Annotated in this window: 119 protein-coding genes, 3 tRNA genes and 8 pseudogenes (2 of these 130 running past the window's edge); 66 read left to right on the forward strand and 64 right to left on the reverse strand. The window is 48.7% G+C overall.

What is annotated here, in order from left to right; all coding sequences use genetic code 11:
• Positions 1–401, forward strand: the 3' portion of a protein-coding gene (locus tag ACTNCH_RS04190; RefSeq protein ID WP_441018931.1) for a hypothetical protein. 1,696 nt of this gene lie to the left of the window's left edge; 401 of the gene's 2,097 nt are visible here — the last part of the coding sequence; its start codon lies beyond the left edge, outside the window; it ends in the stop codon at positions 399–401.
• Positions 402–607: 206 nt separating this feature from the next.
• Here the strand turns inward: ACTNCH_RS04190 and ACTNCH_RS04195 are convergent, their stop codons facing one another.
• Positions 608–2,188, reverse strand: a complete 1,581-nt coding sequence (locus tag ACTNCH_RS04195) for a glucose-6-phosphate isomerase (RefSeq protein ID WP_441018933.1) — start codon at positions 2,186–2,188, stop codon at positions 608–610.
• A gap of 206 nt (positions 2,189–2,394) precedes the next feature.
• Between ACTNCH_RS04195 and ACTNCH_RS04200 the strand changes: the two genes are divergently transcribed.
• Positions 2,395–2,468 (forward strand) — tRNA-Pro (locus ACTNCH_RS04200).
• Positions 2,469–2,504: 36 nt separating this feature from the next.
• On the opposite strand, the gene ACTNCH_RS04205 is transcribed toward ACTNCH_RS04200, so the two are convergent.
• The 16 genes from ACTNCH_RS04205 to proS form a co-directional block, all read right to left on the reverse strand.
• Positions 2,505–3,029: a VanZ family protein gene (locus ACTNCH_RS04205; RefSeq protein ID WP_441019180.1), complete on the reverse strand. Its 525-nt coding sequence runs from the start codon at positions 3,027–3,029 to the stop codon at positions 2,505–2,507.
• The gene (locus tag ACTNCH_RS04210) at positions 3,029–5,083 is read right to left on the reverse strand and encodes a glycoside hydrolase family 13 protein (protein WP_441018935.1); all 2,055 of its coding nucleotides are present in this window, start codon (positions 5,081–5,083) and stop codon (positions 3,029–3,031) included. The genes ACTNCH_RS04205 and ACTNCH_RS04210 overlap by 1 nt, the downstream gene beginning before the upstream one ends.
• A 362-nt stretch (positions 5,084–5,445) precedes the next feature.
• On the reverse strand, positions 5,446–6,135 hold the full coding sequence (locus tag ACTNCH_RS04215) for a transaldolase family protein (protein WP_441018937.1): 690 nt from the start codon (positions 6,133–6,135) through the stop codon (positions 5,446–5,448).
• A 34-nt stretch (positions 6,136–6,169) separates the two neighbouring features.
• Entirely contained in the window at positions 6,170–8,005 is a 1,836-nt protein-coding gene (ftsH, locus tag ACTNCH_RS04220; protein WP_441019182.1) for an ATP-dependent zinc metalloprotease FtsH, read from the reverse strand.
• A 9-nt stretch (positions 8,006–8,014) separates the two neighbouring features.
• Positions 8,015–8,542, reverse strand: coding sequence for a hypoxanthine phosphoribosyltransferase (gene hpt, locus ACTNCH_RS04225; protein ID WP_441018939.1), 528 nt, complete (start codon positions 8,540–8,542; stop codon positions 8,015–8,017).
• Positions 8,535–9,947: a tRNA lysidine(34) synthetase TilS gene (gene tilS / locus ACTNCH_RS04230; RefSeq protein ID WP_441018941.1), complete on the reverse strand. Its 1,413-nt coding sequence runs from the start codon at positions 9,945–9,947 to the stop codon at positions 8,535–8,537. The genes hpt and tilS overlap by 8 nt, the downstream gene beginning before the upstream one ends.
• A 46-nt stretch (positions 9,948–9,993) precedes the next feature.
• The gene (locus ACTNCH_RS04235; RefSeq protein WP_441018943.1) at positions 9,994–11,370 is read right to left on the reverse strand and encodes a SpoIIE family protein phosphatase; all 1,377 of its coding nucleotides are present in this window, start codon (positions 11,368–11,370) and stop codon (positions 9,994–9,996) included.
• Positions 11,371–11,581: 211 nt separating this feature from the next.
• Positions 11,582–11,890: an FtsB family cell division protein gene (locus ACTNCH_RS04240; RefSeq protein WP_441018945.1), complete on the reverse strand. Its 309-nt coding sequence runs from the start codon at positions 11,888–11,890 to the stop codon at positions 11,582–11,584.
• A gap of 37 nt (positions 11,891–11,927) precedes the next feature.
• Positions 11,928–12,245 (reverse strand): spore cortex biosynthesis protein YabQ, encoded by a 318-nt coding sequence (gene yabQ, locus ACTNCH_RS04245; protein ID WP_441018947.1) that lies wholly within the window; start codon positions 12,243–12,245, stop codon positions 11,928–11,930.
• A 27-nt stretch (positions 12,246–12,272) separates the two neighbouring features.
• Complete coding sequence (yabP, locus tag ACTNCH_RS04250) at positions 12,273–12,557, reverse strand: sporulation protein YabP (RefSeq protein ID WP_441018949.1); 285 nt, start codon at positions 12,555–12,557, stop codon at positions 12,273–12,275.
• A 69-nt stretch (positions 12,558–12,626) separates the two neighbouring features.
• The gene (locus ACTNCH_RS04255; protein WP_441018951.1) at positions 12,627–12,866 is read right to left on the reverse strand and encodes an RNA-binding S4 domain-containing protein; all 240 of its coding nucleotides are present in this window, start codon (positions 12,864–12,866) and stop codon (positions 12,627–12,629) included.
• A gap of 3 nt (positions 12,867–12,869) precedes the next feature.
• On the reverse strand, positions 12,870–13,142 hold the full coding sequence (locus ACTNCH_RS04260; protein WP_441018953.1) for an HU family DNA-binding protein: 273 nt from the start codon (positions 13,140–13,142) through the stop codon (positions 12,870–12,872).
• A 139-nt stretch (positions 13,143–13,281) separates the two neighbouring features.
• Positions 13,282–14,964, reverse strand: a complete 1,683-nt coding sequence (locus tag ACTNCH_RS04265) for a phospho-sugar mutase (RefSeq protein ID WP_441018955.1) — start codon at positions 14,962–14,964, stop codon at positions 13,282–13,284.
• 105 nt (positions 14,965–15,069) lie between these two features.
• Positions 15,070–16,065, reverse strand: a complete 996-nt coding sequence (locus ACTNCH_RS04270) for a phosphotransferase (RefSeq protein ID WP_441018957.1) — start codon at positions 16,063–16,065, stop codon at positions 15,070–15,072.
• Between the two features lie 26 nt (positions 16,066–16,091).
• Positions 16,092–17,429, reverse strand: coding sequence for a CCA tRNA nucleotidyltransferase (locus ACTNCH_RS04275; RefSeq protein ID WP_441018959.1), 1,338 nt, complete (start codon positions 17,427–17,429; stop codon positions 16,092–16,094).
• Positions 17,429–18,868 carry a proline--tRNA ligase gene (gene proS, locus ACTNCH_RS04280; protein WP_441018961.1) on the reverse strand — a complete coding sequence of 480 codons (1,440 nt, stop codon included), beginning with the start codon at positions 18,866–18,868 and terminating at the stop codon, positions 17,429–17,431. The genes ACTNCH_RS04275 and proS overlap by 1 nt, the downstream gene beginning before the upstream one ends.
• A 220-nt stretch (positions 18,869–19,088) precedes the next feature.
• On the opposite strand from proS, the gene ACTNCH_RS04285 reads away from it, so the two are divergent.
• Entirely contained in the window at positions 19,089–20,468 is a 1,380-nt protein-coding gene (locus ACTNCH_RS04285) for an aldehyde dehydrogenase (protein WP_441018963.1), read from the forward strand.
• Positions 20,469–20,471: 3 nt separating this feature from the next.
• Here the strand turns inward: ACTNCH_RS04285 and ACTNCH_RS04290 are convergent, their stop codons facing one another.
• The 8 genes and pseudogenes from ACTNCH_RS04290 to ACTNCH_RS04325 all read right to left on the reverse strand — a co-directional run bounded on the left by ACTNCH_RS04290 (position 20,472) and on the right by ACTNCH_RS04325 (position 27,059).
• A complete protein-coding gene (locus ACTNCH_RS04290; RefSeq protein WP_441018965.1) occupies positions 20,472–21,500 on the reverse strand; it encodes an AI-2E family transporter in 1,029 nt (342 codons plus the stop codon).
• 234 nt (positions 21,501–21,734) lie between these two features.
• A complete protein-coding gene (tnpB, locus tag ACTNCH_RS04295; RefSeq protein ID WP_441018967.1) occupies positions 21,735–22,832 on the reverse strand; it encodes an IS200/IS605 family element RNA-guided endonuclease TnpB in 1,098 nt (365 codons plus the stop codon).
• Positions 22,832–23,150, reverse strand: a pseudogene (tnpA, locus tag ACTNCH_RS04300) (IS200/IS605 family transposase). The gene tnpB and the pseudogene tnpA overlap by 1 nt, the downstream one beginning before the upstream one ends.
• Positions 23,151–23,235: 85 nt before the next feature.
• Entirely contained in the window at positions 23,236–24,027 is a 792-nt protein-coding gene (locus tag ACTNCH_RS04305) for an RluA family pseudouridine synthase (RefSeq protein WP_441018969.1), read from the reverse strand.
• A 151-nt stretch (positions 24,028–24,178) separates the two neighbouring features.
• Positions 24,179–24,475 (reverse strand): hypothetical protein, encoded by a 297-nt coding sequence (locus ACTNCH_RS04310; protein ID WP_441018971.1) that lies wholly within the window; start codon positions 24,473–24,475, stop codon positions 24,179–24,181.
• A gap of 143 nt (positions 24,476–24,618) precedes the next feature.
• Complete coding sequence (locus ACTNCH_RS04315) at positions 24,619–25,332, reverse strand: 5'-methylthioadenosine/adenosylhomocysteine nucleosidase (protein WP_441018973.1); 714 nt, start codon at positions 25,330–25,332, stop codon at positions 24,619–24,621.
• A gap of 363 nt (positions 25,333–25,695) precedes the next feature.
• On the reverse strand, positions 25,696–26,184 hold the full coding sequence (locus ACTNCH_RS04320; RefSeq protein WP_441018975.1) for a DUF6147 family protein: 489 nt from the start codon (positions 26,182–26,184) through the stop codon (positions 25,696–25,698).
• 68 nt (positions 26,185–26,252) lie between these two features.
• A complete protein-coding gene (locus ACTNCH_RS04325) occupies positions 26,253–27,059 on the reverse strand; it encodes a hypothetical protein (RefSeq protein WP_441018977.1) in 807 nt (268 codons plus the stop codon).
• 132 nt (positions 27,060–27,191) lie between these two features.
• On the opposite strand from ACTNCH_RS04325, the gene ACTNCH_RS04330 reads away from it, so the two are divergent.
• The gene (locus ACTNCH_RS04330; RefSeq protein ID WP_441018979.1) at positions 27,192–28,259 is read left to right on the forward strand and encodes an undecaprenyldiphospho-muramoylpentapeptide beta-N-acetylglucosaminyltransferase; all 1,068 of its coding nucleotides are present in this window, start codon (positions 27,192–27,194) and stop codon (positions 28,257–28,259) included.
• 43 nt (positions 28,260–28,302) lie between these two features.
• On the opposite strand, the gene ACTNCH_RS04335 is transcribed toward ACTNCH_RS04330, so the two are convergent.
• Positions 28,303–28,845: an RNA polymerase sigma factor gene (locus ACTNCH_RS04335; RefSeq protein ID WP_441018981.1), complete on the reverse strand. Its 543-nt coding sequence runs from the start codon at positions 28,843–28,845 to the stop codon at positions 28,303–28,305.
• Between the two features lie 21 nt (positions 28,846–28,866).
• Positions 28,867–29,280, reverse strand: coding sequence for an HIT family protein (locus ACTNCH_RS04340; RefSeq protein ID WP_441018983.1), 414 nt, complete (start codon positions 29,278–29,280; stop codon positions 28,867–28,869).
• A gap of 117 nt (positions 29,281–29,397) precedes the next feature.
• On the opposite strand from ACTNCH_RS04340, the gene ACTNCH_RS04345 reads away from it, so the two are divergent.
• Entirely contained in the window at positions 29,398–30,045 is a 648-nt protein-coding gene (locus ACTNCH_RS04345; RefSeq protein ID WP_441018985.1) for a sensor histidine kinase, read from the forward strand.
• Between the two features lie 123 nt (positions 30,046–30,168).
• Here the strand turns inward: ACTNCH_RS04345 and ACTNCH_RS04350 are convergent, their stop codons facing one another.
• Together ACTNCH_RS04350 and ACTNCH_RS04355 are read right to left on the reverse strand one after the other, a co-directional pair.
• A complete protein-coding gene (locus ACTNCH_RS04350; protein ID WP_441018987.1) occupies positions 30,169–30,489 on the reverse strand; it encodes a cyclic-di-AMP receptor in 321 nt (106 codons plus the stop codon).
• Positions 30,490–30,672: 183 nt separating this feature from the next.
• Positions 30,673–30,745, reverse strand: a tRNA-Lys gene (locus ACTNCH_RS04355).
• A gap of 205 nt (positions 30,746–30,950) precedes the next feature.
• On the opposite strand from ACTNCH_RS04355, the gene trmB reads away from it, so the two are divergent.
• Complete coding sequence (gene trmB / locus ACTNCH_RS04360) at positions 30,951–31,589, forward strand: tRNA (guanosine(46)-N7)-methyltransferase TrmB (RefSeq protein WP_441018989.1); 639 nt, start codon at positions 30,951–30,953, stop codon at positions 31,587–31,589.
• A gap of 463 nt (positions 31,590–32,052) precedes the next feature.
• Here trmB and ACTNCH_RS04365 read toward each other — a convergent pair whose 3' ends face one another.
• The 4 genes from ACTNCH_RS04365 to ACTNCH_RS04380 all read right to left on the reverse strand — a co-directional run bounded on the left by ACTNCH_RS04365 (position 32,053) and on the right by ACTNCH_RS04380 (position 37,383).
• Entirely contained in the window at positions 32,053–34,170 is a 2,118-nt protein-coding gene (locus ACTNCH_RS04365; RefSeq protein WP_441018991.1) for an AlwI family type II restriction endonuclease, read from the reverse strand.
• A 9-nt stretch (positions 34,171–34,179) separates the two neighbouring features.
• Complete coding sequence (locus tag ACTNCH_RS04370; RefSeq protein WP_441018993.1) at positions 34,180–35,088, reverse strand: DNA adenine methylase; 909 nt, start codon at positions 35,086–35,088, stop codon at positions 34,180–34,182.
• Position 35,089: 1 nt separating this feature from the next.
• Complete coding sequence (locus tag ACTNCH_RS04375) at positions 35,090–36,112, reverse strand: DNA adenine methylase (protein WP_441018995.1); 1,023 nt, start codon at positions 36,110–36,112, stop codon at positions 35,090–35,092.
• A gap of 179 nt (positions 36,113–36,291) precedes the next feature.
• Positions 36,292–37,383: a C40 family peptidase gene (locus tag ACTNCH_RS04380; RefSeq protein WP_441018997.1), complete on the reverse strand. Its 1,092-nt coding sequence runs from the start codon at positions 37,381–37,383 to the stop codon at positions 36,292–36,294.
• Between the two features lie 219 nt (positions 37,384–37,602).
• On the opposite strand from ACTNCH_RS04380, the gene ACTNCH_RS04385 reads away from it, so the two are divergent.
• The 4 genes from ACTNCH_RS04385 to ACTNCH_RS04400 all read left to right on the forward strand — a co-directional run bounded on the left by ACTNCH_RS04385 (position 37,603) and on the right by ACTNCH_RS04400 (position 40,140).
• Positions 37,603–37,995 (forward strand): Fur family transcriptional regulator, encoded by a 393-nt coding sequence (locus ACTNCH_RS04385; RefSeq protein ID WP_441018999.1) that lies wholly within the window; start codon positions 37,603–37,605, stop codon positions 37,993–37,995.
• A gap of 197 nt (positions 37,996–38,192) precedes the next feature.
• Positions 38,193–38,735, forward strand: a complete 543-nt coding sequence (locus tag ACTNCH_RS04390; protein WP_158361388.1) for an NADH peroxidase — start codon at positions 38,193–38,195, stop codon at positions 38,733–38,735.
• Positions 38,736–39,034: 299 nt separating this feature from the next.
• On the forward strand, positions 39,035–39,703 hold the full coding sequence (gene trhA, locus ACTNCH_RS04395) for a PAQR family membrane homeostasis protein TrhA (protein ID WP_441019002.1): 669 nt from the start codon (positions 39,035–39,037) through the stop codon (positions 39,701–39,703).
• Positions 39,704–39,864: 161 nt separating this feature from the next.
• Complete coding sequence (locus ACTNCH_RS04400; protein WP_441019004.1) at positions 39,865–40,140, forward strand: GIY-YIG nuclease family protein; 276 nt, start codon at positions 39,865–39,867, stop codon at positions 40,138–40,140.
• On the opposite strand, the gene ACTNCH_RS04405 is transcribed toward ACTNCH_RS04400, so the two are convergent.
• The 4 genes from ACTNCH_RS04405 to ileS all read right to left on the reverse strand — a co-directional run bounded on the left by ACTNCH_RS04405 (position 40,115) and on the right by ileS (position 47,662).
• Positions 40,115–40,960 carry a murein hydrolase activator EnvC family protein gene (locus tag ACTNCH_RS04405; RefSeq protein ID WP_441019006.1) on the reverse strand — a complete coding sequence of 282 codons (846 nt, stop codon included), beginning with the start codon at positions 40,958–40,960 and terminating at the stop codon, positions 40,115–40,117. The genes ACTNCH_RS04400 and ACTNCH_RS04405 overlap by 26 nt on opposite strands.
• A 19-nt stretch (positions 40,961–40,979) precedes the next feature.
• Positions 40,980–41,882: a SpoIID/LytB domain-containing protein gene (locus tag ACTNCH_RS04410; protein ID WP_441019008.1), complete on the reverse strand. Its 903-nt coding sequence runs from the start codon at positions 41,880–41,882 to the stop codon at positions 40,980–40,982.
• Between the two features lie 87 nt (positions 41,883–41,969).
• Entirely contained in the window at positions 41,970–44,459 is a 2,490-nt protein-coding gene (locus ACTNCH_RS04415; RefSeq protein WP_441019010.1) for a glycogen/starch/alpha-glucan phosphorylase, read from the reverse strand.
• Between the two features lie 47 nt (positions 44,460–44,506).
• On the reverse strand, positions 44,507–47,662 hold the full coding sequence (ileS, locus tag ACTNCH_RS04420) for an isoleucine--tRNA ligase (protein ID WP_441019012.1): 3,156 nt from the start codon (positions 47,660–47,662) through the stop codon (positions 44,507–44,509).
• 492 nt (positions 47,663–48,154) lie between these two features.
• On the opposite strand from ileS, the gene ACTNCH_RS04425 reads away from it, so the two are divergent.
• Positions 48,155–49,783: a D-alanyl-D-alanine carboxypeptidase family protein gene (locus ACTNCH_RS04425; protein ID WP_441019014.1), complete on the forward strand. Its 1,629-nt coding sequence runs from the start codon at positions 48,155–48,157 to the stop codon at positions 49,781–49,783.
• Here the strand turns inward: ACTNCH_RS04425 and ACTNCH_RS04430 are convergent.
• On the reverse strand, positions 49,778–50,443 hold the full coding sequence (locus ACTNCH_RS04430) for a YkgJ family cysteine cluster protein (RefSeq protein ID WP_441019016.1): 666 nt from the start codon (positions 50,441–50,443) through the stop codon (positions 49,778–49,780). The genes ACTNCH_RS04425 and ACTNCH_RS04430 overlap by 6 nt on opposite strands.
• Positions 50,444–50,927: 484 nt before the next feature.
• Here ACTNCH_RS04430 and ACTNCH_RS04435 point away from each other — a divergent pair.
• The 25 genes from ACTNCH_RS04435 to ACTNCH_RS04555 all read left to right on the forward strand — a co-directional run bounded on the left by ACTNCH_RS04435 (position 50,928) and on the right by ACTNCH_RS04555 (position 68,948).
• Positions 50,928–51,004 (forward strand) — tRNA-Arg (locus ACTNCH_RS04435).
• A 362-nt stretch (positions 51,005–51,366) separates the two neighbouring features.
• Positions 51,367–51,606 carry an HTH-like domain-containing protein gene (locus tag ACTNCH_RS04440; protein ID WP_441019018.1) on the forward strand — a complete coding sequence of 80 codons (240 nt, stop codon included), beginning with the start codon at positions 51,367–51,369 and terminating at the stop codon, positions 51,604–51,606.
• 107 nt (positions 51,607–51,713) lie between these two features.
• Positions 51,714–52,016 carry a hypothetical protein gene (locus ACTNCH_RS04445; RefSeq protein WP_441019020.1) on the forward strand — a complete coding sequence of 101 codons (303 nt, stop codon included), beginning with the start codon at positions 51,714–51,716 and terminating at the stop codon, positions 52,014–52,016.
• Positions 52,009–52,233: a hypothetical protein gene (locus ACTNCH_RS04450; protein WP_441019022.1), complete on the forward strand. Its 225-nt coding sequence runs from the start codon at positions 52,009–52,011 to the stop codon at positions 52,231–52,233. The genes ACTNCH_RS04445 and ACTNCH_RS04450 overlap by 8 nt, the downstream gene beginning before the upstream one ends.
• Positions 52,234–52,252: 19 nt before the next feature.
• Positions 52,253–53,146, forward strand: coding sequence for a DUF6017 domain-containing protein (locus ACTNCH_RS04455; protein ID WP_441019024.1), 894 nt, complete (start codon positions 52,253–52,255; stop codon positions 53,144–53,146).
• 12 nt (positions 53,147–53,158) lie between these two features.
• The gene (locus ACTNCH_RS04460) at positions 53,159–53,983 is read left to right on the forward strand and encodes a ParA family protein (RefSeq protein ID WP_441019026.1); all 825 of its coding nucleotides are present in this window, start codon (positions 53,159–53,161) and stop codon (positions 53,981–53,983) included.
• Positions 53,940–54,878, forward strand: coding sequence for a ParB/RepB/Spo0J family partition protein (locus tag ACTNCH_RS04465; protein WP_441019029.1), 939 nt, complete (start codon positions 53,940–53,942; stop codon positions 54,876–54,878). The genes ACTNCH_RS04460 and ACTNCH_RS04465 overlap by 44 nt, the downstream gene beginning before the upstream one ends.
• Positions 54,879–54,966: 88 nt before the next feature.
• The gene (locus ACTNCH_RS04470; RefSeq protein ID WP_441019031.1) at positions 54,967–55,566 is read left to right on the forward strand and encodes a hypothetical protein; all 600 of its coding nucleotides are present in this window, start codon (positions 54,967–54,969) and stop codon (positions 55,564–55,566) included.
• A 3-nt stretch (positions 55,567–55,569) separates the two neighbouring features.
• On the forward strand, positions 55,570–56,991 hold the full coding sequence (locus tag ACTNCH_RS04475) for a DUF5688 family protein (protein WP_441019033.1): 1,422 nt from the start codon (positions 55,570–55,572) through the stop codon (positions 56,989–56,991).
• A gap of 24 nt (positions 56,992–57,015) precedes the next feature.
• The gene (locus tag ACTNCH_RS04480) at positions 57,016–57,363 is read left to right on the forward strand and encodes a DUF7768 domain-containing protein (RefSeq protein WP_441019035.1); all 348 of its coding nucleotides are present in this window, start codon (positions 57,016–57,018) and stop codon (positions 57,361–57,363) included.
• Between the two features lie 34 nt (positions 57,364–57,397).
• A complete protein-coding gene (locus tag ACTNCH_RS04485; protein WP_441019037.1) occupies positions 57,398–57,889 on the forward strand; it encodes a PcfB family protein in 492 nt (163 codons plus the stop codon).
• A complete protein-coding gene (locus tag ACTNCH_RS04490; RefSeq protein WP_441019039.1) occupies positions 57,886–58,935 on the forward strand; it encodes a type IV secretory system conjugative DNA transfer family protein in 1,050 nt (349 codons plus the stop codon). The genes ACTNCH_RS04485 and ACTNCH_RS04490 overlap by 4 nt, the downstream gene beginning before the upstream one ends.
• Positions 58,936–58,949: 14 nt before the next feature.
• A complete protein-coding gene (locus ACTNCH_RS04495) occupies positions 58,950–59,477 on the forward strand; it encodes a hypothetical protein (protein ID WP_441019041.1) in 528 nt (175 codons plus the stop codon).
• Between the two features lie 8 nt (positions 59,478–59,485).
• The gene (locus ACTNCH_RS04500) at positions 59,486–59,674 is read left to right on the forward strand and encodes a hypothetical protein (RefSeq protein ID WP_441019043.1); all 189 of its coding nucleotides are present in this window, start codon (positions 59,486–59,488) and stop codon (positions 59,672–59,674) included.
• A 179-nt stretch (positions 59,675–59,853) separates the two neighbouring features.
• Positions 59,854–59,994: a Maff2 family mobile element protein gene (locus tag ACTNCH_RS04505; protein ID WP_009533774.1), complete on the forward strand. Its 141-nt coding sequence runs from the start codon at positions 59,854–59,856 to the stop codon at positions 59,992–59,994.
• A gap of 636 nt (positions 59,995–60,630) precedes the next feature.
• Positions 60,631–62,550, forward strand: a complete 1,920-nt coding sequence (gene tet(W/N/W) / locus ACTNCH_RS04510) for a tetracycline resistance ribosomal protection protein Tet(W/N/W) (RefSeq protein ID WP_441019045.1) — start codon at positions 60,631–60,633, stop codon at positions 62,548–62,550.
• A gap of 50 nt (positions 62,551–62,600) precedes the next feature.
• Positions 62,601–63,368 (forward strand): class I SAM-dependent methyltransferase, encoded by a 768-nt coding sequence (locus tag ACTNCH_RS04515; RefSeq protein WP_002586626.1) that lies wholly within the window; start codon positions 62,601–62,603, stop codon positions 63,366–63,368.
• A gap of 171 nt (positions 63,369–63,539) precedes the next feature.
• Entirely contained in the window at positions 63,540–63,962 is a 423-nt protein-coding gene (locus tag ACTNCH_RS04520; RefSeq protein WP_002586616.1) for a sigma-70 family RNA polymerase sigma factor, read from the forward strand.
• Positions 63,955–64,167, forward strand: coding sequence for a helix-turn-helix domain-containing protein (locus tag ACTNCH_RS04525; RefSeq protein ID WP_002586615.1), 213 nt, complete (start codon positions 63,955–63,957; stop codon positions 64,165–64,167). The genes ACTNCH_RS04520 and ACTNCH_RS04525 overlap by 8 nt, the downstream gene beginning before the upstream one ends.
• A 497-nt stretch (positions 64,168–64,664) precedes the next feature.
• A complete protein-coding gene (locus ACTNCH_RS04530; protein WP_002596229.1) occupies positions 64,665–65,063 on the forward strand; it encodes a plasmid mobilization protein in 399 nt (132 codons plus the stop codon).
• Positions 65,035–66,660, forward strand: a complete 1,626-nt coding sequence (locus ACTNCH_RS04535) for a relaxase/mobilization nuclease domain-containing protein (RefSeq protein ID WP_002596230.1) — start codon at positions 65,035–65,037, stop codon at positions 66,658–66,660. Before ACTNCH_RS04530 ends, ACTNCH_RS04535 begins: the two co-directional genes overlap by 29 nt.
• Positions 66,650–67,036 carry a cysteine-rich VLP domain-containing protein gene (locus tag ACTNCH_RS04540; RefSeq protein ID WP_002596231.1) on the forward strand — a complete coding sequence of 129 codons (387 nt, stop codon included), beginning with the start codon at positions 66,650–66,652 and terminating at the stop codon, positions 67,034–67,036. Before ACTNCH_RS04535 ends, ACTNCH_RS04540 begins: the two co-directional genes overlap by 11 nt.
• A gap of 132 nt (positions 67,037–67,168) precedes the next feature.
• On the forward strand, positions 67,169–67,903 hold the full coding sequence (locus ACTNCH_RS04545; RefSeq protein ID WP_432765087.1) for a replication initiator protein A: 735 nt from the start codon (positions 67,169–67,171) through the stop codon (positions 67,901–67,903).
• Positions 67,900–68,739 (forward strand): ATP-binding protein, encoded by an 840-nt coding sequence (locus tag ACTNCH_RS04550; RefSeq protein ID WP_000200031.1) that lies wholly within the window; start codon positions 67,900–67,902, stop codon positions 68,737–68,739. The genes ACTNCH_RS04545 and ACTNCH_RS04550 overlap by 4 nt, the downstream gene beginning before the upstream one ends.
• A gap of 14 nt (positions 68,740–68,753) precedes the next feature.
• The gene (locus tag ACTNCH_RS04555; protein WP_441019184.1) at positions 68,754–68,948 is read left to right on the forward strand and encodes a transposon-encoded TnpW family protein; all 195 of its coding nucleotides are present in this window, start codon (positions 68,754–68,756) and stop codon (positions 68,946–68,948) included.
• 64 nt (positions 68,949–69,012) lie between these two features.
• On the opposite strand, the gene ACTNCH_RS04560 is transcribed toward ACTNCH_RS04555, so the two are convergent.
• The gene (locus ACTNCH_RS04560; RefSeq protein ID WP_002596235.1) at positions 69,013–69,213 is read right to left on the reverse strand and encodes a hypothetical protein; all 201 of its coding nucleotides are present in this window, start codon (positions 69,211–69,213) and stop codon (positions 69,013–69,015) included.
• A gap of 225 nt (positions 69,214–69,438) precedes the next feature.
• Between ACTNCH_RS04560 and ACTNCH_RS04565 the strand changes: the two genes are divergently transcribed.
• The 5 genes and pseudogenes from ACTNCH_RS04565 (at position 69,439) to ACTNCH_RS04585 (ending at position 72,488) form a co-directional block, all read left to right on the forward strand.
• On the forward strand, positions 69,439–71,055 hold the full coding sequence (locus ACTNCH_RS04565) for a recombinase family protein (protein WP_002596236.1): 1,617 nt from the start codon (positions 69,439–69,441) through the stop codon (positions 71,053–71,055).
• Positions 71,056–71,076: 21 nt separating this feature from the next.
• Positions 71,077–71,139, forward strand: a pseudogene (locus ACTNCH_RS04570) (Maff2 family mobile element protein); the annotation flags it as partial.
• A 196-nt stretch (positions 71,140–71,335) separates the two neighbouring features.
• Positions 71,336–71,608, forward strand: a complete 273-nt coding sequence (locus ACTNCH_RS04575) for a helix-turn-helix domain-containing protein (RefSeq protein WP_002584334.1) — start codon at positions 71,336–71,338, stop codon at positions 71,606–71,608.
• Positions 71,568–71,945 carry a TnpV protein gene (locus tag ACTNCH_RS04580; protein WP_002584333.1) on the forward strand — a complete coding sequence of 126 codons (378 nt, stop codon included), beginning with the start codon at positions 71,568–71,570 and terminating at the stop codon, positions 71,943–71,945. Before ACTNCH_RS04575 ends, ACTNCH_RS04580 begins: the two co-directional genes overlap by 41 nt.
• A gap of 51 nt (positions 71,946–71,996) precedes the next feature.
• Positions 71,997–72,488 carry a nucleotidyltransferase domain-containing protein gene (locus ACTNCH_RS04585; RefSeq protein WP_002584332.1) on the forward strand — a complete coding sequence of 164 codons (492 nt, stop codon included), beginning with the start codon at positions 71,997–71,999 and terminating at the stop codon, positions 72,486–72,488.
• Between the two features lie 118 nt (positions 72,489–72,606).
• Here the strand turns inward: ACTNCH_RS04585 and ACTNCH_RS04590 are convergent, their stop codons facing one another.
• A complete protein-coding gene (locus tag ACTNCH_RS04590; protein WP_002584331.1) occupies positions 72,607–73,413 on the reverse strand; it encodes a helix-turn-helix domain-containing protein in 807 nt (268 codons plus the stop codon).
• A gap of 483 nt (positions 73,414–73,896) precedes the next feature.
• On the opposite strand from ACTNCH_RS04590, the gene ACTNCH_RS04595 reads away from it, so the two are divergent.
• From ACTNCH_RS04595 to ACTNCH_RS04645, 11 genes and pseudogenes are all read left to right on the forward strand, one after another.
• Entirely contained in the window at positions 73,897–74,085 is a 189-nt protein-coding gene (locus ACTNCH_RS04595) for a hypothetical protein (RefSeq protein WP_002584330.1), read from the forward strand.
• On the forward strand, positions 74,082–74,423 hold the full coding sequence (locus ACTNCH_RS04600; protein WP_002584329.1) for a DeoR family transcriptional regulator: 342 nt from the start codon (positions 74,082–74,084) through the stop codon (positions 74,421–74,423). Before ACTNCH_RS04595 ends, ACTNCH_RS04600 begins: the two co-directional genes overlap by 4 nt.
• Positions 74,416–74,712 carry a DUF3847 domain-containing protein gene (locus ACTNCH_RS04605; RefSeq protein WP_002584328.1) on the forward strand — a complete coding sequence of 99 codons (297 nt, stop codon included), beginning with the start codon at positions 74,416–74,418 and terminating at the stop codon, positions 74,710–74,712. Before ACTNCH_RS04600 ends, ACTNCH_RS04605 begins: the two co-directional genes overlap by 8 nt.
• Positions 74,713–75,458: 746 nt before the next feature.
• Complete coding sequence (locus ACTNCH_RS04610; protein ID WP_002584327.1) at positions 75,459–76,919, forward strand: Lsa family ABC-F type ribosomal protection protein; 1,461 nt, start codon at positions 75,459–75,461, stop codon at positions 76,917–76,919.
• A 214-nt stretch (positions 76,920–77,133) separates the two neighbouring features.
• Positions 77,134–77,679, forward strand: coding sequence for an AAA family ATPase (locus ACTNCH_RS04615; protein ID WP_002584326.1), 546 nt, complete (start codon positions 77,134–77,136; stop codon positions 77,677–77,679).
• A 196-nt stretch (positions 77,680–77,875) separates the two neighbouring features.
• Positions 77,876–79,456 carry a MobQ family relaxase gene (gene mobQ, locus ACTNCH_RS04620; RefSeq protein ID WP_002584325.1) on the forward strand — a complete coding sequence of 527 codons (1,581 nt, stop codon included), beginning with the start codon at positions 77,876–77,878 and terminating at the stop codon, positions 79,454–79,456.
• A gap of 65 nt (positions 79,457–79,521) precedes the next feature.
• Positions 79,522–80,166, forward strand: a complete 645-nt coding sequence (locus ACTNCH_RS04625) for a CHC2 zinc finger domain-containing protein (RefSeq protein WP_002584324.1) — start codon at positions 79,522–79,524, stop codon at positions 80,164–80,166.
• The gene (locus ACTNCH_RS04630) at positions 80,135–81,472 is read left to right on the forward strand and encodes a virulence-associated E family protein (RefSeq protein WP_002584323.1); all 1,338 of its coding nucleotides are present in this window, start codon (positions 80,135–80,137) and stop codon (positions 81,470–81,472) included. The genes ACTNCH_RS04625 and ACTNCH_RS04630 overlap by 32 nt, the downstream gene beginning before the upstream one ends.
• Positions 81,473–81,713: 241 nt before the next feature.
• On the forward strand, positions 81,714–81,911 hold the full coding sequence (locus tag ACTNCH_RS04635; protein ID WP_002569220.1) for a hypothetical protein: 198 nt from the start codon (positions 81,714–81,716) through the stop codon (positions 81,909–81,911).
• Entirely contained in the window at positions 81,912–83,582 is a 1,671-nt protein-coding gene (locus tag ACTNCH_RS04640; RefSeq protein WP_002584321.1) for a recombinase family protein, read from the forward strand.
• A gap of 91 nt (positions 83,583–83,673) precedes the next feature.
• Positions 83,674–83,757, forward strand: a pseudogene (locus ACTNCH_RS04645) (Maff2 family mobile element protein); the annotation flags it as partial.
• 83 nt (positions 83,758–83,840) lie between these two features.
• Here the strand turns inward: ACTNCH_RS04645 and ACTNCH_RS04650 are convergent.
• A complete protein-coding gene (locus ACTNCH_RS04650; RefSeq protein WP_441019062.1) occupies positions 83,841–84,278 on the reverse strand; it encodes a MerR family transcriptional regulator in 438 nt (145 codons plus the stop codon).
• Positions 84,279–84,415: 137 nt separating this feature from the next.
• Between ACTNCH_RS04650 and ACTNCH_RS04655 the strand changes: the two genes are divergently transcribed.
• From ACTNCH_RS04655 to ACTNCH_RS04675, 5 genes are all read left to right on the forward strand, one after another.
• On the forward strand, positions 84,416–85,411 hold the full coding sequence (locus ACTNCH_RS04655) for an alpha/beta hydrolase (RefSeq protein WP_441019064.1): 996 nt from the start codon (positions 84,416–84,418) through the stop codon (positions 85,409–85,411).
• 2 nt (positions 85,412–85,413) lie between these two features.
• Complete coding sequence (locus tag ACTNCH_RS04660; RefSeq protein WP_441019066.1) at positions 85,414–85,956, forward strand: flavodoxin family protein; 543 nt, start codon at positions 85,414–85,416, stop codon at positions 85,954–85,956.
• A 3-nt stretch (positions 85,957–85,959) separates the two neighbouring features.
• Entirely contained in the window at positions 85,960–86,352 is a 393-nt protein-coding gene (locus tag ACTNCH_RS04665) for a hypothetical protein (protein ID WP_441019068.1), read from the forward strand.
• Complete coding sequence (locus ACTNCH_RS04670) at positions 86,319–86,594, forward strand: hypothetical protein (RefSeq protein ID WP_441019070.1); 276 nt, start codon at positions 86,319–86,321, stop codon at positions 86,592–86,594. The genes ACTNCH_RS04665 and ACTNCH_RS04670 overlap by 34 nt, the downstream gene beginning before the upstream one ends.
• Positions 86,595–87,489: 895 nt before the next feature.
• Complete coding sequence (locus ACTNCH_RS04675; RefSeq protein WP_441019072.1) at positions 87,490–87,828, forward strand: helix-turn-helix domain-containing protein; 339 nt, start codon at positions 87,490–87,492, stop codon at positions 87,826–87,828.
• A 380-nt stretch (positions 87,829–88,208) separates the two neighbouring features.
• Here ACTNCH_RS04675 and ACTNCH_RS04680 read toward each other — a convergent pair whose 3' ends face one another.
• The 13 genes and pseudogenes from ACTNCH_RS04680 to ACTNCH_RS04740 all read right to left on the reverse strand — a co-directional run bounded on the left by ACTNCH_RS04680 (position 88,209) and on the right by ACTNCH_RS04740 (position 95,954).
• Positions 88,209–88,817, reverse strand: coding sequence for a TlpA family protein disulfide reductase (locus ACTNCH_RS04680; RefSeq protein WP_441019074.1), 609 nt, complete (start codon positions 88,815–88,817; stop codon positions 88,209–88,211).
• Between the two features lie 9 nt (positions 88,818–88,826).
• The gene (locus ACTNCH_RS04685) at positions 88,827–89,489 is read right to left on the reverse strand and encodes a cytochrome c biogenesis CcdA family protein (protein ID WP_441019076.1); all 663 of its coding nucleotides are present in this window, start codon (positions 89,487–89,489) and stop codon (positions 88,827–88,829) included.
• Positions 89,474–89,689 carry a DUF6132 family protein gene (locus tag ACTNCH_RS04690; RefSeq protein ID WP_441019078.1) on the reverse strand — a complete coding sequence of 72 codons (216 nt, stop codon included), beginning with the start codon at positions 89,687–89,689 and terminating at the stop codon, positions 89,474–89,476. The genes ACTNCH_RS04685 and ACTNCH_RS04690 overlap by 16 nt, the downstream gene beginning before the upstream one ends.
• A 1-nt stretch (position 89,690) precedes the next feature.
• A complete protein-coding gene (gene trxB / locus ACTNCH_RS04695; RefSeq protein WP_279201343.1) occupies positions 89,691–90,596 on the reverse strand; it encodes a thioredoxin-disulfide reductase in 906 nt (301 codons plus the stop codon).
• Positions 90,597–90,659: 63 nt separating this feature from the next.
• Positions 90,660–90,956: pseudogene (locus tag ACTNCH_RS04700) on the reverse strand (thioredoxin family protein); the annotation flags it as partial.
• 98 nt (positions 90,957–91,054) lie between these two features.
• A complete protein-coding gene (locus ACTNCH_RS04705) occupies positions 91,055–91,366 on the reverse strand; it encodes a hypothetical protein (protein WP_441019080.1) in 312 nt (103 codons plus the stop codon).
• Positions 91,367–91,371: 5 nt separating this feature from the next.
• Complete coding sequence (locus tag ACTNCH_RS04710) at positions 91,372–92,319, reverse strand: hypothetical protein (protein ID WP_441019082.1); 948 nt, start codon at positions 92,317–92,319, stop codon at positions 91,372–91,374.
• Between the two features lie 89 nt (positions 92,320–92,408).
• Positions 92,409–92,918: a ferritin gene (locus ACTNCH_RS04715; protein WP_235254960.1), complete on the reverse strand. Its 510-nt coding sequence runs from the start codon at positions 92,916–92,918 to the stop codon at positions 92,409–92,411.
• A gap of 17 nt (positions 92,919–92,935) precedes the next feature.
• Complete coding sequence (locus ACTNCH_RS04720; protein WP_427819383.1) at positions 92,936–93,313, reverse strand: desulfoferrodoxin family protein; 378 nt, start codon at positions 93,311–93,313, stop codon at positions 92,936–92,938.
• A gap of 19 nt (positions 93,314–93,332) precedes the next feature.
• Positions 93,333–93,893, reverse strand: coding sequence for a rubrerythrin (gene rbr / locus ACTNCH_RS04725; RefSeq protein WP_334296353.1), 561 nt, complete (start codon positions 93,891–93,893; stop codon positions 93,333–93,335).
• 18 nt (positions 93,894–93,911) lie between these two features.
• Positions 93,912–94,481 (reverse strand): annotated as a pseudogene (locus ACTNCH_RS04730) (4Fe-4S binding protein); the annotation flags it as partial.
• A 2-nt stretch (positions 94,482–94,483) separates the two neighbouring features.
• Positions 94,484–95,113, reverse strand: coding sequence for a rubredoxin-like domain-containing protein (locus ACTNCH_RS04735; protein ID WP_317244333.1), 630 nt, complete (start codon positions 95,111–95,113; stop codon positions 94,484–94,486).
• Positions 95,114–95,183: 70 nt separating this feature from the next.
• Positions 95,184–95,954 carry a NifB/NifX family molybdenum-iron cluster-binding protein gene (locus ACTNCH_RS04740; RefSeq protein WP_235254956.1) on the reverse strand — a complete coding sequence of 257 codons (771 nt, stop codon included), beginning with the start codon at positions 95,952–95,954 and terminating at the stop codon, positions 95,184–95,186.
• A 135-nt stretch (positions 95,955–96,089) separates the two neighbouring features.
• Here ACTNCH_RS04740 and ACTNCH_RS04745 point away from each other — a divergent pair, with 135 nt between their 5' ends.
• Both ACTNCH_RS04745 and ACTNCH_RS04750 read left to right on the forward strand, forming a co-directional pair.
• The gene (locus ACTNCH_RS04745) at positions 96,090–96,749 is read left to right on the forward strand and encodes a Crp/Fnr family transcriptional regulator (RefSeq protein ID WP_441019086.1); all 660 of its coding nucleotides are present in this window, start codon (positions 96,090–96,092) and stop codon (positions 96,747–96,749) included.
• 16 nt (positions 96,750–96,765) lie between these two features.
• Entirely contained in the window at positions 96,766–97,521 is a 756-nt protein-coding gene (locus ACTNCH_RS04750; RefSeq protein ID WP_441019088.1) for a ZIP family metal transporter, read from the forward strand.
• A gap of 93 nt (positions 97,522–97,614) precedes the next feature.
• On the opposite strand, the gene ACTNCH_RS04755 is transcribed toward ACTNCH_RS04750, so the two are convergent.
• The 9 genes and pseudogenes from ACTNCH_RS04755 to ACTNCH_RS04795 form a co-directional block, all read right to left on the reverse strand.
• Complete coding sequence (locus ACTNCH_RS04755) at positions 97,615–99,306, reverse strand: FAD-dependent oxidoreductase (protein ID WP_441019090.1); 1,692 nt, start codon at positions 99,304–99,306, stop codon at positions 97,615–97,617.
• 1 nt (position 99,307) lies between these two features.
• A pseudogene (locus ACTNCH_RS04760) lies at positions 99,308–99,632 on the reverse strand (rhodanese-like domain-containing protein).
• A 431-nt stretch (positions 99,633–100,063) separates the two neighbouring features.
• Positions 100,064–101,179, reverse strand: coding sequence for an IS110 family transposase (locus ACTNCH_RS04765; RefSeq protein WP_441019092.1), 1,116 nt, complete (start codon positions 101,177–101,179; stop codon positions 100,064–100,066).
• 112 nt (positions 101,180–101,291) lie between these two features.
• A complete protein-coding gene (trxA, locus tag ACTNCH_RS04770; protein WP_154433132.1) occupies positions 101,292–101,597 on the reverse strand; it encodes a thioredoxin in 306 nt (101 codons plus the stop codon).
• Between the two features lie 71 nt (positions 101,598–101,668).
• The gene (locus ACTNCH_RS04775) at positions 101,669–102,058 is read right to left on the reverse strand and encodes a rhodanese-like domain-containing protein (RefSeq protein WP_441019095.1); all 390 of its coding nucleotides are present in this window, start codon (positions 102,056–102,058) and stop codon (positions 101,669–101,671) included.
• A 59-nt stretch (positions 102,059–102,117) separates the two neighbouring features.
• Positions 102,118–102,864: an SDR family NAD(P)-dependent oxidoreductase gene (locus ACTNCH_RS04780; RefSeq protein ID WP_154433130.1), complete on the reverse strand. Its 747-nt coding sequence runs from the start codon at positions 102,862–102,864 to the stop codon at positions 102,118–102,120.
• Between the two features lie 113 nt (positions 102,865–102,977).
• A pseudogene (locus tag ACTNCH_RS04785) lies at positions 102,978–103,091 on the reverse strand (type II toxin-antitoxin system mRNA interferase toxin, RelE/StbE family); the annotation flags it as partial.
• A gap of 24 nt (positions 103,092–103,115) precedes the next feature.
• Positions 103,116–103,391, reverse strand: a complete 276-nt coding sequence (locus ACTNCH_RS04790; RefSeq protein ID WP_441019097.1) for a type II toxin-antitoxin system RelB/DinJ family antitoxin — start codon at positions 103,389–103,391, stop codon at positions 103,116–103,118.
• A gap of 394 nt (positions 103,392–103,785) precedes the next feature.
• Positions 103,786–105,126, reverse strand: a complete 1,341-nt coding sequence (locus ACTNCH_RS04795) for an ATP-binding protein (RefSeq protein ID WP_349141987.1) — start codon at positions 105,124–105,126, stop codon at positions 103,786–103,788.
• Positions 105,127–105,681: 555 nt separating this feature from the next.
• Here ACTNCH_RS04795 and ACTNCH_RS04800 point away from each other — a divergent pair.
• On the forward strand, positions 105,682–106,035 hold the full coding sequence (locus ACTNCH_RS04800) for a Fic family protein (protein ID WP_441019100.1): 354 nt from the start codon (positions 105,682–105,684) through the stop codon (positions 106,033–106,035).
• Between the two features lie 54 nt (positions 106,036–106,089).
• Complete coding sequence (locus ACTNCH_RS04805; protein ID WP_441019188.1) at positions 106,090–106,272, forward strand: winged helix-turn-helix domain-containing protein; 183 nt, start codon at positions 106,090–106,092, stop codon at positions 106,270–106,272.
• Here the strand turns inward: ACTNCH_RS04805 and ACTNCH_RS04810 are convergent.
• The gene (locus tag ACTNCH_RS04810) at positions 106,223–107,437 is read right to left on the reverse strand and encodes an ATP-binding protein (protein ID WP_441019102.1); all 1,215 of its coding nucleotides are present in this window, start codon (positions 107,435–107,437) and stop codon (positions 106,223–106,225) included. The genes ACTNCH_RS04805 and ACTNCH_RS04810 overlap by 50 nt on opposite strands.
• Positions 107,438–107,764: 327 nt before the next feature.
• Here ACTNCH_RS04810 and ACTNCH_RS04815 point away from each other — a divergent pair.
• The 5 genes and pseudogenes from ACTNCH_RS04815 to ACTNCH_RS04835 all read left to right on the forward strand — a co-directional run.
• Positions 107,765–108,082 (forward strand): annotated as a pseudogene (locus ACTNCH_RS04815) (ATP-binding protein); the annotation flags it as partial.
• A 424-nt stretch (positions 108,083–108,506) separates the two neighbouring features.
• Positions 108,507–108,935, forward strand: a complete 429-nt coding sequence (locus ACTNCH_RS04820) for a hypothetical protein (RefSeq protein WP_349164579.1) — start codon at positions 108,507–108,509, stop codon at positions 108,933–108,935.
• Between the two features lie 256 nt (positions 108,936–109,191).
• Entirely contained in the window at positions 109,192–111,825 is a 2,634-nt protein-coding gene (locus ACTNCH_RS04825; RefSeq protein ID WP_441019104.1) for a cation-translocating P-type ATPase, read from the forward strand.
• The gene (locus ACTNCH_RS04830; protein ID WP_441019106.1) at positions 111,812–112,972 is read left to right on the forward strand and encodes an AI-2E family transporter; all 1,161 of its coding nucleotides are present in this window, start codon (positions 111,812–111,814) and stop codon (positions 112,970–112,972) included. The genes ACTNCH_RS04825 and ACTNCH_RS04830 overlap by 14 nt, the downstream gene beginning before the upstream one ends.
• Before the next feature lie 79 nt (positions 112,973–113,051).
• Positions 113,052–114,155: the 5' portion of an MATE family efflux transporter gene (locus ACTNCH_RS04835; protein WP_441019108.1), read on the forward strand. Its footprint extends 231 nt past the window's final position; only the first 1,104 of its 1,335 coding nucleotides appear in the window; the start codon lies at positions 113,052–113,054; its stop codon lies beyond the right edge, outside the window.

Below are 114,155 nucleotides of genomic sequence, written 5' to 3' on the forward strand. Positions count from 1 at the left end.
TGCAAATGCCGCTGAATCTGGTCATATTCCTGTTGATTCCGGCAGTATTCACGCGGTCTTCTTCCTCCGACCGGAAAGGACTTCTGAAAAAACAGACCGGCGTGCTGGTGCTGCTGGCGGCTCTGGCCCTGGGGTATCTGGATTTTATGCTGGGCGGAATCCATATCCGCTATGTCTGCGACCTGACCCTGGCTCTGTCCGTGCTGGCCCTGTTCCTGATACTGGAGCAGATCCATTTTGACGGAACGCGATCCGCGCGAATTCTGTACGTAATAGTGTTGTGCGCGATACTGGTGACGATTGGGAGGGGAGTTCTTACGATTTTCTCGAATGAAACCAATGATGTGTTGTTAAAGAATCCGGACTTCTATCTGTATGTGAGCCGGATATTCCATCCATAGAAAGAAAATACGAAGGGCTGTTACAGCAGAATATTACAGTTTTCCATATCCCATGTTCGCCCGTTTCTCGTTACAGCTGTATGCCTGGCTCAGACTAAAGTCTGCTCCATTCATACAGCTGTCTCGAAAAGGCGGACATCTGGATATAGGAAAAACTGTTTATACTCTCTGCAACAGCCCTTTATACTGCATTTTACAAGCTACGCTTAGATATTCAGCAGCTCGCTGTAAGCCTTCAGCGCTCCGTCCGTATCATGAGCCAGTACGCGCTTTGCCAGCACCTTACCCAGCTGTACGCCCTCCTGGTCGAAGCTGTTCAGGTTCCATACAAAGCCCTGGAACATGATCTTATTCTCAAAATGGGACAGCAGCGCGCCCAGTGTCTCCGGAGTCAGCTGATCGCCCACGATAATGCTGGAGGGACGTCCGCCCGCGAAGTACTTGTTACGGTTCTCATCTTCCTTACCGCAGGCAAAAGCTACCATCTGGGCAACTACATTCGCGCAGAGCTTCTGCTGGCTGGTGCTGTCCTGAATATCCACGTCTACGCCACACTGGTTGTTCTTGAAGCCAATGAACTGCAGCGGTACGATATCAGTTCCCTGATGAAGCAGCTGATAGAAGGAATGCTGTCCATTGGTTCCCGGTTCGCCGAAGATCACCGGTCCGGTTACATAGTTTACCGGCTCGCCAAAGCGGTTCACGGATTTTCCGTTAGACTCCATATCTGCCTGCTGCAGATGTGCCGGGAAGCGGCTCAGTGCCTGAGAGTAGGGAAGTACTGCGGTGCAGCCCATGCCCAGCACGTTGCGCTCATATACGCCAATCAGGGCGTCCAGCATAGCCGGGTTCTCCAGAAGGTTCTCCTTCTTCGCAAGCACGTCCTCTGCGGCTGCGCCTGCCAGGAAGCGGTCAAACACCTCCGGTCCGAAAGCCAGGGATAATACAGCGCCGCCTACCGCGGAGGTAGAAGAATAACGGCCGCCGATATAATCGTCCATGAAGAAGGCTGCCAGATAATCATCGCTCTTTGCCAGCGGGGAGGTCTCGCTGGTTACGGCTACCATATGCTTGGAAGCGTCCAATCCTGCCTTTGCAAGAGCGTCCTTTACGAAGGACTCATTGGTCAGGGTCTCCAGGGTGGTACCGGACTTGGATACCAGCACGAACAGGGAATGTGCCACGTCGATGGACGCCAGTACGGCTGCCGCGTCGTCCGGGTCTACATTGCTGATAAACTTCGCTTCCATCTTGAAGGTATCATGCTTCTTCGCCCAGTTCTCCAGCGCCAGATACATAGCCCGGGGGCCCAGGTCGCTGCCGCCGATACCGATCTGTACAACGGTAGTGAATTTCTCGCCTGCCGCATTGGTAATCTCGCCTGCGTGTACTTTATTGGCAAATTCTGCTACTTTTTTCTGCTGCTCTACGTAAAACGCGCGCTTGTCCACGCCGTCCGCTACGACTGCGTCGCCCAGCTGTCCGCGGGTCAGCTGATGCAGAACCAGACGCTTCTCGCCAGTATTGATGACTTCGCCGTTATAGAGCGCCGCGAACTTCTCTGTCAGCTGCGCTTCCTTTGCCAGCTTGGCCAGTGCCTCCAGCACCTTTCCGTCCACTGCCTTGGCAGCGTAGTTATATGCCATGCCTTCTGCCATGGGCACACTGTATGTTTTGACACGCTCTGCTCCGTTTTCTCCGGACATAACCTCTGCCAGATTTACGCGCTCCGTGTCCTTCAGCTCCTGATAAGCTTTCAGGGTATCCAGATTCTTCCATTCTACCATTATAGATTTTTCCTCCATTTCTGTTATTCCGATACCATAACCTGTATGCAGAATCACCTGATTCACCCGCATTGTACCATATTTATATCTTGCGATCTACCCCTGCAAAAATTTTACACAAATTTTTTTCATATTTTTTAAAATTTTACTGGACAAACCCGTTCACTTGTGCTATGATATCATTTGTTGACGGCAAGTCGCTAAAACGGCGTGTGGCTCAGCTTGGTAGAGCGCTACGTTCGGGACGTAGAGGTCGCAGGTTCAAATCCTGTCACGCCGACGAATGAAAAGGAATCCTTAAATCGGATTCCTTTTTTTATGTTCTTTTCTTCTTTTTCTTCTTCGCCAGCGGCCGGAACACGGTCACCCTGCCGATGAAACACACAAGCTGCACCAGTATCACACCGACGGTGATTCCGATGCTGTCGATAGCCACGTCCCGTTTCGACGGTCCGCGGCCTGCCACAAAGGACTGGTGATACTCGTCCAGGGCCGCAAAGCCCACACAGAAGCCTCCGGCCAGAAGTAAAAGCCAGATCCCCCGCACGCCATATACATACAACGGGAAAGACACGGAGACCGCCAGCAGAAAATATTCTGTCATATGGGCCAGCTTCCGCACCGGATGATGAATTCTCTCGATATAATGTGCCTCCTCCTGCGCGCTCCAGTGCAGCTCAAAGGCCTCGTTGGCCGTCTCCACGATAATTTCGCTTACCTTGTAGCTCAAATTTCCCGACGTCGCTCCATCCTGGGCGGAAAATCCATAGATCAGATACATCATGACCAGCGCCGGAAGGAAGGACAGGGGTTTTAAAATTCCTCTTAAAATTATTTTTATCATAATACCTGATTTCTATTATGGCTCATGACTGCTGCGGAATAGGGCGGCATATAGATCTCAACCGCTCCGTCGCTGACCAGATAATGGGCTTTTTCCAGATTGAACTCCTCTTCCATAGACAATACCTGGCGCTCAAACAGCTCGCCGTCAGAAATCTCGATCTGCCAGACCGGAACCGTCAGACGAACCGCCTCTTCCGTATTGTTGATAATCGTCACCACATGGTTATCTCCCAGAAAACGGCCAAAGGCAAAATGTCCGCCATCCGCGTACAACGGAATTCCGCTGCCTCTCCGGCAGGCCGGATTTTCCTTCCGGACACGAATCAATTCCTTATGATAGCGGATCAGCTCCTGATCCTCCTGTCCCCAGGGATACGTTCTCCGGCTGTCCGGATCCGTAAAGCCGCAGACGCCCGCCTCGTCGCCATAATAGATGGTCGGCGCGCCGTGCCAGGTCATCATCAAGGCCACTGCCTCGCGGAAAACGGCCTTGGATACTCCTTCCTCCGCCGCTTCGCTGCCCAGCTCATCTACCCGGCCCACCTGATGGTTGGTGCGGGTCAGGAACCGGGAATGGTCGTGGTTGGAAAGCTGGTTCATGGCAATCAGGAAGGACTGGCCCGTAAAGGCGCAGGATTTCTCCCGCAGCGTATCCAGGAACGCCTCCGCGTTATTCAGAAGCGTCGGCTCGCAGCCGTCGCTGTGCTTCTCCATGCCGGTCAGGTACCAGGTGATGGGCTCCATAAAGGTATCGTAATTCATGATGGAATCCCACTCGCCTCCCTGCAGCCAGGTGGTCGCGTCCCCGTAATGCTCCGCGTAAATCACCGCGTTGGGGTTAGCCTCCTTCACATTTTTCCGGAAATCCCGCCAGAATTTGTGGTTAAACTCCGGGGACAGTCCCAGATCCGCCGCCACGTCCAGACGCCAGCCGTCCACGTTATAAGGTGGAGAAACCCATTTCCGGGCAATTCCCATAATATAATCATAGAGCTCCTGAGAGGTCTCATAACTCAGCTTCGGAAGCGTATCATGTCCCCACCAGCCGTCATAGTACTGATTATAGGGCCACTCATGGGTATTGTTAAACTTGAAAAAATTCCGGTAAGGACTGTTCTCGGAGACATAGGCTCCCTTTTCATAATCCCCGTCTTTCTCATAGATACGCTCCCGATCCAGCCATTTGTTGAAGGATCCGCAGTGGTTGAAGACGCCGTCCAGCAGCACCTTCATGCCGCGCTTATGAATCTCCTCCACAAAATGAACGAAGAATTCATTGCTGGCCTCCAGGTTTTCCTTGCTGACCACCCGCTTGATATACCGGGTAGCTTTCTGATTGTCCAGCTCGCCGGGAGGAAGCAGTTCGCCGCCGTCCTCCTTGATCACCGTATAATGGGGATCGATATAATCATAGTCCTGGCAGTCATACTTGTGGTTGGACGGAGACACGAAAATCGGGTTCATGTAGATGACCTCTACACCCAGATCCTGCAGATAGTCCAGTTTATCCAGAATTCCCTGCAGATCGCCACCGTAAAAACGGCGCACGTCCATTCCCTCAGGCGGTTCATTCCAGTTGCTGACCCGCTCCACCTGCTTATGGATATAGCTGTACTCGCCCGTCTGCACATCGTTGGTGGGATCGCCGTTACAGAAGCGATCCACGTAGATCTGATACATGACTGCGCCCTTGGCCCAGTCCGGCGTAGCGAAGCCCGGAATAATACGGAAGGCATAACAGTCCTGCAGGTTGTTGGTGACACTCAGCTTATTGTAAAAAATCCGCTCCTCGCCGGAACGGATTTCAAAATAATAGTAAATGGTGTCCTTGCCTGTTTCCCGTTCGATTTCATAGTAGTCAAAGCGTCCCCGGGAACAGACCTTTGTCATCGGTATCCGTTCCTCCCCGCTGATAAAATATACCTGATCTACATTATCTTTCGCCGTCCGAAAACGAAGTCTGACCCGCTCTCCCGGCTTTGGCTCCAGTGGTATCCGGAAAGCTTCCGACTCCTCCACGAAAAGTGCCTGCTGGTTAATCTTTCCCATACTTCTCTCTCTTTCTGACACAGCCGCTCTCCCGCAGCCGTTCCCTGCATATCATTTTATAATACCCTGCTTCTAATTACAATATTTATTTATTCCGTAACAATCTTTACCCATATAACTATTTCTGTATAAAGTGAAACAGACAGCTTACGCTGTCTGTTTCAGGAGAAGGTATTTCTTTTTACTTATGGGGTGTAGCAAAAACTATATAATGTATTGGGGGTTTTACGAGTATTATTATATCATAAACTCGCGATAAGTGTGCACAAACCTCACAAAATTCACATTCTGTTTTTGTCTATTTTTCACAAAAGGCTTCCGTCATAATGACGGAAGCCTTTTGTTGTATTCTTTCATTTCATCTATACCCGGGGAATCAGATCACTAATTTGCTTTCCGGGAAATGTTTCTTCCCATGCCTTTTTAAATCCTGCCATTGATTCATCCGTAGCCGGATGGGCAATCAGGGCGTCAAAGAGATCCGGGGCCATTGTCACAGCCTGACATCCTGCTACGGACAGGCGTTTCACCTGATCTACCGTCCGAAAGCTGGCTGCCAGCACCTTACATGGATAACCGCCATTTTCGAAGCCGGCCAGCATCTCTGCCACGCATTCCACACCGTCAGAACCCATATTATCAATATGGCTGACATACGGAGCCACATAGTCTGCGCCCGCCTTTGCTGCCACCAGAGCCTGCATCATGGAATGTACGACCGTGACCGTCACCGGGATTCCTGCCGCCTTACACAGGCCTATCGCTTTATATCCCTCTTTCACAGCCGGAATTTTTACCACCAGGTATTCACCGAAGTATGCCTGCAGTGCTTTCGCCTGCTCATACATTTCTTCCGCGGTTTCTCCGGTTACCTGAAAAAACACCTTAACCTTCTTCTCTTCCACATAAGCCTTATATTCGGACATCAGTTCCTCTACCGGCTTCTGCGCCCTCGTCAAAATCTTCGGATTTGTGGTAAAGCCGTCAATCGGAAAATACTCGCTGATTTTCTTCACGGTGTCCAGATCTGCAATATCCACATACAGTTCCATCTTTCTGCCTCCTTAGCAAAATTCCCGGAATTTTTTATTCCACCGGTACAGTTTCTTCTTTTTCAAACAATGCCTCAAACTCATCCCGGGAGATCTTCTCTTTCTCCAGCAGCAGCGCTGCCGCTGCGTCCAGGACGCCCCGGTGCTCCAGAATAATGGCCTTGGCCTTGTCGTAGCATTCATCTACGATACGCTTCACCTCGGAATCAATCTTACCGGCTACATTTTCACCATAGCCCTTGGTATGGCCGTAATCGCGGCCCAGGAAGACCTCTTCATCAGAATCGTAGCTTACCAGACCCAGCTCGTCGGACATACCATATCTGGTCACCATGGCCCGGGCCACGCGGGTAGCCTGCTTGATATCCTGGGAAGCCCCGGTGGTGATATCATCGAAAATCAGTTCCTCGGCAATCCGGCCACCTAAGGATACCTCGATATCCTGCAGCATCTTGCCTCTGGTATTGAACATTTCGTCCTTCTCCGGCAGGGGCATGGTATAACCAGCCGCTCCTACGCCGGTGGGGATAATGGATACGGTGTATACAGGACCCACATCCGGCAGCACATGGAACAGGATCGCGTGTCCCGCCTCATGGTACGCGGTAATGCGCTTCTCCTTCTCAGAGACGATACGGCTCTTCTTCTCCGCGCCGATTCCGACCTTCACAAAGGACTTACGGATATCACTCTGGGTAATATAGGGACGGTTATCCCGGGCTGCCAGAATCGCCGCCTCGTTCATCAGGTTCTCCAGATCCGCTCCGGTCATGCCTGCGGTAGTCTGAGCGATCTGCTTTAAGTCCACATCGTCAGCCAGAGGCTTATTCTTGGCGTGAACCTGCAGAATCTCCTCTCTGCCCCGTACATCCGGTCTTCCCACCATAATCTTACGGTCAAAACGGCCCGGACGTAAGATAGCCGGATCGAGAATATCCACACGGTTCGTCGCCGCCATGACAATGATACCCTCGTTGACGCCAAAGCCGTCCATCTCCACCAGAAGCTGGTTCAGGGTCTGCTCACGCTCGTCGTGGCCGCCGCCCATGCCGCTGCCGCGGCGTCTGGCTACTGCGTCAATCTCGTCGATAAATACGATACAGGGGCTGTTCTTCTTAGCGTCCGCGAACAGATCCCGGACACGGGAAGCGCCCACGCCTACAAACATCTCCACAAAATCAGAACCGGAGATACTGAAGAAGGGCACGCCTGCCTCTCCTGCCACCGCCTTCGCAAGCAGGGTTTTACCTGTTCCGGGAGGTCCCTCCAGCAGTACGCCCTTGGGGATACGGGCTCCCACCTGGGTATATTTCTGGGGAAGCTTCAGAAAATCTACAATTTCGCGAAGTTCTTCTTTCTCCTCCTGCAGACCCGCCACATTTTTAAAGGTGGTATGAATCTGCTCCTGAGTCGTCATTCTGGCCCGGCTTTTGCCGAAATCCATCATCTTGCCGCCTCCGCCGCCGTTGGCCTGGCGGTTCATCAGAAGCATCATGACGACTACGGCCACTACGGCCGCCAGCAGGGGCGCACCCAGGGACGCCATCCAGTTATTGGTGCTGACCGCGGCGAAGGCCACAGCCACATCTTTCGCTTCCAGAAGCTCTCTGGCCTCCGAGGTGTCTGCCACATTGACGTCCTGACGGCTTCCGTCCTTCAGGGTCAGCCGCACCGTACCGGTGGGCGTAGCTTCAGACTGGCTGATCACTGCGGACGCCACCTGATCATTTTCCACAGCAGCCTCAAACTGCTGATAAGTATACAGATTTTCCATGTCCATCCGCTTCACATAGGTGCTGAACAGATAGACCAGCGCCAGCAGGAAAATCAGATAGGCTCCGGAAATCCGGAATTGTCTGTTGTTCAAAATAGATCCTCCTTAATCCACGAATTCTAACACACCGATATACGGCAGGTTCCGGTACTTCTGATCGTAGTCCAGACCGTAGCCTACCACAAACTCATCCGGAATGGTAAAGCCTGTGTATTCCACATCTACATCCACCACTCTGCGATCCGGCTTATCCAGCAGGGTACACAGGGTCATAGTCTTGGGGTTCCGCTGTCCCAAAAGCTTCACCAGGTGGCTTAAGGTTCGTCCGGAATCAATGATATCCTCCACGATAATTACATTTTTTCCCTGCAGCGGCTCGTCCAGATCCTTGCTCAGGCGTACCACGCCGCTGGACTTGGTCTCCGCGCCGTAGCTGGATACCTGCATAAAGTCAATGGTCACCGGCACAGTGATTCTCTTTGCCAGCTCGCATACAAAAAATACGCTGCCCTTCAGGATACAAATCAGGTGAACCTCTTCGCCTGCAAATTTCTCGCTGATCTTCTGTCCTATCTCCCTGATCTTCGCGTCTACTTCCTCCTCGGGAATCATAACCCGGATTTTCTCAGCCATGTTCATTTCCTCCGCTTATCTGTACTTTTAAAATGGTTTTTGTGTCTTCCGTAACCTTGTACGCTTCACTGATACGGTACCCGGGAATCCACACAATATGCGCCCCATCTGCCAGCAGGAGAAGCTGCTCCCGCTCCCTTGCCGGTACCTTTTCATCAATCAGGTACGCCTTCAGCTTTTTGCGTCCGTGCGCCCTGTTAATCTCCAGATAGTCCCCGGGCTGTCGTCCCCGGATCTCCGGACATTGTTTTATTCTATCATAGTCGAACCATTTCGTATATGTTTTTTGGGGAATAATTTCACTTTTTTCCGCTGTTTCCAGGGTAAATGTCCAGATTTTTCCCCGGATTTCCACACTTCCCGGAATCTCCGGAACCAAAGCCCCTGCTTCTATCGGTTCCGCCGCAGGCTCCAAAGTCCGCCCGCAGATCCAGATGCCCCCGTAATCCCGCCGGGCGCTGCGGCCGTTCGGCAGGCTTAAAGCACTGCTCACCTGTTTTGAAAAAAGCTCCCGGATCAACTCTATGTGAACACGCTCCACATCCTTCAGCCCGCCAAGCTCTTCCATACATCTTCGCAGAACCCGGTCGCCGATAAGGGGCTCCTGCATTCCAAAGGCTCTGTCCAAAAGAAACCTTGCTCCTGTCTCCTGCCGGACGCAGATCCGGTACGCCTCCTCCGTCTTCCGTTCCAGAAAGGCCTCCACCTCCCAAAGCTCCGCGGCTGCCTCTGCCACATGCCGGACTGCCCCTGCATTGATATTCTCCCGGGCCGTCTTCAGGATCTCTCCCCGAATCCGGTTTCGGGTATAATCCGGCGTAAGATTGGTACTGTCCGTACGCCATTCAATCCCACGTTCTGTCAGCCAGGCTTCTATCTCCTCCCGCCCGGTACAAAGCAGCGGACGGATCACGTTGTCCCGCACCGGGCGGATTCCGGCAAGCCCCTTAAGGCCGCTGCCCCGAAACAGCTGAAACAGCACCGTCTCCGCCTGATCCCCCGCATGGTGGGCCACCGCAATCCGTGTACCGCCGATCCGCTCCGCTTCCTCCTCGAAGGCCTCATAGCGGCAAAGCCGCCCCGCTTCCTCCAGCGTCAAATGTTCCTCCCGGGCCCGGCCCCTGACGTCAAAAGAAAAGACCCTTAAGGGAACCTTGAGCTCCCCGCAAAGCTTTCGCACGTAAGCTTCGTCTTCCCCGGCCTCCGCTCCCCGCAGGCCATGATTTACATGAACCGCGAACAGCTCAGCTCCCTTTTCCCGGCAAAGCTCCCGCAACAGGAAAAGCAGGCATACGGAATCCGCTCCTCCCGATATGCCCGCCACGATCCGGTCTCCCGGCCGTATCATCTGATATTTCTCCGCAAATGCGCGTACCCGTTCCAGCATTTTCCGGCTCCTTCCCATCCTGCGGATCTCCCCGCTTCATTTTGAAGCCATTATACCAGATCCCCTAATACTTTACCAGTCCCATCACCAGCACCGTCATGTCGTCCGTAGGCTCTTTTTCCCGGTACTGGCGCACCCGGGCCAGGATATAGGCAGCCAGATCCGCGGGATTTCCCGTCTGGTGCTCCAGAATAATATCCTTCATCAGCTTCTCCTGGTGGGCTGCCGGCAAGGCGTCCAGCACCCCGTCCGTCACCATGATAACCATGTCGCCGTCGTAGAGCTTCTTACTGGCGCAGTCCGGCTCCAGCTTATGAAAGACCCCTGCGGGCAGGCTGGTGGAAGAAATGGTTTCCACCCAGTTTTCCCGGCGGATAAATGTGGTGGACGCCCCCACCTTCAGAAATTCACAGATTCCGGTATACAGGTCCAGGGAGCTGATATCAATCGTAGAAAACACCTGGGCGTCGGAGCGTACAATCAGCGCGGAATTGATCATCCGCACTGCCGTCTCCTTGGAGAAGCCCGCCTCCAGAAATTGCTCCAGCAGATCGATGACCATTTCGCTGTCCCGGTAGGCCGCCATTCCCGATCCCATGCCGTCCGACAGAGCTCCGATAAACTGTCCCTCCCGGCACTGCTGCAGGGAAAAATTGTCACCGGAAATGGTTTCCTTTCCCTTGGTGGCCTTCTCCACTCCACAGAGCACCCGGAAGTTGGTCCTCTCTACAAAGAGCACCGTTACCTGCTCGCTTCCCACAAAGGCCCTGCTGTCCCGTCCCGGCATCATGGCTTTTCTCATAAGCCGGGACAGCGCCTCCGCGATATCCCGGACTGCCACGCACCGCCGTCTGCGGGTGCTAATCGTCAAATAGACCTCCTGCCTCCGGTGCTCCTCCTGATAGACCAGCACCGAGTGGACACAGAGCCCCATTCCCCGGAGCTTCTTTGCCAGCCGCTGCTCCAGATCCTCGTCCGGTCTGGTATCCCAGGCATACTCCACCGTATCCGTCATGATCTGCGCCATTTCGTTGAGCTGCACTGCCACGGCCGCCCGATTTTCCTCCAGTCTGGTATTCCAGAGCAGCCTCATTTTCTCTGCCTTATCCAGCCGTCCCTCGTCTGGGAGCGGTTCCCCGCTCCTGTCCCCGGCTCCTCCGAGACTGAACGCCAGTCCCCGGAAAGCCTCCCTGTATTCCTCAATTCTGCGCTGTACCGGATGCTCCTGCTGCTCTGTCTCCACCGGAAGGGGCCGGAAAAGCCATACCATAATTCCGCCGCATATGACCGTCAGGGAACACACCAGAAGTCCCTGGGCCGCTCCCAGAAGGATTGCGTAATCCCGATCCATCTGCAGCATCCCCACGCCAATCTGCATGGCCGCCACACAGCTGCCTGCTACGATTCCGTAGAGCCATCCATAATTTTCCTCTCGTTTCACTGTTCTGTTCCTCCTCGTCTTCTGTGTGTGTCTGTGTGATTGGACATTATAGAGGACAGAAACACATTTTTCTGTCAAAGGCTGTCGGCGGATCTTCAAACTTTTCGGCAAAAGAATCCATAGAATTCCGTTTAAGAGGATAGAAGGCGTTAAAAAAAGGCTGCCGGAGTTTTCACCTCAGACAGCCTTCGCATTCCTTTACCGTATACCTTTATTTTTCCTTGGCCTTAAACAGGATCTCATCCGGGTAAACCAGTCCCAGCCGTTCCTTCGCCACCTCTTCCACGTACTTCTTGGTCTGTACGTACTTACCAAGCTCCTCGATCTCCTTGGAGCGCTGTTCTTCTTCCTCGATCTGTGCCAGGAGCTGTTGCTCCTGTTTCTGATAGACCAGATTCTTCTGCTGGAGCCGATGCTTCGCATAAAAACCCGTTACCAGCAGACACAGCACTGTCAGTACGATCAGCTTGTATCCCATGCGTTGTCTTCGGTTTCTTCCGCGCCGGGTCTTCGTCGTCATAGCTCCTTTCGCCTCACTTTCCTGTAAAAATCTGTGTTTAGGTAGACTTTAAAGACATTATAACCTCTTTTATACATTTATGCAATTTCTTTCTTATAATACGGAAAATTTTGGCAAATTGCACATATAACAGCATTCCCAGCACCACCGCCGCCATGGCGAACCCCCGGACGGCTCCGCTGTTCTCCCGGTACAGCATCCGGAAAATCAAAAATCCGCAGAGCAGCCAGTAGGCCAGATCCTCCAGCGATATCCAGAACGTTCCATGAGCGATCAGCTTCCGGAGAATTCGGAAAAACTCGTACAGGAACGCCAGCGCCGCCCCACAGCATACAGCTTTTCCAAAAAGCTGCAATTCGAACAGAATCCCTCCGTCCATAGGCTATCGGAACAGGCGGCTGAGGACGGAAGCCCCCGCCTTATGGAAATCCGTAACCTCCGAATAGGCAATGCTGTCAATCCGGCCCTCGATATCCACCTCTCCCTTTTCCAGGGTCAGGCGGTTTACATGGAGATCGGCGCCTTTAATGGTCAGCATGCCCTGCTCCGTCTCCAGCAGAATCTCTGCAATATCGAAAGAAATCACATCGGTTACACCGCTGATGGTGCCGGTCCGCCGGTTGCTCAGAAGCAGCTTATGTGCCTTTGCATACTGCTTTTCCTCCAAAAAAAGACCTCCCCATTCACTTAATCCATGATTAAATGTATGAAAAGGTCTTTCTCACTATTCCTGTTTTTAAAGATAACGATAAAGCTCCTTGGCGTCGTCCTTGCGAACGGTCTCCTGTACGTCCAGGACTTCTACCTTCACGGACTTGCTGCCAAACTGAATCTCAATCACGTCGCCCACCTTCACGTTCACAGACGCCTTGGCCACCTTATTGTTGACCAGCACACGTCCTGCGTCGCAGGCTTCATTGGCTACGGTTCTCCGCTTAATCAGACGGGATATCTTTAAATATTTATCAAGACGCATAGATTAGTTCAGAGCATCCTTCAGTGCTTTTCCAGCCTTAAACTTCGGGGACTTGGAAGCTGCGATCTTCATGGTCTCGCCAGTCTGCGGATTTCTTCCTTCTCTTTCTGCTCTCTCAGATACCTCGAAGGTTCCGAAGCCAACCAGCTGGATCTTCTCACCCTTCTTCAGCTCTTCTGCAACAACATCTGTGAAAGCCTTCAGAGCCTTCTCTGCATCCTTCTTGGATAATTCAGTCTTCTCTGCGATAGCAGCAACTAATTCCATTCTGTTCATCTGGTAATTCCTCCTAATATATTACTACTTCTTTTTGTCGATGATATGTCTGTGTGTGCGTTCTTTCATATCTTCTTTCCTATTTATACCCGTTTCTTGTAGGTTTGTCAAGGTATTTTAGGTTTTGCCGCCGGATTTCTCAGGCGAAAATCGGAGCGATCGCAGCCGCCAGCGCGTCCTTCTGAGCCTGTGCTTCTGCCAGATCCTTTCCGAGCGTAGTAAAGTAGGTTTTAATCTTCGGCTCTGTTCCGGAAGGACGTACAATGACCTCTGCGCCACCCTCCAGACGGTATGCCAGAACGTTTGCCGCCGGGAGACCGGTCTCCTCCGGCTTCTTATAATCGGTTACCTTTACCACTGCGTAATCCCCGATCTTCGCAGGCGGATTCTGACGAAGTCCGTCCATAATGCCTGCCATCTTGTCCATACCGGACAGTCCCGGGAATTCAAAGCTGTCTACCTTATTCAGGTAACGGCCGTATTTCTCATAGATTTCTTCCAGACGCTGCTTGATGGAAGAACCAATGCTCCGGTAGTAAGCCGCCATCTCGCAGATCAGCATGGAACCGATGATCGCGTCCTTATCACGTACATAGGGGCCTGCCAGATAACCGTAGCTCTCCTCGAAGCCGAAGATAAAGCGGTCTGCCTCGCCTGCTGCCTCCAGCTGCGCGATCTGGTCGCCGATCCATTTGAATCCGGTCAGGACGCTCCGAAGCTCTACGCCGTAGTTTTTCGCCACCGCGTCTGCCAGCGGAGTGGATACGATAGACTTCACAGCCACCGGCTTCTCCGGCATGGTACCCTTTTCGATACGGCCTGCGCAGATATAGTCCAGAAGCAGGACGCCCATTTCATTACCGGAAACCAGCTCGTAGCTGCCGTCCGGGCACTTCATAGCGATACCGACGCGGTCTGCGTCCGGATCCGTTGCCAGCATCAGATCCGCGCCGGTCTTCTCTGCCAGCTCCAGCCCCAGACGGAGCGCCTCGAAGATCTCCGGGTTCGGATAGGGACAGGTGGGGAAGTGACCGTCCGGATACTGCTGCTCCGGCACGATAGTCACATCGGTGATACCGATATCCTTCAGCACCCGGGTAACCGGAACCAGACCGGATCCGTTCAGCGGGGAATATACCAGCTTCAAACCGGAGGCTGCACAGATACCGGGACGGACGCTGCGGGCCTCAATCGCCTGATACAAGGCTTCCTTACAGTCATCGCCCACATATTCGATCCGGCCTGCCTTTACGCCCTCTTCAAAATCCATGACCTTCGCGCCGGTCAGAATATCGGTCTTCTGAATCTCCGCATATACGATATCCGCGGCCTCGTCTGTCATCTGACAGCCGTCCGGGCCGTAGGCCTTATAGCCGTTGTATTTTGCCGGATTATGGGACGCCGTCACCATAATGCCCGCGTTTGCCTGATAGTAACGGGTCGCAAAGCTCAGAGCCGGAACCGGCATCAGAGCGTCATAGATCCGGACTTTAATTCCGTTGGCTGCCAGCACGCTGGCTGCGGTCTTTGCGAAAACATCGCTGTTGATCCGGCTGTCGTAGCTGATGGCTACCAGCTGATTACCGCCCTGGGTCTTTACCCAATTCGCCAGACCCTGGGTTGCCTGACGGACCACATAGATATTCATGCGGTTGGAGCCTACGCCCAGCACGCCGCGAAGGCCTGCGGTACCAAACTTCAGAGCCACCGCAAAGCGATCCTTGATCTCGTCGTCCTTTCCTTCGATCCCCTTCAGTTCCTCTGTGAGAGCCGGATCCTCCAGTTCTGTGTCCATCCAACGCTTATAATCGTCTAAATACATACCTTATACCTCTCTCATGTATATTTTTAGATATGGTTATCTTTTTTTAAGTTTAGAATATTTGTACAGAAAAGTCAATCTATTCGACTATCTTTTACAGCACATTTACCGTATCAGCAAATTTTTTACCATTTTCTTCCTCCGTTCACTCTGCGACAGGAAAATGCGAAGCTTCTCGGCGCTCTTTTCCGGCACCCAGGCCTTATTTGTATGGTAATAATGATGAATCAGCTTCCAGGCCTTCTCCGGATAACAGAGGCTGGCAGCCAGATATAGCCGTTCCCCTCCGGACAGTGGGATCTCCTGCTCGTAGGCAGCCAGCATCCGCTCCGCCAGCGTCAGGCTCCAGTTATGCTTCTCCATCATTTTCCGCAGAAACAGACAGAGATCATTGAGCTGCACATTGACTTCAAAGCGGGCAAAGTTCACCAAAGCTGTCTCCTGCCGGTTCAGCAGGACATTGTGATGGACATACTCCCCATGGCAGAGGCGCTCCTCCTCCACCGCCTGTCGATAAAGCTTTTCGCTCTCAGAGGATTTCAAAAGCTCCAGGGCCTCCGCTCCGTTCCGGAAGATGTCCTCGGCATATTTCAGATACAGCAGTTCAAATTCGCCCTTTTTCTGCCGCCCCCGGATAAAATTTCTGGCGCGCTTCAGTTCCCGGTTATGTTTCTCTAACTCCCCGGTCCGATCCGCGCCCAGAATCCAGCGGCGCTCCTCGCCCTCCGCTCCCAGGACGCCCCTGAGTTCCCGGTGTACCCGGGCCAGCAGGCGCGTGCTCCGCAGAATTTCTTCCTCGTTTTTCGGATCACATTCCCGGCCCGCCGGCCAGTCCTTGACCACATAGGGCGTCTCATAATCGCCCACGCTCACCAGTTCTCCCTCCCGGTTGGCCAGCACCCGGTCCACCGCGCAGACGCCGCCCCCTGCCAGCCGCTCCAGCACGCGCTGCTCCAGGGGAAGCCTGGAACGCGAGCCTGCAAATTCCTTCAGCATTTTCAGTCCTTCCTTTGTCTCCAACATGATTCCGCCCCGGCCTCCGTAGCTCCGAAGAACCTCCAGATCGTACTGTTCCAGGACCTGCAGTGCTTTTTCGTTCACAAAAAATCCCCCCGTTCCTTTCAAATCTATGAGGAAACGAGGGGTAATATTCTCTTCAGGAGATATTCTTTTGTGTTGTATTCCGGGTGCTCGATGACTTCCTCCAGCATCCGACTTAAGATAACGCCAAGTCCCGGTCCGGGCGTAATCCCGGCGTCAATCAGATCCCGTCCGGTCACCGCCAGATCCTTTAGGGACAGGCAGTTCTGCGCTTCCAGAATCTCGGTATACAGGCCTTCGATTTCCGCAATCCGCTCCAGCTTCTCCTGCAGCAGCGCCGGATTCTGTGCCAGCACATCTGCCCGGCTCACCTTCAGAAAATCCGGAAACAGCTCTGCGCCAATCCGGTGTACTGCCCGGCGCACGCCTCTGTGATTCAACGGAATCTGCCGGTCATCGTGAACCTCCACCAGCCTTACCACCTTTTTCCGGGTATCGTTGTCGAATTTCAGGCGGCGCAGGATCGCGTTTGCCATCTCGGCGCCCACCTTCGCGTGTCCGTGAAAATGATCCACGCCCTGCTCATCGGTGGTCCGGGTCACCGGCTTTCCGATATCGTGAAGCAGCACTGCCAGACGGAGCGCCTTTTCCTTCTCCACCTGACCCAGCGCGTGCAGGATATGCTCTCCCACATTCCAGCAATGATGAGGATTGTGCTGGGGCGTCTCCATGCAGGCGTCAAATTCCGGCAGAATCACCGAGGTAATCCCTGTTTCCCAGACAACCCGGAACACCTCCGGGTGATCCGAGGTCAGAAGTTTCACAAGCTCCACCTGTATCCGCTCGGCGCTGACCTTCGTAAGCCTGGGCGCAAACTCCGCCAGGGCCGCCTTCGTCTCCGCCTCAATCCGGAAATCCAGCTGGGCAGAAAAGCGGACCGCCCGCAGGATCCGCAAGGCGTCCTCCGTAAAACGCTCCCGGGGATCGCCCACACAGCGGATCTGTCCCTTTTCCAGGTCGCCCAGACCGTCAAAGGCGTCCACCAGGCCTTCCTTTTCATTATATGCCATGGCATTGATGGTAAAGTCCCGGCGCTTCAGATCCTCCAGCAGATTGGGCGTAAAAAGCACCTGCTCCGGATGACGGCCGTCCAGATACTCGCCGTCAATCCGGTAGGTTGTGACCTCAAAGCCCTCTTTCCCGTTCAGGACCGTCACGGTTCCATGCTGAAGCCCCGTATCCACCGTTCTGGGAAATAAGGCCTTTACCTGCTCCGGCTTTGCATTAGTGGTAATATCCCAGTCCGCCGCTTCCCGTCCCAGGATAGCGTCGCGGACGCAGCCGCCCACCACGTAGGCCTCATAGCCTGCCTCCGCAAGGGTCGCAATGATTTCATTTGCTTTTTCCGGGATCTGAATCTTCATTAATATGCTTTGCCCCAGTAAACAAGCGCCTTCGCAGGCTTGCCGCAGCATACGCAGGTGTCCGCGATGTGATCCTGCTTAAACGGCATGCAGCGTGAGGTTGCTGTGGTATCTTCCTTAATCTTGTCCTCGCAGGCCTGATCGCCGCACCACATCGCGCGCACGAAGCCCGGCTTCTCATTGACAATCTTTACAAACTCTTCGTAGTTATGAGCGTCGTAGGTATGGGAATCACGATGCTTTCTTGCCTTCTCCAGCATATCGCTCTGCATGGTGGTCAGAACCTCACCCACCTTCTCGGCCAGCTCCGGCAGGGCAACTACGATCTTCTCGCGGGTATCGCGGCGGACAATCACAGCCTGATTTGCCTCGATATCCTTCGGTCCAATCTCAATACGAACCGGGATACCCTTCATCTCCTGCTCAGAGAACTTCCAGCCCGGGCTCTTGTCAGAATCGTCTACCTTCACCTTAAAGCCTGCGTCCAGAAGCGCGGACTTCAGCTCGTAAGCCTTATCCAGAACGCCCTCCTTATGCTGGGCAATGGGGATAATCATCACCTGGGTCGGCGCGATCCGCGGCGGCAGAACCAGTCCGCTGTTATCGCCGTGAACCATGATGATAGCTCCGATCAGACGGGTGGTCATTCCCCAGGAGGTCTGGTGCACATACTGCAGGGTGTTGTCCTTAGCTGTATACTGGATACCAAACGCCTTGGCAAAGCCGTCGCCAAAGTTGTGGCTGGTACCGGACTGCAGCGCCTTGCCGTCATGCATCAGCGCCTCGATGGTATAGGTCGCCTCCGCGCCTGCGAACTTCTCTTTATCAGTCTTGCGTCCGCGGATAACCGGCATAGCCAGAACCTCCTCGCAGAAATCCGCATACAGGTTCAGCATCTGCTGGGTACGTGCCTCTGCCTCCTCTGCGGTAGCATGGGCGGTATGGCCCTCCTGCCACAGGAACTCACGGGAGCGCAGGAACGGACGGGTGGTCTTCTCCCAACGCATAACGGAGCACCACTGGTTATATACCTTCGGAAGATCACGGTAAGACTGGATCTCCTTTGCGTAAAAATCACAGAACAGGGTCTCAGAAGTGGGACGGATACACATGCGCTCCTGCAGCGGCTCCAGCCCGCCATGGGTAACCCATGCTACCTCAGGCGCAAAGCCCTCTACATGATCCTTCTCCTTCTGAAGCAGGCTCTCCGGAATCAGCATGGGCAGATATACGTTCTCAACGCCTGACGCCTTAAAACGCGCGTCCAGCTCCTTCTGAATATTCTCCCAGATCGCGTAGCCTGCCGGCTTGATTACCATACAACCCTTTACGCTGGTATAATCGGTCAGCTCCGCTTTCTTTACTACATCGGTGTACCACTGCGCGAAGTCCACGTCCATGGAAGTAATCTCTTCGACCAGTTTCTTCTCCTTTGCCATTGTGTTCTCCTTCTCGCCTCTCCGGGCTTTTTCTCATTTATTTTTATCTAACAGTACGCTGTTATGATTATCACGCCCAGATGGGCGTATCTTTTTGTATTGTAGTACGAAAATGGCGATTTTGTCAAGGTTTTCGCGGTTTCCGCCGGATTTTACTTTGACTGTTTTTCCATCTTCGGATAAAATAGAAGTATCTTATTTTGATCGCTTGGAGGATCCCATGAACGAACAGGAAATTCAGAAACTTATCGCCCGCCAGCGGCGGTGCTTCCGCTCAGGCTTTACCCTTTCCTTAAAGAACCGGGTGGCTGCCCTGACCAGACTGGAGCGGCTGGTAACGGAACACGAAACAGAGCTTCAGGATGCCTTACGGTTAGATCTGGGCAAAAGCGCCGCGGAAAGCTATATGTGCGAAACCGGCCTTCTTTTAAATGAAATCCGCTATCTCCGCCGGCACCTGCCCCTCTGGATGCGGGATCGGCTGGTTCCCACGCCCCTGGCGCAGTTCTGCTCCCGGAGCTATCAAAAGCCCTCGCCCTACGGCGTGACGCTGATCATGAGCCCCTGGAACTATCCGCTTCTTCTGACCCTGGAGCCCCTGGCCGACGCCCTGGCTGCCGGCAATACGGCGGTTCTGAAGCCCAGCGCCTATTCCGTCCATACCAGCCGCCTCCTGGAACGGCTGATCCGGGCCTATTTTCCGGCGGCTCTGGTCGCTGTCGTCACCGGAGGCCGGGCCGAAAATGAAGCGCTGCTGGAGCAGCATTTCGACTACATCTTCTTTACCGGAAGTAAATCCGTAGGCCGCCTTGTAATGGAAAAGGCCTCTGCCCACCTGACCCCGGTGACCCTGGAGCTGGGCGGCAAAAGCCCCTGCATCGTGGATCAGACTGCGGATCTTCCCACGGCCGCCCGCCGGATTGTCTTCGGCAAGTTCCTGAACTGCGGCCAGACCTGCGTGGCCCCCGACTACATTCTCTGCGATATCCGGGTGAAAAACCGGCTGATCGAAGAGCTTATCCGGCAAATTCGTCTCCAGTTTGGAGAGCGTCCCCTGGAAAATGAAACCTACAGCCACATCATCAACGAAAAGCATTTCCTGCGGCTTCTGAATCTGATGAATCCGGCCAAGACAGTCTTTGGCGGACGGTCAGACGCGGACGCCTTAAAAATCGAGCCTACCCTTCTCGATCGGGTCACCTGGCGGGACGACGTCATGCAGGAAGAGATCTTCGGCCCCATTTTGCCGATTCTCACCTACACCTCCATCGAGGAAGCGATCCGCACCGTCAACGAGCGGCCCCATCCGCTGGCACTCTACCTCTTCACCCGGAACCGTAGAACGGCTGACCGGATTCTGACCCGCTGTTCCTTTGGCGGCGGCTGTGTAAACGACACCATCATTCACCTGGCCACACCTTATATGGGCTTTGGCGGCTTCGGGGAAAGCGGCATGGGCAGCTATCATGGAAAAGCCGGTTTTGAGACCTTTTCTCATTTCAAGAGTATCGTGGATAAAAAGAACCGTCCGGATCTGCCTATGCGCTACCAGCCCTATAGCGAAGGGAAGCGGCGGCTGGTGAAACTGTTTCTGCGGTAACATTTACTCCACCCGTTTCCACAATTCCTGTATTACCAACACAGACAGCGGCCCCAGCAGGATCCCGCCCGGGCCGTATAGCTTTATCCCCACATAGACGCCGGCCAGCACCGCCGTCGGCAGGATCTTCAGACGCTTTCCCAAAATCCGCGGCTCCAGAAGCTCCCGCGTCAGGGTACAGAGACCGTACGTCAGGGCCAATACAAGCGCAGTCCGGTATCGCTTCTGCCAGAAGACCAGAATCAGAATCCACGGTACAAACACGGTGCCGGTGCCGAAGACCGGCAAGGCGTCCAGGAAACCGGTGCTGACTCCGGCCAGAACCGGACTTTCTGACGCGCCGGACAGACCGATTCCCGCCATACAGAGTAACATCACCAGTCCCATGATCATTCCCTGGGCCTTGCAGTAATGTCCGATTCCGTCCGAAATCCCCTTCAGGGTAGCGACCGTCCTTTCATAAAAGCGCAAGCGTTTCCCCATTTCCTGAATTCTTTCATAATCTCCCGCCAGCAGAACCGCCGCAATCCCCGTTACAAACACTCCGGCCAGAAACCCTCCGAAGCCGCGAAACATCTGCCAGGAGCTGCCAAAGGCTCCCGGCAGCAGCTCCCAGGTTTTATCCTCCAGGCGCGCCGCCTGCTCCTTTGCAAACCGCAATACGCTTCCACTGTCCAGATGCAGCATTCCCTCCAGCTCTTCACAGCACTCTGTCAGCAGCCGTCCCATCTGTCCCGGATAACTGAAATACACACACAGCCGCTGAAGCTGAATGCGAAGATTCTTTCCTGCCAGGGCCAGGGCCGCCAGCAGTACGCCTGCTGCCACGGCCAGTATAACCGCCATGGTAAACGGCTGCGGAATCCGAAACCGTCTTTTTAAAAGCCGCAGAAAAGGACGGCACCAGTACACAATAGCTCCCGCAATCAAAAACGGAATCACCAGAGGCGCCAGGTACTTCATTCCCAGGCAGACCGCCGCTGCGATTCCGATTTTCTTCCACAGATTCTGATATTTCCCTATCCACTCCATAAAGCCGCTCCTTTTGCATCTGCCCAGACTATCTATCCTAGTATCTGCAAAAATGAGGGTTTTACCCTGTGGATAACTGATTTACTTGACACTCCCCACAGCTAAAGCAGGGGGATTCTTGCTTCAACCACTACTGCATTGGATGATACCATGCGGTATTTCAATGTCTTACACAGTGTCCGCAAGCTAGATTATACTGTTCCCGTATGTCCTACGGTGCAGTTTTATATATGCTTATGCTGACTGCATTTGCAGTCCTTTATTTAAAATATTTATACTTGCGTTGGTATCCCTGTTATGTACGGTATGACAGTCTGGACATTCCCATACTCGGACTGCTAGATTTTTTACCAGTGGATTCTTATGCCCACAGCAAGAACAAGTCTGACTGCTTGGATACATAGTTGGCACTTTGACTAAGTCATTTCCATACCAGACAGACTTGTATGTAAGCATACCAAAAAACTTACTCCATGATGCAGAACCGATATGCTGTGCCAGTTTATGATTACGCATCATATTTTTCACTTTCAAATCTTCAATGCAGATTGTTTGGTTTTCACGAATCAGCATTGTAGACTGTTTCTGTAAGAAGTCGTTTCTCTGATTTGTAATCTTTTCATGGACTAAGGCAGTCTTAATACGCTGTTTATTTCGATTATTTGAGTTTTTCTGTTTACGCGACAGCTTTCTCTGTTCTCGAATGAGTTTACGCATTGATTTTTCAAGATATTTTGGATTTGGAACAACATTTCCATTGCTGTCGGAGTAAAACTCTTTAATACCAACATCAATACCAATTAAACCGCCATTGTTTGGTCTTGGCTGTGACTCAAACTCCACATTAAGAACCGCGAAATACTTGCCTGTAGGAGTATGTTCAATCGTTGCATTTTTGATTTTTCCCACTTCCATAGACTGACGTATTTTGACATAGCCAAGTTTAGGGAGTTTGATGTATTTCCCTGCGATACGGATATTGCCACCTTGATTTACAGTCCTGTATGACTGGTGGCGGTTATGCTTGCTCTTGAATACTGGGTGTGCAGCACGTTTCTGAAAAAAGTTTACAAAACCTTTGTCAAGGTCACGTAATGACTGCTGTAACGCAATAGAATCCACCACTTTCAGGAAAGCAAAATCTTCACACCTTTTCAGTTCCGTCAGCATTGCAGAAGTTTGGGCATAGTCGATTTTATTTCCATTCTCATAGGCTTCATTACGCATGGCAAGTCCTTTATTATAGATGAGTCTGCAACAGCCAAATGTCTGATTGATTAAATTTTGCTGTTCCCTGTTTGGGTAGATTCTAAATTTGATACCTTTTTGCATTATCCCGGTTTATCCTTTTGTCTTTGCGATGTTTTCTGATTTTCGATATACTGCTTGATTACATCAAGCGGAGCACCACCAACCGTTGATACAAAATAGCTGTTGGTCCACAGTAACGGCATTCTTGTTTTCAATGATGGATATTCACTTCTCAAAACTTTTGAAGTATATCCTTTTAATGATTTAACCGCTTTGTGAATACCGAACTGAGGATCTACCTCCATTGGTTAATACTTTTCGCCTATACATAGGACACCACACAACATGGTATTTGCAAGAATAGACGATATTGTTATTAGATTTATATACAGCATTCATACATGTGTTATATATCATTTCAAAATCTAACACAAGAGTGTTTTATTCCATCTTCAATTACTTGCGTAAATTCGATGGAAGTGTCTTATATCCCCATATTTAAAGCAAGGGGGTGTATGACACATTGGATAAATTTCTGGAACACCGGATTTTCCGGTTTCCGCTCAAACTCCATCCACGTTCCGGTGGCCGGGTGACGGAACTTTATCCGATATGCACATAGAGCCGGGAAGGAGTTATCCACATTATCCACATAGTTTTCAACCTTTCCGTATTTGCGGTCGCCCACAAGGGGGGTTCCCCGACCCGCCATCTGTACCCGGATCTGGTGATGACGCCCTGTTTCCAGGCGGATTTCCAACATTTCCAGGTTATCCACACTGGCCAGCACCCGATACCGGAGCACTGCTTTTTTTGCCCCCTGCCGCCCTTCTTTTACAATCTCGGAACGGTTGTTTTTTCCGTCCTTCCACAGAAAATCCACGCAGTCTGTCCAGTTTTCCACAGAGTTTTCCACATTATCCACAGGTTTTCCACATGGTTTTTCCCCACTGGGGATAAAATGTGGACACTTATCCACCGTGTGCCGGACGGCCAGATAGGTTTTCTGCATTTCTTTTCCGGCGGACTGCCTGCTTAAGGATGCCGCGGCCTTGGGATTCCGGGCGAATACCACCAGTCCCTCCACTGGCTGATCCAGTCTGTGTACCAGTCCTAGATAAGGCGCTCCACCACCGGGATTCTTCTGATACAGATAATTTTTCAACAGGCTCTCACAGTCCTTGACGCCCACCCGGGCACTCTGCACCGGAACTCCGGCAGGCTTCCGGATAACCAGGACGTCTTTATCTTCGTAGATGATTTCCAGTTCTTTCATATGCTCTCCGTTTTGTAGATAGAAATAGAATCCTGCAACGCAGGATTCTCCGCCTGCGGCAGGGCACTCCCATTATAACGTTATTTTTCCCCTATCGTCAATGCCCGGAAACTTCTCCGCGTACTTTGCAGTTTCTTCTTTTCCAATCGGTTCACCCCAGGAATTCCGACAGCACCTCCTTCAGTACCTGCTCCTCCTGGGGATTCAGATTTTTCACAACGCTTTTTACCGGCTTCTCTGTCTCCTGCTGCGCCTGTTGTTCCTGCTCCTCCCGGGCTTCCTGCTCAAAATTCGGAAAGCTCTCCGCCGCCCGGGCCGACAGATTGCTGCGAAGCAGCTCCCGCTTGGTATCCCGGACAATTCCCAGAATCTCCCGGACGTCCGCCCACAGATATAGAAGCAAGAGCAACAATACCGCCCAGGCCGCTATCATCACCATTCGAAACATACGCTTATCCCTCCCTGACTGTCTTTCCAGTTTCATTATACCGGTCTGTCCCTGAAATGAAAAGAACAGGAACCCGACCGGAAGCGACTGCCTCCGACCAGGTTCCTGTTCTTTCGTGCTGATGTGTCTTCTAAATCAATTACTTAATACGCGTCCTCCGGAATCCGGGACACGAAATTTTCTACCAGCTTCACGCTGTGCTCGATGGCCTGCGCCTCAAAGGTGGGATAATCCATCGTAGCGCTGTCATCGGCCTTATCAGAAATGGCGCGGACAATGACGAAGGGCACCTTATTCAGGTACGCCGCCTGGGCGATCGCTGCGCCTTCCATCTCGGTACAGTAGCCCTCGGTCCAAGACGCTATCTCGTTCTTTACGGAACGCTCCGCAATAAACTGATCTCCCGTAACCACCCGTCCCACAAAAACACGGATATCCGGGTTTGCTTCCTCACAGGCTGCCTTTGCCAGCGCTACCAGCTCCGGATCTGCCGGGAAGCTGACCGTATCCATACGGGGAATCTCGCCTCTGGCATAGCCAAACTGCCGCGCATCCATATCGTGCTGCAGGGCGTCGGAGGATACCACGATATCTCCGATATTGATCTCTGCCTTCAGGGAACCTGCAATGCCTGTATTGATGAGGTGGCTCACGTTGAAGACATCCACCAGAATCTGAGCGCACATTCCCGCATTGACCTTGCCAATGCCGCTGCGTACCACAACAACCTCCCGGCCGTTCAGATGACCCTGGTAGAATTCCATGGATGCCTTTTTCACCACTACCTCTATTTCCATTTTCTCTTTTAAAAGAGCAACTTCCTCTTCCATCGCTCCAATAATACCTGTTCTGCCCATAGACGCCTCACTTTCTAAACTTCTCCGCATCCATTCTACCAATAGTTGTAAGGAATTGCAATGATAAAGTATTCCGGCTCCATGAAAAACAGTGACATGATTCTATAGCTTTCGCACCTTAGTGCGCCACAGTATTTCCTATAGGGCAAGAAAAGCCGACCGGAGTTTGGGTTTCTCCGATCGGCTCATCTTATCACATCACAAAATACGGGTTTCGTTTTTAGTTGCGTTCTTTGCTTATTTCTTTATTCAGTTTTTTGTGTTTCTTTTTCCATATTCAGTTGTAAATAAATGAGTTGTGTGTGGCTTTCGCCGTTCCATGCGTCCTAACCTTTTTTCAAATTGGGAGTATGAATGCGCAGGTTAGGAAGCGGTGAGAACACCGGCCTTGGTATCCGTGGTTTCTACAGTAGAGCCTTTCACTACTGAATGTACGCCACGAACACGATACTTATAACCTTTGGTTACGGAAATATTAGCTTTACTTCCATGGCAGGAGGTTGTCTGTTGTTCTTGAAAATGATATTTGGCAATATTTCCAAAATGACTTCCACCATCTGAACTTTCATCTAAGTATATTCCTACTTTAACATAATCACACTTAGAATGTGCCGTTGTGGTACCTGATATATTTACTAAACAAGTACCAGCCCTCCTAATTCCTGTTGTCCCATCTCGTAAATATGTCCCTCGAGCAATTCCATACCAAGTATCAATCGCTTCATCTTCATTATTCACGTATTCATGATACCCTGGAACTTTCTCTGCATGACTTGTGATGGTACTTACATTTCCTAATCCCCCTGTAAGCATCAAGCCCACCGCTATCATTGCAATTCTTTTTTTGTGCATATGTTTCTCCTCCTTCATATTGCACTTTATCAATTGTTACAATAAGAATACGAATGAGGAGTACTATATCATACATTTTTAAAATATATTTCTTCTAGCAACTCTTTAAATATCGCCAGTTCTAAATCTGTTGATATATAATAATATGCATTACCATACTCAATTTCTGTTGCATAAAAATATGTTTCATCACCTTTATCTATTTGCACAATTTTTAATATTTTATTCATATAAAATACATCTACTACATCTATTTCTTTTCCATCTAGTTTTTTTTCAAATATTGCCTCATCGTTTTGTTTATTCTCATACACTATTAACATGCTATCCTTAAAACTAAATTCCATTTGAGATTCATACATATTTCCATCAATATACACTTTTTCCAATTCCATACCTTCTGGTTTATATCCTAATCTCAACGCTTGAATTCCAATTCTGTTCTCTATCTCTTCATAAGCCTCTTCTTCCGTAATATCTCTATCTTCTTCTATCTCCCCACTAATAATTCTTGTATTAAACTCCCCATCCTCACTGGAATTCTCCACCTTCGGCACAAACAATTTCGCACCTGTAGCGCCTACTCCCATAGCTACAGCCAGAACTGCCGCTGCGGCCACGGAAAGAAGAACCCGTTTCCGGATCCGGAAGGGCTTTTTCGAAAATTTTCTGTCTGTATTTTCCATAGAAACCGATTCGGTCTCTTTCTGTTCGGCGGCAATACGACGCATCAGGTCGTCAAAGGAATCATCCGGCATTTTCATGGCGGCTAGCTCCGGATCCGCAATCTGGCGCTCCTGAAGGCGTCTTTCCAGCGCGTCCGATTCCCTTTCAAATTCTCTGTTTATCCGTTCACGTAATGTATCATCACTCATATTCTTTTTCCTATCTTAATTCCTCTGCTGTTTTCTGTTCTCCGTTAAAACCAATTGACAGACGGTTGCGAACCTATCATAATAACAGTAACTGAGGTAATAAAATCGTTACCTGTCTACGGAGGTGTTATTTTGAAACGAATTCTTCTGACCGGCGGCGGAACTGCCGGACATGTAACGCCCAATATAGCGTTGCTGCCGAAGCTTCGTGAGCTCGGCTACGATATTTCCTATATGGGTTCCTATGACGGAATCGAAAAGAAACTCATCACCGAGTTTCAGATTCCCTACTATGGTATCTCTTCCGGCAAGCTGCGCCGGTATTTTGATCCGAAAAACTTCTCCGACCCCTTCAAAGTTCTGAAGGGCTACGGCGAAGCGGTCCGCATTCTGAAAAAGCTGAAGCCGGATGTGGTATTTTCCAAGGGCGGTTTTGTCTCCGTACCTGTAGTACTGGCAGCCAGACGCTGCAAGATACCCTGTATCATCCACGAATCCGATATGACGCCGGGCCTGGCCAATAAACTGGCGATTCCCGCCGCCTGGAGGGTCTGCTGCAATTTCCCGGAAACTCTCCAGTATCTGCCGAAGGGCAAGGCTGTCCTCACCGGCTCCCCCATTCGTCAGGAGCTGCTGCACGGCGATGCGCTGGCGGCCCGGAAGTTTACCGGCCTCACCGGTGACAAGCCTGTAATCCTGGTTATGGGCGGAAGTCTGGGCGCAGCTGCTGTCAATGAAGCAGTCCGCAAAGTTCTGCCTACACTTCTGAAGGACTTCCATGTGATCCATCTCTGTGGTAAGGGCAAGCTGGACGCTTCCCTGTCCGGTCTCTCCGGCTATGTCCAGTATGAATACATCAACGAAGAGCTGAAGGATCTCTTTGCGCTGGCAGATATTGTCATTTCCCGTGCAGGCGCCAACTCCATCTGTGAGCTTCTGGCCCTTCACAAGCCCAACCTGCTGATTCCGCTGTCTGCGGCTGCCAGCCGCGGCGACCAGCTTCTCAACGCCCGTTCCTTCGCGAAACAGGGCTTCAGTCTGGTACTGGAGGAAGAAGCGATTACCAATGAAGTGCTTCTGAAAACCATTCACCGGCTCTACGAAGAACGTGCTTCCTTTGCGGAGGCCATGAAGGCCAGTCGTCAGACCGACTCAATTGATACGATCATCGGACTGATCGAGGAAGCCGCTTCACGCTAGACTTATCATTTTTTGTGGCGGGATATGATATCCCGCCGCATTTTTATTCTCTGATTTCGGCCTGACTCATTTCGTATTCCTCTTGAAAATTGTCCTTCAGCCATTTCTTACATCTTCGCAGATACGTATCCACTGTGCCTATGGGATACCCCATCTGTTTTGCGATTTCCCGTTTTGGTACTCCGTAATAATCGAACAGGAGCAGCATTTCATACCAGACCTGATTCTTTTCCCGCACCTTACGCAGGAGATGATCGCACCATTCTCTGTCGTAAAATGTAGAGAAATGATCCTCCATGGAATCCTCTGCCGTTCTGGCCAGCTGTTCGCCGTTTTCTTCTATCAGCTGGTTATACTTTTTATTTCTCCGCAGCCAGTCACAGGCTTTATTATAGGACACTACATACAACCAGCGCTTTACGCCGTATTCGTCTACTCGATCCATGTAATGGTACAGCTTTGCAAATGTCTCCTGACAGATGTCCTGTGCCAGATAATAATCCTGTGTCATATCATAGACTTGCCGAAGTACCAGATTTTTGTATTTTTCGTATACTTCACGAAAATTCTCTTTTGTAATCCCCATACATTTCCTCTGTATTCGGTTTTAGTTTTCTTTTAACAGTTTCAGGATCTCCTCTTTGGCTTCATCTGTCAAAGCCCCCTGCTTCCAGCCGATTCCGGCTCCGTCTTCCCGGTACCGGGGAATCAGATGCATATGGAAATGAAACACCGTCTGGCCTGCCGCCTCCCCATTGTTCTGAACCAGGTTCAGTCCGTCGCAGCCCAGCTTTTCCTGCATTCTGGCGCCGAGCTTCTTCGCCAGGCAAATTGCCTTCTCTGCATGCTCTTCATCCAACTCAAACAGATTGGCAAAATGATCCTTCGGTACCAGCAGCGCATGCCCTCTGGTGGCCGGGTTCAGATCCAGAAATGCCCGAAAGTCCTCATCCTCATAAATCGTAGCAGACGGAATCTCTCCGTTTGCAATTTTACAAAAAATACAATCCTCATGTTTCATGATAATCCTTCCTCCCTCTGTCGAATTTTCACTTTTTATGTAGGTATTTGTTGAATGAATCCATATTGTCATGCGCCCTTCCCCATGCTACACTTATTTGCAGGAGTGGTATAAACTATGGATAATACGAATTTTACAATCGCAAAAATCACACACGAAATCCGAAACCCGCTGACGTTGATCAGCAGTTCTCTGCAGCTTATCCAGACCATGCACCCGGAGGTCTATGATTTCCAGTTCTGGGATCAGACCCTGGAGGACGTGGACTATCTGGGACAGCTTCTGGAGGATCTGGCTACGTATACCGATGACAGGCGCTTTTTTATGTGCGAGGTGGATATGAAAGAGCTTCTCACCTCTCTGGAGCGTAGCCTGCAGCCTTACATACAGGAACAGGGCAAACAATTTTCCCTTCATCTGCCCTCCCAGCTTCCCTCTGTCTTCGGTAATCCCGTAAAACTCCGTCAGGCATTCTTAAATCTTCTGAAAAATGCCTTTGAAGCAGTCGGAAAGGGCGGCTGTGTGTCGCTCTCCGCCAGGAAATATCTGGATCAGCTGATTATCCGCATCACAGACGACGGCTGCGGAATGTCGCCGGATATGCTTGCAACTCTTTTTACTCCCTTTGCTTCCGGCAAAGCCGGCGGTACCGGCCTGGGTCTGGCCATTACCCAGAAGATTATCCAGGCCCATTATGGGACGATTGAAGCCGCCTCTACTCCCCAGCGCGGGACGACTTTCACCATCACACTTCCTCATTTATAAAGCCTATTTTAGTATAGGCTTTTCCATAACGCAAGTAAAATTTTACCATACTCAGATATCCATCAAATTGTCAGCGGCCCTGCACATGCAGGGCCGCCTTTTTGTCGCCGTTTCTTTACTTTTTCAGAATTTCATCATACCATTTACTTCTGTTACAAACACTGTAGCGCCGCCGATTTTCAGAGTTTTCTCCGCCTGAACCATCATATTGCCATTGTATTCCCAGACCTGACAGATTTCTTCCCGCTCCGTACAGCTCTTCCGGATATAATCCAAAATTTCTTCCTGCTGCTCATCCTCTACACAGATGAACAGGGTCACATTGTTCTTATTCGAATAAAGACCGGAGGTCTCAAGCTTTGTCGCCCGAACCCGGTTCCGGATGAGCTCTGTCGCCAGTCTGCCGTAATCCTGTTCCTGTACAATTACCACCATAAGTTTCATAATCTCTTCCTCCTGCCCGCCTCCGGCGGCGGTTTTTCCTATACCCCATAGTATAACGGAACGGGAAAACTTTTACAACACCCAGGTCTGGCGGTTTCGTGTATTATCTCCGGCACCCTCCATTTTCCATGCACAAAAAAAGCACCGACCCCGCAGTTGTTCTGCAAAACCGATACTTTAGAGTGCGCGATCAGGGGTTCGAACCCTGGACACCCTGATTAAGAGTCAGGTGCTCTGCCAGCTGAGCTAATCGCGCTTATTTTGTTTGTTCGTTTTGGGCTGTCCCTCAACGCAAGATTTATTATATACGATAGTTTTATAAAATGCAAGCACTTTTTTCATTTTTCTTGATTTTTTTTTCGGATTTGTTTACAATGTAGAAAAAACCGCGTATTTATAAGCTTTTCTGGAATTTTGAAAAATATAAAATATGTGTAAATCAGGAAATGGAGGATAAAATTTTGAGACTGAAGCATATCAAAGGAGCGGAGGAAGCCATTGCCGCCAATGCATTTGTCGTACACGACGCGAAAGAACGCCCCGGAACATGGCATGCGCTTTTTGGAAACGATCACCCCATTCATATAGAAATTGGTATGGGAAAGGGTCAGTTTCTCATGGAACTGGCCAGACGGAACCCGGAAATCAATTATCTCGGTATGGAGCGATACAGCAGCGTGCTGCTCCGGGCGCTCCAGAAGATGGAGGAGGAACCCTTACCGAACCTGTATTTCCTGTGTGAAGACGCGGCGGAGCTCCCGGAAATGTTCGCAAAGGGTGAACTTAACCGCATCTATCTGAATTTTTCCGATCCCTGGCCCAAGGCAAGGCACGCTAAACGCCGCCTGACCTCCACGGAATTCCTGGCCCGCTATCATCAGGTGCTGGCAGCAGACGGGCAGCTGGAGTTCAAAACCGATAACATGGATCTTTTCGACTTTTCTCTGGAAAGCGTAGAGGAGGCCGGCTGGAAGCTCACAGGCTGCAGTCGGGATCTGCATCATGACCCCACCATGAACGCCGGCAATATTATGACAGAATATGAAGAAAAGTTTTCTGCCAAAGGAAATCCCATTTATAAACTCATTGCCGTTCGCTAATCCGATCTTTTATAAAGCCTTGTCCGACAGGTCAGATACATCACTGTATCTGACCTGTTTTTTCTTACTTTTCAATACTTGTATTCTCTGTTATTTTCAGTATTATCAGACAATAGCATTTATAATTCGACATTGAAAAAGTCAAGAAGGTTTTCCGGATTTTATTTGTTATTTCCAGATTTATTCAAAGTATACAGAACGTTTGTTTTTAAAAATACTATGTAAACCTGTGTTTTACACATCCAAAAATGTGGATAATGTGGATAACTTGGTTGATAACTTTATTTTATAGGCTTTTTTGTCCTCTTCTATGTGGATATCTTTTTCACTTATCCACGTGGATTCGTGCATAATTTTCAAATGCTGTCATTTCTTTGTGCATTCTGTAAGTAGCTTTTTCCACAGGTAACATAAAATTGTGCATGCCTGTCTGACAATTTAGGTATGTTGTCTGATTATACAATTATATCATTGCACTCATAAACTTCTCTCTCCAGGAAACGTCGAAATTTATTTTATCCACCTCAAACAATTTATGTACCTTTGACAGAATCGCATCATATTCGGAAGCCTTATCCATAAAGGAAGACAATTCCTCTGTTTTAACAGGCATGATAACTACATTATCCGTAAACCTGTCTTTGTCCGTCGTAGACTGGAGCGGGACTGCCGCAACCGCTTTCCATATATTAATGGTATTACGGTCAAAGCTGTCCGCAATAAAGAAAGAAGTTACCTCCCTTCCGGTATTTGCTCTTTCTTCCTCGACCTTCAGGTTAATCGAATGCCGCAATACCGGCTCCCATTCTCCGCGCTTCTGGCTGTTTGCGTTCATCAGGGTTGCCTCCAGCATTACCACCTTATCCTCTTCATAGATCACAATATCGCCCTGACCGCCGCCGGCATGGACAAGGGGTTCAAAATCCGCTGACAATGTAAGGTTATAGCTACTTAAGATATCCACCCTTTTTCCGGAAAAATAGTACCATGCGATACCGACCATATATTCATAAATGGTGGGCACCGTTGCATCCGGACTTACGGTATCTTTAATAAGTCTGTCATTTTTCCGATCACGGAACAGGCTTAGAATCTCTTTTACCTTCTCCATCGGATAATGTTCGCTGATAAATTCGGCAAATTCCATCCGGCGCTTATCCGCAACAACCGCAGGAATTTCTTCAATTGTAACGCCGGAGAATTCTTTTTGAATCTTCTCCTCAATCTGTCCGGTTTCTTCTCCGCCATATTTAAGAATCTGTGTCAGAGACGTTACGCTACAATAAAAGCTGTTGATTCCCTCTTCGTATTTTTCATAACTGCTGTCACCGGAATCCGGTTCCCTACCTGCTTTTCCTGTTATTTTAGTTTTGATTACGTCTTCCTTAAAGATACAGGCACATAATTCCCTGTAAGCCAATTCAACAAAACCTTTATCGAAACTGATAATGCCCGTCGCCTTAAAGATACGTTTTGTAGTATCCGAATATTCTCTTATTCGATCCAGAACCTTAGACATGGAGAACCATTTGTACATAGAAACGTTTAAATTGCCCTCCAGCATTTTCTGATACTGCTCCAGGAATTCCGCAACAGACGGTCGCTCTCCCGTTTTTTGTGTAAATATATTCTGTCCACAGCCAAAGGCTTTATTAAGCATTGCCTTATTCTGCTCAAAAAAGGACAACAGCCGATCCATTGTCCAGTCCGTCAGCTCCCCGGCACAATCAAACAGCAGGTTATAGTAAGTCCAATATACGTCAACGCCGGCCGCGCTTTTTCTGTTCTTATAATTTTCCCGGAAAACGCTTTCCGATATCCGCCTTGTTGTATTTATTTCCGCAGGAATATCCACAGTTATATTTGAAACAATATCCCCTTCCTTATAGTTTAGAACATATTGCTCAATCTCCGAAAAATCCGAATATGGACTCAATCCCTGCACCAGTTCCGAAAATTCATTTTCCGACAATCTTCCTCTTTTTAACAATGCGTAAATTGCCAGATTGAACGGCGCGTAATAGGTTTCACCCTGCATGTCAAATAACCGCAGTTTCATGAGCTGACGCAGGTAGACAAGATTCACGCCGTCTATGGGCAGCATAGCTTCCAGTTCATCCTTCCGCAATTTCCGCAATTCAAGAAGCAGTTCTCCTACAGGCGATATGTTTCGCCTCTCATCCGCAAAGCCCAGTTTCACCAGATTACTGGTATAATGTCTCGCCCTGTCTTCAATTCCCAGATCAAACTGTTTTATAAGCTCCATATACCGCAGACTGTTTTTCCGAATCCAATCCAAATCACAGTTTTGGATGGCTGCCGCAAATTCTTTATTCCGTTCAAGAGCCTCCGCAAGCCTGTCATAGGGACCGTGTTTCCCCAAAACCTCCGGAGATAATTCGATCGCCTGTTTATAAAAATCATATTGAGCCATACTCTCCGGCATAGAAGCCCATTCCATCTTTTTTTCATTCTGAATGTCATCTAATATTGTCAGATATCCCTGCAGGGCGTTGATTACATCATTTCTTCTTCCATTGGTATCCATCAGATTGAAAATCTGGCCTTCTTTTATTTTCACGGCTGCCTCCTAATAATTTACAACAAGGATTTCTCTGGTTTTTTTCTCTTTATTGTGCCGCTGATAGCTCGAATTTTTGTAAGAATATGTTAAATCTATCCTGTGATAGTCCGGCCTGGCATCAAGCCATTGCCTTAAGATGGTATTCTCTTTTCCTTTTGCTTCGAGGACATTCGATAATGCGAATTTCACGCCCCGCCCGGACAGCTCATCAAGAACCTCCAGCAAATCCCGTTCATCACTCCCGGTCCAGCCTCCCTGTTCATTGTAGGCGGCGCAGGTTATCAGATACGGAGGATCCGCATATACAAAATCCCGTTCCGTAAGTTCTCTCATATCTACCTTTCTGAAATCCGCGCAAGAAATAAAAGCCTTCTGATTCTGAATGATATTAAGAAAAGTCTTCAATTTACTGTGCATTTTCTGATTAAAATCCCGTTTGCCCACAGGTAAATTAAACGCTCCATTTTTATTAAAACGGATTTGATTATTAAACGAATAGACAATCAGCACATATAGGGCTATATCATACTCGGAATCCCTGAACTTTAACGCATTAAAATCATCCCGAAGCTTTATGTATCTGTCTCTGTTATAGGAACTGAGCCCTTCGGAGCTCTTACAATGGTAAAAATCATATCCCTGACGCTTCACATCGGAAAGTCCATAATTCTTTATGATTGCTTCTGTCTTGCTGATAAAAACCTCCGGATCCATCTTCTGCATAACAGAATAAAGATGAACCAGGGGCTCGCAGCAGTCATTATAAATATAATGTTCTGCCTTAACATTGATCCCTACGTTACAGCCGCCGCAGAACAGATCCACAAAACACTCGATCTTCTCCGGAAATAGGGGAAGAATCTGCGGTAACAGCTTATATTTTCCACCCGTATAATTTAACGGCGACTGAACCATATTATTTTACCTTCCTGCATATACACAAAAACAAACGCTCCTGATTATCTTCAATATCTGATTTTCCGGTCGTAAAGGCTTTATATCCTTCTGAAAAAATTTTCACTTCTCCCTTATCAGAAAGGATTCTGATGATATCCTCATCGGATATTCTTGCATTCGAACGATCATTTCCCTTTTTCGCCATGTTGTTATAGGACAGCACAATGTACCTGCATTTTAGATGTCTGATTAAATCTTCAAATGCATCTGCCGCGCTTTTTGTACAATATTTACTCTTCAGCGCAGAACGATCCATCTTTTTTGCCACTCCAAAAACTTCCGGTTTTTCCCATCTCGCCACATTTTCCAACAAATGATATGCATCACAATATTGTCTGGAATTATATGGCGGATCAATATATACCAAATCAGCTGTGATTTTTTTTGCCAATTCGTTGGAATCTGTATTATAACACTTATTTTTCCGGTTATTATCCATACTTGCTTCCGGCAATGCCATTTCCAGATGCAGATCAAATTCTACACCCTGACGGTATGCGTCGTAATGTCCGCAGGTCTTTGCTATCTTATCCATCGCGTAAAGAAGCGATGTAATTAACAGGGCCCGTTCCCGTTCATTTATCTCTTTCGCGCCATATTTCTTCTCTATATCCTCACGGATATAGCCAATTTTAGCACAATCCTCATAACTGAAATACGTATCTGAAAAGTTTTGTGTCATGTAATTTTCTTCGCTGACAACCAAGCTATTATAAGAATCAATAACTCTTTCCAGCTTCTTTCTGTTGTACTTCCGGGATGAGAACCACGCATAGTTACAGATATAGTTACTGTACAGAATATCATTTGTGATTAATTGTTTATCCTGAAAAGCCGACGCAACCGCTCCGGTTCCTGAAAATATATCTGCTACGGTTTCAATTCCGTCACATTCAGAATCTACTACCCTCTTGATGAAGGACAACAGTTTATATTTATTTCCAAGATATCTGCGGTTATTTATATTTGTAGCTTTAGCCATTATGGTTACCTCAATCCGTATTATTTCTCATGCCATATTTTTTATGTTTTTATCTTACTATATGACGTGCGGAAAGTAAACATCAGTTCTGCCGTTTCTGTCAGAATTTCTGATTCCGCAAAAAACAGGCGCCCTTCCGGACACCTGTTTTTGCTGTTTTTGCTTTCTTTTATATCGGATTAGAAAATACGTCTTACACAGATTACGCTCTTATAATTTGCCGGTGATGTATACTTGATTCCGGTAGCCGGTGTGCTGGCATGTACTACGGTGTTATTTCCGCAATAGATAGCCACATGACCGCTGTAGCAGATGATATCGCCCGGCTGCGCTTCGGAAAGGCTTACACTGTATCCCACGCTTCTCATCGCGCTGGAGGAATGGGGCAGACCCACGCCAAAGTGTGAATATACGCCCATAACGAAGCCGGAGCAGTCTGTTCCGTTGGTCAGGCTGGTACCGCCATATACATACGGATTACCTACGAACTGGCTTGCATAGCTTACTACTGCATTTCCGCTGCTGCTTCCGGAGCCGCTGCCTACCACTGCCTTAGAACTGCCCTCAGCCTTGGCTGCCGCTGCCTTTGCTTTCTTCTTGCCTTCCTCTTTCGCTGCCGCTTCCTTGGCCAGACGAGCTTCCTCTTCTGCCTTAGACTCTGCCTGAACGAAATCGGTTCTCAGATCTACATAATCGGTGGATACCCATCCGTCGCCTTCCTCGATGGATACCTTTACGAAGCCTTCCTGCTCCTCTGTCACAGTCAGCTCCTCGCCTTCGCCAATCAGACCCAGGACACTGGCGTCTGTGGTTGCGTCAGTTCTGACACGCAGAGTCTGAGTTGTGACGGTCGCAATCCGCTTACCAACCTCCTGCGCAAGTTCCTCTGCCTCGTCTCCGGTTACCACGTACTCAGCCTTTACAAAACCGGTTACGCTTCCGGATGTAATCTTATACCAGCCGTCCACTTCCTCGTCAACGGTGCCTGCGGATTTATCATAAAGCTTTCCGACAACCTCGCTGTCCTCGCTGGCTTCACTTCTTACATTTACGTAATCATTTACCTTCGCAATGCAGATACCGTCGAACTCTGACGGTGTCATATCCTCCAGTACCTTCTCATCTGCCTCCGGGTCTGCTGCCTGAGCTTCTGTCATAACGGAAGCGATTCCTTCCTCTGCCGCCAGTGACAGGCTGCTTGCTTCCGCGCGGATTCCACTAAATCCGAAGCAAAGCGCTCCTGCGAGACATATCGTCGCAAATTTGTGCATGCTATTTATCCTCCAATACTGTTTCCCAATCAAATATTACGAATTTGTTAAAACTTATGACTGAATTATAACAGGGTGATCCCTGTTTGTCAACCGAAGAACCCCCATAAAGCATGATTTTATTTGCGAAATATACTATTTTTCATTGACAAATCTACAGATTTTGCTAAAATAAAAGAAACAATAATTGTTATCATTATTAAATAAAGGAGGGTCTTTATGCCAGCTTTAAAATATAGCCGCCAGCGGGAATCTATCAAGCGTTTTCTGCTGTCCCGGTATGATCACCCCACCGCAGATACCGTCTATCTGCATGTAAAAGAGGAATTCCCGAACATCAGCCTCGGTACCGTCTACCGCAATCTTGCGCTGCTGACAGACCTGGGAGAGATTATCAAGATTACCACCGACGGCGCCGACCGGTTCGACGGCCATGTGGATCCCCATTCTCATTTTATCTGCAGGAAATGTCATTCCCTGTTTGATATTTATATGGAAGATGAAGGGTTTATCGATGAAAAAGCCCAGCACGTATTTCCGGGAATTATCGAAGGACATGCGGTACAGTATTACGGTCTGTGCGAGGAATGCGCAAAGAAATGCAGCTCCTGATGTATATCAGAAGGGATTCCTTCTATAATAAGAGATAACTCCTGCAGAATTCGAAAATTAATTGATAATTATTTTTAAATACTGCTTGACGAAATTAGGAATCCGTGCTATATTAATACCAGTAACAGGAATTGTTACTGATATCGAAAGAACTAGAACTAAAAAATTTAACGATTATAAAAAAGGAGATTACGATTATGAAAACATGGGTATGTACAGTATGTGGTTATGTTTGGGAAGGCGAGACAGCACCGGAGAAATGTCCGCAGTGTGGAGTTCCGGCATCCAAGTTCAAAGAGCAGGCTGAGGGTCTTACCTGGGCAGCTGAGCATGAGGTTGGCGTAGCACAGGGCGTGAGCGAGGATATTCTGAACGACCTGAGAGCAAACTTCAACGGCGAGTGCTCCGAGGTTGGTATGTATCTGGCAATGGCTCGTGTAGCTCACAGAGAAGGCTATCCGGAAATCGGTCTTTACTGGGAGAAGGCTGCTTACGAAGAGGCTGAGCACGCTGCTAAGTTTGCAGAGCTGCTCGGTGAGGTAGTAACACCCAGCACAAAGAAGAACCTGGAGCTGAGAGTTGCAGCTGAGCACGGCGCTACCGAAGGCAAGTTCGACCTTGCAAAGCGCGCAAAGGCCGCAAACCTGGATGCAATCCATGACACCGTACATGAGATGGCCCGCGACGAAGCCCGCCACGGCAAAGCATTCGAGGGACTGCTGAAGAGATACTTTGCGTAAGCTATAAGCCATGCATAAAAAGTAAGGAAATGGTTCAGAGGGAGCTTGCTCACTCTGGGCCATTTTTTTACTTTTTTATAGGGCGCCAGCCCGACAGCGAGATGCAGCGCAGCGGCAATCGAGCTGCATGGCTTATAGCTTTCCATAACCTACAGGCCATTTTTTTACTTTTAAATTGCCCCTTGACATTTGTTCTTTTTCGAATATAATATGAATATAGTTGCACATAGTTTTAAATACTACATATAGAATTATCAAAAACCATATAATGTTTTTTACAAGTGAAAGGGGTTGTTACCATGAAGTTAGAAATCAAAGATCCGGGAAGTGCCATCACTCATTTTATCGGTATGATGATGGCGGTTTTTGCCGCTACACCGCTTTTAATCCGGGCAGCCAGTAATCCGGACAAAATCCACCTCATTTCCTTAAGTATTTTTATCGGCAGCATGATTCTGCTGTACGCGGCCAGTGCCACCTATCATACGCTGAATCTGTCCGAGCGGGCCAACCGGATTTTACGGAAAATCGATCACTGCATGATCTTTGTGCTGATCGCCGGCTCCTATACTCCCGTATGTATGATCGTCCTGAGCGGCCGGATCGGTTATACCCTCTGCGCTCTGGTATGGGGTATCGCTCTCGCCGGCATTATCCTGAAGCTGTTCTGGATTACCTGTCCCAAATGGTTTTCTTCTGTCCTGTATATTGCCATGGGTTGGGTATGTGTGCTGGCTTTCACGCAGATTCTGAACGCCCTCTCCCCGGCAGCCTTCGGCTGGCTGTTGGCCGGTGGCATCATTTACACGGTGGGCGGTATCATCTATGCGCTGAAGCTTCCTATCTTCAATGCCCGTCATAAAAACTTCGGCTCCCACGAAATCTTCCACCTGTTCGTTATGGGCGGAAGTATCTGCCACTTTATTATGATGTACGTCTTTGTGGCAAGGATGCCCCTCGGACTGTAAGACGGCAAGACATCAGGGAGGCTCTGTTTTCGCAGAGCCTCCCTTTTCGATCATCTAACCTGTATTTGCATAAAGGAACTCCTTCGCATATAATTAAGAAAGGTTTACAACAGATTTTACTATAGCAAGGGAGCTGGGACTCTCTTATTTCGGAGAAAATTATGAATTACACCTATATCCTCCGGTGCGGCGACGACTCGCTATACACCGGCTGGACCAACCATCTGACAAAGCGCGTGGCGGATCACAACGCAGGACGCGGCGCCAAATATACCAAAGCGCACCTGCCCGTAGAGCTGGTCTATTATGAGATCTTCGACACGAAGGAGGAGGCCATGAAGCGGGAATGCGCCATCAAAAAATTAAGCCGCCCCCAGAAGGAACGGCTTATTGCTTCCACTTCCAATCTTCTCAGGAGAGAAGCTCCTTCGGATTGACGCTCTCTCCGTCTTTCTTCACCTGAAAATACAGGTTGCAGCCCTCTTTGCTGTAAAAGCGGGTAGGCTCTGCCAGATACCCGATCAGATCCCCGGTCTGCACATAATCGCCCTGCTGCACCACCGGATCCTTGAGCTGTCCGTAGACAACCTCATATCCATTTCCGATATCCATGGTAAGGGTTGTGCCAGTTTCGTCCAGATTTTCTATGGAAGTCACCTTCCCCACCGCAGCACTCAGTACGCTCTGATCCGGCGTCCCTTCTATGATCATGGCCGGACTGTATTTGTATTGATCCAGCGTCGGAAAATAAACCGTCTTATCCATACTGTAATCTACCAGAATATTGCCGGCAATGGGCCAGAGCAGCTTGTCCGTCTCGGCCGAAAAGGACAGGGGCGGCGCTTCCGCACCCGCGTCCGCTTCTTCGATCACCACCGGCCCGTCCAGAGCTATTTCCGCGTATTCTCCCTCCAGCTCCGCTTCTTCTGCCAACCCGGCCTTCTGCGTGGAAGCCTCTTCTTCCCCGCTCCGATCCCGGGATGCCGTTCCTGAAGCCGCCTGGCGCTCTGACCGGGCTTTTGCCTCCGCTTCCTTCTGCTCCCGGGCGGCCTTTGCCTCTGACAGCTCCTGCTGCCGGGCCTTCACTGCCTTCTCGGCGTCCGCCATTTCCTGCTCCAGCTTTTTCTGCTGTTCTTCCGTCTTTTCCACTGTATACATTCCGAACATGGTCACTCCGGCCAGCAGACACAGGCTCAGGGCTAAGGCTGCCCTTCTTTTGCCTGCGGGACTTCCATTCGTCTTCTTTTTTCCTGTCATAAGCTTCACCTCTGCTAAATTATTCCGCTGTTTTCATGCTATCCCTAGCATAGCCATTTTCCGTAAAGCTTATACAATCCAGATTTTTATAAAAATACGCCAGAATTTCCCGGTACTTCCAGCCCTCCGCCGCCATAAGATTGGCGGTATACTGACTCATTCCAAAGCCGTGTCCAAGCCCCCGGGTGACGATCCGGACGCCTTCTTCCGTCTCCTCCGCTGTAAAGCAGCTGGAATTCAATCCATAACGAAACCGGAAGTCCTCTCCGGTCAGCGTTTCCCCGTCCAGACTCAGCTTTGTCACGTAGCCCGCGCTGTCCCTGCTCTCTATCCCGGGCAGCGCAACCCCCGGAAGATACATAATTCGAAGATAATCCGCAGCCTCTGTATCCCCGTCACATGACGCCGGCTCCATCCAGCGATAGTCCTCACCCAGCAGGCTTCCCTCCCGGGTCTTTCCGGCGCTGACCGCGTGATAGGGAACCTCCACCGGCTGTCCCTCCCACACCAATACCTGACCGGCTGTCTCTTCTGCCGCGCGGCTGCATTTTTCTTCATAACGCCCCCTGTTTTCCCGATTCCAAAGCTCCTCTTCTTCTCCGGCAAAGCCATGAAATCCCAGCTTCTCCAAATCTGCCTCCCGGACCTCTGCCCCGGCTTCGGCGGGTTCTGATATGCCATAATATTCCTCCGCCTTTTTCAGAAGGTTCGTACGAATCACCACCGCCTGGGCCTTCAGGGCTTCCGGCTCGCAGGTTACGGGAATCTGCACCGGCAAAATCCGCTCTACGCAGCGCTCCAGTTCTGTCTGTCTCTTTTCCGCTTCCTCCTCCGTCCGGCCCATGCCGAATACCACCGCCACATAGGGCAACAGGATTAAAATAATCAGAATGGAAAGACTGATTTTTATTTTTTCTCTCATTTTACATTTTATGAGTCAAAAAAAGAGATAGACATGAAATCTCACATCTATCTCTTTTGCGTTATCTGTTTTATTCGTTCAGACGCTTTATTTTGTGCTGACTTCCAGATCCTCCGGCGGAAGCTCTACCGTCATCTTGTCCAGATGCCAGATATCGTCCACGTACTCCTGAATGGTTCTGTCAGAAGAGAACTTGCCGCTGCATGCGGTGTTCCAGAGAGCCTTCTTCGCCCACTGCTTCTCGTCCCGGTATACAGACTCGATTTTGGCATGAGTCTCTGCATAAGAACGGAAATCCTTCAGGATAAAGTAGGTATCTGCCCGATCGCTGTTGTTGGTGTTCAGCAGAGAATCATACAGATCACGGAACATTTCCGGATCCTGAGGTGCGTAATAACCATTGATCAGCTGCATCAGCACGTGACGGATATCCTGATCGGAATTGAAGATATCCATGGGGTTGTAGCCGCCATGCTGCTCATAGTTAATCACCTCGTCTGCGCTCAAACCGAAGATAAAGGCGTTTTCCTCACCCATCTCTTCTACCATCTCCACATTTGCGCCGTCCATGGTTCCGATGGTCAGGGCTCCGTTCAGCATGAACTTCATGTTACCGGTACCGGACGCCTCCTTGCTGGCGGTGGAAATCTGCTCGGATACATCTGCCGCCGCGAAGATCAGCTCTGCGTTAGATACGCGGTAATCCTCGATAAATACCACCTTCAGCTTGCCGTTAATGGACGCGTCGTTGTTGATCACGTCTGCTACGGAGTTGATCAGCTTGATGGTCAGCTTCGCGCGGCGGTAGCCTGCCGCTGCCTTCGCACCAAAGATAAAGGTTCTCGGATAGAATTCCATATCCGGATGCTCTTTGATCTTGTTGTACAGATACATCACATGCAGAATGTTCAGAAGCTGACGCTTGTACTCATGCAGTCTCTTAACCTGTACGTCAAAGATGGAGCGCGGATCTACGGTAATACCGTTGTGCTCCTGAATGTATTTCGCCAGACGCACCTTGTTCTGATACTTGATGTTCATGAACTCCTGCTGCGCCTTCTCATCGTCTGCGTAGATCTTCAGCTTGCTGATCTGGGACAGATCGGTGATCCACTCATCGCCGATGTGATCGGTCACCCACTGAGCCAGCAGCGGGTTGCCGTGAAGCAGGAAACGACGCTGGGTAATACCGTTGGTCTTGTTGTTGAACTTCTCCGGCATCATCTGATAGAAATCCTTCAGCTCCTGTTTCTTCAGGATCTCTGTATGCAGACGGGCTACACCGTTGACAGAATGGCCTGCGGCGATAGCCAGATGAGCCATCTTTACCTGTCCATCATAGATGATAGCCATCTTGCGGATCTTCTCCTGATCGCCCGGATACTTGTTCTGGATTTCAATCACGAAACGGCGGTTGATCTCCTCGATGATCTGGTATACACGGGGAAGCAGACGGGAGAACAGCTCGATGGGCCATTTCTCCAGAGCCTCTGCCATAATGGTATGGTTGGTGTAGGCACAGGTCTTGGTGGTTACCTCCCACGCCTCATCCCACTCCAGGCCTTCCTCGTCAATCAGGATACGCATCAGCTCTGCCACTGCTACGGTCGGATGGGTATCGTTCAGCTGGAATGCCGCCTTCTCGTAGAACTTGCGGATATCCTCATGGTTTCTCTTATAGCGGGCAATGGCCTCCTGTACGCTGGCGGAGATAAAGAAATACTGCTGCTTCAGACGCAGCTCCTTGCCTGCCATGTGGTTATCGTTGGGGTACAGAACCTCTACCAGCAGCTTTGCCAGGTTCTCTTCCTCTACAGCCTGCTGATAATCGCCCTTATCAAAGGCGTCCAGACGGAAGGTATTCATAGCCTCCGCATCCCAGATACGAAGGGTATTGACTACGTTGTTGCCATAGCCTACTACCGGAAGGTCGCAGGGAATCGCGCGTACAGCCTGGTATCCCTTCTGAATGAAATGGCTCTTACCGTTCTGATCCACCTCTACGTCCACATAGCCGCCAAACTTGACGATCTTTGCGTACTCGGGACGGCGGAGCTCAAAGGGATTGCCATCGGAAAGCCAGTCATCCGGAATCTCTTTCTGATAGCCGTTCTCAATTTTCTGTTTGAACATACCGTAGCGGTAACGGATACCGCAGCCGTATGCCGCATAGCCCAGGGTTGCCAGAGAATCCAGGAAGCAGGCTGCCAGTCTTCCCAGACCGCCATTTCCCAGAGCTGCGTCCGGCTCCTGATCCTCAATCACGTTCAGATCACAGCCAAGCTCCTCCAGGGCTTCCTTTACTTCATCATAATAAGTCAGATTAATCAGGTTATTGCCAAGCGCGCGGCCCATCAGAAATTCCATGGACATATAGTACACGATCTTCGGATCCTGCTTTTTCATCTGCTCCTGTGTCGCAATCCACGCATCGATGATTGCGTCCTTGGTAGCCAGTGCCACCGCATGAAAAATCTGGTGCTGCGTTGCCTCTTCAATCGGTGTCCGGTACAGAGTTTTCACGTTGTAAACTACGCTTCTTTTGAAGAGTTCCTTGTCGAAAGGTCTCTTGCTCATAATGGTTTTCCTCCTCGTTTACCGTATCGGTTGCGCATAGGCGCGCTTTACGCGCGCTCTACGCCCAGTGTAACATTCTCGCCGTTGATGCTCCATTCCTTCACGTAGCCATCTGCCTCGTCAAGCTTCACATCCACAGCCAGAACCTCAGATTTGATCTGATCCGCGTTTGCTTGGATCAGAGCCTCAATCTTCTCATTTCCCTTGCAGGAAATGACGATCTTGTCTGTTACCTGGAAATCTGCCTCTTTTCGCATGGTCTGCACCTTGCTGATGATCTCGCGGACAAAGCCCTCCTCGATCAGCTCCGGCGTCAGCTTGGTATCCAGAACTACGGTAATGCTGTTGTCTCCGTCGGATACAAAGCCCTCGGTCTGAGCCATGTCAATCAGCAGATCCTCTTCCGATAATACCACAGATGTGCCATTTACGTCAAATGTGAGGCTTCCCTTCTCCTTCAGCTCGTCCATAGCGGCGTTGCCGTCTACCTCAGCCAGGTGCGCCCGGATACCGTTCAGGCATTTGCCGTACTTGGGTCCTACGGTCTTCAACTGGGGCTTAAAGCTGTAGGTGGTAAAGGCGCGGACGTCGTCTGTAAACTCTACGGCCTTCACGTTCAGCTCGTCCTCAATGATCTCACAGTAATACTCTGCCAGCTTGTAGGGAGCCTTCACATACATCTGCGCGATAGGCTGACGGTTCTTGATGTTGGCAGTATTCCGGCAGGCACGTCCCATTACAACGATCTTCAGGACCTCGTCCATGTCGCGCTCCAGCTCCTCGTTGATCCATGCCTTATTTACAACCGGGAAGTCGCACAGATGGATGCTTTCCGGCGCATTCTTATCAATGCTTCTTACCAGATTCTGGTAAATCTCTTCTGTCATGAAGGGAACCATGGGCGCTGCCGCCTTGCAAATGGTTACCAGGGAGGTATACAGCGTCATATAGGCGTTGATCTTATCCTGCTCCATACCCTTTGCCCAGAAACGCTCACGGCTGCGGCGTACATACCAGTTGGACATATCGTCCACGAACTCCTGAAGCGCTCTTGCAGCCTCCGGAATCCGGTAGTTATTCAGGTTATAATCTACCTCGCCCACTACTGTGTTCAGCTTGGACAGAAGCCATTTATCCATGACGCTCAGGGAATCATAATTCAGCTCATACTTCGTTGCGTCAAATTCATCAATGTTCGCATACAGTACGAAGAACGCATAGGTGTTCCAAAGAGTACCCATGAATTTACGCTGTCCCTCCTGTACCGCCTTGCCATGGAAACGGTTGGGCAGCCAAGGCGCACTGTTGATATAGAAATACCAGCGGATAGCGTCTGCTCCGTATTTCTCCAGCGCGTCAAAGGGATCTACCGCATTTCCCTTGGATTTACTCATCTTCTGGCCGTTCTCATCCTGTACATGGCCCAGAACGATAACGTTCTCATAGGGAGCCTTGTTAAACAGCAGGGTGGACTCTGCCAGCAGGGAATAGAACCAGCCTCTGGTCTGGTCTACCGCCTCGGAAATGAACTGTGCCGGGAACTGCTGATGGAACAGCTCCTGATTCTCGAAGGGGTAATGATGCTGCGCAAAGGGCATAGCTCCGGAATCGAACCAGCAGTCCAGTACCTCCGGTACACGGCGCATGGTCTTGCCACAGTGCGGGCACTTTACGGTAATCTCATCGATATACGGACGATGGAGCTCTACAGTTTTAACCTTCTCATCGCCGCTCATTTCATAAAGTTCTTCTCTGCTTCCGATGGATTCCTGATGTCCGCAGTCCTCACACTCCCAGATGTTCAGCGGAGTTCCCCAGTAACGGTTACGGCTTACGCCCCAGTCCTGGATATTCTCCAGCCAGTCGCCAAAGCGGCCTTTACCGATGCTCTCCGGAATCCAGTTGATGGTGTTGTTGTTGCGGATCAGATCGTCCTTTACCGCTGTCATCTTGATGAACCAGGATTCCCGTGCGTAGTAGATAAGCGGCGTATCGCAGCGCCAGCAGAACGGGTAATCATGCTCAAACTTCGGCGCGTCGAAAAGCTTGCCCTCTGCGTCCAGATCCTTTAAGACCTCCGGATCTGCCTTCTTTACAAACAGACCTGCGTAGGGGGTCTCCGCTGTCATATTTCCCTTGCCATCTACAAACTGAACGAAAGGCAGATCGTATTTTCTTCCCACACGGCCGTCGTCCTCACCGAAGGCCGGAGCGATATGAACGATACCGGTACCGTCAGACATGGTTACATAATCGTCTACAGTTACATAAAAGCCCTTCTTATGCTGCTTTGCTGCCAATTCTCCGGCGCACGCATACAGCGGCTCGTATTCCTTGTACTCCAGATCCTTGCCCACGTAGGTCTCCAGAACCTCGTAAGCCGGTTTTCCTTCCTCTGCCAGTCTGCCCAGCACCTTGTCTGCCAGAGCCTCTGCCAGATAATAGGTGTAGCCGTCTGCCGCCTTTACCTTGATATAGGTATCTGTCGGATTCATACACAGAGCCACGTTGGAAGGCAGAGTCCAGGGCGTCGTGGTCCATGCCAGGAAATACGCGTCCTCGTCCTTTACCTTGAAACGGACGATGGCAGAACGCTCCTTAACCTGCTTGTAGCCCTGAGCCACCTCATGGCTGGAAAGGGGCGTACCGCAGCGGGGGCAATAGGGAACGATCTTGAAGCCCTTGTACAGAAGACCCTTCTTCCAGATCTCCTTCAGCGCCCACCACTCAGACTCGATATAATTGTCGTCGTAGGTAACATAGGGATGCTCCATATCTGCCCAGAAGCCGACGGTACCGGAGAAATCCTCCCACATTCCTTTATATTTCCATACGCTCTCTTTACACTTGCGGATAAACGGATCCAGACCGTACTGCTCGATCTGCTCCTTTCCGTCCAGGCCCAGCATCTTCTCTACTTCCAGCTCTACGGGAAGTCCGTGGGTATCCCAGCCGGCCTTTCTCGGAACCATATAGCCCTTCATGGTGCGGTATCTGGGGATCATATCCTTGATAACACGGGTCAGCACATGACCGATATGGGGCTTACCATTGGCAGTAGGCGGTCCGTCGTAGAAGGTGTAGGTTTCGCCTTCCTTACGGCTGTCCATGCTTTTCTCGAAAATATGATTTTCATTCCAGAATTTTTCGATTTCTTTCTCCCGGCCTACGAAATTCAGGTCGGTTGATACCTTGTTGTACATGATTTTTCCTCCTTTTCTGTCGAAAAAAAACGACCTTCGTCCTGTAACAGGACAAAAGCCGATCGCTTCTGTGAAACCACCTAATTACAACATGCCATCACATGCGTCTCCCATAACGGAGGAATTCCGCCGGTACCTAAAAATCCTTTCTCTTCGTATCCAGAATTCTTTCAGCCCGGAGCTCGGAAGTGATTTTCAAAAAGTCCTACTCGCACCGGGCTTCCACCCTCCCCGGTTCTCTGTGCCTTTTGGCGCTTTTCTACTCTCTTCGTCAATGCCTTTTTCCTGGTTCGCTTGTAATTGCTTACTAATCGCTAGTATACCCCGCTTTTGCAGGCTTTGTCAACTGTTCGCGGTGGTTTTCCCCACTTTTTTCTTAAAGATATTTAAACTTTTCGCCGAAGCCCTTGCACCAGTAATCGAAATAGCATATACTTAAATTTACATTTGTTACAAATTTTTATACACATTTATGTTCAGGAGTGTTTTATTATGAAATTTTCACATAGATTCCGGTTTTTTACAGGTCTTCTGACCCTTTCCCTGGTGGGTTCCCTTTGTTTTGGCTCTGTTTCCGCGGACGCGGCCAAAAAAGCATCCCGGAAATCCGCCAAACAGATCGCTGCCGAAAAGGCTGCGGCGGAACAGCTGGAGGCAGAGCGGCAGGCCTCCTATAATAAGGAAATCAATTCCAATTCCATCGAGGACTGGCCCCAGGGACCACAGATTTATGCAGAATCTGCCGTGGTCATGGAGGCTTCCTCCGGAGCGATCCTTTATAATAAGGATATAGATATGAAAAATTATCCCGCCAGCATTACAAAGATAATGACGGCACTGCTCACCCTGGAGCACTGCTCCCTGGACGAGACGGTGACCTATTCCTATAACGCGACCCACACCATCGACGCGGGAAGCAGCAGTATCTATACCACCGAGGACGAGCAGCTCACTGTGGAGCAGTCTCTCTACGCCCTGATGCTGGAGTCTGCCAACGAGTGCGCCAACGGCCTGGCAGAGCACATTGCCGGTTCCATTGACGCCTTTGCGGAAATGATGAATCAGAAGGCGGAAAAGCTTGGCTGTACCAACACCCATTTCACCAACGCCAACGGCCTCCACAATGACGAGCACTACACCAGCGCCCACGATATGGCGCTGATTACCAGAGCGGCGATTCAGAATGAGGATTTTCTCCGTATCTCCGGTACCGCCAAATATCAGATGCAGCCCACCAACAAGCGGGATGAAATCACCTATATGACCAACCACCACTACATGATTGCCCCCTATAAGGGGATCACCAAGTATCTGGACGATTCGGTCATTGCCGGAAAAACCGGCAACACCAGCGTGGCCAAGGGAACTCTGGTTACGGTCGCGGAGCGGAACGGCATGACCCTCATCGTAGTTACCATGCGCACCCAGTCCACCGGTGAAAAGGGCGTACCCCTGTTTACTGATACGGCGCTGCTGCTGGACTACGCTTCCGAAAATTTCAGCAAGATTAACGTGGCGGATAATGAAACGAATTTCTCCGTATCCAATTCCAACGCTTTTTATGTGGGAAGCGCCATCTTCGGCCAGTCCAAGCCGCTGATTCAGATCGACAGCAATGACTGTATTGTGCTTCCCAATGGAGCCTCCTTTGCGGACGCCTCCCCGGAGCTGACCTTCCAGGATGAAAATTCAGATTCCAATGTGATTGCCACCTTATCCTACTCCTACCATGGAGAGCCTGTGGGAACTGCCTCCATTGAGCTTACCCGGGATAATTTACAGGAATTTACTTTTGATAAAGAAACGGAAGCCACCCAGGATACTGACACTACCGAAACAGAGGAACCCATTCAGCGGAAGCATTTTATTAAAATCAATGTGCGGCTGATTCTGATCTCTGCCGGCCTGATTCTGCTGCTGTTCCTGCTTTACCGTCTGTTCCGGCATCTGATGAATACCTTCCGCTTCTCCTTCCGTCTGCCGAAGCTTCGCAGAAGACGCCCCCGGAACCGGCGCGGCTCCTACGGAGCGCCCCGGAAACAGGCCAAAAATAAGCGCCCGGAGAACCGTTATCACCGGACGCCAAAGGCTCGTGGGGGCTGGGACGATCTGGACCTATAATTTCCATATTTCTCTGGCCTCTGCCAGCCGTTCGTCAAACTGTTCATAGAAGTCCCTGTCTTTCTCCCAGGGCTTCTGATAAAAGTTCTTCAGAATATAAAGATCCACCATTTTCTGATACTGTTCACCGTCCTGCTCTCTCAGCCGGGCGGTGATTTCTTTTAGAAAATAATGCCAGTCAATGATGAATTTCTCATTGCGCTTCAGATCCGGCGTGTCAATCCATTTCTGCACCTTTACCTTCAGCTTGGGCTCTTTGGGACATTCGTGCACCTGCAGGAAATACTGAAAGCTGTGATTCTCATAAAACCGGCCCAGCGGAAAGATCCGGCAGAAGCCCGGCCGCAGCGCATGAATACTACAGCGCCCTTCCCCATTCAGGAAGCCACAGCGTTCATTTTCTCTGGAGGTTTTCATATTCGGCAGAATAATCCCCTCCACCAGATTCAGCTCCAGCTTGTCCTGCAGAAGCGCCTCAAAGCTCACCTGCAGCCCCGCAGTCAGCCGCCATACATCGTAAGGATCCAGAATAATTGTGCTTCCCATGCTTTCGCAGCACCGGGAGCAGCCTGCGCAGCCGCCACAGTCCGCCTTCACCATATCCCGCAGACCATAGAGCCTTCCGTCGGAAACCTCCTTCATATCAATCTCACGTTCCATTGTTTTTCTCCTTGTCTGTTTTCTTATTTTATGGTACACTGTTCCAGTGAGGTCAGTCAAGACTGACTCGCAGGTTTCTGATGACAGCCGGAGCCAACGGCTCGAAAAAGCCCGGATATACGGCATGTGTTCCCATAGTTAAATGGATATAACAAGCGCCTCCTAAGAATATGTTTATCACGGGCCAAATGATTTTTTGAAATTTGAAGTCCGGTTCGAATGGAGTCGCGAATTCGGCGTTTTTCTAACGCCGGGGAAGAGGAACATTTTTAAGCAAATTGCTTTCAAGGGGCAAAAATCCATTAGCAAAATGACCGTTTTTCTAATGGATTTTCCCTCTGAAATATAGATCGTCACCTTGGACGAAACGCAAAAAACCGCGTAAAATACGCGGTAGCAACGAGCCAAAAAGACGCATTTATGCGGATATTTGGCGACTGCCGCGACACCGAGCGAAAGCGAGGTGCAAGGAAATTTCATAGATGTCTCTGTAGCTCAGCAGGATAGAGCGTCCGCCTCCTAAGCGGAAGGCCGCTGGTTCGAATCCAGTCAGGGACGCCAGCGCACTATCGCGGAAGATTTTTTACGAAATCTTCCGCGTTTCTTCTAATAAAAAAGAAGCTTCATTGATGAAGTGCTAAAAAAACAGGGCTTTTATCTAATGAGGAAAAACACCCCGAAACGGTGATTCCGCTAAAAATGGCGCATGTTTCCGTGTTCACCGGTGTATCTGGGTGTAAATCTATAAAAAATCGGTCCTGACAGCAATAAAATGCCGATATTTAGCCTGAGGCTGATGTGATGGAAGAACCGGTTAAGATGCATATTTCTAAACGCATTAGAAATTCAGATTGCGATATTTTAGATTTCTAAAAACAAGCGCCAATATTGAAGAAATCTTTAAAGATGGAGGTAGGAAAACCATGACAGTACGAGAATTGGCAATGCGGCTTAAAGAGATGTATGAGAATAGCAGCAATGAAAAGACAACCATGATTCACTTGTTTGGCATTATGTATGCTGAAGAAATCAAGGGATGTGAATCTACTCCCAAAGAGATTTTGAAGCTTGCCAATATGCCTGAATCTTATCAAACCGAGATAAGCAAAGGTGTCAGGTTATCAAAATATGTTGATGTAAAAGAACGATACTCCAATTTATAAAGACTAACGATATTTTACATAGCCCTGTGGTGACGAAAAATCATCACAGGGCTTTTGTCGTCTCCGGACTTTCCCGGCGGCGGCTCAAAACTATGGAGGATATCGTGATGAGAAAAAAAGTGAAACGCAAAACCATTCTGATCGACGGGATCAGATATTACGATGACAAGCCGGATACCTGCCGCAAGTGCTTCTTCTGGAAGAACCGCAAGGTTGGCTGTGTCCTTGGAACGCAGAATTGCTACTACCTGGCTGAGGCGGTAAAGACCGAGCAGGAAAAGAAATGTGAGAGCTGCTGTTACGCCAAAGGACATCCCTGTGTCAGCGCTGTCTGCTACAAGGAGCTGGACGCATGGCTCAGAGCAAACCGGGCTAACCGCGCGAAGGAAGAAGGTGCGGCAAATGAGTAAGAAGGATGAGATCTTTCGAAGATATGAGAAGCTGGCGAAGGTTGCAAAGAAAGAAAATCCCGGGAATGCATCGGACCATAAGCCCGGAAGCTGCGCTCACTGCCTCTACTATCGTCCGGATTTCAAGTATCGCCGGTGCCAGTTCACCAGGTGTCCCTACGGTAAGGATAAGGATGTGTTTCGCAAAAAGCCTCTGAAGCGCGATAAATTCTCCTGAAAGCAGGTGGTGACTATGAGTGTTTGATTATTTCTACGGAGCCCAGGCAGAACAGTTTGCCTTCTACCGGGTTCCCAAGGTGCTTTTTACGAATGACCGGTTCAAATATCTGTCTGCTGAGGCGAAAACTTTGTATGGCATCTTACTGGACCGCGTTCCCCTCTCTGCAAAAAACGGATGGATCGATGAACAGGGCCGCGTGTATATCATCTGCACGATTGAAGAAATCATGGCGGACATGAACTGCGGAAACAAAAAAGCGATCCAGTTGTTATCGGATTTGGAGGACAAGGTCGGTCTCATTGAGAGAAAGCGTCAGGGGCTGGGAAAACCAAACCTGATCTATGTGAAGAACTTCATATCGGTGGACAGCCCTGTGGAGAGACATTTCTTGAAATGTCAAAATGACACTTCTGGAAGTGTCGAAATCACATCTCTTGAAGTGTCAAAAGGACACGGAAATAAGACTGATAATATTAATACTGAGTATAGTGATACCGATTCCTTCTATTCCGACAGAAATGTCGGGAAAGGAAGCGAAGCGATGCGGATCCGAGCTCAATATGAGGATTATTTCAGAGAATCTCTCGAGCTGGATTATCTTTCCCGGGATAGGACACTTGATCTGGATACCATTCAGGCTATGGTCGATCTCATGGTTGATGTATGCTGCTCCACAAGAAAAAGCATTCGTATCAATCGGGAAGATATGCCAATCGAAGTCGTAAAAAGTCGATTTATGAAGCTGAATGCAGAGCATATCAAATATGCCCTGATGACACTGGCAAACAACACAACCCGCGTTAAGGACATGAAGCAGTACATGCTGGCGGTCCTCTACAACGCACCAACTACCATCAGTTCTTACTATCAGAACTGGGTACAGCACGACATGGCCAATGGCTTGATCTAGGAGGTGATCATTATGTCGAGAGCCACAATCATGGCTGTTGTAAATCAGAAAGGCGGAACCGGTAAGACTACCACCTGCGAAAATCTGGGCATTGGCCTTGCCAATGAGGGAAAAAGAGTGCTGCTCGTGGATACGGATCCGCAGGCGTCCCTAACCATTGCCCTTGGACATCCCAGACCGGATGATCTTCCGGTTACGCTGACCGACCTTATGGCGAAGGTCATGCAGGATCAGCCCATCGCACCTAAGGAGGGGATCCTGTCACATGAAGAAGGCGTAGATCTTGTTCCTGCAAATATCACGCTGTCAGGTATGGAGGTGTCGCTGGTCAACGCCATGAGCCGCGAAACTGTTTTAAGGCAGGTTTTAGATGCTTTGAAATTTCAGTACGACTATATTCTACTGGACTGTATGCCCTCCCTGGGCATGCTGACCGTCAATGCACTTGCCGCATCGGATCAGGTTCTCATTCCTGTCCAGGCGAACTATCTGTCGGCAAAGGGTCTGGAGCAGCTGCTTCAGACGGTGAACAAGGTCAAGCGTCAGATCAATCCCAAGCTTCGAATCGAAGGAATTCTGCTGACTATGGTGGACCTTCGTACCAACTTTGCAAAGGAGATCAGTACGCTGATCCGCGATACCTACGGCAGCAAGCTGAAGGTCTACGACGCAGACATCCCTCGCTCCGTCCGTGCTGCGGAAATCAGCGCGGAGGGCGTGAGTATTTTCAAACACGATCCGGGCGGCAAGGTCGCTGAAGCCTACCGGGGTCTGACAAAGGAGGTGCTTCAGAATGCCGAAAAGAGGCGGAAACATCAGCTTGACCAGCTACGATGATATCTTTGAAACGGATGAAAGCCGTGCAGAGAGTCAGCTGGAACGAGTGCAGAATATCAGCATCAGCGAGCTGGTGCCCTTTAAGGATCATCCCTTCAAGGTCGTGGATGATGAAGCCATGCTTCGAACAACGGAGAGCATCGCACAGTACGGTGTGCTGACGCCTCTGATTGCGAGACCGCTGGAAAACGGCGGTTATGAGATCATCTCAGGACATCGCCGTGCCCATGCTGCTGAGCTGGCAGGGCTTACGGATGTTCCGGTTCTGGTAAGGCAGATGGATGATGATGCCGCCACGGTGCTCATGGTCGATTCCAATCTTCAGAGAGAAAACATACTGCCCAGTGAGAGGGCTTATGCGTATATGATGAAGAATGAAGCAATGAAACGCCAAGCAGGACGGCCCTCCAAAGAGAATTGTGGCCAACTTGGCCACAATTTCTTCGGCAAGAAAACAGTGGAGGTGTTAGCTGAAGAATCTGGTGAAAGTGTAAAACAGGTCCAGCGCTACATCCGTCTTACCAACCTCATTCCCGAACTTCTGGAAATGGTCGATCAGAAGCAGATTTCCTTCAATCCGGCGGTTGAGCTTTCCTACCTCGCTCCGGAGGAACAGGAAATCTTCATGCAGGCCATGGATGAAGTGCAGGCTTCCCCTTCTCTTTCTCAGGCTCAGCGCCTGAAGAAGCTGGCGCAGGAAGGCGATTTCGCCATGGACGCTGCCAGAGAGATCATGAATGAAGTGAAGAAAGGCGATCTTGAACGGGTTACCTTCCGAAATGAACAGCTGAGGAAGTATTTCCCCAGGTCCTACACCACACAGCAGATGCAGGACACCATTATCAAGCTTCTGGATCAGTGGCAGAAAAAGAAAGCCCGCGATCAGGAACGATAATTTAGTACCAATACCCCGAGCACTGTCAGAAGCAAGCCTTTTGATAGTGCTTTCTTTTTATCCAAAACACGAAAAGGAGTATCAATCAATGACTGAAAAAGAAATGATGAAGCAGATGCAGGACCTGCTTGGTATCCGGAAAAAGCCTTCCGAAAAAGAGGCTGCAGCGATTGAGCTTGCAGATTCTGTAGATGAGCTGGCAGAAATGTTCTGTGACAGTGCCATTGTCCTTTCCCGAATTTCCAGCCTGCTTCAGAGGAAGAAGAATCCCTGGAACACAAAGGATTTCAAAGGCTCGGATAACTGGGACGAGGATGATATGGCCTGTATGGACGCTACTGTCCTTTTTGCGGTTCCCGGCAAGCCGGTACAGCTGATGACGGAAGAAGACGCCCTGTCAAAGTTTCCGGGTTTTGATGATGAGCAGACGTTTTATTGTGTTGAGATCGGCAATCATCTGTTTCTCCACTATATGGAGCACACCTGGGAAAGTGAAGATGATATCACCATTACGGCTCCGGTTTATATTGCCAGAGTCAATGACGATGAAACCGAATGTGAGGAGCTTACCGCGATGGACTTTCTTGCTGCAATGATCTTTTTGAATGACCATTTCGTGACCATTACCGGTGAAGACGGAAAGACCATCTGTGGTTACTGGCTGCCGAAAGAGAAAAGGGAGGACTAACACATGGATTTTGATCAGTTTAAGATTCAGGTTGTCGATGAGATGCGTGAGCGCTTCCCCGCTCTGGATATCGGCATTCAGGCTGTTTCGAAGCTGCAGGGAGAATCCTATACCGGACTGGCTGTCAGCCCTGCAGGCAGTAACGTTGCTGCTACGATGAACCTGGACTATGTTTTCAAACGTGTTGAGGACGGTATGCCTATGGAGACGGCCCTTCACAATATTGAAAAGCAGGTGGCAGAGATTGCCGGAAGCATACCTCAGTTCGATACCCGGGCGCTGATGGATTACGATCAGATGAAGGAAACGCTTACCCTTCAGATGATTCCCATTGCCGGAAACGAGGAAAGGCTTTCCGAGATTCCTCACAGACCTGTGGAAGACATGGCTCTTGTTTACCGCTTCGAGATGGAAAGTAATGAGCAGGGCTCTGCCAGCATTCTCGTAACCAACAACATGCTTCAGACCTATGGCATTACTGCGGATCAGCTTCATTCGGACGCTATGGAAGCTGCCGTGCAGAACCATCCGGCGACCCTTCGCAACATGAACGACGTCATGCGTGACATGATGGGCGATGCTGCCGGTATGTTTCTTCCGGATGAGCCTTCTCCCATCTGGGTTGCTACGGTAGAGGGCGGTCAGAACGGTGCCTGCACCATTCAGTATCCGGATTTTCTGGATCAGGCGGCTGAAACGATGGGCGGCGATTTCTACGTTCTCCCTTCTTCGATCCATGAAGTTCTGTTCATTGCCGATGACGGAAGTATGGAGCTCAGTCATCTGGAAGAAATGGTGCGAAGCATCAATGAGGCGGAGGTTGCCCCTGCAGACCGGCTCTCCGACAATGTATTCCACTACGACAGTGAAGCGCATACCTTTGAAAATGCCCGTACCTTTGAGGCCCGCGAGGCTGCCATAGTAGAAGCCATGCTTGCCGATGAGCCCGCTGGATTTGTGGAGGCAGATACGATTACCATGCTTCTTGTCGAACCCAATGAGCACCCGAAGATCATTGAAGCAAAGACCGGCCTTGAAGATCTTCAGCAGCTGGTAGGCGGCTTTATTGAGGTTGTTTATCCCTTCGAGGATCCTGTTGGCCTGATTGTTAATGAGGAGGGAAAAATCAACGGTTTGCCTCTCAACCGTGCTCTTCGTGATGAGAACAATGAGGTCTATGATGTGATTGCCGGTTCCTTCCTGGTGACCGGTCTTACGGAGGACAGCTTCGGTTCCCTCACTCCGGAGCAGGTCGGCAAGTTTGAAGAGCTGTTTCACCAGCCGGAGGCCTTCGTGAAAATGGGACGCAGCATCATGGCGATCCCGATTCCCGAAGAGGCCCTCCAGTCACGCGAAACGGTGAAAGCTGCCGAAGAGATCGGCGGTAAGCCGAAGCACAAAAGGACTGAGCATGACGGTCACTGATGATGTTGAAAGAAGGAGGTACACATGGTTAGACCACTGGCATATATCACTGCAAACTGGAGTGATAACGAATTTGAAGCGAAAAGCACAGCCCTGCGTTATTGCCGAAAGGTGTATGATACAGGGTTTTCTCCTATCTGTCCGAGGCTCATGTATGAAGGACTCTTACGGGATGAGATCCCCCAGGAGCACAAGGACAGGATTGAAATGGCATCGGAGCTTCTCAGAAGATCCCGCATTCTCGTAGTTTGCGGCGACTCGATGGATGGACAGGTCAAAGACGATATCGGTCTGGCAAAGAGGCTCCGTATTGCCGCTACGACTCTTGACGGCATTATGAAGGTGGAGGGCTCCGCCGGAAAAAAGGTATGATGCCGGAAAAACGAACTGAAGGAGGTGGTGAGCATTGCAGGAGGAAGTAGAAAACAGAACTGTAAATTTGGCCATCAGCACGACCAAGCTTACGGCTCGCAGTATTGTCCGACTTGGTCTGAAGGGTATCGCTTATATTAAGCGAAAATCTCAGGAAGCGGCAATGAAAAATGAGAAGCCCACCGGCAAGCAGACCATTCAGGAGCTGATCGGTCAGAATCAGGGCGTCACCAATATCGACATTTCCAAAACAGACCTGAAGGGCTTTGAAAAGTATGCCCGGAAATACGGTGTCGATTATGCAATCACCAAGGATAAATCTGTACTTCCACCGAAGTACCTGGTGTTCTTTAAGGCCAGAGATGCGGATGCTATGACAGCGGCATTCAACGCCTACTCTGCAGAGATACTGGCAAAGAACAAACGCCCGAGCGTTCTGAAAACGCTGCATAAGCTGATCGATGCAGTGAGAGATATCCCAGCGAAGGTGGTAAGCAGGGACAAGCAGAGGGAGCAGTCACGATGAGCCCGGATACCGTTAAGCTGAAAAAGCTTCTGATCCGGGCCCTCCCTTATATCCTGATCGGTCTGGTCTGTACCAATCTGGGAGAAGCCTGGCGAATAGCGGAGGGCGCGAATGCTTCTGAAAAGCTGCTGTCATTCTTTACGACGATGGGCATTGCTTTCGGAAATCCCCTTCCGAGCTTTCATCCCATTGACTTGATGGTGGGCCTGATCTGCGGGGCAGGTCTGAGGGCTGCCGTCTACATCCGGGGAAAGAATGCCAAAAATTTTAAGCATAACCTTGAGTATGGTTCTGCCCGATGGGGTGGCCCGAAGGACATCGAGCCTTTCATCGATCCGGTCTTTGAGAACAATGTGATCCTCACAAAGACAGAACGACTGATGATGTCAGATACAGACGGCAGCTTCAATTTCCTGATCAGCATGATCTACACGCAGCTGTTCAACCTGCTGTGTGAAAAAGCGGATGATGTCTATGGCGGCAGGCTCCCGGTCCATGTGCGGTGCCTGATCGATGAGGCGGCAAACATCGGCCAGATCCCGAACCTGGAAAAACTGGTTGCCACCATCCGTTCCCGCGAGATCAGCGCCTGTCTGGTGCTGCAGGCCAGGTCTCAGCTGAAGGCCATTTACAAGGACAATGCCGATACCATCATCGGTAACATGGACTGCCAGGTATTCCTGGGCGGCTCTGAACCTACCACTCTGAAAGAACTCTCCGAAGCACTCGGCAAAGAAACCATCGATACCTTCAATACCTCGGATACACGAGGCAATAGTCCAAGCTACGGAACCAACTACCAGAAGCTGGGCAAGGAGCTCATGAGTCGTGATGAACTGGCTGTTATGGACGGCAGCAAATGTGTCCTTCAGCTGAGAGGCGTTCGTCCCTTCCTGTCGGATAAATACGATCTGACCCAGCACCCGAACTACAAATACACCGCCGATTATGATAAGAAACTCACCTTCGACATTGAGAAGTACCTGAGTACCAGGACAAAGCTTTATCCGAAGGATGAGTTTTTTGTTATGGAAGAAGAAAATTAAGGAGGTAAACCGCAATGGCAGATGAAAGAAGTCCGTTGCCGATGGATGTTCCCGACTTCGTAAGAGAAGCGGAGGAAGCCATGGCGCGTGGCGAAACCTTTGGCCAGCCGCCAGCTGAGGTAACGATCAAATTCGGTAAGGGGCTCGTGGGTGAGCCTTTTACTTCGAAAAGCGGCAAGGAGCTGGTAGAAGTCAGTATTCCAAATCCGGATAAATCAGATACCCGTCCCTGGGAATCCTTTGTGATCTCCCCGAAGATGATTCACGACAATCAGTTCGGAAAAGGCATCTGGATGAAGCTTCCCGAGGATGGTACGACCCGGCTTTCCCGTTCGGTGAAGACCGGCATAGATGAAACCGGAAGATCCACCTGGGGTCGTGAGACCAGAGAAGTGAGCAACACGGAACTGAAGGCCCTGATGGAGTCCTATAAAGATAAATCCAGAGGATCTGTCCTCTCGGACTTGTCTGACCGGAAGGAAGAAACTGCGGCAGCTAGGCCTTCCGGAAAAGCCTCCAAGATGCAGGAAGCTGCCAGATAGGAGGCAAAATGGCGACATTCATATACACCGGCGAGGAGTGTATCAATGCAGATCACATCATCAGCATTGATACCATCCCGGGCACAGCAACTATCTGGATCCGGTTGGATACCGGAGACAAATATGCCCGAAGCGCAAAGCATCTGAAAGGTATTCTGGAAACACTCGGCTGCAGGAATACAGAACAAAACGAGTAAATACTCGGGCGACAGGCGGCAGCTTGCTGCCTGTTTACATATCCGGGACTGACTGATCATCGGCCCCGGATATTTTTACGCCCTTCTTTTCCTGCAGGTGCACATGCCGGGAGTCGCGAGGGCAATTTTTATTTCATTATCCCGACCATATAGGCGGGCAAATCAAGGAGGAAAACTTTATGGCATTTTTCAACAGCGCAGTCGGTGTTCTGCAGACTCTGGTAGTAGCTCTCGGTGCAGGTCTTGGTATCTGGGGTGCAATCAACCTTCTGGAGGGCTACGGCAACGATAACCCCGGTGCTAATGCTCATGTACGGTAAAGAAGCAAGCAACCGAAAACAATAGATAGACCGCCAGCACTACACTATTCCGAACCAAAGACCAAAAGATAAGCATTTTGAGAAAATCTAAACTTTTGGATTTTCCTACAATGCCGACTACGGCGGAATCCCTCCCACTCCTTATATATTTCTTTCTGTATACATTGAATTTGTATTTAGTAAAATGCAGACAACACCACGGATCGGCTTTTGGCTGGACAATTCCAACCAAACACCGCAGCAGACAGTAGAAACCATTCTGAACGTTAGGAAGCCGGTATGATTGTTACATATAAGGGGAAGAAAAATTTCTTTTAGATACTTGTTTTCCTAAAACTGATGTGATATAATAATTCAATTCCAGAAAAGGAGTAAAAAATATGCGGCAAGGTATTCTTAAATAAAACTATAATCAAATAGTGGGAACAAAGGATTATGATAGTCCCTTTTGTAGGGGCTTGGTTTTTGTACCCAATTTAAGAATGCTTTTGCCTTTTTATCAAATATCGTGACGGATAACGGCTCATGTTAGCTGAATGCGTTTCTATGTATCCGAAGTCATGATCCCCAGCGGTAAAAGTATTTTACTGCTGGGGATTTTTATGCCCTTCGGGGCAGTAAAGGGAGGACAATCACATGAAAATAATCAATATTGGAATTCTTGCCCATGTAGACGCTGGAAAGACGACCTTGACGGAGAGCCTGCTATATGCCAGCGGAGCCATTTCAGAACCGGGGAGCGTCGAAAAAGGGACAACGAGGACGGACACCATGTTTTTGGAGCGGCAGCGTGGGATTACCATTCAAGCGGCAGTCACTTCCTTCCAGTGGCACAGATGTAAAGTCAACATTGTGGATACGCCCGGCCACATGGATTTTTTGGCGGAGGTGTACCGCTCTTTGGCTGTTTTAGATGGGGCCATCTTGGTGATCTCCGCTAAAGATGGCGTGCAGGCCCAGACCCGTATTCTGTTCCATGCCCTGCGGAAAATGAACATTCCCACCGTTATCTTTATCAACAAGATCGACCAGGCTGGCGTTGATTTGCAGAGCGTGGTTCAGTCTGTTCGGGATAAGCTCTCCGCCGATATTATCATCAAGCAGACGGTGTCGCTGTCCCCGGAAATAGTCCTGGAGGAAAATACCGACATAGAAGCATGGGATGCGGTCATCGAAAATAACGATGAATTATTGGAAAAGTATATCGCAGGAGAACCAATCAGCCGGGAAAAACTTGTGCGGGAGGAACAGCGGCGGGTTCAAGACGCCTCCCTGTTCCCGGTCTATTATGGCAGCGCCAAAAAGGGCCTTGGCATTCAACCGTTGATGGATGCGGTGACAGGGCTGTTCCAACCGATTGGGGAACAGGGGAGCGCCGCCCTATGCGGCAGCGTTTTCAAGGTGGAGTATACAGATTGCGGCCAGAGGCTTGTCTATCTGCGGCTATACAGCGGAACGCTGCGTCTGCGGGATACGGTGGCCCTAGCCGGGAGAGAAAAGCTGAAAATCACAGAGATGCGTATTCCATCCAAAGGGGAGATTGTTCGGACAGATACCGCCCATAAGGGCGAAATTGTCATCCTTCCCAGCGACAGCTTGAGATTAAACGATATATTGGGGGACAAAACCCAACTTCCTCGTGAAATGTGGAGTGATGTTCCCTTCCCTATGCTGCGGACGACGATTACGCCAAAAACGGCAGAGCAAAGAGACCGGTTGCTGGACGCTCTTACGCAAATTGCGGATACTGACCCGCTTTTGCACTACGAGGTGGATTCCACCACCCATGAGATCATTCTTTCTTTTTTGGGCCGGGTGCAGTTGGAGGTTGTTTCCGCTTTGCTGTCGGAAAAATACAAGATTGAAACAGCAGTGAAGGAACCCACCGTCATTTATTTAGAGCGGCCGCTCAAAGCAGCCAGCCACACCATCCATATCGAGGTGCCGCCCAACCCGTTTTGGGCATCCATCGGACTGTCTGTTACACCACTCCCGCTTGGCTCCGGTGTACAATACGAGAGCCGGGTTTCGCTGGGATACTTGAACCAGAGTTTTCAAAACGCTGTCAGGGATGGTATCCGTTACGGGCTGGAGCAGGGCTTGTTCGGCTGGAACGTAACGGACTGTAAGATTTGCTTTGAATACGGGCTTTATTACAGTCCGGTCAGCACGCCGGCGGACTTCCGCTCATTGGCCCCGATTGTATTGGAACAGGCATTGAAGGAATCAGGGACGCAACTGCTGGAACCTTATCTCTCCTTCACCCTCTATGCGCCCCGGGAATATCTTTCCAGGGCTTATCATGATGCGCCGAAATACTGTGCCACCATCGAAACGGTCCAGGTAAAAAAGGATGAAGTTGTCTTTACTGGCGAGATTCCCGCCCGCTGTATACAGGCATACCGTACTGATCTGGCCTTTTACACCAACGGGCGGAGCGTATGCCTTACAGAGCTGAAAGGATATCAGGCCGCTGTCGGTCAGCCGGTCATCCAGCCCCGCCGTCCAAACAGCCGCCTGGACAAGGTGCGCCATATGTTTCAGAAGGTAATGTAAAGATACATAATCGTCAAGACGGCAACAATCAGAAGTTATGGAGGGTAACAATGGAATATAGTAAGGAAGATTTAATGGAAGCAAAAAAGCAAATTTGGGGAGTGGGAGAGAACATGGGAACAGAGGAAAGTAAAAAAATCTGGGAGGAGAACGCACAATTTTGGGATAATGCAATGGGTGACGAATCTAATGAATTTCACAGAGAGGTAGTGCGTCCCAAAGTAACGGAACTTCTATCTCCTAATCCTGCGGATTACATTTTGGATATTGCGTGTGGCAATGGAAATTATTCTTCGTATCTTGCACAAAGAGGCGCTTCGGTTGTCGCTTTTGATTACAGCAAAAAAATGATAGAATTGGCTAAAAGACGGCAATCACAATATGCAAAACAAATTGAATTTTGTGTGGCGGATGCGACCGATAGAAAAAGTATATTAGAATTAAAAAGAAATCGAGCCTTTACGAAAGCAGTTTCTAATATGGCAATTATGGATATTACGGATATTGAACCACTTCTTATGGCTGTTTATGAACTGTTGCAGGAAAGCGGAATTTTTGTCTTTGCAACGCAACACCCTTGTTTTGTCACGTTGACTGAAAAATATATGACACCGCACAGTTACTATGATATAGCGATTGAAGGGCAACCGAAAGAGCAGATTTATTATCATCGTTCCATACAAGATATTTTTAACCTTTGTTTTAGAGCTGGATTTGTCATTGATGGATTTTATGAAGAATGTTTTAAAACCAACAAAGAAATTCCTATGGTAATGATAGTAAGGCTTAAGAAGGTAAAACGTGATAGCTTAAAATAAATTCAAGTTTGTCGGGTAAATAGCAAACCCAGCCGAGCCAGTCAACGGTCAAGATGAACGGCGCATATGCGCAGCCGTTGACAGCCCCGCCCGCCTTTGCTGGTAGGCAATCAAGGGGCGACAGCAAGAAGTGCCACCGCCCCGCACTATTATTCAGAAAGGGGAATTTCCATGACCGACCAGATAGCCTATCAAGAATATATCCAGCGCAGGTACAACGCCTTTTGCAAGACTGTTATCCGCTGTGCCGCCTTGGACAAGATTTTGAAGCTTAAACGGCAATGGGAACGGCAAGTTTCCCTTGACTATCTGATGAACGAGAAGTTTGTCCAGTTTGCCGCGTCGGAGCCGGACGAGGAATACCCATTTACCGTCTGCGGTCAGACCGTCCTGCTCTGCAACGCCGCCCTTGCCGACGCGATCTCTGTTTTGCCGGAGCAGACGCGGGAAGAAATCCTGCGCTATTACTTTCTGCGCCAGCCGCAGCGCGTGATCGGCGCGTGTATTGGCCGGTCACGCAGCACAGCGGGGCGGCATATCCAGCTTGCCTTGCAGCGGCTACGCGAAGAAATGGGGGTGAGCCGGTATGAGTAGACTTCTCCCCTATGAAACAATCCTCAAAGCCCGTGAGGGCGACCCAGAAGCCGTGAACGCTGTCCTGCTCCACTACGCCGGATATATCCGCTATTTCTCAAAAGTGAACGGGCAGGTCAACGCCGAGGTGGAGGACTATGTAAAGCAGCGGTTAATTGACTGTCAATTCAAGTTCCGGCTTGACGAACCACCGGACAAGTCATAAAAACTGAATACCAGCCGCCACCGACGCGGCCAGCGAAAGCAGTAAGTCTTGAAAAAGATTTACTGCTTTTTTTGTTGTCCGGCTCCGCTCCCGGCCATTTTGCCCCCTGCCGGTTGTAGTAGTAAGCGAGGAGGGAATTTTTCTGCCCTGGTGTTTGGCATTTGGAGCATTTACCCGTAGTAGAGGGCAAAGAGAAAGGATTTCTCCAACACCGGGTAGAAACCACTGCGTCCGGTGTCATTTTAGCGAAAGCGGGCAGGAATGCCCTTTACAGGATTAGTAGTAGCAGAAAAAGAGAAACAAACTTTTGTGGTTGCAGTTTTCCAAAAAAGTGGCGGACGGAAGTGAGAGAAAGTTTGCAGTCACGGAGAGCAAGTTTCTACCACGGTGCCAAAATCCGCAATTCTGCAGTTTTGCCCCTCGCGGGAAACTTGTTGGGGAGTGCCTTCCCCAAACCCTGCTCATGCGCCCTTACGGGCGAGAAAGGAGGTCACACCATGCGAAAGAAATACAACACGCCCCACCGCAGCCGCGTTGTGAAAACCCGGCTGTCCGAAGATGAGTATGCCGACTTCACAGCGCGGCTTGCGCCCTATGGTATCAGCCAGTCCGAATTTCTCCGGCAGGCGATACGGCGGGCGACCATACGCCCGGTTGTCCATGTGTCGTCGGTCAATGACGAGTTGCTTTCCGCTGTCGGGAAGCTGACAGCCGAGTACGGCAGGATCGGCGGCAACCTCAATCAGATTGCCCGGTATCTGAACGAATACGGCGTACCCTACAACACCCTTTCCGGCGAGGTACGCGCCGCCATATCCGACCTTGCCGTCCTCAAGTATGAAGTCCTCAAGAAAGTAGGTGACGCGGTTGGCAACACTCAAGCATATCAACTCTAAAAACGCCGACTACGGAGCCGCCGAGCAATATCTTCTCTTTGAGCATGACGAGTTTACCATGAAGCCCGTCCTTGATGAAACCGGCAGGCTTATCCCCCGCGAGGACTACCGGCTGTCCACGCTGAACTGCGACGGGGAGGATTTTGCCGTTGCGTGTATGCGGGCCAATCTCCGCTATCAGAAAAACCAGCGGCGGGAAGATGTGAAAAGCCACCACTACATCATCAGCTTTGACCCGCGGGACGGGCCGGACAACGGCCTGACCGTAGACCGGGCGCAGGCGTTGGGGGAACAATTCTGTAAAGAGCATTTTCCCGGCCACCAGGCCCTTGTCTGCACCCACCCGGACGGGCATAACCACAGCGGCAACATTCATGTGCATATCGTCATAAACAGCCTGCGGATTGAGGAAGTGCCGTTCCTGCCCTACATGGACAGGCCGGCCGATACGAAAGTCGGCTGCAAGCACCGATGTACCGACGCTGCCCTGCGCTACTTCAAATCCGAAGTCATGGAGATGTGCCACCGGGAGGGGCTTTATCAAATCGACCTCTTGAACGGCAGCAAGAACCGCGTCACCGACCGGGAGTATTGGGCGCAGAAAAAGGGACAGGCCGCGCTGGACAAGCAGAACGCCCCCATGATTGCCGATAGTATCACGCCCCGGCAGACCAAGTTTGAAACGAACAAGGAGAAGCTGCGGCAGACCCTACGGAAAGCCCTTGCCACCGCCGCCAGCTTTGACGAGTTTTCCTCTCTGTTGCTGCAGGAGGGTGTGACCGTCAAGGAGAGCCGGGGGCGGCTTTCCTACCTCACGCCGGACAGGACAAAGCCAATTACCGCCCGGAAGCTGGGCGACGATTTTGACCGCGCCGCTGTCTTTGCCGTTTTAGAGCAAAACGCCGCCAGAGCAGCCGAAGCGCCAGCCAGATCCCCCGATCCCCCACGCACCATAAAAGACCGCTTGCAGGTTGCCAGAGCCGAGATAGCCGCCCCGAAACAGGACGGAGTGCAGCGGCTTGTGGACATTGAGCAGAAAATGGCCGAGGGCAAAGGCCGGGGCTATGAACGCTGGGCGAAGATACACAATCTGAAGCAGGCCGCCAAAACGCTGTCCGTCTACCAGCAATACGGCTTTACTTCCCCGGAGCAGTTAGAAGCCGCCGTTGACACCGCCTATCAGAAAATGCGCCAGACCAGCGGCGAACTGAAAGCACTGGAAACGAAGCTGCAAGGGAAAAAGAAGTTGCAGCGGCAGGTGTTGGCCTACGCCCAGACCAAGGCCGCCCGCGACGGGCTGCGGGCACAGAAATCCGAGAAAGCCCGCGCCGCATACCGGCAGGCCCATGAGAGCGATTTTATCATAGCCGACGCAGCAGCCCGGTATTTCAAGGCGCATGGCATTACCAAGCTGCCCGCCCGGAAAGCGTTGCAGGCCGAGATCGAGCAGCTTATCTCCGAGAAAGACGGCCTGTATAACACCTATCACGAACAGAAACAGCGGTTCAAGGAGTTGCAGACCGTCAAGCGGAACATCGACCAGATTTTGCGCCGGGACGAGCCGCACCGCAGAAAGGAGCAGAGCCATGAGCGATAACCTGCCCCACATGGACTACCGCCAGCACCGGCGGGCGCGGCGGCTGGTACATGAGTGCTGTAACTACGATGAGGGGAACTGCCTGCTATTGGACGACGGGGAGCCTTGCGTGTGCGTCCAGAGCATTTCCTTTTCCCTCATGTGCCACTGGTTCCGTGTGGCTGTCCTGCCCCTTGACGGGGAACTGGCCGCAGCCCTCTTGTGCCGGGGAAGCCGGAAACGGTGTGCCGTCTGCGGGGCGGCCTTTGTCCCCAAATCCAACCGGGGAAAATACTGCCCCGACTGCGCCGGGCGCATGAAGAAAATCAAAGCCGCCGAGAGAAAGCGGAAACAAAGGCAGAGATGTCACGCTTTAGAGCCTTTCAAACCCGCATAAATCAAGGCTTTTTTCGTGGGTGTCAAAGGGTACGCGATACATTTATCCTTTTCCCCCGGAAACGGCGTTTTAATGCGTGACAAAGCCCAAAAACGACACAACACAGAGGGAGGTGATACTATCGCTGATTATATCAGGGCAGACACCACGCTGCCCGCCTATCTTCCATACCCCCGTTTCCTGCTGAAAATGGAGATTTCACAGACCGCCAAGCTGCTGTATGCGCTTTTATTAGACCGCTCCACCCTGTCACAGAAGAACGGCTGGCAGGACGGCGAGGGCAGGATATTCATTGTCTACCCCGTTGCGGAGATAGCGGAAATGCTGGACAAGGGTTGTACCGCCATCAAGGGAGCCTTGAAAGAACTGGACGCAGCCGGGCTTTTAGAACGGGAACGGCGGGGCTTCTCCGCACCCAATCGGCTTTATGTGAAAGTGCCGCCTGTCCCAGTGGTACGGTTTTCCGACCAACTGATGGCCGGAAAAGCGACCCTCATACAGTCGGAAAAGCGACCTTATGACGGTCGGAAAACCGACCCTATGATGGTCGGAAAACCGACCCCTAACAAAACTAATATAAACAACTTAATAGAGAACCAAACAATGAGAGCGAGTGGGGAGCCGCCCACAGCTTATGGCCGATATGAGAATATTTTTCTGTCAAAGGACGAATATGACGAGTTACAGGCAGAATACCCGGACAGGCTGGAACGGCTGATTGAGGAAATGAGCCATTACCTTGCCGCCAGCGGGAAAGCCTACCAGAATTATGCCGCCGCCTTGCACAGATGGGCGGCCAATGACAAAAAGGGAGCCGTAAAACAGGGCATCCCCGACTATACCTGTATGGAGGGAGAAAGCTTATGACAAGTGAAATCAAAGATATTTTGGAGAACATGACAACCGCCGCCCCGGAGATGGAGGACTATATCGGCGAGGACGGACTGCTTTACTGCGGAAAGTGCCATACGCCGAAAGAAGCCTACTTCCCGGAGGGTAAGGAGCTGTTTGGCCGTGACCGCCACCCGGCAGAGTGCGACTGCCAGAGAGCCGCCCGTGAGCAGCGGCAGGCCGCCGAGGAACACCGCCGCCATGTGGAAGCCGTGGAAAATCTGAAACAGAGGGCTTTTGCCGACTCAGCCATGCAGCAATGGACATTCGAGAACGACAACGGCAGAAACCCGCAGACCGGGATTGCCCGGCGGTATGCGGAGCATTGGGAAGAAATGCAGGCCGAAAACATCGGCTGCCTGTTCTGGGGGAACGTCGGCAACGGGAAAAGCTACCTTGCGGGCTGTATCGCAAACGCCCTCATGGAGAAAGAAGTCCCCGTATATATGACGAACTTCGCCGTTATCCTGGGCGACCTCTCTCCCGGCTTTACAGGCCGGAATGAGTATATTTCCCGCCTTTGCCGCTATCCGCTGCTTATCATTGACGACTTCGGCATGGAGCGTGGCACCGACTATGGACTGGAACAGGTATTCCATGTGATTGATACCCGATACCGCAGCAACAAGCCGCTGATCGCCACCACCAACCGCCCGCTGGACGAGTTGAAAAAGCCGACAGACACGGCCCATTCCCGGATTTATGACCGACTGCTGTCCATGTGCGTCCCGATACGCTTTACTGGCGTCAACTTCCGGCAGGAAACCGCAAAGCGGAAAATGGAAACCATGAAGAAACTGCTGGCTGAATGAAAGGAGTATTGCCTATGGAGAATATCAAGCAGCACGACCACCGTACCACCCGCCGCCCCGACTGCGTGACGGAAATCCGCATGGGGAATACCGTTCTTGTCGTGTCCGGCTTTTTCAAGAAAGACACCACAACCACAGCCGCCGACAAAATGGCGCGGGTACTGGAAGCGGAAGCCGCTGCTACACAGGAGCCGACTTATCCGGCGTGAACCGGGGCATGGAAAAGCGGCCATGCCAGGGAGCATGACCGCTGGAACGAAAATCGGAAGTGCTTTAGCAATTCTTAATCTCATTCTCTATAAAATAATTTGCAATTTCAAAGGCTTTTATTCTTCTCTTTGCCAATGTGATTTGTGATTTATAACGCTCGGAATTATCCTTTGATTCAAATGTTTTTACTGTTTCTCTTAGCTTGTGCAGAGTTGAATCAATTTGCCTTTTGGCCGCGGTTAATTCATCTATTGTATACTTCATGTTTTCTCCTTTAACTTCTGATTTTTTTGTTAAATCAGAGTATACCACGGAGTTATGAACTTTTCTACTGCAAATATGGGACGACAACCCATACCATAAAAATCGGAAAATTGAAAAGCTGTAAAGAAGCAAATTTAACGCTTTTGCCGCTGTACAGCCCCCGCCGTTCCGTGGTACAATGAAACCACGGAATAGTGGGGCTGGCTGTCGGAAACGGAGGATTTTATGTTAAGACAAGCCACCCAAAACCTCATTACCGCCCTTTATCCGAGATTGTCCCACGAGGATGAATTGCAAGGCGAGAGTAATTCCATATCGAACCAAAAAAGGATACTCGAAACCTACGCAAAACAGAACGGCTTTACCAATCTGCGCTGGTACACCGACGACGGTTTTTCCGGCGCGAACTTCCAGCGGCCCGGATTTCAAGCCATGCTTGCGGACATTGAAGCCGGGAAAGTGGGTACGGTCATCGTCAAGGACATGAGCCGGTTAGGGCGAAACTACTTGCAGGTAGGGTTTTACACGGAAATGCTGTTCCCTCAAAAGGGTGTGCGTTTTATCGCTGTCAACGATAATGTGGACAGTGCCAGCGAGGGCATGGACAACGATTTTACCCCGCTGCGAAATCTGTTCAATGAATGGCTGGTGAGAGATACGAGCAAGAAAATCAAGGCAGTGAAAAAGTCAAAAGGCATGAGCGGCAAGCCTGTTACCAGCAAGCCGGTTTACGGCTATGTGATGGACGAGGACGAGAATTTTATTATAGACGAGGAAGCCGCCCCGGTGGTGCAGCAGATTTACCAGCTTTGCCTTGCCGGGAACGGCCCGACCAAGATTGCCCGTATGCTGACGGAGCAGCAAATCCCCACGCCGGGGACGCTGGAATATCAGCGGACAGGCAGCACCCGCCGTTATCACCCAGGCTATGAGTGCAAATGGGCGACCAACACCGTCGTTCATATCCTCGAAAACCGAGAGTACACCGGATGTCTGGTGAACTTCAAAACGGAAAAGCCTTCTTATAAGGTCAAGCACAGCATAGAGAACCCCGTCGAGAAGCAGGCCATTTTCGAGAACCACCATGAGCCGATCATCGACAAGGAAACATGGGAACGGGTGCAGGAGTTACGCAAACAGCGCAAACGCCCGAACCGCTACGATGAAGTGGGGCTGTTCTCCGGGATTTTGTTCTGCGCCGACTGCGGCCATGTGCTGTATCAGCAGCGGTATCAGAACAAAGACCGCAAACAGGACTGCTACATCTGCGGCAGCTACAAGAAGCGCACCCGCAACTGTACGGCGCACTTTATCCGCACCGATCTGTTGACCGCTGGTGTCCTGGCAAATCTCCGGCAAGTGACCGAATACGCAGCCAAGCATGAGAGCCGGTTTGTGAAACTACTTGTCCAGCAGAACGAGATCGGCGGCAAGCGAAAGACCGCCGCAGCCATCAAGCAGCTTGAACAGGCGCAGGAACGCATTTCTGAAATCAGCCGCATTATCAAGCGGCTGTATGAGGACAATGTAAACGGCAAAATCAGCGATGAGCGTTTCATGGAACTGTCGGCTGACTACGAAGCCGAGCAAGCGGAGCTGAAAAAGAGAGCCGCCGCCCTGCAAGCCGAACTGGACAAGTCACAGGCAGCTACCGTCAACGCCGAGAAATTTATGGGCATTGTCCGCAAGCACCTTGCCTTTGAAGAACTGACCCCCACTCTCTTGCGGGAAATGATCGAGAAAATTGTGGTGCATGAGTGCAGCTATGATGAGAACGGCACCCGCAGGCAGGACATTGAGATTTATTACAGCTTTGTCGGCAAGATTGACTTGCCCGAATAACCGCCCGACCTATCCGACACAATGGCCAAGTGTCGGATAGGAACGGCAAAATTTTTTGCACTTCTATTGCTTCTTTATCACACATAAGCAAAGTCTCAGGGTATGAAGCAGTTCATGGCTAATTAAAGGGAACAAAAAGAAAGGAAAAGCCAATCCAGACGGTATCAGCGGCAGGCTACAAGAATAAATTGTGATTTCACAAGATTGGTGCTATAATAAGAGAAAAGTTCCTGCCGGGGCAGCCGCTCCGGTGGTATGGATAGAAAGGCAGGAAAACAATATGCACATCAGCTATAAACCACTCTGGCACACACTGTTAGAGCGTGATATGAGAAAAGAGGATTTAAGGCTTGCCGCTGGTATGACAACAAATATGATTGCCAACATGAGCAAAGAGGGAAAGCACATCAGCATGGATACATTAGCCCGTATCTGCGAAACGCTGAATTGTGAGATTACCGATGTGATTGAGTTAGTACCAGACGAGCCTGCTTCCACAGGAGGTAAGGAACATGAGCGAATTGAAACCAAGAATAAAAGAAAACGGAATTGATTATATCCTTGTTGGAGATTACTACATCCCGGACTTGAAGTTGCCGGAGGAACACCGCCCCATCGGAAAGTACGGACGGATGCACCGGGAATATTTAAGAGAAGTCTGCCCAGCCAGATTACACACATTGACCCTGACCGGGGAATTGTGGACATATCTTGCAGACCTGAACGAACAGGCACAGAAACGGTTAGACACCATCATGGAGCAGATGAAAGCTGCCGAGGGCGTGACCGAGGAATTGAAGCGTACCCGTCAAATGGAATGGGTGCAGCGTTGCAATAACATTCACAACCGGGCAGAAGAAATTGTTTTACATGAGATGATTTATTCATAACGGTATGGTAGAATGATTATTACAAATTAGAAGTTGTAAAGGAGACTTTGTATGGGTAGAAAAGAAATAACAACAAAAGAAGATTTAATGAAAGTAATAGAATTATTCGAAAATACTGGAATTACATACTGGTTGGATGGCGGATGGGGTGTAGATATTTTAGCTGGTAAACAAACAAGAATTCATAGAGATATAGATATAAATTTTGATGCTCAACATACGGAAAAATTGTTAAATGTGCTTTTGAATCTGGGCTATAAAATTGATACAGACTGGAAACCGGTTAGAATAGAGTTATATAGTGATGAACTTGGTTACTTAGACATTCACCCGTTCGTTTTAAGTGAGGACGGAACTTCAAAACAAGCTGATTTAGAGGGTGGCTGGTATGAGTTTGAAAAAGATTACTTTGGTAGTGCTTTTTTTGAAGGAAAAACAATTCCTTGTATATCCTTAAAAGGCCAAAGAGTTTTCCATTCAGGTTATGAATTAAGAGATAAAGATAAGCATGATATTTCAATTCTTGAAAGTTTATCAAAATAACATTGCTGTAATTTCTAAGATAAATTCCACTTTATCGCTTTGAAATTTTAACTGAATAAGTATAGCACCAACCGCTGCTACATGGAAGCAAACACAACCATGCAACAGCGGTTTTTCTTTACCGTTTTTTCCTTTGACTGATAGGAGTTCCTGTTTTCTTTGATTTTTGTAGAATCCGAATGAGCCAGCGAAATTCTTCGTCTGACAGATTTTTATAGTTGATGCCGAGCTGCTTGCAGTAAAGGACAACCAGCTTTTCATCCCGACTGCCCTTGAAATTTTCAACCGCTTCCAAATTTTCTTTCAATTCATCGGCAACGGTGGTCTGGGGCGCACTCTCGCTGTCCTTTTTGTGGGCTTCCCGAATATCCCGGATAATGAGATTGAGGTCATCAAGAACCATGTGGCTGAAATATTCATCATCGCTGATATGGGCGGCTTGCAGCACTTTCAAATGCGGGTCGTCTTCGCCGGGGCGATACCGTTCAATGATTTCATGCCGGACAGTATCGACAAGGGCGTTGAGGTTTTGAATCTGCATGGTGGCAATCCCATCTACATAAATCTCAATGTCCGCAAGAAACTTGATAAAGTCCTTATGAGTGGCAAGCTCACAGAGCAGACGGTTGTTAATCCGACCGCCTTTCAGAAGTGCCACCATCTCATCATTCAAATGCAGCTCTGTTAGTGGCGTGTTGATCTGCTCCCGGTTCTCTGTCCGGCACAGCAGATAATCAACGGAAACCCCATAGAAGTCTGCCAGCGTGATAAGGTTGCCATGATTGATTTCCTTATAATCCTCTTTTTCATAACTGCCAAGAGCTGATTTGGAAATGCCCGTCAGCTCTGATAATTCTTCCAGATTTAAGCCTTTGTCCTTGCGGAGTTCCCAAAGGCGTTCCTGTATGCTTGTCGCTCCTTTCATGGGCGCACGCTCCTTTCCGGCGGTTTCATTACTGCCGCTTAACTGGATTATATCATACTTTCCGCAATCGTGGAAATTTCTGATTTTTACCCTTAATTCCTACTTTGTGGACATACGGCACAGGGCACAAAAATGTTCTATGATACAGGTAGTTCATCGATGGATTATTCCAATCGAATGACCAGCCTGTGTGGGATATGCTTCCCCGGCGATGTAGCGCCATGACTTTTGGCAGGGATATGGAGGAACCCTGACCGAAACGAGCGTACCAAAGGGAGCAATACGCCGCTGTGAGATTCAGGGGAGGAACGACACCGGGGAGAACTGGCGAACTGATACCGAAATGATACCGAAACACGACAATCTGATAGGGGGATAGTCTACCCTATTGCTGATACTTCTGGAGATTTTAGACGGCTCTATGACCGTAATTTTGCCGAAAATCGCCCCGAAACTATACACTAAAACGGGAGGAAACGCAATATGCCGAGAATGAGCAAAAAGAGGAAGCATGAGCTTTCTTTTTACCTCAATGACCGGGGGCGTGTCACTTACAACGAATTATGCCGGAAATGCAAGCATGGGTGCAAGCAGAGCTTCCGGGCGGTTGTGGTTGACTGCCCCCGTTATTTATCCAAAAGAGCAAAGAAAAAGGAGGAACACACCGAATGAATTTTGAATTTATGACGATAGGCACACCGTTGCCGCCCTGTATGCCCTTTCCCAGAGCGTTGACAGGATTTCCAGTCAGCAGCACCGCAAAGGTCATGTACTGCCGGATGTTGGACGCTATGCTATCCAACGGACAGGAGGACGAGAACGGAATCCTGTTTATCTGCTTCCCTGTCACAGCCATTGCCGCAGTCCTGTCCCGCAGCCCCATGACGGTCAAGCGTTCTCTGAATGAACTGGAAACCGCCGGACTGATCATGCGAGTGCGTCAGGGCGTTGGAGAACCAAACAGGATTTATGTGCTGATACCGGGAAAGGAGGACGCTGCCCTTGCCTGATACCTCAAAGCTGGAAAAGCTCAACCGAGAGTTGGAAAAGAGTGAAAAGAAACTGCGGAAAGCCATCAATGATGAAAAGGCATTGCAGCACCAGCTAAAGCAGCTTACCCGAAAAGAACGGACACACCGGCTCTGTACTCGTGGCGGTATGCTGGAAAGTTTTCTGCAAGAGCCGGAACGCCTGACAGATGATGATGTCATGCTGTTGTTGACACTCATTTTTCACAGGCAGGACACGCAGGAACTATTGAAGAAACTGCTGGAACGTGAGAAGCCGGAAACCCCTTAGTTTACTAAGGGCGCAATTATACACCACCCAAAGGTTGGTGCATTGCGTTCTCCGAAGGCTCCTTGCCGGAGGGCTGTGATTTTTCGCAGTCATGGTCTGCTCCAAATCATACAGGGGACGCTACGCTTCCCCTGCGCTGGCTACCGCCAGCTACCCTTTTGTGGACTTGTCATCTGGGGACACCTTGCGTTGCAAGCTGTTCCCAGCCGACAAGTTTCATAAAATATGCTATCTTTTCGATAGGCAATAAAGTATAATAAAGTCAGCAATAAATCGGAATTTTACGGTCAGTAAGGAATGCGTAAAGTTATATGATTGTATTATAAGCGATTTGTTAAATTTTTATAACCACTTGTATTTGCCTGCGATTTATGGTATAATATTTTGAAATTTAGAAAGAGGTGGGAAGATGATTAACTTTTCTTGCAAATAAAATCAAAATATGCGGTAGTGCTATACTTTGGCATTATTGTGTCTATTGCAAGAAAGTTATATGTCTATCTTACTCAATATAGTGCTGTTGCCACTTTTGCTTAGTGGTGTTATTTTATGCTATGACGAGCTGCAAGGATAAACTTTCTTGTGGCTCTTATTTTGTTTTGGAGGTGCTTTATGAATAGTGCAGAACAGATAGTTACACATGATTCACTCCGTATAGTGTCGGTTCCTTTTGGTGAAATCTATACGTAGTAAACATTCACCGAACCGACTTTGTATCGTATGACATGCAAAGGAGGATAATATTTATGTCAATGATTAAAATTGAAAACCTTACGTTTTCATATCCGACAAGTTATGATAATGTTTTTGAAAATGTCAGTTTCCAGGTTGATACCGATTGGAAGCTTGGTTTTGTGGGCAGAAACGGACGAGGTAAAACAACCTTTCTGAATCTTCTGCTTGGGAAATATGAGTATAGTGGAAAAATCCTATCATCCGTACAGTTTGATTATTTTCCTTATCCCGTTTCAGATAAGAATCGTATTACAGAGGATATATTGCAGGAGATTTGCCCACTTGCGGAAGAATGGGAACTTATGCGAGAACTTTCTTATCTTGATGTTGATGTCGATGTGCTTTGGCGACCTTTTGAAACACTTTCCAACGGAGAGCAGACAAAGGTTTTGATTGCCGCTCTTTTTCTTAATGAAGGGCATTTCCTACTGATTGATGAACCTACCAACCATTTGGATGCCAAAGCGAGAAAAAGTGTGGCGGCATATCTGAAAAAGAAAAAGGGATTCATCTTAGTTTCTCACGATCGTCGCTTTCTTGACGATTGTGTTGACTATATTCTATCGATTAACCGAGCGAATATCGAAGTGCAAAGAGGAAACTTTTCATCATGGATGTCAAATTTTGAGCGACAGCAAGAATTTGAACTGGCTCAGAACGAACGTTTGCAAAAGGACATCAGACGATTACAGCAGTCGGCAAAACGCGCTGCAGTATGGTCTGAACGTGTAGAAGCTTCCAAAATTGGGGCAGCAGATAAAGGTTATGTCGGTCATAAAGCCGCCAAAATGATGAAGCGTTCAAAATCTATAGAAGCGAGACAACAACAGACAATCGAACAAAAATCAGCATTGCTGAAAAATATGGAAACCGCAGAAGCCCTCAAGATACAACCGCTTAATTACCATACAGATTTGCTTGCATCATTATCGAATGTAGTAGTTTATTATGATGGCATTTCAGTTTGTGAACCCGTTTCGTTTGAAATAAGACAGGGAGAACGCATTGTGCTTGATGGAAAGAACGGCAGTGGCAAAAGTAGCCTGTTAAAGTTGGTAGTCGGGCAGTCCATAGATTATACGGGTACAGTAACACTTGGCTCTGGGCTTGTAATTTCTTATGTGCCACAGGATACATCGTATTTATGTGGAACCCTTTCCGAGTTTGCAGAAGAAAACAACCTTGATGAAAGTTTGTTCAAGGCAATTCTTAGGAAAATGGACTTTGAGCGTGTACAGTTTGAAAAGGATATTAAAGACTTTTCTGGCGGGCAAAAGAAGAAAGTCCTAATTGCGAAAAGCCTTTGTGAAAAGGCACACTTGTATGTATGGGATGAACCGCTCAACTTTATTGATGTGTACTCACGTATGCAGATTGAACAACTCATAACGGAGTTTGCCCCGACCATGCTCCTGGTAGAACATGACAGTGTTTTTCGAGATACTGTGGCAAGTAAAATTGTGAATATCTAAATTGGTTCTTCCGCAATTTTACGTTTTTCGCTTTAATAAAAATGGAGAATGCTGATTTACACTGGCATTCCAGTATTGAAAAATTACAAAATACGGATAATTGCGTAAGAACCTCTAAATTAAAATAATTGTATGGGTTAATTCCAGCTTTACAGAGACTCAAATTCCAGTTTGTAGAATTAAGAAAATCGTAATTTGTGGAGGTAAAATATAGATGAATCAAGGTAGAATTATTGTAATCACAGGTGCGCCGGGGACAGGAAAAACTACAACGGCATCTGCTGTTGCAAAAGAATCAGATTTGGAAAAGTCTGTGCATATGCACACAGATGACTTTTATCATTATTTGAGTAAAGGGGCAATACCACCGCATTTGCCAGAATCAAATGAGCAAAATTTGATTGTCATTGAAGCGTTTTTAGAAGCTGCGAAGCGATATGCTCGTGGTGGATATGATGTAATTGTTGACGGTATTATCGGACCGTGGTTTTTAAAGCCGTGGCAAAGTCTTGTTCGGGAACATTATGAGGTGCATTATATTATTTTAAGGGCAAGTAAGGAAGAAACCTTGAAGCGAGCTGTTGAACGCTCAAAGTTAGACCGAAAGACAAATATCGAATTGGTAGAAACCATGTGGGAGCAATTTTGCAATCTGGGAATATATGAATCGAATGTTATAGATACGACCACTTATTCCATTCAAGAAACTGTTTCCGCAGTACAAGAAAAAATCGCAAGTAGGGCAGCGTTGTTGTCTTAGATTGTTTTGGTGCAATTCCAGTTTGTTAGCTTTACATCGGGTCAACTTGTCCCGAACTTTTACAACTAAATACCCGCCGCTCACACAGTGGCACACCGAGCAGGAAATCTGAAAAAGGTCTCCTGCTTTTTTTCTGCCCAAAATGAGGTGGTAAAACGCCACCCCATCCACCAATTAGCGAAAGGAGGGACACGAAATGCCTTGTCCACACAACGAAATCACGATTGTTCAGCGCAGCCAGCGGCAGTCTGCGGTTGCCGCCGCTGCTTACCAAAGCGGCGAAAAGCTGTTCTGTGAATACGACCAGCAAGTAAAGCACTACCCGGAAAAGCGTGGTATCGTCCACAATGAAATCCTGCTCCCGGCAAATGCTCCACAGGAATATGCAGACCGCAATACTTTATGGAATGCCGCCGAAGCGGTGGAAAAGCAATGGAACTCCCAGCTTGCAAGGCGGTGGGTGCTTACCATTCCCAGAGAGATACCGCCCGACCAGTACGCTGTCCTTGTACGGGAGTTTTGTGAACAGCAGTTTGTTTCCAAAGGCATGATTGCTGATTTTGCCATCCATGACCCCCATCCGCCGGGACACAATCCCCACGCCCATGTCCTGCTGACCATGCGGGCAATGGATGAACATGGAAAATGGCTTCCCAAGAGCCGCAAGGTTTATGACCTTGACGAGAATGGGGAACGGATAAAGCTGCCGTCCGGCAGGTGGAAAAGCCACAAGGAGGATACGGTGGACTGGAACGACCAGAAGTATTGTGAAATCTGGCGGCATGAATGGGAGGTTATCCAGAACCGCTATCTGGACGCCAATGACCGCCCGGAGCGTGTGGACTTGCGTTCCTATGCCAGACAGGGGCTTGATATAGTCCCCACTGTCCATGAGGGGACTGCTGTCCGGCAGATGGAAAAGCGAGGTATCCAGACGAATATCGGCAACCTGAACCGGGAAATCAGAGCCGCCAACCGCCTGATGAAGTCCATCCGGCAGCTTATCCAAAACCTCAAAGGCTGGATTACCGAGCTGGGAGAAAAACGGAAGGAGCTGCTTGCACAAAAGGCGGCGGAGGAAGCGACACTTCTTCCCAATCTGCTGATGAAGTATATGGAGATACGAAAGGAAGAACGGAAGGACTGGACAAGGGCTGGACAGAACCGGGGAACTTCACAGGACTTAAAGGCAGTCAGCGAAGCCCTGTCCTATCTCCGGCAAAAGGGGCTTTCCACTGTGGAGGACTTAGAAGCGTTTCTGGAATCTTCCGGGAAATCAGCCGCAGATTACCGCAATCAGATGAAGCCAAAGGAAGCCCGGAGCAAAGTGATTGACGGGATTCTTGCCAGCCGGACAGACTGCAAGGAATGTAAGGCTGTCTATGAGAAGTACCAGAAGATATTTTTTAAGAAAATAAAGGGGAAATTCAAACAGGAACACCCGGAGGTTGCCCGGTATGAGAAAGCCGCTGACTACCTTGCCAAGCACCCGGACGATAAGGATAAAACGAAAAATGAGTTGCAACAGGAGCAGGAAACGCTTCTCAGCGAAATCGCAGAGCTGAAAGTACCACTGACCGAGGTACAGGAGGATTTGAAGAAGCTGCGGGACATCCGCTACTGGGTACGGAAAGCCACACCCGGCACAGAGGAAAGCAAAGAGCCGCCCAAGAAGCAGCCCATCAAAGAAGTCTTGCAGGATAAGACTGACGAGAAAAAAGCACAAAGAACCGCCCCGGCACAGGAGAAACACAGACAACAGGATATGGAACTTTAACAGGCACTTGCCATTTTCAATTAGAGAATGTCAGGTGCTTTTCTTATTTTCAAGGAGGGATAGATTTGAATGTATTCGAAGCTGTGAAGCAGTCCGTCACAACAAGACAGGCTGCGGAGTATTATGGAATCCATGTAGGTCGGAACGGGATGGCTTGCTGCCCGTTCCATAACGATAAAACCCCAAGCATGAAGCTGGATCGGCGTTACCATTGCTTCGGCTGCGGTGCGGATGGGGATGTGATTGATTTTGCCGCCGCCCTGTATGGGCTGGGAAAGAAAGAAGCCGCCGTACAGCTGGCACAGGACTTCGGGCTTTCCTATGAGGACTGGAAACCGCCGGGAAAGGTAAAAAAGCCCAAGACCCGGCAGAAATCCCCGGAGGAACAGTTTCAGGAAGCAAAGAATCGCTGCTTCCGTATTCTTGCCGATTATCTCCATCTGCTGATGGCATGGAGAACGGACTACGCCCCGCACTCCCCGGAGGAAGCCTTTCATCCCCGGTTTGTGGAAGCCTTACAGAAGCAAGCCCAAGTGGAATATCTGCTGGATGTGCTGCTGTTCGGGGAAACAGAGGAAAAAGCGGATTTGATTACGGACTACGGAAAGGATGTGATACAGCTTGAACAGCGAATGGCAGAACTTGCAGCCGCAGACGCAGCAAGAACTAAAAAACACTATGAACGCCATGCAGCCGCCCCAGAGCGTTGAGGAAATCAAGGCGGGGCTGGAAACCACCGAGAAAGGCGGTGTCCGTCAGAGCATACGGAACTGCCTGACCGTATTCCAACGTGACCCTCTGCTTTCAGGGGCTATCGCATACAACATCCTGACTGACCGCAAGGACATCATAAAGCCCATCGGTTTTCACAGAGAAAGCACCGCCCTGAACGATACGGACATGAAGTATCTGCTTCTTTATCTGGAAGAAACCTACGGGCTTACCAATGAGAAAAAGATTGATAACGCCATCGGGATTGTGGCGAATGAAAACAAGTACCATCCCATCCGGGACTATCTCAATACCCTTGTGTGGGACGGGACAGAGCGAATCCGCTTCTGCCTGCGGCACTTTCTGGGGGCTGACGCAGACGATTACACCTATGAAGCGTTGAAGCTGTTCCTGCTGGGTGCAATCTCACGAGCCTTTCAGCCGGGGTGCAAGTTTGAAATCATGCTCTGTCTGGTAGGCGGTCAGGGGGCTGGAAAGTCCACCTTCTTCCGGCTGCTGGCAGTCCGGGACGAGTGGTTCTCCGATGATTTGCGGAAGCTGGACGATGACAATGTGTACCGCAAGCTGCAAGGTCACTGGATTATTGAAATGTCGGAAATGATGGCAACCGCCAACGCCAAGAGCATTGAGGAAATCAAGTCATTTTTAAGCCGGCAGAAAGAGGTCTACAAGATACCTTATGAAACCCACCCGGCAGACCGCCCCCGTCAGTGCGTGTTTGGCGGCACTTCCAATGCCCTTGACTTCCTGCCCCTTGACCGTTCCGGCAACCGCCGCTTTATCCCGGTCATGGTGTACCCGGAGCAGGCGGAAGTTCACATTTTGGAGGATGAAGCCGCTTCCAGAGCCTATATCGGGCAGATGTGGGCGGAAGCGATGGAGATTTATAAAAGCGGCAGGTTCAAGCTGGCTTTCAGCCCCGCCATGCAGCGGTATCTCAAAGAACACCAGCGGGATTTTATGCCGGAGGACACCAAAGCCGGGATGATACAGGCGTATCTTGATAAATACACCGGGAGCATGGTCTGCTCCAAGCAGCTCTATAAGGAAGCCTTGAACCATGCTTTTGACGAGCCGAAGCAATGGGAAATCCGGGAAATCAACGAGATTATGAACCAGTGCATTTCCAGCTGGCGGTACTTCCCAAACCCAAGAATGTTTTCCGAATATGGCAGACAAAAGGGCTGGGAGCGTGAAAACCCGGCAACGGACTCCGGCAACCCGTCTGAAAAAACGATGGACGGTTTTGTGGAGGTCACAGAACAGATGGAGCTTCCATTCTGAAAAGGACAGCCCGTTGCACCCCCTGTTGTTATCCCGTTGCCGAGCCGGTTGCCGGGAAAAACCCCTTATTTCCGGGCTTTTCTCCCTTATAACAACCAAAACAACAAAAAAATAAAAGAAAAGTATAAATAGTAACCATCGCCAGATTGAGATTGTTTGCAAGGTCTTTTGAAGTCCGTTGCCGGACTTCGTTGCCGACACCCTCTGTCTGGCTATTTTCATGTATGGAGGATAACTGCCTATGGCAAAAAACAAAACAGAGATTCATGTGACCACTGTATTTGACGGGGAGCTTGACGCCACTGATGTGTTCGTCAGCCTGATTTCCCAGAAATACGGAAAGACAAATACAAAAGAATATCTTGCTAAAAAGAAAGATATAGGCTATAATGAAGATGAGGTTCAAAAGAGCCAGATACCGTCTGGATTGTGTGGGTAAATGGCTATGATGAACGAAATGGAATACAGAACAATCGGTTCGGCACTTGCCGGGGGTTATCGTGCGGCGGTCTATTGCAGGCTGTCAAAGGACGATGACCTGCAAGGCGAAAGTGCCAGTATCGCAAACCAGCGTGATATGCTGGAAAAATACTGCGAAAAGCAGGGATGGGAGGTTGTGGCAGTCTATCAGGACGATGGCTTCACAGGTCTTAACATGGAGCGTCCTGACCTACAGAGAATGTTGAGAGCCATTGAGCGCAGGCAGATCAACCTTGTCATCACGAAAGACCTCAGCCGACTGGGGCGTAATTATCTGCAAACCGGGCATTTGATTGAGGACTTTTTCCCAAGAAACGGTGTCCGCTATATCGCCATGAATGACGGCATCGACACCCTGCGGGATAACAACGACATTGCCCCGTTCAAGAATATCCTGAACGAGATGTACAGCAAGGATATTTCCAAGAAAGTCCATTCCTCTTATCTTCTGAAAGCGCAGAAAGGACAGTTTACCGGGTGTCTTGCCCCGTTTGGGTATCGGAAAGACCCGGAGGACAAAAACCATCTGCTCATTGACGAGGAAACCGCCCCGATTGTGCGGCTGATTTTCGGATATGCCCTGAACGGTCATGGTCCGAACTATATCCGCAGACGGCTGGAGAAAGAAAAAATCCCCTGCCCTACATGGTGGAACCGGGAACGGGGGCTTCGCAATACCCGCACCAAATGGGAAAAGAAAGACCCAGAAAACGGGCGGTATATGTGGGACTTCTCCGTTATCAAAGACCTTTTGATGAATCCCGTCTACACCGGGGCGATTGCTTCCCAGAAAAAGGACTACCGCTTCAAAATCGGCACGATTGGGGAAAAGAAGCCGGAGGACTGGATTGTGGTGGAGGGACAGCATGAACCGCTGATTGACAGCATGAGCTTTGACATTGTGCAGAACAAGCTGAAATCCCGCCAGCGTCCGGGGCAGACCAATGAAATCAGCCTGTTTGCCGGACTGTTAAAATGCGGCGAGTGTGGGAAGTCGCTGACGGTACGCTACACAAACGCTAAACATCCCCAGCGGATTTACTCCTGCAAGACCTACAATGCCTTTGGAAAGAACCACTGCACCCAGCACCGGATTGATTATGACACCCTTTACAGCCATGTGCTGCGGAAAATCCGGGAATGTGCCAGAGCTGCCCTGATGGACGGGGAAGCGGTTGCCGACCGCCTGACCAATACCTGTGAAGCCGAGCAGCGGGAACAGCGGGAAGCAATGGAACGCTCCCTTACAAGGGACGAGGAACGGATTGAGGTTCTGGACAAAATGGTCATGCGGCTTTATGAGGATATGATTGCAGGGCGTATCAGTGAGCAGAATTTCAACACCATGCTGGAAAAGACACAGACCGAGCAGACGGAGCTTAAAACAAAAGTGTCCGAGGGCAGAAAGCGGCTGTCCGATGAAGTCCAGCTTGCCAATGATGCAAAACAATGGGTGGAAGCCATTCAGGAATACGCCAACATCACAGAGCTGGACGCAGCCACCCTCAACCGCTTAATCAAAGAAATCGTTGTGCATGAGCGCATTGACGAAGATAAAACAAGACACATTTCTATCGAAATTCATTTTAATCTCAAACCCATCCCGGAGGTGGAACAGGTCACTGCCTGACCTGTCCCGCCGGGACGGTTCTCTTAACAACACCATATAGATTTTTTGTACGCCGCCGCCCGCCATCGAGCAGAGTTTTTACACCTAATTGGGGATGAAACAGCTGATGGCCGGTGGCGGCGTGGCCCTCATCGGTATCACTCTGGTACCTCTGCTTTCCGGACTCTTCGGTTAATCTGAAGCCAGACTGCTTGCCGGAGCAGAAAATCCGGTCGGGCGGCGCAAGCTGCCTGTTTACATACCTATGCCTGGCAAATTTTATATGTGGGCATTGTCATATAGCTTTTGAATGTCCTTTGGGAGATTATCAGGGAGCATGGCATTGATCATATCCTCGCTGCCATCAGCCATTGCGGTGTCATAATACCAGCATTTGAATTCCAGCATGGCGAGCGTTTTTTCCAACTGCTTGATTTCCTCTATGACAGCAGCCTTTCGATGCTCAAATAGTTCTTTCCGTTTTGCGTAGGTGGAAGAGCCTTCTGCAACCCATTCAAAAAACTGTTTGATATCTTTGATTTCAAGACCGGATCGTTTCAGGCACTCGATAATACGCAGTGCTTCGAGTTCGTTGTCACTAAAGTAACGGATATTGCCTTTGCGTACAAGATTCGGGAAAAAGCCTTCCTTATCGTAATATCTCAAAGTTGAAATAGGGAGATGAAACATCTCGGATACCTGACCAATTGTGTACATAGAAATACCTCTTTCAAATTCACAGAAATTTTTCAAAATAATACTTGACCTAAAGTAAGGTTTAGGTTTTATGATGCCATTATAAAGCAAAGAGGCTTTCGTTTCAATAGAATTATTACATGGAGGTATCTGATATTATGAAAACAGAAGAACTCAAGATGGTTTCAGAATGGGATAAGACCTTTCCCAAGAGTGAAAAGGTGGATCACAGGAAGATCACATTTGTAAATCGCTACGGCATTACCCTTGCAGCGGATATGTATACCCCGAAGAATGCAGAGGGGAAACTTCCGGCAATTGCAGTAAGCGGTCCATTCGGGGCGGTGAAGGAGCAATGTTCCGGACTGTATGCGCAGACAATGGCAGAAAGAGGATTCCTCACAATCGCATTTGATCCCTCTTATACAGGAGAGAGCGGCGGTATGCCCAGATATATGGCATCGCCTGATATTAACACAGAGGATTTTATGGCGGCTGTTGACTTCCTTTCCGTACAGGATAATGTAGATGCAGATAAGATCGGCATTATCGGTATCTGCGGCTGGGGCGGTATGGCGATCAACGCAGCAGCTCTTGATACAAGAATCAAGGCAACGGTTGCATCCACCATGTATGATATGACAAGAGTAAATGCCAACGGATATTTTGATTCAGAGGACAGTGAAGAAGCCCGATTTGCAAAGAAGCAGGCTATGAATGCCCTTAGAACGGAGGAATATAAAAAGGGTTCCTATTCCAGAGCAGGCGGATGTGCAGAACTGCCGGTTCCTGCTGATGCACCGTTCTTTGTAAAGGATTATAGTGAATATTATAAGGGAAGATGCTATCACGAAAGAAGCCTGAATTCCAATGAAGGATGGAACAGCATTGGCTGTCAGTCCTTTATGAATCAGCCGATTCTGAAATACAGCAACGAAATCAGAAGCGCTGTTCTTATCATACATGGGGAGAAAGCGCACAGCTATTATTTCGGAAAAGACGCATATGAGGCTATGATCAGGGACAGCAAGTATGCTGCGAATAAGGAGCTTCTCACAATCCCTGGCGCAGTTCATACAGATCTCTATGACAACCTGGAGGTTATTCCTTTCGACAAGATGCAGAAATTTTTTGAAGAGAACGGAGTGTGTTAATTATGGCAAAGAAAGTAGTGATTATTTCAACAAGTCTTCGTGGCGGCAGCAATTCGGACATTCTTGCAAGGGAATGTGAGAGGGGTGCGAAAGAAGCCGGACACGAAGTAGAATACATTTCCTTAAAAGGAAAAGAGATTAAATATTGTATTGGATGCTTATCTTGTCAGGCAAAAGGGGTCTGTGTTCTGAAAGATGATGTGGCAGAAATCATGGCAAAGGTTAAGGATGCAGAGGTGCTCGTTTTTGCTACGCCGATTTATTATTATGAGATGGCCGGACAGATGAAGACGCTGCTTGACCGCTTGAATCCGCTGTTCCCCTCTGATTATGCATTCCGGGATGTTTATATGATTGCAACTGCCGCAGAGGATGCGGACAGTGCATTTGAAAAAGCATACAGTGGCCTTCAGGGATGGGTAGACTGCTTCGGAAAGGCAGCGCTGAAAGGCATTGTAACCGGTGATGGAATAGCTGATCCCAATGATGCAGGCAATCATAAAGACGCTATGCAAAACGCCTACGAGCTTGGAAAGCGTCTGTAAGGAATGAAGAAACTAATTTCAACGATCCTGTGCATTGCGTTTGTTTTTTGCTTGACAGCCTGTGGGAGCACATCAGATGATACGGCTGGAACACCAGTTTCGGAATCAGAAAACTATGTGGAACAGGCGAAGAATGACGCCACAAACAGTACAGACACGCCGGACAAGGGATATGTTGATGGCGAAACGAATACGGTTTCCGGTGAGGAAAGTGAAATGAAATTATATATCAATGATGTAGAAGTACCTGTCATCTGGGAAGAAAATGATTCGGTCGCAGAGCTTAGGGACGATGCTTCAAAGGGCGATATGATTATTTCAATGTCAAAAATGTTCGCACTCTTCCGGGATGCCCAGACATTGTGCTTCCAAAGTATAAAACAGTTATTTTTGTAAATGGGTGTTTTTGGCACAAACATGACTGTCCAAGATTTGTTTGGCCCTCTTCCAATGAGGATTACTGGATTCCAAAGATTCAGAGAAATGTGGAAAGGGATGAAATGAATACTCGCCATCTTATGTCTCTGGGGTGGAATGTACTTGTGGTATGGGAGTGTCAGCTGAAGAAAAAAGCCTTTAAACATACTATGAGCCAGTTAGAGTCTGATATTAGGAAAGGAACGGAGAAACATGAATAGATATACTTTTTCAACACAATCAGGAAAGGCATACTACTGTAACTCCATATGACGTGAAATGCCCGGTATGCGGCGTAGTCAATCACAGCCTGTTTCTCGAAGAGACGGATGGCTGGATGGAATGCGAGCACTGCGGCCATACAGCAAAATATTGCTGGGAACCGCAGACAAAAAAGCAGATTCCGGTATTTGTAATCCGAAATCTGCAGGCGCAGGTCGTACCTGCTGATTGCGTACACACATGTAGATAAGAAGGGAGTTAAATAAGTGCCACATGAAAACCTTGGATGGCGCTCGAGAAAGATATACTGCCCCAACTGCCGCCAGCTAGTAATTGGCTATGAAGGTAAAGATGGCATAACCCGAATGACCTGCGACAGGTGCGGGACCGCGATGGTCAGCAAATCGATGGGACGCAGGCATGACCGCGTTGACATATACGCCCCACGGGGTCAGGAGCGCATTTAATAATTGAATCAATTTGGCATAACGACGGAATGGTTGAGATGAAACAGGCTGCGTAAATCCATCTCCAGGTCACATGCTGTAATGATCGGTCAGTTAAACCAGACATACATGAGAGGCTGCCGACAAGACGGGATTCCTATATTCATAGGATCCCTGCCTTGCCGGTAGTCTTTTTCTTGTTATGGCGACGAGGAAAATGAACACCGTGCTTGCACGAGTGGGCATTTGACGACCGCTAATCAGCCGGTGAAGCAACGCTTCACGGCGCTTTCGGCAAGGCTTTCGAAACCAAAACATCACATCGAAAGCCTGACATGCATTAAGGGCTGAGGATACAAATATTGCTCGATCTCTGATTTTCAGAAAAGCAGTATCGGTACCCTTTCTTTAGTGCATCCATTTTCGGGAGTATGGTCAGGAACGTACTGTGAGCAATGGTATCCTTTGCTCTTCCGCAGCAGGCGGAAAGGAAAACAGTATGTATTTTGACGCAACCGAATTCGCAGCTCGCCTTAGCACTCTTCGCAAGGCACAGGGAATGACCCAGGAGGAAATAGCCGAAGCACTCAATATCAGTTTGGAGCATCTCAGCAAGATGGAACGCGGTAAGAGAAAACCGTCCATTGACCTAATCATTGCCATGGCCTGCTACTTCCATGTAAGCACCGACTATCTTCTCATGGGGAAAGATCATGACATAGTGAACAGCCGCACGAAGCTTCTGGATGTGGTGACTCAGCTGACGGAAATCGCAAAAAGCCTGTAACTCTGTGCGGGATCCTTTATTCCAATTTTATCAGTTATAATTGATATAAAGCGAACTCAAGCGGCTCATCCGAAACGAGCGGAAAGATATTCACTACTGAGGCGGCAAAGTCCTCATGTAGGAACAGACTGAAGCCCAGAAGAAGCCAGAGCCAAAGCACTCTATCACAGATAGATTGAAGTACGAGCAGGAACAGCAGAAGCAGACACAGGAGCAGAAAACTCCGAAACAGAAAAAACAGAATATGGAACTCTAACAGGCACTTGCCGTTTTCTTTGTGAAAATGTCGAGTGTCTTTTTGTTTCCAGTGAAAAAGGAAAAGACACCCGGCAGACCGTGGCTACTTTTTTGCATTTTACTTCGATATAATATGCTGATCATCACCTATCGGAAATAATCATGTCAATTCCTTGCTGCAAGGTTTCTTCATCAATTGCACCCGTTGCTTGGGCGATTGCGTTTCCCTCCTCATCAATAAAATATGTGGTAGGCAGTGAATAAACACCGTAGGTTGCAGCGGCATCCTGATCTGTATCGTAAAATACCGGGAAAGAATAGCCCTGTTCTGCGATGAAAGCAGATGCAGTTTCCACAGTCTCTCTGGAGCCATCAGTCATATTGATGATGAGAAACTGTACTTCTTCACCAATTTCCAGATATTTTTCGTTAAAATCAGGCATTTCCATTTTACATGGACTACACCAGCTTGCCCAGAAGTTTAGGACAACGGATTTCCCGATAAAATCCGAAAGATGAACTTCATTTCCATCCAGATCGTAAACTGTAAAATCCGGTGCCAATATCTTTTCTGATTCATTCTCTTGTGTTGTTGGAGTGGAGGCTTCTGTGGATTCGGTTTCCAGCGGTGTTTGTGTAGCAAGCAGATTGGGAGCCAGTTTCTGTCCAAGCTGTTTATATAGAATTCCTGCGCCACCTAAAATGAGAACAAACACAAGAAAGAGTATCATTATTATCTTCTTTTTATTCATAAACCCTCCTCAACTAAGCAGGCTGAGTAGCTGTCCCAGCGTTCCTGTTGCCATCAGGATACCCACCAATATCAGGAAACAGCCGCTGACAGTATTGATGATCCGATAGTGTTTTTTAATCCAGTTGAAGGCTGACTTCAAATAGTCGATCAGAATAGCACTGAGAAGAAAAGGAATGCCAAGTCCCAACGAATAGCAAAGCAGCATCAGCATACCTTCGATTACATGATCCTGCTGAGAGGCCAGCATCAAGGCAGAACCGAGGAATGCGCCCACACAAGGTGTCCAGCCCAAGGAAAATATTATGCCAAAGAGCATAGCGGGGAAGAACCCCATCTCACGACTGTTTAATGTTTTACTGCCGCCTCTGAACAAATTCATTTTGAAAATGCCCAGAAAATTGAGGCCAAAAAGAATTACTATCAATCCGGAAATTAAATTCACTGCACCTTTGTATTCTCGCAGGAAGCTGCCAATGGTGCCTGCCAAAGTGCCCATCGCCACAAAGATTACAGTAAACCCACTAACAAATCCCATCGCTCCCAACAAGGTCTTTTTTGTGCTGCGTTCTCCACTACCTGCAAAATAGGAGATATAGATGGGCAGCATGGGAAGCAGGCAGGGTGATATGAAGGTGATAATGCCCTCCAGGTAAGCTACTGCGTATTGCATAAACCGCTGCACCCCTTTCCGAAAATACCGGACAACAGCCAGCCGATAAAGCCCATATAGACCATCGTGATGAACGGGTTAGAAGTCAGCGGACAAGCTCCAGTGGGGCATCCCACAAAGTAGTAATATGCAAGGCCAACTAATGCGCCGCCTGCGGTAAAAAGAACTGGCTTCAGCCATTTTTTAATTTTTTCTTTCATCTCACATTCCTCCTGCTAAATATTCCTCTGCATAGTGAACAGCAGTTGCCCCATCGGCTACAGCAGTTACGACCTGCCGTAATGCCTTTGTGCGGACATCCCCAACGGCGAACACACCGGGGATGTTGGTGCGGGTACTCTCATCTGCAATAATGTATCCAGCCGGATCAATCTCAATCTGATCTTTCATCAATTCGGTGGAAGGCTTTCTTCCCACGCTTACAAATACACCATCGCAAGCAAGGGTACTTTCTTCTCCAGTTTTCACGTTCCTAATCTGGATACCGGTCAGCTTTTCGTTATGAAGCAGAGCTATAATCTCACTGTCCCAGACAAATTCTACATTTTCTGTTTTCATCAAAGGTTCATGGTAGATCTTTGTTGCTTTTAGGGTGCCTCTGCGGTGAACGACGATGACCTTTTTGCAGATCCGGGAGAGAATCAGCGCATCCGCTGCAGCGGTATTGCCACCTCCTGCGATGACAACTGTTTTATTCCGATAGAACATTCCGTCACAGGCTGCACAGTAATGGACACCTTTACCGATTAACGCCTGTTCCCCATCAACACCCAGCTCTCTGGGACCGGCTCCTGTAGCCAATACGATGGATTTTGCGTACATAGCGCCTTCGCTGGTCACAGCTTTCTTTACAGAACCTGACAGTTCCAGAGACAGCACCTCAGTCAGCTTGGTTTCCACACCAAACCGCTCCGTTCCTCGCTTCATTTTTTCTCCCAGGGAGAAACCGTCGATGCCATCCTCGAAGCCGGGATAGTTGTCGATTTGCTCGGTCAGAGCCATCTGCCCACCGGCAGACAGCTTTTCTAAAACCACGGTGTCCATTCCTGCTCTTGCAGCATAAAGGGCTGCGGTATACCCGCCGGGACCGCCACCTACAACAATCATGTCATAGATATGCTGCGCATTATTTACTTCCTGAGTCCGGTGCTGTAAGGTTTCCTCAATAAAAGCCACCAGCTGCGCTCTGGATTCTGGAGCGACGATAGAGCCAAGAGTTTGTCCGCTGTGATAGATCAGCAGAGTAGGGACAACTTCAATAGCCTCGGTCTCAGCCAATTCCGGTTCATCATCAATGTTGACAGCAGTGAATATCAGTGTATCCTTATATTCCTCAGCAACGCTTTCCAATGCTGGAGCCAGACGGCGGCAATATACGCACCAAGGGGCTGAAAACTCCACCAGAACAGTCTTTCCGCTATGCACCATTTCTTCAAATTGATTTCTATTAATATTGATAACTGCCATATTACCAGCTCCTTTCCTTTGCTTGATTATAGTATAGCCAATCTAAAATAATATTTCGGTGATGATATCACATAAAATAGTGCGACATTGCTGCCGCACTAAAATTTTTCGTTATTAAGTAACTCGAGGATATGTTCACTGGAACAGATGATTTGAGACTGCTTATCTTTTATGGATGTTTTTTTTGCCTCCTCCAGCGAGAGAGAAGCATATAAATGAACCGTGTATGCTTCCTGCCTGAGAGAATCTTTATACTGTTCAGCTGCAAGATATTGTTTTTCAAAAATACTAATTTTATTTTGGAGATCACCAATCTGCTGTTGAAGCGACATCACTTTTTTCTTTTGAATATAGAGGAAAAAAGTAAGAAGAAGTAGTAGTAATATGATTGGTAGGATAATAATAATCATTCTTATTACTTTCCCTCCTTTATCAAAAGATAAGTCTTAACTGCATTACGGAGCGTTTCTGGTAGAACGGGAACAGGCAAGATGATCACCTTACCCGTATTCTTTTCAATCGTTATTTCTGATTCCGGTTGATTGGACAGAAGAATTACGGGTGTTCTTTTATCCGCCCGCCATGGCTGATCCGGCTGTTTTGTCAGAGCTTCTGTAACAACCCAAAGCATAGGCTTTTTCTTTCCAAGCTTTTTTCTTGCAGCTTCCGGGGTTTCAAATACAAGGATATGTTTGGATAAGTTCTGCAGTACCAGTCTCAGTCCGTTCCCATAGGCTGAATCACTGCACATAATGACAATCGTGGCATTTGATTGCTCATCCTGTGATGCCTTTATAAAATCAAGAACTGGCGTATTATAAAGGTTGAAATCTTTTTCTGTATGTTCTGCTTCATAATAAGCTCTGACCGCTCGACACATTCTTCGGCAAAACTGTTCAATATCAATACGGATGTCCGTGAGGCTGTTGTCAGAACTTATTCTATCCAGTTGGCAAACGGAAGTTCCGCAATTCACACCCAAGTGAAAACGAATCGAAGTATTGTCCTCAGTATTTGCAAAGCCTTTGTTTTGGTGCAGGTATTCACATCGAAGCTGCCAGCATCGTTCTCCGCAGATATACGGAGAGATATCCTGCGCAGAAACTTTAAAGAAAGGTGCTGCGTATGTATCAAACCAACGAATATATTGATTCCCTACATCACGAGTTGGTCTCTGCTTTCTATCCAGAACAGCACGCCCATCCCGATAACGCTTTACAATTTCTGGGAAAGCAATGCCGCCGCAAATATCAGGCAAAGTCAGCACCAATGCCAAAGCAGATTGCCAGCGTCCATCCTCAATGTTCAGTTCTACTTCCTCTATGCGATGTAAAAAGGTAAAGCTGGCATTGTCTTGACTCATAGGTATCCTCCTGTAAAAAATCCGCCTGCCGGAAAACCGACAGGCGGCATACTGCCTTTTATACTTCCATCATCTATAGGCTATGGTGATTAAAGAACCAAAGAAGGAGCAGAGTAAACTCGTGCTGCCAATTCCTGATTGAGCATATACAAGCTCTTGGGATCGGAGCCAAAGAGTTCAATTTTGGAAATCAAATTCTTTGCATTGGTTTCTTCTTCACCTTGTTCTTTCACAAACCAATCGAGGAACTGCATGGTACGGAAATCCTTTGCTTCGTAAGCCTCACTATAGATATCATTAATCAGCGAGGTCACATATTTTTCGTGCTCAAGACCTGCCTTCAAAACATCCATATGGCAAGCTGCATTCAGATCAGGCTTGTCAATGGCTTCAAGCGTTACCTTCTGGTTTTCGTTTTGCAGGTACTGATAGAAAAGCATGGCGTGGTCACGCTCTTCCTGAGCCTGAATTTTATACCAGTTGGCAAAGCCGTCAAGCCCGACTTCCTCGAAATAGTTTGAAAAATTGAGATAAAGGTATGCGGAATAGAATTCCTTATTTATCTGTTGATTGATAAGCGCATGTACTTTTTCGTTCATTTGCAAGAATCTCCATGTTAAATTTCAGTTTTCCACAGGCCGTGGAGGTTGCAATAAGCATAGACAGCTACTGCTTTATCGTCTCCCAGGGAGAAGGTGACATGGGGTTCGTCACCGGGCTTCAAAACCTTACGCTGACCACCGTTTTCGGTCTGGACATAGACCCACTCGATGAAATGCTCCGGAAGCATAGGATGATCTACAGAACCCACATTGACATGGATTGCACCATCTTCAACAGTAACAGCAGGCAGATGCTTTTCGCCGCTGGCTTCTACGGTGTTGGGTAGTAGGGCAGTCATTTTCTGCCCGCAGCACATCATAGGTACGCCGGAGTCGTGAATCATGCCCACCAGATTGCCGCAGTGTTCGCAGATATAAAACTTTGCACTCATTTTAATTTCCTCCGTTTTATCAATAGTTTTCCGCACGCACTTCGAAGAATGCCTGAGGATGCTTGCAGACAGGGCAGATCTCAGGAGCCTTGGTTCCTACTACGATATGTCCGCAGTTACGGCACTCCCAGATGGTAACGCCGCTCTTCTCAAACACCTGCATGGTCTCCACGTTGCTCAAAAGCTTGCGGTAGCGCTCCTCGTGCATCTTCTCAATGGCAGCTACGCCACGGAACTGTTCAGCCAGATCATGGAATCCCTCCTCATCAGCTTCACGAGCCATGCGGTCATACATATCCGTCCACTCGGCGTTCTCACCTTCAGCAGCATGGAGCAGGTTCTCGGCAGTATCGCCCAGCTCGCCCAGAGCTTTGAACCACAACTTGGCGTGCTCCATCTCGTTCTGTGCAGTATGCAGGAACAGAGCAGCAATCTGCTCGTAACCGGCTTTCTTGGCTACTGAAGCAAAGTAAGTATATTTGTTGCGTGCCTGAGATTCACCAGCAAAGGCTTCCCACAGATTTTTCTCGGTTTTGGTGCCTGCATAGGGATTCTTTGCAGGAGCCGCAGCATCCTCAATCTTCACAAACTTGTCGGCGGGCTGCTTGCAGATGGGGCACTTAAAATCAGGTGTCATAGGGCCTTCGTGAATGTAACCGCAGACTGTGCATTTCCATTTTTCCATTTTCTTTTCCTCCGTTTTTTCATTGAATTGAATGTTTTTTAACAGGGATTCCACAGCATCCACAGGAATGCCGGGATACGTTTTAATACTTTCCAGAAACGATCTGGTGTTGCTGCTCTGAGGCAGCATAAAGCCGGCTTCTCTGCACAGATCCTCAGCCATCAGGCGAGAGGATTTTTCCACAGCGACGCTCAAGACATCAGGAAGCTGCGAAGCAATGTTCTCTGCATTGGCTTTGCTTTGAACTAAGCCACGAAGCGCTTCGACAACTTTTTCTTCTTTCGGCTGCTGCGGCGGCAGTTCTTTTGGAACCATAGAGATTGCAGAGGATGGACAGGCTTCGGCACAGGCACCGCAGCCGATACACTTTTCAGGATCAATGATGCTGTTCTCTGTATCAGTCGCTCCGGTTGGGCAGACATAGAGGCAAAGGCAATCCTTGGTACATAAGCGAAGATTTCTTACTGCATATTTTTCAGCCATAGTTATGCCCTCCCTTCCATTTTTTCAAATTTCCAACTGGGAACCTTACACACCGGACATAGCTCCGGTGCTATGTCACCAACATAGACAAAACCACAGACCGTGCAAACCCAGACACCGGTGTTTTCCAACATCTTGTCTCCCTCAGATTCATATCGAGTCAGCAGAGATTGGAGCATTCGGGTAACCTTTTCACTCCACACCTGACAGCGCAGACCACCCCGATCAGGCTTTTCACCGGCTATAGCATTGCCATAGGGATACCCTACAGACAAATCCTTGTCAATGAGTTCCAGCAGCTTGGCTGTGCTGGCCTCCTCGACGGGCGCAGCCTTGCTTCTGAAGAACTCTGCCAGTTTTCTGAAATCATCTGCCTGCTGGGGAAGATACTGCTTTTCGCAGCCACGGGCCAGATTGGAGCAGATGATGCTCATTTCCATGGGAGAGAGTTCCTTGTCCACATGGGGCTTTTCAAGGATCTCCTGGGACGCTGTTTTTTCATCTTTGGGTTTGAAAGCGTCTTTGCCTGCTTTACAGACAGGACACTTCCAATCGGCAGGTAGGTCTTCCCACTTGCCACCGACAGCTTCATCGTGGATATATCCACAAATGCCGCAAACATATTGTTTCATAGGTTTTACCGCCTCCTTTATCTATATTTTATCAAATCACGACACATATTCCGTGACTTAATCACCTATTTCAGTCGCAGGAGTGATGGCCGCAGCCGTGGGAACCGCAAGAGTGACCTTCCCCATGGTGGTCGTGATGATCACACCGGACATTGGGGTTGAAGTCCAGCTCGCCTGCTGCCAGTGCTTCTGCTGCTGCATCAGCGTTGCCGGAAACACCACCATAAAGCCGGATACCCACATCGCTCAGTGCCATCTGGGCACCGCCGCCAATACCGCCGCAGATCAGGGCATCCACCTTCAGTGCACTCAGGACGCCTGCCAGTGCACCATGTCCGCTGCCGCCAGCATCCACAACCTCAGACGAAATGATTTTTCCATCTTCCACATCGTAGATTTTAAACTGTTCGGTGTGACCGAAGTGCTGAAAGATTTCTCCGTTTTCATAAGTGACTGCAATTCTCATAATATTATCTCCTTTCGGTTTTTCGTGCATCGGATGAATTTTTTGCTGATAGCAATTTTTGCACCCGTAGGCTGCGCTGTTTCCGCTGCAGAGTGTAAAATCCCCTCCCTCGATTCGCAGAGGAAGTCCCTCAACCAGCGCATCGGCCAATTTTTTGCGGGCAGCTGCATAAATCTGCTGAACCGTTGTTCTGGCAATACGCATATATTCTCCGCATTGCTCCTGAGAAAAACCTTCACGGTCAATCAGGCGAATGGATTCATACTCATCCACATTCAGGACAATGGGAGTCAGTTCCTCGCCGCCACGAACCGGAACAAAACCATCATTATCCGGCAAACAACAAACTTTTCTGCATTTTCTCGGTCTTGGCATAGATTCACCTCCATATTATTTTCGGCATATGCCATTTATACGACCATTGTACATCTCCTTTTCCTATATGTCAACGGAATTATTGACATATGCTATAAATTATTTTATACTATGTGTATTCAAGGAGGTGTACCCATGGATTTTTCATCCTATTTTCCAATTTGGAACAAACTGACACCGACCCAGCAGCAGATTTTGGAGCGAAATGCAGTTTTACGAAAAGTGGACAAAGGGACCGTGATTCATAATGGAACTGTGGAGTGTACTGGTCTTCTGCTGGTAAGAAGCGGACAGCTTCGTGCCTATATTCTTTCCGATGAAGGACGAGAGATTAGCCTCTATCGTTTGTTTGATCGGGATATTTGCCTGTTTTCCGCCTCCTGTATGATGAACAGTATTCAGTTTGAGATTACCATTGAGGCGCAGAAGGATACCACGATGTGGGTTATTTCTGCTGACACTTATCAGCACATTATGAAAGAGTCTGCTGTGGTAGCTAATTTTACCAACGAAATTATGGCAACCCGTTTTTCTGAGGTTATGTGGCTCATGGAGCAGATCATGTGGAAAAGTTTTGATAAAAGGTTGGCAGGATTTCTGCTGGAGGAATGCGGCTTAGAGGGAACAAATATCCTCAAGATTACCCATGAAACCATTGCGAGCCACATGGGTACCGCCCGTGAGGTAGTTACCCGAATGCTTCGCTATTTCCAGAACGAGGGTATGGTGAAGCTGGCGCGGGGCACCGTGGAGATTTGTGAAGAAAGGAGATTGCAGGAACTTTCTGATACATAGAAGACCTGTATCGTTGATGATGAAAATCATATTGCTCACCGCCCTCGGCGTTGGGGGCGCGACCATTTTTGGAAGTCTCATTGGCTTTGTCTTTCGGAATATCTCCCACAAATTCTCCGACATAGTGCTGTCCTTTGCGGCAGGTGTTATGCTGTCTGCGGCTGTACTGGGACTGATTCTGCCATCTCTCAATTATGGCGGAACCCATGGGATCCTCGTTTCCATCATCGGGATCTTTACTGGGGCGGTGTGCCTGAATCTCATTGATAAGCTGGTTCCCCACCTGCATAGGCTGGTGGGAACCGATACGGAAACACATCGCAGCACCAACCTTGACAAGGTATTGCTGTTTGTCACAGCCATCGCAATCCATAACCTGCCGGAGGGGATTGCCGCCGGTGTCAGCTTTGGAAGTGAAGACACGGCGCAGGCGATGATGATCGCCTGCGGTATCGCCCTGCAGAACATCCCCGAAGGCATGGTGATCATTGCGCCCATGCTGGCAGCAGGCGTATCCCCGGTAAAAACCTTTGTCTGCGCCATGGTGACCGGGCTGATCGAAGTCGTCGGTACGCTTCTGGGATATTGGGCCGTAAGCATTGCTTCGGCCATTCTCCCCTTTGCTCTGGCCTTTGCGGGAGGAACCATGCTCTATGTCATCAGCGATGAAATGATTCCCGAAACCCATGCCCACGGCAGCGAGACCGGAGCAACCTATGCGCTCCTGGCCGGATTCTGTGTGATGCTGGTCAGTGATTTCTTTTTGGGGTAAAGTGTGATTCAGATGTTTGAAATGTTTGCTGCAGTCAGAGGATGAAAATCCGCCGCATCTCTACCAAAATTGTTGGAGAGATGCGGCGGATGTTTATTTGTCCATGCCGCAGGCGGTAGCCGATTCAATGAGGCAGCGGTCATGTATCACCGCGTCGTAGAACCGGAAGCCGCCGGAGAAGTTATAACAGTCAAAGCCGTTTCCGGCCAGGATACGACAGGCAATGTAGCTGCGCAGACCGCTCTGACAGATGACGTAGACAGGCTTACGCTTATCCAGCTCACCCAGCCGCTCCCGCAGCTCGTCCACCGGGATGTTAAAGAAGCCGTCAATGTGTCCGTGTGCGAATTCTTCCACAGTGCGGGTGTCCAACAGAGTTACGCTTCCGTCACGAGGAAGACGATCTGCATCTTCCAGATGCCATTGTTTCAGAACACCGTTTGCGATATTCTCAACCATAAAGCCAGCCATATTTACCGGGTCTTTCGCAGAGGAATAAGGCGGTGCGTAGGCCAGATCCAGATCCCTCAGTTCCGTGGCTTTCATTCCTGCCCGGATAGCGGTGGCCAGCACATCAATGCGCTTATCCACACCTTCATAGCCTACGATCTGCGCACCCAGCAGGCGGTAAGTCGCCTTTTCAAAGACCACCTTCATTGTCATGACTTTCCCGCCGGGGTAGTAACCTGCATGGCTCATGGGCGACAGGATAACCGTATCAACATCCAGCCCTGTTTTTCTGGCGTTGGTCTCATTTACGCCGGTAGTAGCGGCAGTCATGCCGAAGATCTTGATGACACTGCTGCCTTGGGAGCCGGTATAATGGCTGTCTCCGCCACAGATGTTGTCCGCAGCGATTCGTCCCTGTTTATTGGCAGGGCCAGCCAAAGAGATCAGAGCATCCTGCCCGGTGACGAAGTGCTTCACCTGCACCGCATCGCCCACGGCATAGATGTCGGAAATGGAGGTTTCCATTCGGTCATTGACCACAATACTTCCTTTAATACCCAGTTCCAACCCGGCATCCTTTGCAAGGGTGGTTTCGGGAGAAACACCAATGGCCAGGATTACCATATCCGCATGGAGAGGCTGTTCGTCTTTCAGCAGCACATCCACGCCGCCGTCCCTTTCCTCAAACCCTTCTACGGTATGACCAAGTGCCAGCTTTACACCGTGCTTGCGCATTTCATTATGGATGAAAGAAGCCATATCGGCATCAAAGGGATTCATAAGCTGTTTTGGACGCTGGACAATGGTGACATCCATCCCCAGCTCTCGCAGGTTTTCTGCCAGCTCCAATCCAATGAAGCCACCACCTGCCAGTACAGCGGATTTGGGATGGTTTGCATTGATGTAATCCTTGATGCAGAAGGTATCTTCAACAGTGCGCAGGGTAAACAGCTTATCAAGACCTACACCGGGAAGCCGGGGCTGGGTAGGCTTGGCTCCGGGAGAGAGAATCAGCTTGTCATAGCTCTCCTCGAACTCCTCACCGGTTTCCAGATTTTTCACGGAAACGGTTTTTTCTTCAGGATGAATCGCTGTGACCTCATGACGCACCTTCATGTTCACACGGAACCGGGAGAAGAAGCTTTCCGGGGTCTGGAGGGTCAGATCCGACCGTTCGGTAATCACATCACCGATATAGTATGGCAGACCACAGTTGGCATAGGAGATATACCCCGAGCGCTCAAAAACTACGATTTCTGCCTGCTCATTCAGTCTGCGAATACGGGCGGCAGCGGTAGCACCGCCTGCCACACCGCCTACAATGACAACTTTCATATTATCGTTCCACCTTTCCTGCATAAGCGGAAATTCCGCCTATGTTTTTCACGTTGGTATAACCCAGCTGCTGCAAAACAGCAGCTGCCTGGCGGCTTCTTGCACCACTGAGACAGTGTACAAAGATGGGGGTAGCTTTATTGTCAATCATGCCAGCCACTTTGTCAATGAATGGACTGCAAAGGAATATTTTTACTGCCGGGGATATGCCCCTGCCGGTATTCGTCGGGGGTGCGAACATCCAGCAGGACTGCGCCATCCGTAGTGCTATATTCTTTGACACCCTGATTGATGTCAGGGCCTTTCAGAAAATCGAAGAATCTCATCTTTGCACCTGTTATGAAGTGACCTCCTGTCAAGATTTAATTCGAGGAAATCACAACCATTTTCCTTTCCTAATTTTTAACACTGGGTACAGAGGCAGGGCCTCAGATCTAACAGTCCCCGGCCTTGGCCACTCTGTTATTCGTGGATTGGTTACCTACAGGTCAATGGTCCGCCGTGAATCTTGCCGTCTCCTAGCGTGAATCAAAATATGTAAATATAGTGTCAACAGAGGTGCGTCGCAAATAATTCGGACCTAAGAGTTCTCCAAGCCCCTGCCTCTGCATCCAGTGTTAGTTTTGTTATGCAGATGATATCTGATAAAATCAGATAAATCTGCTTAATTACCTTCTTGATATTCAGATGTATCTGTCATAGGCCTTGCCGCAACGCGGTGCGAAGTAGCCTTGACTGATGCAGATGAATATCATACTCACGAAATATTTCCAGTTGCCATTCCCCACATAAAACAAGCTAATTCTCTTGCTATCGCTGTAGTTGCAACATTTCTATTCATTCCTTTGCTTAGAGTCATCTTGTAAAATCGTCTTCTGAGTCTTTCGTTTGCCTTATCAGCATATGCTATTACTTCTGCGGAGCATCCTTTTTGCCTTTCCTTTAATGCAAGTGATTTGTGTCCCACATTTCCTCGACTGTAGCTTTGAGCAGCTTCAACCATTAATCGTCTAAGATGACTACTACCTGCCTTAGTAATACTATATCTGTTGGTACTATCACCGCTGGAATTCTCACTTGGAACCAGTCCTAAGAAACCAGCAAACTTTGGTGCCTTTTCAAATCTGTTAAAGTCCCCTATCTCAGCAACCATTGATAGCGCTGTATGAGTCTTGATTCCAAGAAAGCACCCCATGTTCTTAACTTTCTCTTTATACTTCTCACCAGAAGCAAGTTCTTCAATACGGTTATCTAATCTCTCGATCTTTTCGGTAAGATACTCATATGTTACGAGATATTCAGAGAGAGTTTCTTTATCTAATCCTTTTAAATCCAATGACTTAAGCCATTTCATATGAGCTATAGTCCAGTAGGTTTTTCCGCCTTCGAATTTTTTGCCCTGACGAAGTACAAATGCAAGTATCTGCTGCTTGATTTTCTTAAGCATAAGCTTTTGATCATCACGCATTCTGATATATTCTTTTACAGAGTTGTCTTCATCATCAGGAACATACACTTCACTGTAAGTATGAAACGCTAAACATCTGGCGATGTTTGCTGCATCTCGCTTATCAGTTTTCACATGGCTTGTATTTGTGATAGCCATTGTAGTTGGTGCAAGAATCTTGCAATCCACCTCATGCTCTCTAAGCTGGTGATAAAGTGAATATCCTAGGCATCCTGCCTCATATCCACAAACAAAAGCTACTTCTCCTTCATATCTGCTACGCATTGATTCCATATATTTAAGAACCAATTTGTAATCTGACGGTATCGTCTGTTTATACTCAACCTTATCGGTATCGTAGCAATAACAGCATAAAGTATAACTTTCCTTATGGACATCCATTCCAACATAAACTATAGTATTCATATGTGGCCTCCTTATTGTATGCGGTAATCCCTGTTACCATTAATCTCAACAATTAATAGATTACAGGTAAATCCACGAATCTACAATCTGGAGGTCACTTCATATTGTCTCCTTACAGCATGGCGAGAATCTGAGCCTTAGGTCTGGCACCGGTGACTTGATTGACAATCTTTCCGTTCTTCATAACCACCAGAGTGGGTATGCTCATCACACCGAACTGCATAGCCAGTTCCTGTTCCTCATCCACATTTATTTTAACAACCTTGATATCGGAGCGCTCCTTGGCAATCTCCTCTACCAGAGGAACTACCATGCGGCAAGGACCACACCAGGGAGCCCAGAAATCCATCAGGACGGGCTTGTCCGAGTTCAAAACCTCTTGATTGAAATTGTTTCTATTAACACTGATAGCAGACATATTTATGTCCTCCTGTTTTCTTTTTTATGGCTTTATTATATCCAGCAGTCGTTTCTTGTTCTGTGATTTTATCACTTATCGCCGGTGACTGTTTCACCGGGCCAACTATTAATTCCGCCGATCTCAATGATATTGGTGTAGCCCAGTTTCACCAGTTTTTCAGATGCCTGCCTACTCCGATTACCGCTGCGGCAGTATACCAGAATCAGCTGATCTTTATCCGGCAGTTCAGAGATATCCTCTGTGCCAATGGATTCGTTGGCAATATTGATAGCACCGGGAATATGCTTTTCGCTATATTCCTGAGCAGTACAAACATCGAGGATGATGTATCCGGTTTCCTCCTCCATCATCGTAATAGCTTCCTCCATAGTAATCTGTCGATAGGTTTTTTCAGCGGATTGCGTTGCACAACCAGAGAGAAGCAGTAAAGTCATTAAAATGGGAATGATTCTTTTCATGTGGATATCTCCATATTTCGAAGATAGGGCAGCCGTTTCCAGCTGCCCTGTTTCCTTTTTTATGTTCTTGCCATTCCGTCTACACTGAGCACAACGCCCGTGATATAGGATGCTTCGTCAGATGCCAGGAACACAAATGCATTGGCAATATCCTCCGGCTGACCCAGGCGGCGCAGAGGGATCTGCTTGATGAGCGGATCAATTACTTCCTTGGGAACAGCCTTCATCATATCGGTCAGGGTAATACCGGGAGCGACTGCATTCACTCGAATACCCTTCGGACCCAATTCTCGGGCAAGGGAAACCGTCAGGCCATTGACAGCAAATTTGGATGCGGGATAAGCAAAGCCACTGGGCTGGCCGTAAATGCTGACCATTGAGGAGGTGGAGAGAATAACACCTTGACCTTTTGCAATCATGCACTCACTGGCGGCTCTTGTAGCATTGAACACGCCTTTTACATTCAGATCCATAACCTTATCAAAGGTTTCCTCCGTATACTCGGTAAAGGGAGTGCTTTCGGATACACCGGCATTGTTCACCAGAATATCAATGCAACCGTATTTTGAGGCAGCTTCTCGGAACGCATTGCGGACAGATTCCAAATTGGACAGGTTAGGACTGATTCCCGCAACTGTTGCATCAGGGTACTTTTCTTTCAGCTGCGCAACCGCTTTGTCAGCAGAACCTTGTGAGCTTGCGGTCAGGATTACCGTAGCACCTTCCTTCAAAAATTTGTCTGCGGTAGCGTAGCCAATGCCACGGCTGCCTCCGGTGATGATTGCAACTTTATCTTTCAGTCTCATAAGAATACCTCCTTGTATTTTGTATTTGTAGTATAACCTGTTTCGGAGACGCTCTCCGTGATAAAATCACATTTTTCCAAGAAGGAATGATAGAAAAACCGAGTGTCCCTTTCCTATTTTCCGAACAGATCGCTGTGCGTTCCTGTTCGGGATAATGTCAGTATCAGTAAATCATCTTCAATCCGATAGACCAACAACCAATCTGGCTGAATATGGCACTCACGATGTCTAAACGATGTCTAAATTCTTGTTCATTCCTTTAACGCCCTCAATGCTTCTTCAACATCAGAGTAGCGTTTTACGGGCAGATCACGGGCAATGCGCTCCGCTTCCAGCATTGCCGCCATCGTCTCCTTGTTCGGTTGATCCAGGCGAACATCAAAAGGAAAACCGCCGGCACGGAGAGACTGGCGAAGAAACACATTGATTGCGGTGGTAAGGTTAATGCCTAATTCGCCATAAATCGCTTCGCACTGTTTCTTAATATCGCTGTCCATACGGACGGTGATATTAGTAGTGGTAGCCATGAATGTCAACTCCTTTCTTTACTACTGCACCTATATTATATGCATTTTGCATTGCAAAGTAAATGATTTAGGAGGATTGCCATGGCCTGCTGCCTCCATGTAAGCACCGACTAGCTGCTCATGAGGAAAGATCATGACAAGATGGACAGCTACACGAAGCCTCTGGATGTGGTGACTCAGATGACAGAAATCGCAAAAGGCCTGAAAATCTGTACGAGATCCTATATTCCAATTTCATCAGTTATGACTGATAAAAAGTATAATTTACCAAATTTAATCAGTTATAACTGATTAAATCCTTCCATGTCACGAACATTACACATTATTCGCGGTCGTGAAAAGCCGGTAAAACATAAAAAGTAAGCCTGCAGGAGCTCCGCAGGCTTGCAAGGTATTACAGCAGTTCTGCCATATACAGAGGCAGATGGATGATTCCGTCTTTGACCATAACATCCTTGGTATAAAGAATATAAGAGTTGCCAATGGCAGAAGAAAAGTGTTTACGGAATTTATCCAAAGAAGAATGGGAACGGTAATTGCCGGATTTCACTTCTACGGGGGCAATTTTCTTTCCCTCGGTAATCAGGAAATCTATTTCCATGTGGTTTTCCCGGTTCCGACTATCGGAGCGGGAATAGAAATACAGGCGTGAACGACTGTGGCGAAGCATCTGCGCAACAATGTTTTCCATCAGCATTCCTTCGTTGATATTCAGCTTATCAAAGAGGATCGCGCGATATAGTTCGTTGTCTGTGTATTTCTTATCCTGGAAAGTGTGCGTCACAAGCAGTCCGGTATCTGCCATATAGCACTTCTGTGTGGCATGATCAGCACTCAGTGCAAGCCCGACATGAGGGTCTGTTGCATTGAAGCAGGTATTTACTACCATGGCTTCATTCAGCCATACAAAAGAATCCTCAAAGGTTCGAAAACGAGCCTGCTTTCCGAGAGAAGAAAGCTTGTATTTCTTTTCCTTTTTGGAAAGCTGCCCCGGAATGCCATCAAACACGGCAAACACTTTGTCCTCATAACCTTCTGCAAATTTTGCGACATCTTCGCGATACAGCTTCAGGATCCTGCGTTTGGCAACATCGGATGCCTCGAAGTCTTTGCCATTCCTATAAGCAAGAACAGACTGAGGCATACCCCCGACCAGAATGTACTGGCGGAAGTCGTTCATGATCTTCCGGTGAAGTGTTGCACCAAGGGGTTTCCTGGTTTCAAAGCAATGTCGGATCAGCGGATAAGTTGCTTCGTCGCCCATAGCCCAAAGGAACTCTTCAAAATCCAGCGGAAACATCTCAATATGATCCTCTTCCGACGGAATAATGATATCCTGTACATTCTTTTTCAGTCGGATCAGTGAACCTGTTTCAAGGTAATCAAACCGGCCATCTGCTACAAGATATTTGATAAGCTGGCGTGCTCTTGGGTATTGCTGCACCTCGTCAAAGATGATCAATGACTCACGTTTATGAAGAGTTGTGGAGTAAAAAGCTGCGAGCTTTGCAAAGAACAAATCAAGATCTGCACTATCGTTGACGAACAGGTCCAGTACATCTGTCGGAGCCCGTCCAAAGTCGATCAGAATATAGCTTTTGTATTCCGCCTTCGCAAATTGCTCGGCAATAAAGCTTTTGCCAACACGACGCGCTCCGTCAATCATCATGGCCGTCGTCCCTTTGCTGCTGTTTTTCCAGGTAACGAGCGCATCATATATTTTTCTTTTCAGCATTCCATCACTTCCTTTGAGGATAGTATATCCATAATATGATCTGATTATAACTCTGAAATCACGAAAAAGCAAGTTCAGCCGCTCATAATTTACACGAAAAAGCAAGTTTGATATTCTTGAAATCGCACGAAAAAGCAATATTAAAATTCTTAGAATTGCACGGAAAAGCAAATCCAGGACATTGATTCGGAACTTCTGCTAGAAAGCAGGGGGCTTTACATAGATGATTAAAGCATTTTTAACTCGTAATAACGAGTTAAAAACAAATTTAACTCAACACGAAACGAATTAAAACGAGTTAGAATCGAATTAAATGCAAGTAAGAGATAGACAATGGCAGCAGCCCCTCAGCCTCAAAGGCAGGCCTGGATACACTGAGTATATTTCAGCGTATCTGGGTCTGCCTTTTATTTATTGTTATTTGCCGCAACTCCCTTCTGCTGAAAAAACTATAGCAAATCCGTACAACCAGGGCGGGCAACCCGTACAGCCGGTGAAAAATGCATATAATGCCTATGAAAAGAAGATGTATTTAATGGTGATGAGTGCATATTCATGGCTCCGCCGGCGTGCTTTGTTCCACAATTGATGAATGAATTATTTGGCTGGATGAAAGAAGTAAAAAACCAGGTGCATCCGCTGATTTTGAGCAGCGTATTTCATTATGAATTTGTATTTATTCATCCCTTTACAGATGGCAATGGCAGGATGGCAAGGCTATGGCATACAGCTATTTTGGCTAAATGGAATCCTATTTTTGAATATATTCCGATAGAAAGCCAAATCGAAAAATTCCAGGTTGATTATTACGACGCGATTGCAAAATGCCATGTAGAGGGAGAATCTACGGTATTTATTGAATTTATGCTGACTCAAATAGATACTATTTTAGATAAGCTTTTGAATTAGATGACAAGCAGCGCCACCAATGGCGCTAATGGCGCTAATCATGACGCTGATAATATGGAAAACAGGCTGTTATCCGCTCTGAAACAGAACCCTTATATTACACAGACAGATTTGGCCAAAGAATTATCGTTATCAAGGAGAACTGTCCAGAGAATCATGAAAGAACTGATGAATGACGGCAACAAGACTAATTCCATTTCTCTGCCAACAGGAAATCGCAGATGTTGCGGTGCTTGATCCCGTTTCTGCTCATGTCGAGCTCATCCAGAGAGACAACATATTTCGGGTAGTTATCGCGGATATTGTCATACGCGCCGAACTCACGCTGAACGGTCTCATCGGATGCCAGTAGATAGGTAACCTGAACATACAGTTTTTCTCCACTCTTTTCACATACAAAGTCGATCTCCTTGTCTCCGATTCTACCGACTGTCACTTTGTAGTCCCGGCGCAGCAGCTCCAGATACACGATGTTCTCCAAAATGAGGTTGATGTCACGCATATTGCCGCCGAAAACAGCCTCCCGGATGCCGTGGTCGGCAATGTAATACTTCTCATTGGAAGCAAGGATCTGCTTTCTCTGCAAGTCCTCACGCTTGACCTGGTAGAACAAATATGCGTCGCAGCAGTATTTGATGTAGTTCAAGATGGTCTCCGGTGCAACGGTTCGCTTCTCGTTTTTGAGGAATTTCGCCAGAGAAGTTGCGGAGAAGGTCGTGCCCACATTCGCAATCACATAAGCGATGATGCGTTCCAGCAAATCCACATCACGAATCTTGTTCCGCTTCACAATGTCCTTGAGCTGGACAGAGTTGAACAGGTCATGAAGGTAGAGTTTGGAAGGAGCATCCTCGTAGCGGATGTTGGCAAGGTACGGCATACCGCCGGATAATAGATACTTCTGAAAGCATTTTCGGATCGGCTCATCCGGTGCGATGGGACGGTACAGTTCCAGAAATTCCGCGAAGGAGAATGGGTAAATAACGAACTCCACAAAGCGTCCGCCGAGATAGGTGGAAAGCTCACCGGACAGAAGTTTTGCGTTTGAACCGGTGATATAGATGTCGCAGTCAAGGGATACACGGAAGGAATTGATACACTTCTCCCAGTCTTTTACCTCCTGAATCTCATCAAAAAATAGATAGACCTTGCCGTTGATCTCTGCGGCTCTCTTGGTAATCTCATCATGCAGTGACTTTGCGGTTTGCAGATGAGAGAAGTTCAAATCCTCAAAGTTGATAGAGATGAACTGAGCAGAGCTGATACCGGACTCCACAAGTTCCTCTTTTATAAGCTCCAGCATGACCGATTTACCGCACCGGCGAATACCAGTCATGACCTTTATCAGCTCCGTTCCGATAAACGGACGAATGCGCTTCATATACATTTCACGTTTAATCATGGGCATAATCCTCCTTGCCTGTGGCTGAACATAGTGTAACACATTTACGGCTGAAACTCAACGATATATTTCCGAAGTCATAAGATACAACTGATAAATTCTATATTTCTACAAATTTCGACAGTTACGAACGCAAATTCCCGGAGGCGATTGCGGATGAAATCTTCCACTGCCCCGGCGGAACAGGCAGCGGCAAAGCCTGATCCGAATGCTGATTATGTGGACGATGATGCAGATAGCTCCGTTGATGAAGATGATAATGAACCTGTTTAAACAGGATAGGCTTGGTGCCTGAGGCGGCCTTTACATAGTTCCCGGTTTCGAAAAATGAAAAAATTTCAATTTTTGAAAGTGGGTGACTATATGAAAACCATCACGAGAGCAAAATATCTTGATAGAATCATTGAACTGAAGGGCACTCCTGACATCAATATTATCTTCATTGACTTCATGGATTTGGCGTATGAAGAAATCAAGGAATACCATGCCTTACACGCCTATGTGGAAGAACATTATCAGGAAGGCAAAACGAACTACCTGTTTGTAGACGAGATTCAAATGTGTCCCAAGTTTGAGTTGGCAATCAATAGCCTGTACTCTAAGGGAAAATACGACATCTATGTAACCGGCTCTAATGCTCTCCTCTGCTTCAAATTCGAGATGCTTATCCGAAAATGATGATTGCCAGAACCAAACATCCCCAATATAGCTATGAAGGAATCGAAATTCACGATATAGCCGATTGGTTGCTGCAAGAATAAGCAGGGTAAAATATCTCCGTCATTCTCTTTTGAAATGATGGAGATATTTTTATTATGACGGAGATTACAGAAAATTGTATCCGATTACAAAAATCCTTCCTGAACTTTTTACATAGCAGTCATGCACTGCGCTAACACTCCTACTGCCGTAAAATTTCTGTAAATTTCACCGTTAACTTTTTCCAATTACTGTCAATTACCTGTTCCCTTCTCCTATTCATATACTTTTCCTTGCGTTCCAATTTTATGTCTTCTATAATAAGGTATAGAAACAGCTATACATTCCAAATGATAAGGAGGCAGCCGCTATGAAAAAAATGATAACTACAATCCTTTGCCTTATGCTGACACTTCTTTTCGTCGGCTGCGGAAAAGCCGATACCTCAGAGGTAGAAATCGATTATGGAACCTCTTCTCTTTATTCCAAAGAAGACATGGATGCCGCCATTAAGGTTATACGAAAACAGTTCCGTTCCTTTGAGGGCTGCGAATTACATAGCCTCTCCTATATATCCGATGAAACCTGCAGTGATCCCGATACCCTTGCATGGATGAACGATTTGCGAACGGAAAAAGACGAGAAAGAGCCTTTTACCCAATGCATCGCATTTGACAGCAGCTTCCGCTCACCGGAAAATGGCGGCGGCGCATGGGAAGCGAACGAAGAATACACCTGGTCCTGGTGGCTGGCCCGGAGCGAAGGCGGAAAATGGAAGCTCATGACCTGGGGATATTAAGAGAATTCCGCAGTGATAAATGGCAAATGAAATATACTTCTTGACAGAAACAACAGCGATGGTATATAGTTTTCTTAAATAAAAGGGAGTAACTTACGCTTGCGAATCTGCGTTTGTGGCGTCGTCAATACGGTGGAAGCATCCGGTGTCACAAGAAAACAGTGAGACTTTTATTGCATATTTATTGTGCAATAAAGGTCTCTTTTTTTATACAAAAATTCCTGTTGGCAATACTTAGGAAAAAGGAGGAAATCATATGAAACAAATTTATCAGCAAACACCGGAAGATGTTCTGAAACATGTGAACAGCAGAGAATCCGGATTTACCGGCGAAGAAGTAAAAAAAGCCAGAGAGATCTACGGCTGGAATGAACTTGCGGAAGGAAAAAAGAAAAGCATCCCACAGATTTTCTTTGAACAGTATCGGGATTTTCTGGTGCTTATTCTGATTGCGTCGGCAATCATATCCGGTGTGCTCGGAGACATGGAAAGCGCGCTCGTTATCCTGATCGTTATCACAATTAACGCAATTTTAGGAACTGTTCAGACCATAAAGGCAGAACAATCCCTGCAAAGCCTGAAGACGCTTGCCGGCCCGGAAGCCAAAGTATTGCGCGACGGCACAGTCGTTCAGCTTCCGGCAAGGGAGCTGGTCATCGGGGATATCATCTTGCTTGAGGCAGGCGATATGATTCCGGCAGACGGAAGATTAATCGAGAACGCCAGTCTGAAAATTGACGAAAGCGCTCTTACCGGAGAAAGCCTTGCTGTAGAAAAAAGCCTGGATACTCTTTCCGCAGAGGTTCCCCTTGGCGATCGGACTAATATGCTGTTCTCCGGAAGCTTTGTGACCTATGGCCGCGGCAGAGCAGTTGTGACTGCCATCGGAATGCAGACCGAGGTCGGGAAGATTGCCGGACTTTTGAAATCCACCACTGAAAAGCAGACGCCCCTCCAGGTAAATCTGGAGGCCTTCGGAAAGAAGCTTTCCATCTTAATTCTGCTTTTCTGCGGAATCTTATTTGCCCTCAGCGTGTTCCGGGGGGAACAACCCGGCAACGCCTTTTTGTTTGCCGTAGCGCTTGCGGTCGCTGCAATTCCGGAGGCCTTAAGCTCCATCGTCACCATAGTTCTTTCCTTTGGAACGCAGAAAATGGCGAAGGAACACGCTATCATTCGCAAGCTTCAGGCGGTGGAAGGTCTTGGAAGTGTCTCCATTATCTGTTCCGATAAAACAGGAACGCTTACCCAGAACAAGATGACCGTAGAGGATTATTATATAGATGAAAAACGGATTCCCGCGTCTGCCATTGATGTAATGGATCCGGCGCAGCGATATCTTCTGGACTGCAGTATTTTATGCAATGATTCAACCAATGAAAATGGAGTCGAAATCGGAGATCCCACAGAAACTGCTCTGATTAATCTGGGAAGCCGCTGCGGAATTCATGCCGCGGAAGTAAGAAGCGCTTATCCCAGGAACGGAGAACTTCCCTTTGACAGTGAACGCAAAATGATGTCAACCCTTCATGAGATAGACGGTGAGAACCAACTGATCGTAAAAGGCGCGGTAGACTGTCTCCTTGAACGGACGGAACAGATCTGGACCCAAGAGGGCGTCCGGGAAATGACAGCGGACGATAAAGAGAAAATCCAAAAACAAAATCAGGAATTTTCCATGGAAGGACTCCGCGTGCTTGCCTTTACCTACCGGCCACTTCCGGAAAAATATCTCTTAACCGCCGAAGATGAAAATCATCTAATCTTCCTGGGTCTGATCGCTATGATGGATCCGCCAAGAGAAGAATCGAAGGCAGCGGTTGCCGAATGTATCAGAGCCGGAATCCGGCCGGTTATGATCACCGGGGATCATAAGATAACAGCGGCGGCAATCGCGAAAAGAATCGGTATTTTACAGAACTTATCTGAAGCCTGCGAGGGAGCGGATATTGAACATTTAAGCGATGAGGAGCTAAAAGCGCTGGTTCCGAATATTTCGGTGTACGCAAGAGTATCCCCGGAGCATAAGATCCGTATTGTCCGCGCATGGCAAGAAAGAGGTATGATTGTCGCAATGACCGGCGACGGCGTCAATGACGCCCCCGCGCTGAAGCAGGCAGACATTGGCGTTGCCATGGGAATCACCGGAACAGAGGTTGCCAAGGATGCCGCAGCGATGGTGCTTACCGATGATAACTTCGCAACGATTGTAAAGGCGGTGGAAAATGGCCGTAACGTCTATCGGAATATTAAGTACGCAATCCAGTTTCTGTTATCCGGAAACTTCGGAGCAATCCTGACGGTTCTTTGCGCGTCGATAGCAGGCTTTCCGGTTCCGTTTGCACCGGTACACCTGCTGTTTATCAATCTTCTGACAGACAGCCTTCCGGCAATTGCCCTGGGCGTAGAGCCTCATAGCAGCGAGGTCATGAAGGAAAAGCCGCGCGCTGCGGGTGAGTCGATTCTGACAAAAGATTTTCTCAGCAAAATCGGCCTGGAGGGCCTGGTCATCGGTATCATGACGATGTTTGGATTTCTGGTCGGATACCATCAGAACGGCGCGCTGCTTGGAAGCACATATGCATTTGGAACCCTTTGCCTGTCGCGTCTGTTCCACGGCTTTAACTGCAAATCCGATCACCCAGTTCTCTTTACCGAACGCCTCTTTCAGAATCCCTGGCTGCTGGGGGCTTTTGCTTTGGGCGCAGTGCTTATCACAGCCGTACTGACCCTTCCCGGCCTTCATCTCCTGTTTAAGGTGGAATCCCTGAACCTGATGCAGCTTGTCCAGGTATACCTGTATGCAGTTACCAGTCTTCTGCTCATTCAGGCGCTGAAATGGATTCGTATAAAATTAAAAAAGAATGGAGAAAACAATGGATCTAAATAACTTATCCATGAAAAAAATCCGCGAACTCATCGTATTTACCGCATTTCTTGTCATCGCGCTGTGGAAATTCGATATCGTGATCGATGTAATAAAAACCATCTGGGATATCCTGTCTCCCTTTGCGCTGGGAGGCGCCATCGCCTTTGTCATCCATGTCCCCATGAGTTTTTTAGAAAAGAAACTCTTTGGAAAAGCAAAGGAAAACGGAACGAAGGCCGCCGAAAAATTCGCTCGGCCGATAAGCCTGCTTCTCACCCTTATCGGGATCGTCGGCCTCCTTATCCTCGTGATGTTTGGAGTCATTCCCCAGCTTACCAGAACCATCGGAACTCTAATCACAAACATCACTGCCTTTATTCCTCAGATGCAGACCTGGATTCTGGAATTTTCACACAATAATCAGGAAATCATGCAGCTGGTAAACCAGATCCGGTTTGACCCGGACCAGGCCGTCAGATGGGGAATGGGCCTTCTGGGAAAAGGAACCGGAAATGTGATGAACACAACCATACTGGCTGTCGGCTCCATCGTCAGCGGTATCACGACCTTTTTTATCGCGTTTTCTTTTGCCTGTTATATTCTGTTTCAGAAAGAAAAATTGCGCATTCAGGTAAGGAAGGTATTTTTTGCCTTTCTCCCAAAAGAAAAAGCGGAAGCCTCCATTCGAATCTGTTCCCTGACTTACCGGACCTTTGCAAATTTTCTTACCGGACAGTGCCTGGAAGCGGTGATTCTCGGAAGTATGTTTCTTCTTGTCTTAAGTATTTTAAAAATGCCCTATGCGCTTTTAATCGGAATCCTGATTGCGTTTACCGCTTTGATTCCCATTTTCGGCGCATTCATAGGCTGTGCAACGGCAGCCTTTCTCATTTTCATGGTAAGTCCCAAACAGGCTGTTTTGTTTATTCTTGTATTTCTGATTCTTCAACAGCTGGAGGGAAATCTGATTTATCCTCATGTGGTCGGCGGCTCTGTCGGGCTGCCCTCCATCTGGGTGCTTGCGGCTGTGACAATTGGCGGAAATCTGATGGGAATTGTGGGAATGCTTGTCTTTATCCCACTGACCTCCGTTTTGTACACCCTTTTTCGGGAGTACGTATATCTGCGCCTGAAAAAACGGCACATAAACTGGCAAAATTTTTCTTGACCTCTCTTTTTCTCCGCGTTACTATAAGAAAGATTTAAAATCGTATTCGTATGACATCGAAAAGGAGAGCCTGCTATCTATGCTAGACCTGACCGAAGGGCGCCCGTTCCGGGCGCTTCTTATCTTTGCGCTTCCGGTAATCGGAGGCAACCTGTTCCAGTTATTTTACACGCTGGCAGATTCTGTCATTGTGGGACGGACGCTGGGCGCCGACGCACTGGCTGCCGTGGGCGCCACCAGTATGATTGTATATTTTGTACTCTGCTTTATCCAAGGCTTTACCAATGGCTTCGGTATCTGTCTGGGTCAGCGGTTCGGCGCAAAAGACACAGTCGGTATGCGCAGAAGCGTAGCTGCGTCCACCCTGTTAAGCATCCTTTTTACCATTTTCATAACACTGGTTTGCTGCGCGCTCTCCCGTCCGATCCTGGACTGGATCCATACGCCGGAGGATATCTATCAGCAGGCCTATGACTATATGTTCGTTATCCTGCTGGGCACCGCCGCGCCGGTCTTCTACAACCTGATCTCCAATCTGCTCCGGGCTCTCGGCGACAGCCGGACGCCTCTGTACTTTCTGATCTTTTCTTCGCTTTTAAATGTGGTTCTTGATATCGTTTTTATCGTCCCACTGCACATGGGCGTAGCAGGCGCTGCCTGGGCGACGGTACTGTCCCAGTTTATTTCGGCCTTTTTGTGCCTGATTGCGGGTTTACGTTCCTTTGAAATACTGCGGCTCCACCGGACGGATTTTCACGGCATCGGCCCGGATCTTATCTCCCATCTGAAAATCGGTTTTCCCATGGGCTTCCAGATGTCTGTCATGTGCATTGGCCAGATCTCCATGCAGTCTACCGTCAACGCGCTGGGATCTGCGGCAGTCGCCGGCTATACAGCCGCTACCAAGGCCGATCAGGTATCCGTTCTGGTCAATAATGCCATGATGACCGCTATCTCCAACTATGTGGCTCAAAACTATGGAGCCGGTAAAAAGGACAGAATTCTGGCAGGCGTCCGGGCTTCTCTGCTCCAGACGGAGGCTCTGAATCTCCTGATGTGCGCCGGAATCATTCTGCTGCGCCACCCCATTGTAACACTATTTATCGCAAATCCCAGTGATGAAATCTTCTCCTATGCCAACGGCTATCTGCTGACCGTGGCTCCCTTCTACTGGCTGCTGGGA

This window comes from Candidatus Merdisoma sp. HCP28S3_D10, assembly GCF_052065835.1.
Classification (GTDB): Bacteria; Bacillota; Clostridia; order Lachnospirales; family Lachnospiraceae; genus Laedolimicola.

Coding starts and splice junctions, on each gene's coding strand:
- ACTNCH_RS04630 (WP_002584323.1), top strand. CDS start 80,135: ATGAACGCCATGCAGCCGCCCCAGAGCGTTGAGGAAATCAAGGCGGGG.
- ACTNCH_RS04285 (WP_441018963.1), top strand. CDS start 19,089: ATGAACGAACAGGAAATTCAGAAACTTATCGCCCGCCAGCGGCGGTGC.
- ACTNCH_RS04450 (WP_441019022.1), top strand. CDS start 52,009: ATGAGTAAGAAGGATGAGATCTTTCGAAGATATGAGAAGCTGGCGAAG.
- ACTNCH_RS04775 (WP_441019095.1), bottom strand. CDS start 102,058: ATGAAAAGAATCATTCCCATTTTAATGACTTTACTGCTTCTCTCTGGT.
- ACTNCH_RS04825 (WP_441019104.1), top strand. CDS start 109,192: ATGAAACAAATTTATCAGCAAACACCGGAAGATGTTCTGAAACATGTG.
- ACTNCH_RS04390 (WP_158361388.1), top strand. CDS start 38,193: ATGAAAACATGGGTATGTACAGTATGTGGTTATGTTTGGGAAGGCGAG.
- trxB (WP_279201343.1), bottom strand. CDS start 90,596: ATGATTGTTGTAGGTGGCGGTCCCGGCGGGTATACCGCAGCCCTTTAT.
- ACTNCH_RS04445 (WP_441019020.1), top strand. CDS start 51,714: ATGAGAAAAAAAGTGAAACGCAAAACCATTCTGATCGACGGGATCAGA.
- ACTNCH_RS04765 (WP_441019092.1), bottom strand. CDS start 101,179: ATGAATACTATAGTTTATGTTGGAATGGATGTCCATAAGGAAAGTTAT.
- ACTNCH_RS04790 (WP_441019097.1), bottom strand. CDS start 103,391: ATGGCTACCACTACTAATATCACCGTCCGTATGGACAGCGATATTAAG.
- ACTNCH_RS04215 (WP_441018937.1), bottom strand. CDS start 6,135: ATGGAACTGTATGTGGATATTGCAGATCTGGACACCGTGAAGAAAATC.
- ACTNCH_RS04430 (WP_441019016.1), bottom strand. CDS start 50,443: ATGGAACGTGAGATTGATATGAAGGAGGTTTCCGACGGAAGGCTCTAT.
- ACTNCH_RS04265 (WP_441018955.1), bottom strand. CDS start 14,964: ATGTATTTAGACGATTATAAGCGTTGGATGGACACAGAACTGGAGGAT.
- ACTNCH_RS04405 (WP_441019006.1), bottom strand. CDS start 40,960: ATGACAGGAAAAAAGAAGACGAATGGAAGTCCCGCAGGCAAAAGAAGG.
- ACTNCH_RS04480 (WP_441019035.1), top strand. CDS start 57,016: ATGGTTAGACCACTGGCATATATCACTGCAAACTGGAGTGATAACGAA.
- ACTNCH_RS04600 (WP_002584329.1), top strand. CDS start 74,082: ATGAATTTTGAATTTATGACGATAGGCACACCGTTGCCGCCCTGTATG.
- ACTNCH_RS04475 (WP_441019033.1), top strand. CDS start 55,570: ATGGATTTTGATCAGTTTAAGATTCAGGTTGTCGATGAGATGCGTGAG.
- ACTNCH_RS04320 (WP_441018975.1), bottom strand. CDS start 26,184: ATGCACAAAAAAAGAATTGCAATGATAGCGGTGGGCTTGATGCTTACA.
- ACTNCH_RS04660 (WP_441019066.1), top strand. CDS start 85,414: ATGGCAAAGAAAGTAGTGATTATTTCAACAAGTCTTCGTGGCGGCAGC.
- ACTNCH_RS04380 (WP_441018997.1), bottom strand. CDS start 37,383: ATGCACAAATTTGCGACGATATGTCTCGCAGGAGCGCTTTGCTTCGGA.
- ACTNCH_RS04495 (WP_441019041.1), top strand. CDS start 58,950: ATGGCAGATGAAAGAAGTCCGTTGCCGATGGATGTTCCCGACTTCGTA.
- proS (WP_441018961.1), bottom strand. CDS start 18,868: ATGGCAAAGGAGAAGAAACTGGTCGAAGAGATTACTTCCATGGACGTG.
- ACTNCH_RS04385 (WP_441018999.1), top strand. CDS start 37,603: ATGCCAGCTTTAAAATATAGCCGCCAGCGGGAATCTATCAAGCGTTTT.
- ACTNCH_RS04305 (WP_441018969.1), bottom strand. CDS start 24,027: ATGAAAGAACTGGAAATCATCTACGAAGATAAAGACGTCCTGGTTATC.
- ACTNCH_RS04565 (WP_002596236.1), top strand. CDS start 69,439: ATGTTAAGACAAGCCACCCAAAACCTCATTACCGCCCTTTATCCGAGA.
- ACTNCH_RS04470 (WP_441019031.1), top strand. CDS start 54,967: ATGACTGAAAAAGAAATGATGAAGCAGATGCAGGACCTGCTTGGTATC.
- ACTNCH_RS04830 (WP_441019106.1), top strand. CDS start 111,812: ATGGATCTAAATAACTTATCCATGAAAAAAATCCGCGAACTCATCGTA.
- hpt (WP_441018939.1), bottom strand. CDS start 8,542: ATGGCTGAGAAAATCCGGGTTATGATTCCCGAGGAGGAAGTAGACGCG.
- trxA (WP_154433132.1), bottom strand. CDS start 101,597: ATGTCTGCTATCAGTGTTAATAGAAACAATTTCAATCAAGAGGTTTTG.
- ACTNCH_RS04240 (WP_441018945.1), bottom strand. CDS start 11,890: ATGACGACGAAGACCCGGCGCGGAAGAAACCGAAGACAACGCATGGGA.
- ACTNCH_RS04595 (WP_002584330.1), top strand. CDS start 73,897: ATGCCGAGAATGAGCAAAAAGAGGAAGCATGAGCTTTCTTTTTACCTC.
- ACTNCH_RS04750 (WP_441019088.1), top strand. CDS start 96,766: ATGATGAAAATCATATTGCTCACCGCCCTCGGCGTTGGGGGCGCGACC.
- ACTNCH_RS04635 (WP_002569220.1), top strand. CDS start 81,714: ATGGCAAAAAACAAAACAGAGATTCATGTGACCACTGTATTTGACGGG.
- ACTNCH_RS04290 (WP_441018965.1), bottom strand. CDS start 21,500: ATGGAGTGGATAGGGAAATATCAGAATCTGTGGAAGAAAATCGGAATC.
- ACTNCH_RS04810 (WP_441019102.1), bottom strand. CDS start 107,437: ATGATTAAACGTGAAATGTATATGAAGCGCATTCGTCCGTTTATCGGA.
- ACTNCH_RS04340 (WP_441018983.1), bottom strand. CDS start 29,280: ATGAAACATGAGGATTGTATTTTTTGTAAAATTGCAAACGGAGAGATT.
- ACTNCH_RS04460 (WP_441019026.1), top strand. CDS start 53,159: ATGTCGAGAGCCACAATCATGGCTGTTGTAAATCAGAAAGGCGGAACC.
- ACTNCH_RS04440 (WP_441019018.1), top strand. CDS start 51,367: ATGACAGTACGAGAATTGGCAATGCGGCTTAAAGAGATGTATGAGAAT.
- ACTNCH_RS04370 (WP_441018993.1), bottom strand. CDS start 35,088: ATGGTTCAGTCGCCGTTAAATTATACGGGTGGAAAATATAAGCTGTTA.
- ACTNCH_RS04515 (WP_002586626.1), top strand. CDS start 62,601: ATGGAATATAGTAAGGAAGATTTAATGGAAGCAAAAAAGCAAATTTGG.
- ACTNCH_RS04540 (WP_002596231.1), top strand. CDS start 66,650: ATGAGCGATAACCTGCCCCACATGGACTACCGCCAGCACCGGCGGGCG.
- ACTNCH_RS04260 (WP_441018953.1), bottom strand. CDS start 13,142: ATGAACAGAATGGAATTAGTTGCTGCTATCGCAGAGAAGACTGAATTA.
- ACTNCH_RS04650 (WP_441019062.1), bottom strand. CDS start 84,278: ATGTACACAATTGGTCAGGTATCCGAGATGTTTCATCTCCCTATTTCA.
- ACTNCH_RS04400 (WP_441019004.1), top strand. CDS start 39,865: ATGAATTACACCTATATCCTCCGGTGCGGCGACGACTCGCTATACACC.
- trhA (WP_441019002.1), top strand. CDS start 39,035: ATGAAGTTAGAAATCAAAGATCCGGGAAGTGCCATCACTCATTTTATC.
- ACTNCH_RS04820 (WP_349164579.1), top strand. CDS start 108,507: ATGAAAAAAATGATAACTACAATCCTTTGCCTTATGCTGACACTTCTT.
- ACTNCH_RS04680 (WP_441019074.1), bottom strand. CDS start 88,817: ATGAATAAAAAGAAGATAATAATGATACTCTTTCTTGTGTTTGTTCTC.
- ACTNCH_RS04665 (WP_441019068.1), top strand. CDS start 85,960: ATGAAGAAACTAATTTCAACGATCCTGTGCATTGCGTTTGTTTTTTGC.
- ACTNCH_RS04505 (WP_009533774.1), top strand. CDS start 59,854: ATGGCATTTTTCAACAGCGCAGTCGGTGTTCTGCAGACTCTGGTAGTA.
- ACTNCH_RS04755 (WP_441019090.1), bottom strand. CDS start 99,306: ATGAAAGTTGTCATTGTAGGCGGTGTGGCAGGCGGTGCTACCGCTGCC.
- ACTNCH_RS04490 (WP_441019039.1), top strand. CDS start 57,886: ATGAGCCCGGATACCGTTAAGCTGAAAAAGCTTCTGATCCGGGCCCTC.
- ACTNCH_RS04705 (WP_441019080.1), bottom strand. CDS start 91,366: ATGATTATTATTATCCTACCAATCATATTACTACTACTTCTTCTTACT.
- ACTNCH_RS04500 (WP_441019043.1), top strand. CDS start 59,486: ATGGCGACATTCATATACACCGGCGAGGAGTGTATCAATGCAGATCAC.
- ACTNCH_RS04640 (WP_002584321.1), top strand. CDS start 81,912: ATGGCTATGATGAACGAAATGGAATACAGAACAATCGGTTCGGCACTT.
- ACTNCH_RS04590 (WP_002584331.1), bottom strand. CDS start 73,413: ATGAAAGGAGCGACAAGCATACAGGAACGCCTTTGGGAACTCCGCAAG.
- ACTNCH_RS04560 (WP_002596235.1), bottom strand. CDS start 69,213: ATGAAGTATACAATAGATGAATTAACCGCGGCCAAAAGGCAAATTGAT.
- mobQ (WP_002584325.1), top strand. CDS start 77,876: ATGCCTTGTCCACACAACGAAATCACGATTGTTCAGCGCAGCCAGCGG.
- ACTNCH_RS04415 (WP_441019010.1), bottom strand. CDS start 44,459: ATGAGCAAGAGACCTTTCGACAAGGAACTCTTCAAAAGAAGCGTAGTT.
- ACTNCH_RS04745 (WP_441019086.1), top strand. CDS start 96,090: ATGGATTTTTCATCCTATTTTCCAATTTGGAACAAACTGACACCGACC.
- ACTNCH_RS04805 (WP_441019188.1), top strand. CDS start 106,090: ATGGAAAACAGGCTGTTATCCGCTCTGAAACAGAACCCTTATATTACA.
- ACTNCH_RS04740 (WP_235254956.1), bottom strand. CDS start 95,954: ATGCCAAGACCGAGAAAATGCAGAAAAGTTTGTTGTTTGCCGGATAAT.
- ACTNCH_RS04795 (WP_349141987.1), bottom strand. CDS start 105,126: ATGCTGAAAAGAAAAATATATGATGCGCTCGTTACCTGGAAAAACAGC.
- ACTNCH_RS04555 (WP_441019184.1), top strand. CDS start 68,754: ATGGAGAATATCAAGCAGCACGACCACCGTACCACCCGCCGCCCCGAC.
- ACTNCH_RS04720 (WP_427819383.1), bottom strand. CDS start 93,313: ATGAGTGCAAAGTTTTATATCTGCGAACACTGCGGCAATCTGGTGGGC.
- ACTNCH_RS04375 (WP_441018995.1), bottom strand. CDS start 36,112: ATGGCTAAAGCTACAAATATAAATAACCGCAGATATCTTGGAAATAAA.
- ACTNCH_RS04345 (WP_441018985.1), top strand. CDS start 29,398: ATGGATAATACGAATTTTACAATCGCAAAAATCACACACGAAATCCGA.
- ACTNCH_RS04465 (WP_441019029.1), top strand. CDS start 53,940: ATGCCGAAAAGAGGCGGAAACATCAGCTTGACCAGCTACGATGATATC.
- ACTNCH_RS04520 (WP_002586616.1), top strand. CDS start 63,540: ATGACCGACCAGATAGCCTATCAAGAATATATCCAGCGCAGGTACAAC.
- ACTNCH_RS04335 (WP_441018981.1), bottom strand. CDS start 28,845: ATGGGGATTACAAAAGAGAATTTTCGTGAAGTATACGAAAAATACAAA.
- ACTNCH_RS04610 (WP_002584327.1), top strand. CDS start 75,459: ATGTCAATGATTAAAATTGAAAACCTTACGTTTTCATATCCGACAAGT.
- ACTNCH_RS04735 (WP_317244333.1), bottom strand. CDS start 95,113: ATGAAACAATATGTTTGCGGCATTTGTGGATATATCCACGATGAAGCT.
- ACTNCH_RS04525 (WP_002586615.1), top strand. CDS start 63,955: ATGAGTAGACTTCTCCCCTATGAAACAATCCTCAAAGCCCGTGAGGGC.
- ileS (WP_441019012.1), bottom strand. CDS start 47,662: ATGTACAACAAGGTATCAACCGACCTGAATTTCGTAGGCCGGGAGAAA.
- ACTNCH_RS04710 (WP_441019082.1), bottom strand. CDS start 92,319: ATGAGTCAAGACAATGCCAGCTTTACCTTTTTACATCGCATAGAGGAA.
- ACTNCH_RS04580 (WP_002584333.1), top strand. CDS start 71,568: ATGAGCGAATTGAAACCAAGAATAAAAGAAAACGGAATTGATTATATC.
- ACTNCH_RS04275 (WP_441018959.1), bottom strand. CDS start 17,429: ATGAAGATTCAGATCCCGGAAAAAGCAAATGAAATCATTGCGACCCTT.
- ACTNCH_RS04310 (WP_441018971.1), bottom strand. CDS start 24,475: ATGTTTCGAATGGTGATGATAGCGGCCTGGGCGGTATTGTTGCTCTTG.
- ACTNCH_RS04575 (WP_002584334.1), top strand. CDS start 71,336: ATGCACATCAGCTATAAACCACTCTGGCACACACTGTTAGAGCGTGAT.
- ACTNCH_RS04350 (WP_441018987.1), bottom strand. CDS start 30,489: ATGAAACTTATGGTGGTAATTGTACAGGAACAGGATTACGGCAGACTG.
- ACTNCH_RS04410 (WP_441019008.1), bottom strand. CDS start 41,882: ATGAGAGAAAAAATAAAAATCAGTCTTTCCATTCTGATTATTTTAATC.
- ACTNCH_RS04655 (WP_441019064.1), top strand. CDS start 84,416: ATGAAAACAGAAGAACTCAAGATGGTTTCAGAATGGGATAAGACCTTT.
- ACTNCH_RS04255 (WP_441018951.1), bottom strand. CDS start 12,866: ATGCGTCTTGATAAATATTTAAAGATATCCCGTCTGATTAAGCGGAGA.
- ACTNCH_RS04550 (WP_000200031.1), top strand. CDS start 67,900: ATGACAAGTGAAATCAAAGATATTTTGGAGAACATGACAACCGCCGCC.
- ACTNCH_RS04615 (WP_002584326.1), top strand. CDS start 77,134: ATGAATCAAGGTAGAATTATTGTAATCACAGGTGCGCCGGGGACAGGA.
- ACTNCH_RS04585 (WP_002584332.1), top strand. CDS start 71,997: ATGGGTAGAAAAGAAATAACAACAAAAGAAGATTTAATGAAAGTAATA.
- tilS (WP_441018941.1), bottom strand. CDS start 9,947: ATGGGAAGGAGCCGGAAAATGCTGGAACGGGTACGCGCATTTGCGGAG.
- ACTNCH_RS04315 (WP_441018973.1), bottom strand. CDS start 25,332: ATGGGCAGAACAGGTATTATTGGAGCGATGGAAGAGGAAGTTGCTCTT.
- tnpB (WP_441018967.1), bottom strand. CDS start 22,832: ATGCAAAAAGGTATCAAATTTAGAATCTACCCAAACAGGGAACAGCAA.
- ACTNCH_RS04195 (WP_441018933.1), bottom strand. CDS start 2,188: ATGGTAGAATGGAAGAATCTGGATACCCTGAAAGCTTATCAGGAGCTG.
- ACTNCH_RS04325 (WP_441018977.1), bottom strand. CDS start 27,059: ATGAGTGATGATACATTACGTGAACGGATAAACAGAGAATTTGAAAGG.
- ACTNCH_RS04425 (WP_441019014.1), top strand. CDS start 48,155: ATGAAATTTTCACATAGATTCCGGTTTTTTACAGGTCTTCTGACCCTT.
- ACTNCH_RS04715 (WP_235254960.1), bottom strand. CDS start 92,918: ATGAACGAAAAAGTACATGCGCTTATCAATCAACAGATAAATAAGGAA.
- ACTNCH_RS04210 (WP_441018935.1), bottom strand. CDS start 5,083: ATGGGAAAGATTAACCAGCAGGCACTTTTCGTGGAGGAGTCGGAAGCT.
- ACTNCH_RS04685 (WP_441019076.1), bottom strand. CDS start 89,489: ATGCAATACGCAGTAGCTTACCTGGAGGGCATTATCACCTTCATATCA.
- ACTNCH_RS04530 (WP_002596229.1), top strand. CDS start 64,665: ATGCGAAAGAAATACAACACGCCCCACCGCAGCCGCGTTGTGAAAACC.
- ACTNCH_RS04690 (WP_441019078.1), bottom strand. CDS start 89,689: ATGAAAGAAAAAATTAAAAAATGGCTGAAGCCAGTTCTTTTTACCGCA.
- ACTNCH_RS04800 (WP_441019100.1), top strand. CDS start 105,682: ATGGCTCCGCCGGCGTGCTTTGTTCCACAATTGATGAATGAATTATTT.
- ACTNCH_RS04780 (WP_154433130.1), bottom strand. CDS start 102,864: ATGAGACTGAAAGATAAAGTTGCAATCATCACCGGAGGCAGCCGTGGC.